The following is a 112,824-nucleotide window of genomic DNA, read 5'->3' as shown; positions in this document are numbered from 1 at the left end:
GCCGAGTCGTCGAGGGCCGGGTGGCTGGAAGAGTTGGTGACCTTGGTTTCCTTGACCTTGCCCTCGGTATCGACCAGGAAACCGAGCGTCACGGTGCCGGTGTGCTTCAGCTTGAGCGACTCGGCCGGGTACTCGGGCCGCTTGCAGCTCTTGAAGTCGGCCACTGCCATGATGTCCGGCTCGGCCGGGTCGGCGGCCGGCGCCGCATGGGCGAACACCGCGGTGCACATGGCCGCCAGTCCCAGCACGGGAATGGCCGCCTTCCAGTTCAGTGCCTGTGTATCGGAACGAAGCAAGCGTTTGATGCGTGACATGAGATCTCCTCCGTTGGCCGCCTGGGCCAGGTGGTGGGTTGAGAACTGGAGTTTCTCCAGCTCGGAAAGGGCCAGGGCCAGGCGCCGCGGTTCGCCCAGTACCTGTGCCGCGATATCGTCGGCGATCTGTTCCCGTTCGACGCGGATGCGTCCCGAGATCCACCAGACCGCCGGATGGTAGAAAAACAGGGTCTCGACCACGTTCTGGCCGAGATTGACCAGGTAGTCGTGGCGCTTGATATGCGCCATCTCGTGGGCCAGCAAGGCCTCCAGCAGGTGCAGCGGCATGTTCGAGACCAGCGCCGCCGGCACCAGCACCACGGGACGCCACCAGCCGGCCGTGATCGGGCTGGCCAGGCCTTCCACCACGCGCAGGCGTACCGCACGGGTGATGCCGAACCGCGCGGCGAGGCGCCCGGTGCGTGCCTGCCATGCGGCGTCGAGGCGTTGATTTGATGCGGCGCGGCCGATCCAGACCAGCCCCAGCACCATGCGCAAGGCCATGGCCAGCGCGCACACGGCCCAGGTGGCGACGATCGGCGCCAGCTGCTCGCCCAGCAGCGCGCTCCAGCCCTGGTCGATCGGCGCGCCCGCCACCAGCCCGGCGGCAAACAGCACCATCGCATCGCCGCCGGCGCCTTCGCCGCTTTGCAGGCGCAGCGCCAGCTCGGTGGCGGGCCAGGCCAGGCACAGGAACAGCCCGACGCAGGCCACCAGGTAGCGCGACTGGGGAGGCGCATTGCGCAGCGCGGTGAGCGCCACGGCCGTGGCGCAGCCGACCAGCGCGCCCTGCCACAGGAAGTGCACCAGCGTCCAGCCGATGCTGCCCACTAGGAGTGCGCTGTTCATTTGCCGTCCTTTGGCGGGTCTTCCCGCAGCAGCGCTTCGATTTCGGCGCGTTCCTTCTTCGAGATGCCGCTTTTCAAGGCGGCCAGCACCAGCGCCTTGGCCGAGCCGGCAAAGGCGCGCTGCACCAGGTCTTGCAGCAGGTTGGTCTGCATCGAGTCGCGCGCATGCACCGGGGCGTAGACGTGCGAACGTTCGCTCTCGTCGCGCACCAGCAGGCCCTTGCCGTGCATGATCTGCATCAGGCGCAGCACGGTGGCATAGGTCACGTCGGGCTTGTGCTCCTGCATGGCCTGGTGCACCTGCTTGGCGGTGCCGGAACCCAGCGGCCAGAGCGTTTGCAGGAGCTCGAGCTCGGCGGGGGTGGGTTTGGGGGTATCGGGCTTGCGGGGCATGAGCGTCCTCATCGATGGTTCGGTCAGGTCTAGAGTAGTATGTCTAGACATGGATGTCTAGGGTTTTCATCTGGCGCGTGCGCATTATGCAATCGGGATACTCTGAGCAACTCTCCAATTGCGGCTGGACGGGTCTTGATTAGACAGTATGATCTATATGAAATATGCTTGGTCTTCTATATGTTGACTGGAGCGTCGATGCCGACCAGGCGTTTCAAGCAGTACCGCGCAGGCCTCATGCTGGCCCTGTGCATGCTCGCCGCTACAGGCTGCACCCACAACGAAGTGGACCCGAGCACGCCGCTGATGTACGCGGTGCAGGCGGGCGATCCCGTGCGGGTGCGCGCGCTCCTTGCCGCGGGCGCCGACGTAAATGCGGTGCGTGGTCTCCACCGCGTTCCCGGCATGGCTATCCACGGCAACAACCCGCCGCATGGCGAGACGGCCTTGATGTATGCGGTGGATGGCGGGAATGTGGAAGTCGTGCGTCTGCTGCTCGACGCGGGTGCCCGCCTGGATGCGCACGATACGCGCGCCCACACCATCTGGACCGAGATGGAAGGTCTTATCGGCGAGCAGGACGATGCCGCGATGCTGGAACTGCTGCTCTCGCGCGGTCAGGGACCTTCACCTGCCGTGGCAGCTTCCTTGCTTGGCGCGGCCGAGACGCGCGACAGGCCGGCGGTCGTGCGGCTCCTGCTCGACCGGGTCCAGGATCAGGGAGCTGACTTGCCCGACCATAAAAAAAACCGCCGCTGACGGATCAGCGGCGGTTCGGGTGCAACGGTAGACTGAGCTTATGCCGCGGTGCGCACCGCCTCCAGGGTCTTGTCGTCCTCGCCCAGCGGCACGCGGCCGTGCAGCACCGCATCCATGCGTTCGACGTCGAGCTCCTTCTCCCACTTCGACACCACCACCGTGGCCACGCCGTTGCCGACGAAATTGGTCAGCGCGCGGCATTCGCTCATGAAGCGGTCGATGCCGAGGATCAGGGCCATGCCGGCCACCGGAATCGTCGGCACCACCGCCAGCGTCGCGGCCAGGGTGATGAAGCCGGCGCCGGTGATGCCGGACGCGCCCTTCGAGGTCAGCATCGCCACCGTCAGGATGGTCAGCTGCTGCGTCAAGGTCAGGTCGGTGTTGGTCGCCTGCGCCACGAACAGGGCGGCCATGGTCATGTAGATGTTGGTGCCGTCCAGGTTGAACGAGTAGCCGGTCGGGACCACCAGGCCGACCACCGGCTTGGAGCAGCCGAGGCGTTCGAGCTTGCGCATCAGGGCCGGCAGGGCGCTTTCCGACGAGCTGGTGCCGAGCACGATCAGGAGTTCTTCCTTGATGTAGGCGATGAAGCGGAAGATCGAGAAGCCGGTGAATCTCGCAATCGCGCCCAGCACCACGACCACGAACAGGAAGCAGGTCAGGTAGAAGGAGCCCATCAGCTTGGCCAGCGGCAGCAGCGAATCGAGGCCGTATTTGCCGATGGTGAAGGCCATCGCGCCGAAGGCGCCGACCGGAGCGGCCTTCATGACGATGTTCACCACCCCGAAGATGGCGTGCGAGAAGTCCTCGATCATCTTGGTGACCGGACGGCCGCGCTCGCCCATCATCGACAGCGAGAAGCCGAACAGCAGGGCGATCAGCAACACCTGCAGGATGTCGCCCTTGGCAAACGCATCGACAAAGGTGTTCGGGATGATGTTCATCACGAAGTCCGTGGTGCTCTGGGTCTTGGCCTTTTCGGTGTACTGGGCGATCGACGAGGCGTCGAGGTGGGCGGCGTCGACGTTGAAGCCGGCGCCCGGCTTGACCACGTTGGCCACCACCAGGCCGATGGCCAGGGCGATGGTCGAGACGACTTCGAAGTAGAGCAGGGCCTTGCCGCCGACGCGGCCGATCTTCTTCATGTCCTGCATGCCGGCGATACCGGCGACCACGGTACAGAAAATCACCGGGGCGATGATCATCTTGATCAGTTTGATGAAGCCGTCTCCCAGAGGCTTCATCTTGGTGCCCAGTTCAGGGTAGAACACCCCGAGCAGGACGCCCATCGCAATTGCGAACAGCACCTGCACATACAGGATTTTGTAGAAAGGCTTTTTCATGGCAACGCTTCGAGAGAAGTTCGAGAGCTGCCATCTTCGGAGATTCGCCCCGGGCCATCTATTGTGGATATCCGCAAGGCTTATATCGGATATGTACGTCACGTAATACCGGCCGGCATCAGGGACGGCGGAACACCTGGCCGCCTTTCATCACGAATCCGACCTTGCCGGCTGCCGCGATATCCACCGTCGGGTCGCCCTCGACCGCTACCACGTCGGCCAGCAGGCCGGCCTTGAGCTGTCCCAGTTCGGCCGATTTGCCGAGGATGCCGGCCGCCACCACGGTGGCCGAGCGCATCGCCTCCAGCGGCGTCATGCCCAGGCGGACCATCCACGCCAGCTCGCGCGCATTGGTCCCGTGCGCGAACACGCCGACGTCGCTGCCGTTGCCGATGACGACGCCGACCTTGCGCGCCAGCTGGAACGCGCGCTGGGCCTGCTGCATGGCGGGAGTCGGCGTGTCGCCGCGGACATGCTTCTGGAAGTATTCGCCCGTGGCTTCCGGCGCCGTGAGGGTGGGGATGTAGGCGACGCCGCGTTCCTTCATCAGGCGGAAGGTCGCTTCCGACGCGCCATAGCCATGCTCGATGGTGTCGGCGCCGGCCAGTACCGCCATGCGAATCGCGTCGTCGCTGCTCGCGTGCACGGCGACCTTGCGGCCGGTGACGTGGGTGGCGGCGACCATGGCCTTCATCTCGTCCATCGTGAAGGTGGGGCGCGCGCTGCCGTCGATGCCGGTGCGGTAGTCGCCGTAGATCTTGATCCAGTCGGCGCCGCGCGCGGACTGCTCGCGCACCGCCCTGGTCACCTCGTCGACGCCGGTGGCCGGCTGCGCGCCGTACGGGATTTCCATGTCGGGACGGTAGCTCTTCTCGGCCGGGCCGTAGCTGTAGCTGGCGACGATCGCCTTCGTCGCGATGAACAGGCGCGGGCCTGGCGCCACGCCTTCGTCGATGGCGCGCTTGATGCCGGCGTCGGCATAGTCCGCGCCTTCGGTGCCGAGGTCTCGCAGGGTGGTGAAGCCGGCCTGCAGGGTAGATGCAGCGTGTTTCGCCGCCAGCATGATGCGGTAGGCGGCAGGCTCCTTGATCACCTGGTCGTCCCAGGTGGTTTCGTTATACGGGTGCAGCAGGACGTGCGAGTGCAGGTCGATCATGCCGGGCACCAGCGTTTTGCCGGGCAGGTCGATGCGCTCGGCATCGAGCGGCACGCTCATCTTCTCGCGCGGGCCGACCGCCTGGATGCGGCCTCCGGCCACCAGCACGCCCCAATCCGCATGCGGCGCGCCGTCGCCGGTCCAGACCTTGTCGGCCGTGAGCAAGACCGGACGCGGCGAAGCGGCTTGCGGCGCTGCCTGTGCAAAGGCCGGGACCAGGGTGCACAGGGCCACGAGCATGGAAGGGCCAAGGTAGGAAGCAGGCAAACGCATGGGGTATGGTTTTCTTGTCTGAATGGTCGGAAAACGCCGGCGTACCGGCGCGCGGCGGCATGGTCGGCCGGCATCAGCCTTCCAGGTCGCCCAGCGATTGCTCGATGCCGAACTGCAGGTCGCGCAGGAAAGCGCCGCCTTTCTCCGACAGCGCAATCCCCGGCACGGCCAGTTCGACCAGGCACACCAGGGTCTGGCGGAACCACTCCATGTCGGTGCCCATCAGGGGCAGGGCATGGGCGTCGACGAGGTAGTAGACCGCGCGCGTCAACAGGTTGGGGTCGCGCCCGGCGCGCGCGATGCCGGGTGCGAAGTCGGCGACCTCGCGGTGGAAGCGGTCGGCCAGGGTCTCGAGGATGTCGTTCGAGACCTGCGGCTGGCCGGCCGCGAGCACGACCCGGGCCAAGTCGCGGCAGGCCTCCTGCAACTGCTCGTCGTCGAGATGGTCCATCATGGCGCGCCTATTGCGCCGCCCAGCCCCCGTCCATGTTCCACGCCACGCCGCGCACCTGGTCGCCCGCCGGGCTGCAGAAGAACACGGCCAGCGCGCCCAGTTCGTCCGGCGTGACGAATTCGCCCGAGGGCTGCTTTTCCGCCAGCAGCGCCTTGCGCGCGTCGTCGTTGGTCAGGCCTTCGCGCGCGGCGCGGTCGTCGACCTGCTTCTGCACCAGCGGCGTCAGGACCCAGCCCGGGCAGATCGCATTGCAGGTGATGCCGGTGTGCGCGTTCTCGAGCGCGGTGACCTTGGTCAAGCCCACCAGGCCATGCTTGGCCGCGACATAGGCCGACTTGCCGACGGAGCCGACCAGCCCGTGCACCGAGGCCAGGTTGATGATGCGTCCCCAGTTTTTCTGCTTCATGCCGGGCAGGGCGAAGCGGGTGGTGTGGAAGGCCGAGGTCAGGTTGATGGCGAGGATCGCATCCCATTTCTCGGGCGGGAACTCGTCCACGGTCGCCACGTGCTGGATGCCGGCATTGTTGACCAGGATGTCGACGCCGCCGAACTTGTCTGCCGCGAATGTCATCATCGCCTCGATCTCGGCCGGCTTGGACATGTCGGCGTTATGGTAGGCGGTCTGGACGCCGAACTCGGTGCCGACCTCGAGGTAGAGCTTCTCGATCTGCTGGGCGTCGCCGAATCCGTTGAACACGATATTGGCGCCCTGTTCGGCCAGCGAGCGGGCAATGCCCAGCCCGATGCCCGAGGTCGAACCGGTGACGAGGGCGGTTTTCCCACTTAACATACTCGATTTCATTGCATCCTCAAGGTGAAGGTGATCGGGTTGCTTCTACAGAATTGGTAGAATTCTAATCGCAACGCCGCGTAAAATGATGCATTGCGCTGAACAGATCGACAATATTGCCATGACGGAGCAGGGGATGACCGAAGCCAGACTAAGAAGCGTGCAGTGCAGCTCCCCCGCCGGCCTGCACCGCATGGCCTACAAGGAGTGGGGCGACCCGCACAATCCGAAGGTGCTGGTGTGCGTGCACGGCGTGACCCGCGTGGCCGACGACTTCGACCACCTGGCGCGCGCGCTGTGCGACGAGTACCGCGTGGTCTGCCCCGACGTGGTCGGCCGCGGCCGCTCCGGCCGGCTGCGCAATCCGGCGTTCTATACGGTGCCGCAATACGTGGCCGACATGGTCACGCTCGTCGCCCGCGTCACCGCCCAGGACGAGGCGGCCGGCGTGCACTGGTTCGGCACCTCGATGGGCGGCCTGATCGGCATGGTGCTCGCTTCGCTCGAAGACAGCCCGATCCGCAAGCTGGTCGTGAACGACATCGGCCCGGTGCTCGACCAGGGCGCGGTGCAGCGCATCGGCGAATACATCGGGCAGGACATCCGCTTCCCCGACTTCGATGCGGGCGCGGCCTATGTGCGCACGGTGTCGACCTCGTTCGGACCGCACTCGGACGAGGAATGGTTCAAGCTGGCCAAGGACGTGCTGCGCCAGGACCCCGATGGCCAGTGGGTGCGCCACTACGACCTGGGCCTGGCCCAGCCCTTCCGCGCCATCACGCCGCAGCAGGCGGCGCTCGACGAAGCCCTGCTGTGGGCGGCCTGGGATGCGATCCGCTGCCCGACCCTGCTGGTGCGCGGCGAACTGTCCGACCTGCTGTCGCACCAGACGGCGCAGGAGATGTGCGCGCGCGGGCCAAGAGCGCGGCTGGTCGAGATCCCGGGAGTGGGCCACGCGCCGACTTTCGTGCAGGCCGGGCAGATCGCGATCGCACGCGAATTCTTACTGGGCGACTAGCCCCTTTTTAGAACAGAAGAAAGCAACCATGGAAATCCAACGTCTGCACGTAGGCAAGCGCCTGTCCGAAACCGCCATCCACAACGGCACCGTCTACCTGGCCGGCCAGATCGCCGAAGACACCGACCAGGACATCGAGGGCCAGATGCGCGAAGTGCTGGGCCACGTCGACCGCCTCTTGACCGAAGCGGGCAGCGACAAGTCCTGCATCCTCACCTGCCAGATCTTCATTTCCGACATGGCCAACTTCCCCGGCATGAACGCGGTCTGGGACGAATGGGTCGCCCAGGGCCACACCCCGCCGCGCGCCACCGTGGAAGCCAAGCTGGCCAACCCCGCCTGCCTCGTGGAAGTCTGCGTCACGGCCGCGCTGCGCTGAGCCGATGGTTTCAACCGCACTGCTCGTCGACGCCACCACCGGGATCGTCCAGGGACTCAGCCTTGACGATTGCGCACGCGTGCAGGCCGCGCTCGACTACGCCGGCGCCGCCTACGGCGAGCGCCGTGCGGCCTCGGGCCAGGATGCGCTCGAATTCTCGCTCGGCGTGGCCGGCACCCTGGCTTACCTGAGCACCGACGCCGAGACCCGCATCGCCGGCCTGCTGTTCGAGCTGGCGATGGCCGAGCCGGCGGTAGCGGGTTCGCTCGAGGAACGCTTCGGCAAGGAAGTCTCCGACCTGGTGCAGGGCGTCTACCAGCTGGTCAAGCTGCGCGACCTCACGGCCGGCAAAGAGCAGGTCGGCAGCGGGAAAAATGCGGCCCAGCAGGCCGCCGCGCAGGTCGAAACCCTGCGCAAGATGCTGCTGGCGATGGCCTCGGACATGCGCGTAGTGCTGATCCGGCTGGCGTCCTGCGCGGCCGGCCTGCGCTATTTCGCCGAGCAGAAGCGCTTCGACGACGTCACCCGCGCCTATGGCCGCGAAGTGCTCGACTTCTATGCCCCGCTGGCCAACCGGCTCGGGATCTGGCAGCTCAAGTGGGAACTGGAAGACCTGTCCTTCCGCTTCATCGAGCCCGAGACCTACAAGCGCATCGCCAGGATGCTGGAAGAAAAGCGCATGCAGCGCGAAGGCTTCGTCGAGTCCTCGATCGCGCGCCTGCAGGGCGAGCTGCTTGCCGCCGGCATCAAGGCCGAAGTGTCGGGCCGGCCGAAGCACATCTACAGCATCTATAACAAGATGCGCGGCAAGGAGCTGGATTTCTCGGCGCTGTACGACGTGCGCGCTTTTCGCGTCATCGTGCCGGACGTGAAGACCTGCTACACGGTGCTGGGCATCGTGCACAACATCTGGACCCCGATCCCGAAGGAATTCGACGACTACATCTCGCGTCCGAAACCGAACGGCTACCAGTCGCTGCACACGGTCGTCAATGCCGAGGATGGGCGCCCGCTCGAAGTGCAGATCCGCACCCAGGAAATGCACAACTTCGCCGAGTACGGCATCGCCGCCCACTGGCGCTACAAGGAAGAGGGCGGGTCGAACTTCAAGAGCCAGAAATACGACGAGAAGATCGCCTGGCTGCGCCAGCTGCTGGCCTGGAAGACCGACGTGGCCGACGTCGTCGCCGGCCAGGAAGACCAGCAGAAGGAATGGGTCGAGAAGCTCAAGGCGGCGGCGCTGGACGATCGCATCTTCGTGCTCACGCCGCAGGCGCGCGTGATCGAACTGCCGGTGGGCGCGACGCCGATCGACTTCGCCTACCACCTGCACAGCGAGGTGGGCCACCGCTGCCGCGGCGCCAAGATCGACGGCGTGATGGTGCCGCTGAATACGCCGCTGCGCAACGGCCAGACCTGCGAGGTCATCACGGCCAAGGGGGCAAGCGCCAACCAGGGCCCGTCGCGCGACTGGCTCAGCCCCGGCTACACGGTCAGCAGCCGCACGCGCTCGAAGATCCGCGCCTGGTTCCATGCGATGGACCAGGCCGAGACCCTGGCGCAGGGCCGCGCGCTGGTGGAGAAATCCCTGCAGCGCGAAGGCAAGACCGCGGTCAACCTGGAAGCGCTGGCGCACAAGCTGGGCTTTGCCAAGGTGGACGAGCTGTTCATCCAGGTCGGCAAGGAGAAATTCAGCCTGCGCCATGTGGAGGCGGCCCTGCACGACGAGGTGGCGGCGCCGCCCGTGGTCGACGAGGCGGTGGTCAACAAGAGCCTGTCGTCGAGCGTGGAAAAGGGCGCCAAGTCGGGCGTGCTGGTGGTCGGCACCGAAGGCCTGATGACGATGCTGGCCAAGTGCTGCAAGCCGGCGCCGCCCGACCCGATCGTCGGCTTCGTCACGCGCGGCAAAGGCGTCTCGATCCACCGCCTGAGCTGCAAGAATTTCGCGGAAATGCGTGCCAAGGCGCCCGAACGCGTGATCCAGACCGCCTGGGGCCTGGCCGGCTCGGAAACCGTGTATCCGGTCGACCTGTTCATCCTCGCAAACGACCGCCAGGGCCTGCTGCGCGATATCTCCGAGGTGTTCTCGCGCGAGAAGATCAACGTGACGGGCGTGGCTTCGCAAAGCGCCAGGGGCCAGGCGCGCATGGTGTTCACGGCCGAGATCGGGTCGACCGCGCAGTTGCAGAAGGCGCTGGCGGCGATCGGGGAGGTGAGCGGGGTGATGGAGGCGCGGCGGCAGTAGGCGCTCCGACCGTATCAATTTGATACAAAAATTCGATGTACTCCTCCTAATCTGTATCATATTGACACCATGCGCCGAACCCTCAACCTCTATGCCCGGCCCAGCCTGTGGGGCCTGGCCGTCCTGCACTACCTGCGCAGCTGGTGGTACATGGTGCACCTGGGGGCGGTCGCCGTCGTGATGGCCTTGTCGCCCTCGACCTATAACCGCGAGAACCGCCTGGCTGCGGCGCGCCACATCTACGCCAGCACCTGGCAGGTCCTGCCCTGGTTCACTTTGGCCTCCGCGCTCATCAGCCTGGTCATCATCCGCATCGTGCTGGTCACGGCCAAGAGCTATGGCCTGTCCCATTTCGCGCTCGAGATGGTGGTGCGGGTGCTGGTGCTCGAGCTGATTCCGCTGGCCGCCGCGCTGTTCGTGGCCCTGCGTGCCAGCATGGCCTTCGACGCCTCGGCGCTGGGCCTGGCGCGCGCCGGCATGTCGCCGCAGGCCGCCAACGACGAGGCGCTGCGGCGCATGCGGCGCGACATGGTGCCGCAGCTGCTGGCCAATGCGGTGGCGGTGCTGAGCCTGGCCATGGTCACCTCTACCCTCGTGCTGGTGCTGGCCTACCTGAACGTCTACGGCCTGTCGCCCTGGGGCATGGGCGACTACACCCGCACCGTCGGGCGCGTGTTCGCCCCGGCCATCACGATCGGCTTCGTGCTCAAGACGGTGCTGTTCGGCCTGGCCGTGGCCCTGATCCCGACCGCCGCCATCCTGGAATTGCAGCGCTATCCGCGCCGCGTCGCCTTCACGGTGCAGCCCGGCGCGCTGCGCCTGCTGTTCGTGCTGCTGGTGATCGAAGGCGCTTCGCTCGCACTGAAATACATGTAAACAAGAGACCTGGAATGACAGAACCCCTGCCGGACGAACCGAAACACGTTGAGCTCAAGGCGATGATCCTGCTGGCGGCGATCGGTATCCTGATTGCCGCCTTCATCGGCTATGTGATGCATGCGCGCGGGGTGTTCGAGCCCACCCAGCGCCTGGTGCTGGAGACCGACGATTCGTCCGGCGTCATCCCCGGCATGGACATGACCTTCGCCGGCTTCCCGATCGGGCGGGTCAACCAGGTCGAACTGGCCCCGGACGGCAAGGTGCGCATCCTGGTCGACGTCACCAGCAAGGACGCCAAGTGGCTGCGCGTGTCCAGCGTGTTCACGCTGGAGTCGAGCATCGTCGGCGAGACCCGCCTGCGCGCCTTCACCGGCCTGCTCAACGACGCGCCCCTGCCGCCGAACGCGGTGCGTTCGGTGCTGCGCGGCGACGCGACCGCCGAGATCCCGCGCATCGTGGCCACCGCGCGCGCGCTGCTGGAAAACCTCGAGACCATGACGGCCACCGGTTCGGACATCAATGCGAGCCTGGCCAACATCAACAGTGTGACTGGCCGCATGTCCGGCCCCGGCGGTGTGCTGGGCGGGGTGCTGGGCGGCGACACGGAAGCGCGCAAGCTGCGCGAGGCGCTGGACCGCATCAACGGCTTGCTCGACAAGACCGACCGGCGCGTCTACGGCAAGGACGGCGTCATGGACGACGCCCAGGCCTCGATCCGACAGCTGCACGTGGTGCTCTCGGACGCCAGCACCACGCTGAAAAAGGTCGACGCGGTGCTGGTCGAGGCGCAGGCGGTCGGGGCGAACGCGCGCGTGGCGACCCAGGACCTGGGCGCGCTGCGCGGCGAAGTGGACGCCAGCCTGCGCAAGGTGAACCGCCTGGTCGACGAGATCAACCGCAAGTGGCCTTTCGCCCGCAGCAACCAGGAGATCAAGCTGCCATGAGAATGTTCGCACTATTGGCCGTGGCGCTGCTCGCGGGCTGCGCCGGCAAGCCCTTGCCCCCGGACTGGCAAAGCGACGCCAAGGGCGCGCTCGACGCTTCGGTCGACGATTACCTGAAAGGCAGCACGGCCGCCGCGCAGTCCGAATTTCGCGATGCGCGCCGCGCCACCGCCAGCACCGGCCGGCCGGACTACGTGGCGCAAGTGGAGCTGGTGCGCTGCGCGGCGCAGGTGGCGAGCCTGGATTTCGACGATTGTCCCGGTTACGCCGCGCTCGCTTTGGAAGCGGCGCCGGCGCAGCGAGCCTATGCCGATTACCTGTATGGCCGCTGGCAGGGGCTGGATGCGGCGCTGCTGCCCGAGCAGCACCGGCCCGTGGTCGCGAGCGGGCAAATTAGCAGCGTGGCCGATCCGCTCGCGCGCCTGGTTGCTGCCGGCGCCCTGTTCAAGGCCGGCCGCATGAGCCCTGAAGGCATCGTGCTGGCGATCGATACCGCCTCGAACCAGGGCTGGCGCCGGCCGCTTCTGGCATGGCTGGGGGTGCAGGCGCAACGGGCGCAAGCCGCCGGCGACGAACAGGAAGTGCAGCGTATCCGCCGGCGCATCGCCCTGGCATCGAACCAGTCCTAGATCGCGGGATCGAGAGCAGGGCGCAGCGCCCACGGCAGGGTGTTGTGGATGGTCGTCGCGGCGATTGCCGCCATCCCGGTCGCCACCGCGATCTGGTTCAGCCCGCGCGTGACGTCGCCGATCGCAAACAGGCCCGGCACCTGGGTGCGGCAATGGTCGTCCACCGGCAGCTTGCGGCATTCCACGGTTTCGGCGCCCAGGCTGCTGGCCAGGTCCGAGCGCGCATTCTCGCCCAGCATCGGGTAGAACACGTCGCAAGGATAATCCTCGCCATCCTTGGTGTGCAGGATGGGCTTCATGTCTTCGCTCATGGTCACCCCGGCCAGCGGCGACAGGATGTGGCGGACATTGGCGGCGGCCAGCTGCTGCTTTTCCTCGTCGTTGAGGGCCGATTCGGCGGTGCGCTCGAACAGCAGCACGTCGGCCGAGAAGGTGCGCATGAACAGGGCGTGGCCGACCGGGTTGATCTCGGAGGTGACCACGCCGATGCGCTTGTCGATCACGTCCCAGCCGTCGCAGACCGGGCACAGGCGCACGGCGCCGCTGCGCACCGCTTCGTCCCAGCGCTCGACCGGCATGCCGGCGTCAGCCACGCCGGTGGCCAGCAGCACGGTGAGCGCGCGCAGCTCGCAGCTCTCGCCGCCGTCCGCCGCGGCATACTCGGCAACAAAATGGCCGTCTTCCAGGCGCAGGCCGAGGATCTCGCCCGGCATCACGCTGCCGCCGTAATTGGCCAGCTGGGCGCGCAGGTTCCCGAGCAGTTCCAGGCCGTTGACCCCGTCGGGGAAGCCGGGATAGTTGTGCGAGACGGGAATCCACGACAGGCGGCTGTTGCCCTTGTCGACCAGGGCAATGTGGCGCGTGAAGCGGCGCAGGTAGATAGCGGCGGTCAGGCCGGCGGGGCCTCCACCAATGATGAGGGTATCGAATACAGTGCGGTCGCAGTCCATACGGCGATTATGCTCAGGCGCGCCCTGAGCGGCTATCGGCGCGCCAGCCAAGTGCGGGTAAGAGGGCGCTTACAGGGACTTGCCGCCCGCCGCTTCCGGCTGCAGGGTCACGTGGTCGATGCCGTGCCTGGCGCGCAGCATGGCGCGTACGGCGTCCAGCACGGCCGGCCATTGGTCGAGGCTGGCGATTTCCAGGTGGCCGATCAGGGCAGGGTGGCCAGGCGACATGTCCCAGACGTGAAGGTCGTGCACGTCCAGCACGCCGTCCACGCGCTTGAGGTCGGCGCCTACTTCCAGGTAGTCGATCCCGCCGGGCACGCCTTCCATCAGGAAGTGGTAGGACTCGCGCAGGATGCCGCTGGTCGAGCGCAGGATCAGGAGCGCCACGAAGAGCGACAGGATCGGGTCGATCCGCACCCAGTCGGGGAAGACATAGATGACGGCGCCGGCGACGATCGCGGCCAGCGAGCCGAGCAGGTCGCCCATCACGTTGACCAGGGCCGCACGGGTATTGATGCTCTGATTGTCGCGCGAGAGCACCCAGGCCACGGCCAGGTTGATGCAGGCGCCGATGCCCGCCACCACCAGCACGATGCCGCCCTGGACCGGCACCGGCTCCATCAGGCGCTGCACCGCCTGCCATGCGATCCAGGCGACCAGCAGCAGCATGGCCAGGCTGTTGACGAACGCGGCAAGCGCCTCGGCGCGCACGAAGCCGAAGGAATGGCGGGCCGAGGGCGGACGGCGCGCGATGGCCTGGGCCAGCAGGGCCAGGCCCAGGGCCGCCGCATCGGTCACCATGTGGCCGGCGTCGGCGATGAGGGCCAGCGAGTTCGAGATGAAGCCGGTCGCCACTTCGATCACGGCGAACAGCAGGGTCATGCCGAGGGCAACGGCCAGCGCGGTCTGGCTACGCCCTTCGATGGTGTGCGAATGGCGCGCGTCGCCGTCGAGGTGGGCGTGCAGGTGGGCGGACGAGCGTTCGGCGGGCTGGGCTGGCATCGTGTCGGGGGACGTTTTGTGATGCCCGAGAGTGTAGAGGAAAGGCCGGTCGCCGGGGCAGGCAGGCTCGCCGGGAAACTTTTTCCGTGACAAGCCTTGCGGAACAGGGGTGCGCTCCTTATAATGCAGGGATTGGGCGGTTAGTTCAGCTGGTTAGAATACTTGGTCGACATCCAAGGGGTCGCAGATTCGAATTCTGCACCGCCCACCAGAATACACAGGGTTTCCCCGATTGTTCGGGATCCCACAAGTAAGAGCGAGAAAGGCATCCACGGTTATGACACCGCGAACTACAACCTGGTTGTGGGGGAATCGCTAGACGCGGTATGGTGTTCTTTTGCTCAACACACTGAAATAAACGCGCCTGGTGCGCGTTTTTTTTCGTCCAACGGATTCAGCTTTCAAGATCTTTAACTTTTAGCGGCGCGGCGCGCCAATTGGAGAACAGCATGCTCAACGTTCGACTTCCAGATGGCTCCAGCCGTCAGTTCGACGGTCCCGTCACGGTCGCCCAGGTGGCGTCCAGTATTGCCACCAGCCTCGGCAAGGCCGCGCTCGCCGGCAAGGTCAACGGCAAGGTGGTCGATACTTCCTTCCTGATCGAGCAGGATGCCGACCTGGCCATCGTCACCGACCGCGATCCGGAAGGCCTGGACGTGATCCGCCACTCGACCGCCCACCTGCTGGCGCACGCGGTCAAGGAACTGTTCCCGGAAGCCCAGGTCACCATCGGGCCGGTCATCGAGAACGGCTTCTACTACGACTTCTCGTACAAGCGCCCGTTCACCCCGGACGACCTGGCCAAGATCGAAAAGAAGATGGTCGAGCTGGCCAAGAAGGACGAGCCGGTCACCCGCAAGGTGCTGCCGCGCGATGAAGCCGTCGCGTACTTCAAGTCGATCGGCGAAGAGTACAAGGCCGAGATCATCTCCTCGATCCCGGCCGGCGAAGACGTCTCGCTGTATTCGGAAGGCAGCTTCACCGACCTGTGCCGCGGCCCGCACGTGCCGTCTTCGGGCAAGCTGAAGGTGTTCAAGCTGATGAAGCTGGCCGGCGCCTACTGGCGCGGCGACTCCAAGAACGAGATGCTGCAGCGCGTGTATGGCACCGCCTGGGCCAAGAAGGAAGACCAGGAGCAGTACCTGCACATGCTGGAAGAGGCGGAAAAGCGCGATCACCGTAAACTGGGCAAGGCGCTGGACCTGTTCCACTTCCAGGAAGAAGCTCCGGGCCTGATCTTCTGGCACCCGAAGGGCTGGACCGTGTGGCAGCAGGTGGAGCAGTACATGCGCCACAAATACCAAGTCAACGGCTACGACGAAGTCAAGGCGCCGCAGATCCTGGACGTGACCCTGTGGCAGAAGACCGGCCACTGGGACAACTATCGCGAGAACATGTTCACCACCGAGTCGGAGAACCGATCGTACGCCCTGAAGCCGATGAACTGCCCGGGCCACGTGCAGATCTATAACTCGGGCATGAAGAGCTACCGCGACCTGCCGCTGCGCTACGGCGAGTTCGGCCAGTGCCACCGCAACGAGTCCTCGGGCGCGCTGCACGGCATCATGCGCGTGCGCGGCTTCACCCAGGACGACGGCCACGTGTTCTGCACCGAAGAGCAGATCGAGGCGGAAGTCACCGCCTTCCACGCCCAGGCGATGGAAGTGTACGACGACTTCGGCTTCAACAACATCGACGTCAAGCTCGCGCTGCGTCCGGAATCCCGCATCGGCACCGACGAAGTGTGGGACGAGGCCGAAGAAGCGCTGCGCTCGGCGCTGCGCGCCTGCGGCGTGGAGTGGACCGAGTTGCCGGGCGAGGGCGCCTTCTACGGCCCGAAGATCGAATACCACCTGAAGGACAGCCTGGGCCGCCCGTGGCAGGTCGGCACCATGCAGGTCGACTTCTCGATGCCGGGCCGCCTCGGCGCCGAATATGTCGCCGAAGACAATACCCGCAAGGTGCCGGTGATGCTGCACCGTGCGATCGTCGGATCGATGGAACGTTTCATCGGCATCCTGATCGAAAACTACGCCGGCGCGCTGCCGCTGTGGCTGGCGCCGGTCCAGGTGGCGGTGCTGAACATCTCGGATGCGCAGGCCGATTACGTGAAAGAAGTCGCGGCGAAGCTGAAGAAAGCCGGACTGCGCGTTCACGCTGATTTGCGGAACGAGAAGATTACTTATAAAATACGTGAGCATTCCGTGCAAAAGTTGCCATACATTCTAGTTATTGGCGACAAGGAACGGGAAGCCAACACTGTGGCCGTGCGTGCCCGCGGCAATGTCGACCTGGGCGTGATGCCTGTCGACGAGCTCGTGGAGCGTCTGGTGGCCGAAGTCGCCGCCAAGACGAAATAACGCCAGCCGACTCAAATACTTTCAAAGGAAACAACATAGCTACTGACAAGCAGAATCGCATCAACGGCGAAATCACCCATCCCGAAATGCGCCTGAACGGTGTAGAGAATGAACCACTGGGCATCGTCAGCCTGGCGGACGCGTTCCGCATGGCCGAAGAACTGAACGTCGACCTGGTCGAGATCGCGCCGACCGCGGTGCCGCCGGTCTGCCGCCTGATGGACTACGGCAAGTTCAAGTACTCCGAGCAGAAGAAGGCGCACGAAGCGAAGCTGAAGCAGAAGATCATCCAGGTCAAGGAAGTCAAATTCCGTCCGGGTACCGATGAAGGCGACTACAGCATCAAGCTGCGCAACCTCATCAAGTTCCTGGAAGAGGGCGACAAGACCAAGATCACGCTGCGTTTCCGCGGCCGTGAAATGGCGCACCAGGACATCGGCATGCGCATGCTCGAGCGCCTGCGCGGCGACCTGGAAGAAGTCGGCCAGGTCGAGCAGTTCCCGAAGCTCGAAGGCCGCCAGATGATCATGATCGTCGCGCCGAAGAAGAAGAAGTAATTCTTCGAGGACCGATTGCCGGGCCGGGTCCGGATGCCAGCGCACGCTGCATCCGGACCCGGCCCGCGTTCGTTTGTGGCATCCGGCCGCCAAAACCCTTTTCGCCTCCCAACAATTCCCCCGCGACCTGTGCTATCATCTGCGGTTCCTGTTTTTCGAAACAGGTTGTAGCCGGCGCGCGCAGCATTGCATGCCGACTGCAAGACAAGCGAAAGTAGGCATCCAAGAGCAGCATCGCTGCCACCTGCAATCCTGTCCCATATGAGGCTGTCCCTAGTCCGGACAGATGACTATGCCAAAAATGAAAACCAAAAGCAGCGCGAAGAAGCGTTTCCGCGTGCGTCCAGGTGGTACCGTCAAATCGGGTATGGCGTTCAAGCGTCACATCCTGACCAAGAAGACCACCAAGAACAAGCGTCAGCTGCGTGGCACCCGCAACATCAATGCGTCGGACGTGACCAGCGTTCTCCGCATGATGCCGTCTGCTTAATCTCACATACTAAGGAGCTAATATGCCTAGAGTTAAACGTGGGGTTACTGCACGTGCCCGTCACAAGAAAGTTCTTGCCCTTGCAAAAGGCTACCGTGGTCGCCGCAGCAAAGTATTCCGTGTTGCCAAGCAAGCAGTCATGCGCGCTGGCCAGTACGCATACCGCGATCGCCGCAACAAGAAGCGCGTCTTCCGCGCACTGTGGATCACCCGTATCAACGCAGCGTCGCGTTCGCACGGCATGACCTACAGCGTGTTCATGAACGGCCTGAAGAAGTCCGGAATTGAACTGGACCGTAAAGTCCTGGCCGACATGGCAGTGCATGACAAGCCGGCATTCGCCGCGATTGTCAGCGCCGTCCAGGCCAAGCTGGCTGCTTGATTTAGCTAGCTAGTCCAGTATCGCGTTCAGCAATGAGCGTGATGCGAAAAGAGCGGGGCACAGTTAAACCTGTGCCCCGTTTTTGATTGTGGCTCCTGCCACCCCCAAACAGGAAAAGAACAAGCATGCATACGCTGGAAGAATTGGTTGTCGCGGCCCAGGCTGACTTTAGCGCCGCGCTGGATGCCGCCGCGCTCGAAAATGCAAAAGCCAAGTACCTCGGCAAGACCGGCCAGGTCACCGACCTGATGAAGGGTCTCGGCAAGCTCGACCCTGAACAGCGCAAGGCGCAGGGCGCCCTGATCAATGCCGCAAAAGAAAAAATCGAAAGCGCATTGACCGGCCGCCGCGAAGCGCTGGCCATGGCCCAGCTGCAAGAGCGTTTGAATGCAGAGGCGATCGACGTGACCCTGCCGGGCCGCGGCCGCAGCAAGGGCGGCCTGCACCCGGTGATGCGCACCTGGGAGCGCGTCGAGCAGATCTTCCGCTCGATCGGTTTCGACGTGGCCGACGGCCCCGAAATCGAGAACGACTGGACCAATTTCACCGCCCTGAACAGCCCGGAAAACCACCCGGCCCGTTCGATGCAGGACACCTTCTACATCGAAGGCAATGACAGCACGGGCAAGCACTTGCTGCTGCGCACCCATACCAGTCCGATGCAGGTGCGCTACGCGCGCACGCATACGCCGCCGATCAAGGTGATCGCGCCGGGCCGCACCTACCGCGTCGACAGCGATGCCACCCACTCGCCGATGTTCCACCAGGTCGAAGGCCTGTGGATCGGCGAAGACATCTCGTTTGCCGACCTGAAAGGCGTGTACCTGAACTTCGTCAAGGCCTTCTTCGAGACCGACGACCTGCAGGTGCGTTTCCGTCCTTCCTACTTCCCGTTCACCGAACCGTCGGCCGAGATCGACATCGCCTTCGGTTCCGGTCCGCTCAAGGGCCGCTGGCTGGAAGTATCGGGCGCCGGCCAGGTCCATCCGACCGTGGTGCGCAACTTCGGGCTGGACCCGGAAAAGTTCATCGGTTTCGCCTTCGGCTCCGGCCTCGAGCGCCTGACCATGCTGCGTTATGGAATCAACGACCTGCGCCTGTTCTACGAAGGCGATCTGCGTTTCCTCAAACAGTTCAACTGACACCCTACGGCTACGAGGCAAAAAGAACATGCAATTCTCCGAAAACTGGCTCCGTTCCATGGTGAACCCATCGATGGGTTCGAATGAACTGTCCCACCTCCTGACGATGTCCGGCCTGGAAGTCGAGGAAGTCGAAGCCGTCGCGCCGCCGTTCTCGAACGTGGTCGTGGCCGAGGTCAAGGAAGTGGCCAAGCACCCGAACGCCGACCGCCTGAACGTGTGCCAGGTCGACGTCGGCACCGGCACCCTGCTCAACATCGTCTGCGGCGCGCCGAACGTGCGCGCGGGCATGAAGGCGATCTGCGCCATGTCCGGCGCCATGCTGCCGCCGGGCGCCGACGGCAAGCCCTTCGAGATCAAGACCGGTAAACTGCGCGGCGTCGAGTCGCAGGGCATGATGTGCTCGGCCAAGGAGCTGAAGATCTCGGAAGAGAGCAGCGGCCTGATGGAACTGCCTGCAGACGCGCCGGTCGGCACGAATATCCGCGACTACCTGGGCCTGGACGACCTGAAGTTCACCATCAAGCTCACCCCCAACAAGGCGGACTGCCTGTCGGTCCTGGGCGTGGCGCGCGAAGTGTCGGCCCTGACCGGCACGCCGCTGCACGTGCCGACCACCCGCCTGGTCCCGGTGACCCTGAGCGAAACCCTGCCCGTCAAGATTTCGGCGCCGGACCTGTGCGGCCGCTTCTCGGGCCGCGTCATCCGCGGCCTGGATGCGCGCGCCGCGACGCCCGACTGGATGAAGCAGCGCCTGGAGCGCAGCGGGCAGCGAAGCGTGTCGGCCCTGGTCGACATCTCGAACTACGTCATGCTCGAGCTGGGACGTCCGTCGCACGTGTTCGACATGAACAAGATCCACGGCGGCCTGGACGTGCGCTGGGGCCGCAAGGGCGAAAGCCTCAAGCTCCTCAACGGCAACACCGTCGAGGTCGACGAGTGGGTCGGCGTCATCGCCGACGATAAAGAAATTGAATCGCTGGCCGGCATCATGGGCGGCGACTCCACCGCCGTCACCCTGGACACCACCGACATCTACCTAGAAGCGGCCTTCTGGTGGCCCAGCGCCATCCAGGGCCGCGCCCGCAAGTACAACTTCTCGACCGATGCGGCGCACCGCTTCGAGCGCGGCGTCGACTACGCGACCACGGTCGAGCACATCGAGCGCATCACCGCGCTGATCGTGGACATCTGCGGCACCGCGGAGACGAAAGTCGGCCCGGTCGACGACCAGTCCGTCAACCTGCCGCAGCCCAAGGCGGTCGCCATGCGCACCGCGCGCGCCGCCAAGGTCATCGGCGTGCCGCTGACGGATGAGGTGGTGGCCGACATCTTCACCCGCCTGCAGCTGCCGTTCACGTTCGACTCCCGTAGCGACGGACCGGGCGTGTTCCACGTGACCTCGCCGTCCTACCGCTTCGACATCGAGATCGAGGAAGACCTGATCGAGGAAGTGGCGCGCGTCTACGGCTTCGAGAACATCCCGACCCGTCCGCCGGTCGCGCCGACCGCCATGCTGGTCGACCCGGAAAATACGCGCTCGCTGTTCGCGATCCGCCACCAGCTGGCCGACCTCGGCTACCAGGAAGTGGTCAACATGAGTTTCGTGGAAACGCAGTGGGAGCAGGATTTCGCCGGCAACAGCGACCCGATCCGCCTGCAGAACCCGATCGCCAGCCAGATGAGCGTGATGCGCTCGAACTTGGTGGGCAGCCTGGTCGCCAACGTGCGCTACAACATCAACCGCAAGGCCGGGCGCGTGCGCGTGTTCGAAGTCGGCGGCGTGTTCAAGCGCAACCCGGCGGTCCAGGACGGCCCGCTGTCGGTGGCCGGCTTCGAGCAGCCCAAGCGCGTCGCGGCGATTGCCTATGGCCCGGCGCTGGACGAGCAGTGGAGCGAGAAGAGCCGCGCCGTCGATTATTTCGACGTCAAGGCCGACCTCGAAGCCCTGTTCGCACCGGCTGCCTTGCGCTTCGTGAAGGGCGAGCATCCGGCGCTGCATCCGGGCCGCAGCGCCATCGTCGAATTGGGCGGCAAGCAGATCGGCTTCATCGGCGAGCTGCACCCGCGCTGGCTGCAGCAGTACGACCTGCCGCAGGCGCCGGTCCTGTTCGAAGTCGACGCCGATGCGCTGCGCCAGCGCAGCGTGCCGGCCTATGCCGAGATTTCGCGCTTCCCGGGCGCCACGCGCGACCTGGCGCTGGTGGTCAAGCAGGGCGTTCCGGCCCAGGATGTGCTGGACGCCTTCCAGGCCGAGATTACCTCGAATCCTTCTGGAAAGATCGTGCAAGCCGTTGTTTTGTTTGATGAATACCGCGGCAAGGGTTTGGAGACGGATGAAAAAAGTCTTGCTTTCCGCTTTAGCTTGCAAGATACTCAATCGACGCTGCAAGACGAGGCGGTGGATGCCATCATGGCTGCAATTGCCCAGGCTGCCGAGGCAAAACTCGGCGCCAGGTTGCGTTCGTAATCTTCCAAAACACAGCTTTCACTGAAGGTAGGGCTTCAAAATTAACAACAACGACGTCGACTCGGCCGTGTTCCAGGAAGCACTGGCGGCTGATCTGCATCGCGCGATGCATGTAGCGCGCGTGCGGGCTGAAGCAGAGAAGGGCCTGCCCACCCTCACCAAGGCCGAGCTGGCCGAACTGCTCTTCGAGCAGGTCGGCCTGAACAAGCGCGAAGCCAAGGACATGGTGGAAACCTTCTTTGACGAGATCCGCAATGCGCTCGAGCGTGGCGAAGCAGTCAAGCTGTCCGGTTTCGGCAACTTCCAGTTGCGCGACAAGCCCCAGCGGCCGGGCCGCAATCCCAAAACGGGGGAAGAAATTCCCATCACGGCGCGCCGCGTCGTGACTTTCCACGCCAGCCAGAAACTCAAGGGAATGGTCGAAGAGACCAGTCCCGCTAGCAGTTCGCTGGCCCGTGCTGCCTGAGTCCTAGATGAGCGACCGCCCCAATAAAACCGAACTGGCCGTGCTGCCGCCGATCCCGGCCAAGCGTTATTTCACGATCGGGGAAGTCAGCGACCTGTGCGGGGTCAAACCCCACGTGCTGCGCTACTGGGAGCAGGAATTCACCCAGCTCAAGCCGGTCAAACGCCGGGGTAACCGCCGCTACTACCAGCACCACGAAGTGCTGCTGATCCGGCGCATCCGCGAATTGCTGTACGAGCAGGGCTTTACCATCAGCGGCGCCCGCAACCGCCTCGATGGCCGTCATCACGACAGCGCGCTGGCAGCCGAAGCGGAGGCGGCGCCGAGCGTGCCGGCCATCGACATCGACGGGGTGCGCGCCGAGCTGCTGGAGATCCTTGCGGTCCTCAAGCACGGCAGCAGCCACGCCTAGCCATCCTTGACGTTCCTGGAAGTGCCGCGGGCAGCATCTGTCACGGTAGTGACCATTCGCCAGTGCATTTTTCGTAACTCAGCAGAGGCGTGCGGTATTGAAGCTCAGCGCCGGAGTGTTAGAATGTCACCTGCGGGCATGCTGAATCGAAAGCATGCAAGCCGGGGCGTGGAGACGGACCTGGCACTTTCCTGAACAGGGAAAATTTAAGGGAAGACAATGATACGCGTTGCCATTTGTGACGATCACCAGATAGTTAGAGCAGGTTTCAAACAGATTTTCTCGTCGTCGGGCGACTTCGAAGTCGTGGCCGAAGGCGCTACCGGGCGCGAAGCCCTCGATATCGCACGCCGCGAGATTTGCGACGTGCTCCTGCTCGACATCGCCATGCCCGACCAGAGCGGCATCGATATCCTGCGCACCATCCGCCAGGGCCAGCCCAACCTGCCGGTGCTGATCCTGTCGGGTTATCCGGCACAGCAATACGCCCTGAACCTGTTCAAGATGGGCGCCAACGGTTACCTGAACAAGGAATGCGAGGCCGACGAGCTCAAGACGGCCGTGCGCACCGTGTACCAGGGCCGCCGCTACGTGAGCTCGACCGTGGGCGAACTGCTCGCGCAAAGCTTCGACCGCGATCCGAACACCGCCCTGCACACCGAGCTGTCGGACCGCGAATTCCAGGTATTCCTGCGCCTGGCCAAGGGCGCTACGGTATCGGACATCGGCAATGCGCTGTCGCTGTCGATCAAGACCGTGTCCACCTACCGGACCCGCATCATGGAGAAAATGGGGCTGCAGTCCAATAGCGACCTGACCTATTACGCCATGAAGAACAACCTGCTCGATTGAGTCGCCGCCGCGCCCCCAACAGGGCGCGTTTTCATTTCTGCAAGGACAGTCCTCCTTGCGCAACGCTTCTTCGCACCGCAGCCGTTTTGCTCTGCAACAATTCGTCGGCCCGACTATAATCGTGCCGGACGGAATCAGTTGCGCGAAAGGAAGCTCATGTATTTCTCCACCGCCCATGACGGCAAGCCGCCCCAGGGTCTGCCGCTGTCCAAGACCCTGCTGTGCGTGGCCTGTGTCGTCATCCTGGTCATCAACGCGGTCTTCCTGGTGCGTAACCTCGACGACCTGCGCTCGGCCAATGCCCTGCAGGCGCAAACGGCCCGCGTCTCCGACGAACTCCAGTACCTGAACCTGCTCGTCACCGATGCCGAAAGCGGTTTGCGTGGCTATTTCCTGTCGGGCGCCGAAGTCAACCTGAACGCCTTGCATGCCGCGCCGCAGCAACTCGACAGCCAGTTGCGCGCCCTCGGGGTCCTGTTGGCCGACAACCCCTCGCAAACAAAGAACCTGGCCCAGCTGCGCAGCCTCGTGCTGCGCAAGCTCGCCCTCATGCACCAGTCGCTCGAAGTCTACCGCCAGGGCGGGCTGGTCGACATCGTCGCCATCTCGGCCGCGGCCGACGAGCGCGGGCAGATGGACGAGATCCGCCTGCAGGTGGTGATCATGACGCGCGAGCAGAACGAATTGCTGGCTGCCCGCACCGCCGAGTTCTACAAGCAGTCGCGCTGGACCGTGCTGCTGGGCGCCGGCATCAATGGCGTGGCGATCCTGGTGATCCTGCTGTTCCATAACCTGGTGCAGCGCAGCTTCGGGCTGCGCCTGTCGGCCGAGCGCGCCCTGCAGCAGACCAACGATACGCTCGAGCACACCGTTGCCGAGCGCACCGAGCAGTTGTCGGTGCTGTCGCGCCACCTGATCCGGGTGCAGGAAGAAGAGAAATCGCGCCTGGCGCGCGAGCTGCACGACGAAATGGGCGCGAACCTGACGGCGATCGGCATGGATATCACGACAGTGGCCGAGCAGTTGCGCAGCACCCAGCCGGAACTGGCGGCCAAGCTCGCGCGCGCGCGCAAGACCCTGGTCGACACTGTCCAGCTCAAGCGCCGCATCATCGAGAACCTGCGCCCCAGCCTGCTCGACAACATGGGCCTGTCGGCGGCCCTGCAGAGCTATTGCGCCGATTATGCGCGCGTCACCGCGCTCGACTGCGATGCGCTGATCGATGCGAAGGCCGACGCCGCGGGGCCGACGCAGGCCATCGCGCTGTTCCGCATCACCCAGGAAGCGCTGAACAATATCGCCAAGTATGCGCAGGCGCGCAGCGTGATCGTCAACCTGAGCCAGGAGCCTGACGGCTGGGACCTGGAAATCACCGACGATGGCGTCGGCATCCCGCCCGACGCCATGGCGCGCTCGAAGTCGCACGGCTTGCTGGGCATGCGCGAGCGTGCCTTGCTGCTGGGCGGACGCCTGTCGGTGGAGCGTGGCGTGAATGGCGTGGGCACCTGCGTGCGCGCCTGGCTGCCGGCGACGGCACCGGGTGGCGACGGCAACACGGCGGGCGCCGCGATCGCCAGTGTGATGGGCCCCGATTTCAATCCTGCAGCGCCGGCCCTCAGTGGCCCGGGAAATGAAAAGGGGCCTGCGGCATTGCCGGAGACCCCTTCGGATGCAGCGTCCAACGGGACGCCGGTCAGTTCTTAGCGCGCCACGTCCAGCAGCAGGCGGTCGTATTCCGACTTGGCGACCTTGTAGCATTCGCCGGCGTAGTCTTCCAGGCCTGCACGGTCGAGCACGGTGATATTGCCGCGGCGGTACTGGATCAGGCCCTCGTCCTGCAGCTTGCCGGCCGCGGCGGTGATGCTCTCGCGGCGCACGCCCAGCATGATCGAGATGAGTTCCTGGGTCACTTTCAGCTCGTTGCTGGCCGAGCGGTCCAGGCGGTCGAGCAGCCAGCGGCACAGCTTCTGTTCGATCGAGCTGTGGCGCCCGCCCACGGCGTTCTGGGCCATCTGGGCGAACAGGGCGTTGGTGTAGCGCATCAGCAGCTGGGGCAGGGCGCCGCCGCGGTTGAAGGCGTCGCGCAGGAACTGGGTCTTGAGGCGGTAGCCGTAGCCGGCGCTCTGCACGACGGCGCTGCAGGTAGCGCGCTCGCCCATGAACAGCGACACGCCGACCGCGCCTTCATGGCCGACGACGGCGATTTCGGTGGTGGCGCCGTCTTCCATCACATACAGCAGCGACACGATTGCGGTGGTCGGGAAATACACGTATTCGAGTTTGCTGCCATACTCGAACAACTCTTTGCCGAATGGCAGTGGAACCAGTTCCAGTTGCTCGAACAGGCTTTCCAGGTCTGGACGGGGCAGGGCGCCGAGCAGTTCGTTTTGCTGGGTGCCGCTATAGCTGACAACAGGACGGGACGTGGATTTCATTGCTTCACTCGTGGCTGGAATCTTGTTCTGGGCTTTTTGCATACCGCCAAATTGAGTGTTGTTCATTTGTTGTCCTCTTATCTCTAACGTGCATCGGGGGCGACTGGTGAGGTGTTCTTTCGTTGCCTCATCGCGATGTGTGAACATTAAAGCTATAGTCTGTTGCCGAACATAAGATTAGCAGTCGCACCCGTGTAGGCTTGGCGCATAAACATTTGTCAGCCCAGTCCTACTGGGGAAATAGCCCTTTTTGGGCCATTTTTTTTGGCTGCGGCAACGAAAACCCGCATAATGGGCCTGTCTTTTTTCGCCCCGATCCTACGATGCCCCTGCCTTTGTTGCTGGTTGAAGACGATGCCGTGCTCGCCGACGGTTTGCTGCGCGCGCTCGGCGCCCAGGACATGCAGGTGGAACTGGTGCGCGACGGCCTGGCGGCCGACCTTCGCCTGCAGGGCAACCCGCCCGCTGTCGTGGTGCTGGACATCGGCCTGCCCGGCATCGACGGTTTCGAAGTGGTGCGGCGCCTGCGCGCACGCGGCAGCGCCACGCCGGTCCTGCTGCTCACCGCCCGCGACGCGGTCGAGGACCGGGTGCGCGGCCTGGAACTCGGCGCCGACGACTACCTGGTCAAGCCTTTCGCCACCGCCGAACTGGTCGCGCGCATCCGCGCGCTGGCCCGGCGCCATGCCGCGCCGCCCGCCCAGGCCGGCCTGGGGCTGCTCCACCTCGACAGCGCATCGCGCCGCGCCTGCGTAGGCGAACGGCTCCTCGAACTGTCGGCGCGCGAATGGGCGGTGCTCGAATACCTGCTGCTGCAGGCCGGCCGGGTCGTCTCGAAACAGCAGATCATCGACACCATCGTGCCCTACGGCGACGACCTGACCCTGAATGCGGTCGAGGTCTACATCTCGCGCCTGCGCCTCAAGCTCGAGGGCGCCGGGGTGGCGATCCGCACCATCCGGGGCTTCGGCTACCTGCTCGAAGCAGCCTAGGCGTCCGGCTCTTCCATGACCAGCATCCGCCTGCGCCTGCTCAAATGGCTGGTCGCGCCCATTCTGGTGTTCAATCTGCTGGCCGCGGCGCTAACCTACCTGCTGGCCTGGACGCCGGCCCAGCTGGCCTTCGACCAGGGCCTGGTCGATGCCGCCACCGGCATGGCCACGCGGGTGCGCGCCGACGGCGGCGCGCTGCATGTCGTGCTGCCGGACGCCGCCGCGCAGGTGCTGGGGGCCGGCGCGCCGGACGCCAGCTGGTTCGTGGTGCGCAGCAAGGACGGCAGGGTACTGGCCGGCGACCCCGCCTTCCCCCGGCGCCCTGGCGGCCCGGTGGTGCGCGATGCCCGCATGCACGGTCAGCCGGTGCGCGTCGCCAGCGTGCTGGTGGCAACGCCCGGCGGTCCGGTCGAGGTCGCCGTAGCGCGCACCCTGCTGCAGCGCCAGCAGGTGCGCTCGGCCATCGTGCGCGCCCTGGTGCTGCTCGAGGTGCTGTTCAGCCTGGCGCTGGTCGGGCTGGTGTGGTTTTCGGTCGGCAACGGCCTGGCGCCGCTGGCGCGGCTGCGCGCCCGGCTCGACGCCCGCGGCAGCACCGACCTGGCCACGCTCGACGACGCCGGCATGCCGCGCGAACTGGCGCCGGTGGTCGGGGCCTTCAACGCCTTGCTGCAGCGGATCGCGGCCGGCGCCAGCGCCCAGGATGCCTTCCGCGCCAACGTCGCCCACCAGCTGCGCACGCCGCTGGCAGGCCTGCGCCTGCAGCTCGAATGGCTGGCCGCGCGCCACCGGGACGATCCCGAGACCGGGCGCGTGCTGGCGCTGCTGCTGGCTGCGAACGAACGCATGATCCGCCAGGCCAAGCAGCTGTTGTCGCTCGAGCGCGCCGAGCCGGACCGCCTGGGGCGGGCCACGCTGGCGCCGCTCGACCTGGCCCAGCTGGTGGCCGGGGCGGTGCAGCCCTTTGTCGAGCAGGCGTCGCGTAAACAGATCGACCTGGGCTTCGAGCTGGCCGCGGCGCGCATCGAGGGCGACCCTTACCTGCTGCGCGACCTGGTGGACAACCTGGTCGACAACGCGCTGCGCTACACGCCCGAGGGCGGCAGCGTGACGGTGGTGACGGGGGAAGAAGAAGAGGCGGTGCTGTTCGCGGTGGAAGACAGCGGGCCGGGCATCGCGCCCGAGCGGCGCGCCCAGGTCTTCGAGCGCTTCGTGCGGCTGGACGACAAGACCGAGGGCAGCGGCCTGGGCCTGGCGATCGTGCGCGACATCGCGCTGGCGCATGCGGCCAGGATCGACCTGGCCGACGGCCCGGACGGCCGGGGCACGCGCGTGGCGGTGCGCTTTCCCCGGCCCTCGCCGAAGGCTTAGTCGGCGCCCGAGGTGTAGCTGTAGGCGCGCTTGCGCCGGGAGTTGATGGCGGGACGGATGCGCTGCGGCGCGATCGGCACGCTGGCGCCTTCGTTTTTCTGCACCGCGCCGATCACCACCGTGGTGGCCTGCGGCACGCCCTTGGCATTGAGAATCGGCACGCCGGTCGCCAGCACCGGCGACGGCGGCAGTCCGCCACCGACAAACGCCGACGAGCGCTCGCCGCCGCAGGTGCCGGCCACGCCGATCGCCCCGGAACCGTTGAGCAGGTTGAGCCAGTAGCCGCGCGCCTCGCCCAGCAGGTTCGAGCAGGTGCCCGCAGCCGCCGCGATCGGCCGGTTGGTGCTGAAGGTCACCATGCCGCCCGCAATCAGGGCCGAGGTCACCACCTGTTCGCCCGCGCCGTTGGCCGTGAGGTTGATGAACCATCCCTTGAGGCTACTGTTCGGCAGCACCGGCGGCGTGTCGCAGGAATTGTTCGCCGTGTAGTTCTCGAGTGCGTCCAGGTCCACGGCGGCCGTGGTCGCCGCGGCCGACAGGTCGTCCTTGTACACGTAGAAGCGGTTGGTGACCGAGGTGAACGGATACTGGACGTTGAGCGGGTGCTCGCGGTCGCCGCTGCCGATGGCAACATAGACGTGGCCCGTGGTGGCAAGCAGGGCTGGCGCGAACAGGAACTTGCGCCCGCCGCCGGCGGTGCTGGCCACGGTGCGGATGGTCCAGGCTTCGGGTTCGCGCGCAGCGCGCGCGCTGTCGACGAAGTCGACGCGGTACAGCTTGCCGCCCGTATCGGCCGCATAGGCGTAGTCGGGCTTGCCGTCGTTGTCGATGTCCACCATCGCGATATCGGCCGCCACGGCGCGCGTGGTCGGGAACGACTTGAGCACCGCGCCGGAATTCGCATCGAGCACGAAGATGGCGTTGCCCTTGGTGGCCGTGCAGTTCGGGCTCGCGCTATCGGCATCTTCGCAGCGGTCGTAGCCGCCGCCGACCACCAGCACCGGCGTGGTGCCCGTGTTGTAGCCCTTGATGAAGGCCACGCTCGGGGTCGACCAGGTCTGGCCGATCGCGGCCATGCCCGGCGTGCAGCCGGTGTCGCTGGTCAGGCTGGGGCAGCCGGCTTTCCATTTGAACACCGGCGCCGTCGGCGTGCTGACGTCCAGGGCGTAGATCATGCGTCCGCCGCGGCGCATGGTCGGGTAGATCCACACGGCCGAGCTGTCGGCATTCTGGTAGATGCCGGTCGAGCCATCGAAGAAATAATCCTTCCTGGTCGGGGTAATGGTCTGCGCCACCATGTTCGGATAGGCCACCAGCGGCGAATTGGTCTGGAGGCGCGACAGGCGGTCGAAGAATTCCGGCGCCATGAAGGCCCAGCGTTCCACCCCTGAAGCGGCGTCGAGCGCGCGGAAAGTGCCGTCGTTGGCGCCGTAGAAGACGGTCACGCCGCCCTTGAGCGGGCCGAAGTTCACCGGAAGCGGGCGCGAGTGGATCACGTCGCCGTGGATCGAGGGCCGGGTGTTCTGGCTCGAGCCGCCGGGCTTTTCGTTGTTCACGTCTTCGCCGCGCAGGAAGCGCACCAGGTTGTTATCCAGGCCGCTGTTGGCCGTGGTCATCGGGACCAGCCCGGCAGCGGTCTGGGTCAGCACGGAGCGGCTGACGGCGTACGAGATGGCGCCGCCTGCCGGCCGGTTGCCCTGGCGCAGGATCTGGGCGGCGCCGCCTTTTTCCACGAACGGACCGTCCGGCGCATCCGAATACGGGAAGGCCGCGTAATCCGAGGTGGTGCAGGTGCCGATCGGGGCGGGATCGAGCGTCACGTTTTCCCAGTAGTCGACGCTGTGGCTGGTCCACCAGCTGGTCGCGCAAGGCGTCACGAAGCCGGTATTGGTGTTGACCGCCAGCTCGCCGCCGGCGTCGCCCAGTTCGATGTTGCCGCCCTTTTCCACCAGCTGGTAGCGCTTCAGGTTGCCGAACCAGCGCGGCTTGGCATCCTTGTCGGGACGGAACATGCCGATGAAGACCTGGTTCTCGTTCTGGGAACGGTTGGTGGCGTTCACCGGAAGACTGGTCGAGGCGAAGGTGGTGTTGACGGCCTGGATCTCGATGATGATGTTCTTGATGGCGTCGACGATGGCCTGTTCGTTCTTGGCCAGGAAATACTTGCCGTGGCCGGCGCGCGCCATGCTCAGCATCAGCGAGGTGTGCTCGGCGTTCGGCTGGGCGTTGTGCACGTCGATCGTGTACGTGGTCACGTTCGTCTGCAGGCCATTGCCGATCGGGATGCCCTTGTCATGCATCAGGCGCACCCATTCGTCGGCATTGCGCGGACCGGTGTCGGTGCTGGTGGTGCCGGTCTCGACATTGGTAATGAAGGTGTCGGTGCCGACCACGTTGTACTGGCGGTTGGTTCCCGTGCACACGCCGTTGGTGTTGGGCAGGGCGGTGCCGATGGTGCAGCCGTCGGTATAGCCGCTGCAGGTGGCGGGAAACGGCGCCACCTGCAGGCCGGCCGCGGCGGCGGTGGGGCTGGCGTAGCATAATTGCGTACTGCCGACGTTGGTAGGGGTGGTGACCTTCTGGCTGCTGAAGTTCGGCAGCGGCAGCTGCGTGACGGGCTGCAGCACGCCGCTGGCGTTGCGTCGGTTGATCAGGGTCTTGAGCAGGTTGCTGTTGTCCGCGCTGTCCGACGAGGGACCGCTCGCGTTCGGGTTGCCGATGAAGATGACGTAGGTCTTGCCGCAGAGATTGTCCAGCGTCAGCGGCGTCTTGAAGCGGGTGTAGTTGGTCGTGTAGCCGCGGCTGTCGGCCTTGCTTGCCAGGACGGCGGTCGGGCTGTACGAATTGCCGCCTGCAAAATAGTTGTACACGTCGTACATCAGGTTGCCGTAGGGCGTGTTCGAATTGCGCTTTTCGTCCGGGCTATTGATGTTGTTATAGATCTCGGTCAGCTCAGTACCGAAGGCGGCCTTGTTGCCCGCGTCCATCGGCAGGATCGGGTAGCGGATGAAGCCGCCGTCCTGGTTGGCATTGCCGCCGGTGACGAATTCCATCAGGCCCAGGCTCACCGTGCCGTTCAGGTCGGTCAGCACGCGCTTGATGGCGTTCGCTTCGGACTGGCCCTGGCTAATGCCGGCCGGCCATTTCTGGTTCTGGCGCGCCCAGTTGGAGGTGTTGTCGAGCACGATCAGGATGCGCGGGTTGCCGTTGCTGCCGGCCGAGGTGCCCAGGAAGATGTCGATGTCGTCGGCGCCGGCCGGCAGCGACAGGGCGCCCAGGGCCCCCGACAGCGTGAGGGCGAGGACGCGCAGGGAAGTGGTGCGGAACATGGCGAAGTCCTTCGGATCAGTTGGAGGGGCAGTTGTTGGCGACGTCGTCGCGTGCGACCCGGACGGCCACGCCCTGGGTGACTTCGACGCTGGCGTCGGTTTCCATGTCGGTCGCGACCGCGGGGATTTCCCAGATGCTGTCGGCGCAGGCCGAATTGCCGTCGACCGAGCCGACCACGCCGAAGCTTTGCGCGCTGCCCATGCTGCACACGCGGTCTTCGTTACGGGCCAGGTCGAGCGCCGTGTTCTTGATGACCGGGGCCTTGACGCATTTCGGGCGTGGAGCGATCGCGACCTTGACGTCGTCGGTGCCGTCGCCGTTGCTGTCCACGCAGCGATGGTTGGCCTCGCCGTTGCAGGGGTTGTTCAGCACGAAGTCGGGCGTTTGCGAAAAGCGCGTCGTGCTGAGGGCTTCTTCGATCACTTCGCGCGCCGCGGCGGCGGATTCGTCGCGCAGCTGCATGTTGCTGACGATCTGCATGTTGGACTTGCCGACGTTGAAGGTGGTCAGCGCCACCAGGGTCAGCAGCACCAGCATGATCAGCGCGGTGACGAGGGTAATGCCGCGTTCGCGGCGCATGGGCATCATGGCGTTCTCCGTCCGGCCGGGTTGGGCAGCGCCACCTGCGACTGGAATACGTGGCGTTTATGGGCGTCCTCGGCGGCGTCGACGGTGTTGTCGCTGCCGTCGGCCTTCAGGCCGAGCGAGTAGGATTTGGTGTCGACATACCCGGGCGTGGCCTGGGTATTGCGCGCCAGCAGATGCAGGCGCACCGCCACCACGCTGCGCCAGTTCGCCACGGCGCATGCGGCGGCGGCGCAGCCGTTGGCAGTGGCCGGGTCGGCCGAGGTGGCATCGGGTGCGCCGTCCTCGGCCAGGTCGAGGCCGTATTCGAACTGCATCTGCTCGATGCCCTCGGCCAGCGGCACGATGCTCCAGGTCGGCGCGGTGGCGCTGCTGCCCAGTTCGGCGCGCTTGAGGGTCGGAATGCCGTCGCCGTCGACGTTGTTGTTGGCGATGAAGTAGATATGCGTGCGGTAGTGCCGCACCGCGGCCGGCGTGCCGCTGCCTGCGACCTGGGTGCAGTTGCGCCCGTGGCGGTTCAGGTTCGCACTCGCGTTCGTCAGGCTCAATGCGTAGAAATCGGTGACGTTGGGCGAATCCAGTTCGCTCGGGTTGCTGCACAGCGAAGCCTGGAAGAAGGGGCCGCCGGCCGCCGCCGCAGGGCAGTCGCCGACGCCGGCGATGCAGGTCGCGGTGCGGCGCACCACCAGCACGTCGGTTCCTTCGCGCACGTCGTCCAGGCAATCCAGCCCGTCGGCACTGTTGTCCAGGCCTTGCACCGGCAGCACCAGGCCGGCCTTGAGATCGTCCAGGGTGGCGGCGCAGGCGCGCGGCAACGCGGCCGGGGAGGGCAGCACGCTGGGGTCGAATTCGGCAAAGTAGCCGGCATTGCGCAGGTCGATCGAGAGGGTGTCGAGCGCGAAGCGGCCGTTTTCGACCTGGCGATGGGCCTTGTCGATTTCGCCCTGTGCGCGGGTGTTCTTGACGAACATCAGCGACAGGCCGGCCAGGATGGCCAGGCCGATTGCCATGCCGATCATGAGTTCGGCCAGCGAAAAACCGCGCGCGCGGCGCAGGGAAGGGATAGGTGGTCGCATGCTGTTCCTCAGGTGCAGCCGGGCAGGCCGACGGCCACGCGCGCCGAGACGGCGCGGCGGTGGGTGTCCTCGCCGTACTCGCCGCGGCCGCATTCCTGGACCGGGGCGCGGGTCGGGTGCAGGCCCTGCCAGGCGACCGTCACAAGGTAGACGGCAGGGGTGCACACACCCGCCGCGTCGTTCATTGCGCGCACTTGCGTCACGCAGCCGCGCGCGCCTTCCATGGCGCCGGCATTGCCGCCGCCGTCTTCGCGCTGCTCGCCTGCGCCCTTGAGCGCCGCGCTCCATTCGCACAGGTCGCGCGCGCTGCCGGCCAGGGTGGCGCAGTCGGCATCGAGGTCGTCGTTTGTTCCCAGCGGCTCGGCCGTGACATACGCGGCCGCATTGGCGCTATTGCCGCTCAGCCTGGACTGCATGTCCTGCAGCAGCACCGAGGCCTGGGCACGCTGGTAGGACTCGATCGAGCCGATGTGGGCCTTGGTCTGGAAAGCCGCCAGGCCCAGCAGGCCGAAGGCGACCACGACCATCGCGATCAGCACTTCCAGCATGCTGGCGCCTTGCTGGCGGCGGAAGGTGAAGGGCGCTGTCATGGCGTCGGGCAGGCGGCGCTGGATTGGGCCGGGCGGCCGGACAGGTCCACCGACACGCAGCGCGACTCGTCGCTGTCCTGGATGCCGATGTCGAAGGTGGGCAGGTCGGCGCCGCGCACGCGGCCGTTGGGCAGGTAGACCACATTGGCCGGGCCTTCGATCACGGCGCCGGGCACGGCCGGATAGTCGTCCAGCAGCTGGTCGGCGTCGTCCGGGGAGGCGATGCGCCAGCCTTGCTGCCAGCCGCCCGCCGCGGCCGGCGCCAGGGTCACGGCGGCATTGTGCTTGATGGCTTCGCTGCGGGCCCGGTTCAGCGCGGTGTACAGGTCGGAGCTGATGCTGCGCGCGCGCATGGTGGCGGTCAGTTCGCCATAGGCGGGGCCGGCCAGCGCGGCCAGGATCGCCAGCACGGCCAGCACCGTCATCAGTTCGACCAGGGTCAGGCCGCGCTGGCGCGGCAGCGCGGCGCTTACCATTTGTCGCCCGGCAGACGGGTGCCGGCCTGATTGACGGACAGCTCGCCGTCTTCCTCCTGGATGGTGTTCTCGATCGGGGTGGCGGTGATGACGAAGGATTGCGGCGGACCGTCCTCGAGGGCGATCTCGACCTCGTACTTGCTCGACACCGCATCCGGTACCGGCAGCGACAGGTCGTCCACGCTGGCGGCATAGCTGCGGGTATCGGCCATGTACTGGACCTGGGCCTGGGCCAGCTCCATCAGGTAGCTCTGGGCCGCGCTGCGGTTGCTGCGCACGAGGTACTGGCCGTAGGCCGGGTAGGCGATCGACAGCAGGATGCCGACGATGGCGACCGTCACCATGAGCTCGATCAGCGTGAAGCCGCGCTGGCGCCGGGAAAGGTAAGAATGCATGGGATCGCCTTGTGAGCTGCAATGAATGTTGCCCAGTATAAACACTTAACCTGTCAATTTGCTGAATCTATGCTGACAAAATGCTGACAGTGGCACGGCAGGGAGGTCGAGATGAGGCCGGCCGTCCACACAAGGGCGCCCAGACCCGGTAAAATCGCCGGTTTTGCATCAATCCTTTTGGCCGAGACCATGGCATCCGATACCGCAGTAACCCTTCCCGAATCCCCAGACGGCGCCGCCGCAGCCAAGCCTGCCGCCGTGATCGCGCGCGAAGTCGCACGCCGGCGCACCTTCGGCATCATTTCCCACCCGGATGCGGGTAAAACCACGCTGACGGAAAAACTGCTGCTGTTCTCGGGCGCGATCCAGCTGGCCGGCACCGTCAAGGGCCGCAAGAGCGGCCGGCATGCGACGTCGGACTGGATGGACATCGAGAAGCAGCGCGGCATTTCCGTTGCCTCCTCGGTAATGCAGTTCGAGTTCCGCGACCACGTGGTCAACCTGCTCGACACCCCAGGCCACCAGGACTTTTCTGAAGACACCTACCGCGTGCTGACCGCGGTCGACTCGGCGCTGATGGTGATCGACGCGGCCAAGGGCGTGGAGGAGCAGACCATCAAGCTGCTGGGCGTGTGCCGCATGCGCGACACCCCGATCGTGACCTTCATGAACAAGATGGACCGCGAGACCCGCGATCCGCTCGAGCTGCTCGACGAAGTCGAGTCGGTGCTGAAGATCGAATGCGCGCCGGTCACCTGGCCGATCGGCATGGGCAAGAACTTCCGCGGCGTGTACCACCTGCTCAAGGACGAGATCATGCTGTTCAAGGCGGGCGAGGAGAAAGCCGACGGCGCCTTCGAGATCGTCAAGGGCATCGACAACCCGAAGCTGGCCGAGATGTTCCCGCTCGAGATCGAGCAGCTGAAGATGGAAGTGGAGCTGGTGCACGGCGCCTCGCACGTGTTCGACCTGGAGCGCTTCCTGTCGGGCGTGCAGACTCCGGTGTTCTTCGGCTCGGCCATCAACAACTTCGGCGTGCGCGAGATCCTGTCGGCCCTGGTCGACTGGGCCCCGGCCCCGCGCGAACGCGACGCCACCGTGCGCGCCGTGGAGCCGGAAGAGCCGAAGTTCTCCGGTTTCGTCTTCAAGATCCAGGCCAACATGGACCCGGCCCACCGCGACCGCATCGCTTTCCTGCGCGTGTGCTCGGGCCGGTTCGAGAAGGGCATGAAGGTCAAGCACCTGCGCCTTGGCCGCGACGTCAAGCTGTCTTCGGTGGTGACCTTCATGGCCTCGAGCCGCGAGCAGGTCGAAGAAGCCTATGCCGGCGACATCATCGGCCTGCCCAACCACGGCAACATGCAGATCGGCGACAGCTTCTCGGAAGGCGAGATGCTCACCTTTACAGGCATCCCGTATTTTGCGCCGGACCTGTTCCGCACCGTGCGCATCCGCAATCCGCTCAAGGTCAAGCAGCTCCACAAGGGCCTGCAGCAGCTGGGCGAAGAAGGCGCGGTGCAGGTGTTCAAGCCGGTGCTGGGTTCGGACCTGATCCTCGGCGCGGTCGGCGTGCTGCAGTTCGAAGTCGTGGCCAGCCGCCTGCTCAATGAATACGGCGTGGACGCCGTGTTCGAGAGCAGCAGCATCAGCAGCGCGCGCTGGGTCTCGAGCGAGGACAAGAAGTCCCTCGCCGACTTCGAGAACCAGCTCGGCCACCAGGTCGCCTACGATGCGGCCGGCAACCTGGCCTTCCTGGCCACGTCGGGCGTGAACCTGCGCCTGACCCAGGAGCGCTGGCCGAAGCTGACCTTCCACGCGACCCGCGAGCACGCGGCCAAGCTGGCCTAAGCTTCAGCATCCAGACAACGCCGGCCTTCGTGCCGGCGTTTTTCTATCAGAAGCCTATCCCGACGCTGCCCCGCAGGCCGCTGGCATTGCTCGCGTTGCCGAACTTGGCGGCGCTGCCATTGAAGCGCGCCTCGCCGGTGATCGTGGTGCGCTTGTCGAGCCGGTAGTTCGCGCCGACCGCGCCGTAGGCGCCGGTGCCGGACTCGCCCTTGAATGCCGATGGCGCGACCGGCCGCACCCGTTGCGGCGGCAGCAGGCCGTCGTTGGTCACCTGGCTGTGCGCGAGGCCCAGCTTGCCGTAGGCGCTCAGGCGCTCGCTGATAGGCAGCGTGACCCTGGCGGCGAGGTAGGTGGTATGGCTAAGGGCGCCCAGTGCCCCGGCGGCGGCTGCGGACTCCATGGCGCCAGGCTCGATCTTGTGGAAGCCTTTGTCGCGCAAGTGCGCATAGCCCGCTTCCAGCGACAGATACTCATTGAGGGCAAGCCCGAGCACCAGCCTCGGATCGGTGCGGAAACCCTGGAACACGCGGTCGTTCGGATTGGCCGACTCGTTGCCGCCGTACAGGGGCGAATAGCGCTTGAAGCCGGCGGCCAGCGGCCCGAAGCGTCCGGCTTGCGCTTCCAGCGCTGGTTCCGGCTCCTCCGGCGCCGGCGCCAGTTGCGCCTGCGCGCCGGCGGCGGCAAGCAATGCCGCACCGAAGACAATGCTGTTGGCTTTCATGCGCGTCCCCTTCATGGTTGTGGTCGAGCTGGTCGGCCAAGGATACAAACCCACACTTACAACTGTATTAAACGACAAGTCTTGATCGCACCCGGGCCCATGGGTGTTGCGCGCATCCAAAGACTTGGGCCGGCATGCGCCACCGCAAACTGGCGCAGTTTTGAACCGCGTAGATTCGTTCAATGCGCTTAGGAAATTAAGTACGGTTCAATTCAGGGAGGCAGCATGCAAATCCATCGACATTCTTCCCAGGCGGCCTGACCCATGCTGTCGCGATTGAAGATCGGCCCCAAGCTGCTGCTGGCGCCCGGCGTGGTCCTGCTGCTGCTGATCGTGCTCTCGAGCGGCGCCTATTACGCGATGGTGCGCCAGCACCAGTCACTGCAAACCATCGTCGGGCCGCGCGCGGTGCAGCTGCGCAGCACGACCGAGCTGGTGGCCCAGGCCCAGCGCGTCCACGCCGATACCTACAAGCTACTCACCTGGATCAGCAGCAGTTTTTCGCGCCCCCGCATCGACCTCCTGATCACCCAGATCCATCGCCAGAACGCGGCGATCGAGCGTTCGTTTGCCGACCTGGCGCGCATGACCCCAAGCGGCGGCGCCGAGCGGCGCCACGTCGAGCAGGCCCGGCACGCCCACCGCGTCTACGTACGCGCGACGCGCGAGGTGGTCGAGCTGGCGCACGCCGACCAGACCATCGGCGCCAACGCCATGATCAAGCCGGAAGCCGCCTTTGCCGTCATGGCCGAGCGCATGGCCGCGCTGGCCCGGCTCGAGCGCGACCTGTCGGAACAGGCCTCGCACAGCGCCGCTGCCGATTTTCGCGTGACGGCCGGCCTGATGCCGGTGGTGATCCTGCTGGCGGTCGGGGTGTCGCTGGCGATCACGATGGCGGTGCGCCGCGTGCTGCTGCTTGAAGTGCGCGGCATCGGCGCCGCGGCGCTGGGCCTGGCCAGCGGCGACCTGACCATCGGGCAGCGCGACTACGGCGAGGACGAGATCGGCGAGACCTCGCGCGCCCTGGATGCGGGAATCCGCAACCTCAACGGCACGCTGCGCACGGTGCTGGAGTCGGCGCGCACCATCGGCAATACCTCGCGCGACATCAGCCTGGGGCGCCTTAGCATGCATAGCCGGGCGGCATTCCGCAGCCGCTCGCTGGAAGACACGGCGGCTTCGATGCAGGAGCTGGCCGAGACGGTCTCGAACACGGCCAGCAGCGCGCTGGCCGCCAACCGGCTGGCGCAGGCGGCGTCCAGCAGCGCGCGCGAGGGCGGGATGACGGTCGAGCGCATGGCGGCCACGATGGCGACGGTGCGGGAAGGCGCGCTGCGCGCGGCGGAGGTGGCCGGCGTGATCGACGCCTTTGCCAGCGAAGCGGGCACGCTGGCGCTCAATGCCGCGCTGGAAGCGGCCAGGGGTGGGCCGGGCGGCCGCGCGTTCGCCGATGCGGCCGGCGAGGTCAGGGCGCTGGCCCAGCGCGCCGCCGGCGCCGCGCGCGAGATGCGCGAACTGGCCGCGCGTTCGGTGGCCGAGATCGAGGGCTGCACGGAATGGGCGCTGGACGCCGGCAGCAGCATGCAGGACGTGGCCACCTCGGTCAGGAAGATGGAAGACCTGGTGGGCGGCATCAAGAGCGCCAGCGCGGGGCAGGCGAGCGAACTGGCCCAGGTCAACCAGGCGATCGTGCGGATGGACGAGGTGACCAAGCAGAACTGCGCGCTGGTCGAGGAAGCAGCCGCCGCGGCCCGCACCCTGCAGATGCAGGCGCTGTCGCTGTCGCGCACCGTGGCGGCCTTCCGCCTGGACGAATCGGACACTGCGCCGGCAGCTCCGCCGAAAAAGGAAAGCGGCGCCCCCCGGTTGACCCCGACGCGGGATCTGCCCAGGGAGCGCCGCCTTCACGAGCGCTCGCATTTGCGGCTCGCTTCGAGCCGCAAATGAACTGCTAGCCTACCAATCGATCACTCGTAGTCGCTGATCGGCGCGCAACCGCAGAACAGGTTGCGGTCGCCGTACACATTGTCGGCGCGGCCGACCGGCGGCCAGTACTTCTTCTTGCGCAGCGACGCCACCGGGAAGGCCGCCACTTCGCGGGTGTAGGTGTGCTGCCACTCGTCGGCAGTGACCACCTCGGCCGTGTGCGGCGCGCCCTTGAGCGGATTGTCCATCTTGTCGTACTCGCCGCGCTCGACCTTCACGATCTCGGCATGGATGGTGATCATCGCTTCGATGAAACGGTCCAGCTCCGCCTTCGATTCCGACTCGGTCGGCTCGATCATGAGCGTGCCCGGTACCGGGAAGCTCATGGTCGGGGCGTGGAAGCCGAAGTCCATCAGGCGCTTGGCCACGTCTTCGTTCGAGATACCGGTCTTGTCCTGCAGCGGGCGCAGGTCGATGATGCACTCGTGCGCGACCAGGCCGTCGTGGCCGGTGTACAGCACAGGATAGTGCGGGGCCAGGCGGCGCGCGATGTAGTTGGCGTTCAGGATCGCCACTTCGGTCGCAGCCGTGAGGCCTTCGGCGCCCATCATCGCGATGTACATCCACGAGATCGGCAGGATCGAGGCCGAGCCATAGGCCGCGGCGCTGACCGCGCCGATGCCCGCTTCGTTGCGCACGTAGCCGGTCGAGAGCTGGTTCGGCAGGAAGGGCGCCAGGTGGGCGCCGACACCGATCGGGCCCACGCCAGGACCGCCGCCGCCGTGCGGGATGCAGAAGGTCTTGTGCAGGTTCAGGTGGCTGACGTCGCCCCCGAAGGCGCCCGGTGCGGCCACGCCGACCATCGCATTCATGTTGGCGCCGTCGACATACACCTGGCCGCCGTGCGAGTGGACGATCTCGCACAGTTCCTTGATGCCTTCCTCGAACACGCCGTGGGTGGACGGATAGGTGACCATCACGCAGGCCAGGTTGGCGCTGTGCTGCTCGGCCTTGGCGCGCAGGTCGGCCAGGTCGACGTTGCCGTTCTCGTCGCAGGCGGTGACCACCACCTGCATGCCGACCATGCTGGCCGATGCCGGGTTGGTGCCGTGCGCCGAGGACGGGATCAGGCAGATGTTGCGGTGTCCTTCGCCGCGCGACTGATGGTATTTCTGGATCACCAGCAGGCCCGCGTATTCGCCCTGCGAGCCGGCGTTCGGCTGCAGCGAGATCGCGGCGTAGCCGGTGGCCGCGCACAGCATGGCCTCCAGCTGGTCGATCATCTCGCGGTAGCCGACGGTCTGGTCTTCTGGGGCGAACGGGTGGATGCTGGAGAACTCGGGCCAGGTGACCGGGATCATTTCCGAGGTCGCGTTGAGCTTCATGGTGCACGAACCGAGCGGGATCATGGTGCGGTCCAGCGCCAGGTCCTTGTCGGCCAGCGAACGCAGGTAGCGCAGCATCTCGTGCTCGGCGTGGTAGCGGTGGAAGGTCGGGTGGGTGAGGTAAGCCGAGGTGCGTGCCAGCGCGGCCGGGTAGGCGTCCTGGGCGTCCGCGTCCAGGGCGTCGATGTCCACCGACTTGTTCTTGCCGAAGACCGAGAACAGCACGGCCAGGTCGTCGCGGGTGGTGGTTTCGTCCAGCGAGATGCCGACGTGGCCTGCGTCGATGCGGCGCAGGTTGATGCCCTGTTCGGCGGCTGCAGCCACCAGCGCCTCGGCGTCAGGGGTAGCAACCGTCAGGGTGTCGAAGAAGGTCTGGTTGACCACGTCCATGCCGAGCTGCTTCAGGCCGGTGGCCAGGATCGCGGCCTGGCGGTGCACGCGGCGCGCGATGCGCTGGAGGCCTTCAGGTCCGTGGTAGACCGCGTACATGCCGGCCATCACGGCCAGCAGCACCTGGGCGGTACAGATGTTCGAGGTGGCCTTTTCGCGGCGGATGTGCTGCTCGCGGGTCTGCAGGGCCAGGCGGTAGGCCTGGTTGCCCTGGGCGTCGACCGTGACGCCGACCAGGCGGCCGGCCATGCTGCGCTTGAATTCGTCGCGGGTAGCCAGGTAGCCGGCGTGCGGGCCGCCGAAACCGAGCGGCACGCCGAAGCGCTGGCTGTTACCGACGACCACGTCGGCGCCCCATTCGCCCGGTGCGGCCAGCATGGTCAAGGCCAGCAGGTCGGCGGCGACCACCACCATGGCGCCGGCAGCGTGCAGGTGCTCGACGGCGGCGCGGTAGTCGCGCACTTCGCCGTTCACGCCCGGGTATTGCAGCAGCACGCCGAAGCACGATTCTTCCAGCTTTTCGATCTCGGCTGCGGAGATGACGCGCACTTCCACGCCGATCGGCTCGGCGCGGGTGCGCACCACTTCCAGGGTCTGCGGCAGCACGTCGTCGGCCACGTAGAACACTTTCGAAGGCGACTTGCCGACGCGCTGGAGCAGCGTCATCGCTTCGGCGGCGGCCGTACCTTCGTCCAGCATCGACGAGTTGGCGATGCCCATGCCGGTCATGTCGGTGATCATCTGCTGGAAGTTCAGGATCGCTTCCAGGCGGCCCTGCGAGATCTCCGGCTGGTAAGGCGTATAGGCGGTGTACCAGGCCGGGTTCTCGAAGATGTTGCGCAGGATGACTTTCGGCGTGTGGGTGCCGTAGTAGCCCTGGCCGATCATCGACTTCATGACCTTGTTCTTCGACGCCAGCGCTTTCAACGTAGCAAGCGCCTGTTCTTCCGAGCGCGGCTCGACGAACTGGCCCAAATTCAGTGTCGCTTTGGTGCGGATGTTGGCCGGTACGATCGCGTCGATCAGGTCGGCGCGGGTGGCGTAGCCGAGCGTCGACAGCATCGATGCCTGTTCGGCGTCGGTCGGGCCGATGTGGCGTGGAATGAAGGAATCGCGCGCTTCGAGTTGGGTAAGGCTGGTGCGGGTCATGGTAGGGGCCAGGAGAAGAGCTGGCGCTGCGACAGCGCCGGGGTAGGAGAGATGAGGTCTGCTAGTGCACTTGCAAGGGACAGCGGCGGGTGCGCGCGGGGCGCACCCGGTTCACATCAGTTGCCGGTCGCCTTGGCGTAGTCGTCGGCGCTGAGCAGCTTGTCGATCGCGCCGGCGTCCGACGGCTGCAGCTTGAACAGCCAGGCGCCGAAGGCGTCCGAGTTGATCGAGTCCGGCGCATCGGCGACCGACTGGTTCACTGCCGTAACGGTACCGGCGACCGGTGCGTAGATGTCGCTGGCGGCCTTGACCGACTCGACCACCGCGGCGTCGGCGCCGGCGGTGAAGGCCTTGCCGACCTGCGGCAGTTCGACGAACACGATGTCGCCCAGTGCATCCTGCGCGTATTCGGTGATGCCGACGGTCACGGTGCCGTCAGCCTCGCGGCGCACCCACTCGTGGGAATCGGTGTATTTCAGGTCGGTTGGAATGTTCATGTAAAAGCTCCAGTAGGTAAGGCGGTCAGTATAACAATTCTTGTTTTCAGGCTGCGAGGACTTTGCCGTTGCGCACGAACGGCAGCTTCACCACGGTTGCCAGCAGCTTCTTGTCGCGGATCTCGACATGGACGGAATCGCCGACGGCCACGTCCATCGGCACGCGCGCCAGCGCAATGGCCTGCTGCATGCTCGGGCTGAAGGTGCCGCTGGTGATCTCGCCCGCGTTGCCGGAGGCCGCGATCACTTTCTGGTGGGCGCGCAGGATGCCGCCTTTCTCGCGCAGGATCAGGCCGACGTACTGGGCGTTCTGGCCCTTGGCCAGCAGGGCTGCCTTGCCGATGAAGTCGCGCTCCGAGACCAGGTCGATGGTCCATGCCAGGCCGGCGTCCAGTGGGTTGACGCTGTCGTCCATGTCCTGGCCGTACAGGTTCATGCCCGCTTCCAGGCGCAGCGTATCGCGCGCGCCCAGGCCAGCCGGCTTGATGCCGGCGGCGACAAACGCATTCCACAGCGCTTCCACGTTCGCAGCCGATACGCCGACCTCGAAACCGTCTTCGCCGGTGTAGCCGGTGCGCGCCACCATGACTTCGCCGAATTCGGTATCCGGCACGATCACGACATTGAAAGGCTTGAGGGGCTCGGAAGCGGCCTGAGTGGTCGGCAGCACCTGCCATACCTTGGCGCGGGCGTTCGGGCCCTGCACGGCGATCAGGGCGATCGGGTCGTTGCCATCCCGGCGCTGGGTGATCGTGACGCCGCTGCCAGTGGCCTCGTTCTGCTGGTTCATCCAGGCCACGTCCTTCTCGGCGGTACCGGCATTGACCACTAGGCGGAACCAGTCTTCGGTAAAGTAATAGACGATCAGGTCGTCGATCACGCCGCCTTCTGGGTTGAGCATGCAGGAGTAGAGGGCCTTGCCGGGAATTTGCAGCTTGTCGACGTTGTTGGCCAGCAGGCCGCGGAGAAACGCGCGCACATTGGCGCCCTTGAGGTCCACCACGCACATGTGCGAGACGTCGAACATGCCTGCATCGGTACGCACGGCATGGTGTTCTTCGATCTGGGAACCGTAGTTGACCGGCATGTCCCAGCCGCCGAAGTCGACCATCTTGGCGCCAAGGGCGCGGTGTGCGGAGTTGAGCGGGGTCGCTTTGAGCGTCATGGAATCCTCGGGACAGTAATAGGGGTACGGGCACGCCTGGTGGGTGCTTGGGTCCCCTCTGTCCTTGGTACCTGAGAGATAGCAGCATAGCCGCCTGCCCCTTCGGTGGGCCGCCTGCAATGGCAGCGGCCGCTCTCCAGAGTTGGGCCGGCCGCGCCATGCGCTGCTGCCCCTTGACCAGTCCGTTTGCCTGAGAGTTTGTGGGTAGTGCCCCTTCGGCGGCAGGTGGGCCTGCGCTCTCCTGGTCAAGACTGTGGAGAATATGCCAGCCTTGGTTTGCTGTCAACCGAAGGAGGGCTGCCCGGCAGGCTTGAAAGCTTGCTGCAAAGTATTGCTGCGCACTATTGGGGCGGGGCAGGCGTGGGGTTCGCACGTGTTTTGCTACACTGTCTCCACATACTTTGCAGTGGGAAAAGACTATGAGCGAAGCCAAAGCGCAAGGACCGAAGGAAGCCTGGTTCACGCTGTCCGGGGACGTCAACAGCGACATGGTGCACCGCGTGTTCGAAGCGGTAGCCTCCATGACCGAGGACGGCATCGAGACGGCGCATGTGATGGTGCAGTCGAACGGCGGCTATGTCAGCGACGGCCTGTGCCTGCATAATTTTCTGGCCAATTCCCCGATCACCTTCGTGATGTACAACGGCGGGGCGGTGGCCTCGATCGCGGTCACCCTGTTCCTGGCCGGGACCCGGCGCTATTGCAGCGAGACGGCGCGCTTCATGGTGCACAAGTCGCATGCGACGGCCTCGCCCGGTTCGCGGCCGGACGCACTGAACATCATCGTCGAAGGCCTGCGCGCCGACGACGCGCGCACCGAGTCGCTGCTGCGCAAATCGGTCGAGCTCACCCCCGAGCAGTGGGCCATTCACCAGTACTCCGACCTGCACCTGAATTCGCGCGACGCCAAGGCGGCGGGGCTGGTGCACGACATCGCCGACTTCAAGCCGCCCAAGGGCGCCGTCCTGCGTAATATCTGAGCCCAAAGAAAAGCCCGCCGTCGCTTGACGGCGGGCGGGGTCTGTCGCTGGCTCGGGCAGTTGAGGGCCTGCCCCAGCCAGGCTTGTCCGACCTAGCGCTTCTTGTCGTTCTTGTGGCTCTGGCGGCCGGCTTCCGCGTGCTGCTCCGGCGTGCCTCCACGGGTGCCGCTGCCGCTGCCCGATGCCGAACCCGAGCCCGAACCGGACTGCTTGCTGCCACTGCTGCCGCCTGCGCTGTTACTGCTTTGCTGGCTGCCACTCTGGGAGCCCGAACGCGAGCCCTTCTTTCCTTGATTCGAGGCCATGGAGATGTCCTTTCAATGTGGGAAAAATACCTGATTGCCGAGCTGCGGATCGATACCGCAGCAATTCCGGTCGACCCATCATGCGTGTCGGTCCGGACGATCGGTATCGGATCACAGCGTGATCCAGTGTAGGACAGCCTCCGACATTCTCAAGACATTATTTACCCACAGATTTGTCGGGAGGAGACGACATACCCGATAGATCCGGGCCGAATAGCAAGTTTTTAGTTGCTAGTTAGAAATGTTGTGGCAAAATGCGGGAACACTCCCATCCCCGACCCCATGTCCAGCCCGATTGCCCAGACATCCGCCGTCCGCAAGGCCGCCACGCAGCAGGCGACGCTGGACGAGCTCGTGGGTATCGCGGCGCGCCAGGCCGCCGAGGCACTGAAGGACATGGCCACCCGCATGGTGGCGGCGTTGCTCGACATGACCACGGCCGGGCCCGATCCACAGCAGGCGGGCCTCCGTGTCCGCTCGGGCAACCTGCTCAAGGATAATGCCTATGCCTTCGTGCACCTGGCTTCGACCGCCATCGAGCTGGCGTTGGCACGGGAAGTTGCCCAGCTGGCGCCCGGTCTCAAGCCCCCGGCAGCCGCGCCCTTGACCCTGAGTCTGGTGCCGCTGGAAGAAGTCGACAGCCAGCTCGCCTTTGCATCCACGAGCCGCCCGTTCGACCTGGCGCATTCCGAAGCCCTGGCCAGCCTGGGCGTGCGCCTGGGCATGCTGCTGGGACGCGAACTGGTGCGCGCGGCGCACAATCCCTTCCGCCCCGAAGTCTTCCTGCGCGCAATCCAGCAAGCCTGGTGCGAATTCGAGCCCGACCCGCAGGCGCACGGCCTCGTGATGCCCTTGCTGCGCCCCGGCCTGGTGTTCGAGCTCGGGCCGCTGCTGGGCGCCCTGAACGACAAGCTCAAGCCGGTACGCGCAGGAAGCAACGCGGCCGAGCGCTTTGCCAAGACCGACGACAGCGCCAGCGCCCGGGCCGCACGGGCAAGGCGCGACGCCGCCGTCTCGCAGCAGCTGCGCCAGCTGTTCGGCGCTGCCGAAGGTGCCGGGCTTGATATCCCGTTGATCGCCAACCTGCCGCAGGGCAGCGGCGGCTGGCGCCCGAGCGGCGCGGCCGGCTTTGCCGCCGGCGCCGCATCGCCATCGACATCGTCGCCGGCAGCCGGTTTCGCCGCGCCGGCGCCTGGCCAGGTCGCGCCCCACGCGGCCACGATGGCGCCGGCGGGATCGGCGCACCCGGCCGGCGTTGCGCATGCGGCGCTGCCGGCGCCCCTGATCGGCATGCTCGAACAATTCGCCGCGGGCTTCCAGGCGGTGGGCCAGCCGGGCGTGGCAGGCGGGGAGGGCGCGCCCGCGCACGAGGTGTTCTACCTGCCGCGCCTGAAGCAAAGCCTGCCCCAGGGCAGCCTGTCGCGCGGCGACGAAACCACGCTCGACCTCCTCTCGCGCATCTTCGAAGCGGTGCTGCTGGACGAAGCCATCCCGAAAGAGACGCGCGAGCTGATCGCCTTCCTGCAGGTGCCGGTGCTCAAGGCCGCGCTGCACGACCGCAGCTTCTTCTTCGAGGAGACGCATCCGGCGCGGCGCATGCTCGACCTGCTGTCGAACGTCGGCTGGGAACAGCCGGGCAGCCCGGACGATCCGGTCTTCCGCGCGATGCGCAGCAGCGTGGAGAAAGTGCGGCGCGAAGCGCAGCCCGACGGCAGCGCCGTCGTCTTCGCCGCCGCCGTGGCCGACCTGGAAGCGAGCATCGCCGAGCGCGAGCACGCCCAGCAGGCCGCGATCGCCGGACCGATCGCCCAGGCCACGCGCCAGGAAAAGCAGGCCGCCGCCAGCCGCTCGGCAAAGAAGGCCGTGGCGCTGCGTTTGGCCGGGGACGACCTGGTTGCCGTGGTCGGCACCTTCCTGGAACAGCGCTGGACCCCGGTGCTCACGCTGGCCTACACCATCGAGGACAGTAAACCTGGCGCGGTCGACAACGCCACCCGCGCCATGGACGACCTGGTCTGGAGCGTCAAGCCCAAGGCCACCCAGGAAGGGCGCAAGGCCCTGATCGCGCGCCTCCCGGGTTTGCTCACCACCCTGAACAAATGGCTGGATGCCGTCAAATGGCAGGATGCCGAGCGCCTGCAATTCTTCGCCGAGCTGGCCGAATGCCACGCGACCATCGTGCGCGCCCCGATCGAGCTCTCGCCCGAGCGCCAGCTGGAGCTGGCGGTGGAAGCGGCCCAGCAGGACGCGCTGCGCCGCATCGCCGTCGAGCAGGCCAGCGCGCAGGAAGAAGAAGACGACGCCGCACTGGATCCGGCCGCCGCCACCCTGGCCAGCCTGGAGCGCGGCATGCGCGTCGAATTCACGGGGGCGGGCGGCGTGCGCAAGGTGAAACTGGCCTGGGTCAGCCCGCTGCGCACCCTGTTCATCTTCTCCGGGACGGGCCGCCAGGAAGCGTTTTCGCTGCCGGCCGAGCGCCTGCTCGAGTCCTTCCGCACCGGCAGCATCCGGGTGCTGGCGCCGGACGGCGTGGTCGGCCGGGTGCTGACCCAGGCCGCCGGCGAAGCCGCCATGAACGACCCGATGCACGCCGAGCGTGCCGGCTGACGGGGAAGGCAAACAATTGCCGTGTTCACAAGCTTGCATCTTGGCCGAAATGCAAGCAACAGATGGTATGATGCGGTCTTTGACGACTCATTAGCCACCGAAGCAACGTGCGCCTCTCTTCCATCAAATTGTCGGGATTCAAGTCTTTTGTCGATCCCACCAATTTCCAGGTGCCCGGCCAGCTGGTCGGCGTGGTCGGCCCGAACGGCTGCGGCAAGTCGAACATCATCGACGCCGTGCGCTGGGTGCTGGGCGAATCCAAGGCCTCCGAGCTGCGCGGCGAGTCGATGCAGGACGTGATCTTCAACGGCTCCACCTACCGCAAGCCCTCGGGCCGCGCCTCGGTGGAACTGGTATTCGACAACAGCGACGGCAAGGCCGCGGGGCAGTGGGGCCAGTACGCCGAGATCGCGGTCAAGCGCACCCTCACGCGCGACGGCACCTCCACCTATTACATCAATGGCCAGCCGGTACGCCGGCGCGACATCCAGGACATCTTCCTCGGCACCGGGCTCGGTCCGCGCGCCTACGCCATCATCGGCCAGGGCATGATCTCGCGCATCATCGAGTCGCGCCCGGAAGAGCTGCGCGTCTTCCTCGAGGAAGCGGCCGGCGTATCGAAGTACAAGGAGCGCCGCCGCGAGACCGAGAACCGGCTGTCCGACACGCGCGAGAACCTGCTGCGGGTCGAGGACATCCTGCGCGAGCTCAACGCCAACCTGGAAAAGCTCGAAGCCCAGGCCGTGGTGGCCAACCGCTTCCACCAGTTGCAAGCGGACCAGGAAGAAAAGCAGAAGCTGCTCTGGCTGCTGCGCAAGAACGAGGCGAAAGCCGAGCAGCTGCGCTATTTCCGCGAGATGGAAGAAGCGCAAACCGAGCTCGAAGCCCAGACCGCGAAGCTGCGCAGCGTGGAGCTCGACCTTGAGCACCTGCGCCAGTCCCACTTCGCCACGGGCGATCGCCTGCACACGGCTCAAGGCGCCCTGTACCAGACCAATTCCGAGATCGGCAGCCTGGAAGCGCAGATCAAGTTCGTGGTCGAGTCGCGCACCCGCCTGCAGAACCAGCTCGGCACGCTTACCGCGCAGCGTGACCAGTGGCTGGCGCAGCGCCAGGAATACCAGGAGCAGCTCGAAGAAGCCGAGTTCACGCTGGAAGAACTCGGCGCGCGCGCCGAAGCGGCCCAGATGGCGGTGGAAGCGCACGGGGAGCGCGTGCCCGAGCTGGAAACGGCATGGCGCGAGAGCCAGGAGCGCTCCAACGAATCGCGCGCCCGCATCATGGGCGTGCAGCAGCGTATCGAGCTGGCCAGCGCCCACCAGCGCAACGCCGCCGGCATTCTCAGCAGCCTGGCGGCCCGGCGCGAGCGCCTGCAGCAGGAACGCACCACCCTGAACCTGCCCGACGGCGCCACGCTCGACAATCTCCGGATGCAGCTGGAAGAAAAGCAGATGGCGCTCGAAGAGCAGACCATGCTGCTGGACGACGCGTCATCGCGCCAGGAAGCAGTGGAAGCCGAGCGCCGCGAAGCCCACGCCCAGGTCCAGCAGGAGTCCTCTGCCAGCGCCAAGCTCGATGCCCGCCTGGCAGCGCTGCGCCAGATGCAGGACCGCGTGCAAACCCAGGGCAAGGTCCAGCCCTGGCTGGAAAAGCATGAGCTGAGCGGCCTGCCGCGGCTGTGGCAAAAGCTCGACGTCGAAGAAGGCTGGGAAACCGCGCTGGAAGCCGTGCTGCGCGAGCGCGCCGGTGCGCTGGAAATGTCGAACCTGGACTGGGCCAACGGCTTCTTCGGCGACGCGCCGCCGGCGCGCCTGGCCCTGTATTCGCCGGCGCCATCGGCGCCTGCCGCGATCGACGACCCCCAAGGCCTGAAACCGTTTGCCAGCCTGCTGCGCCTGAACGATCCCGGCGTGCGCGGGGTCCTGAACGACTGGCTGCACCACGTCTACGTGGCGCAGGACGCCGCCGAGGCGCTTGGCATGCGCGCGCGCCTGCCGCAGGGCGGCAGTTTCGTCACGCGCCAGGGCCACCTGGTCACGCAGTCGAGCGTGCGCTTCCACGCCCCGGACGCCGAACAGGACGGCATGCTGGCGCGCCAGCACGACATCGACAATACCGGCAAGCAGCTGCGCGCCCAAGCCCTGCTGGCGGACGAAGCGCGCAGCCGCGCCACCCGCGCCGACGCCGCCGTCAGCGAACTGACCCGCCGCCTCCAGGATGCGCGCCAGCGCTCCGCCCAGCTGCAGCGCGAGGTGCACGCGCTGCAGATCGAAGTGCTCAAGCAAAGCGAGATCGAAGCGCGCTTCAACCAGCGCAGCGGCCAGATCGCGGCCGACCTGAATGAAATCGCCGCCCAGGAAGCCGAGCAGCGCGAGGCGGCGGCGCACGCCGAACAGGAATTCGAGCAGCTCGACATGGAACTGGCCGAACTGCAGGGCGCGCACGAAGACGGCCAGACCGCCTTCCTGGACAAGGAGCAGGCGCTGGCGGATGCGCGCCAGAAGCTGCGCGACCTGGAGCGCAGCGCGCAAGAGGCGCAATTCGCCGAGCGCGCGCAGCGCAGCAAGATCGAAGAGCTGCGCCGCAGCATCGCCACCGCCAGCGGGCAGGCCGAGCAGGTGGGCGCCAGCCTGGGGGCCGGCAAGCTCGAACTCGAAGCGCTGGAGGCGGGCACCGCCCACGAGGGCCTGCAGGAACTGCTGGACCGGCGCAGCACCCAGGAGCGGGCGTTGTCGGACGCGCGCCATGAACTCGACCAGATCGCGCTGCAGCTGCGCCAGGCCGAGGAAGCGCGCATGGGCAACGAGCGCAGTCTGCAACCGCAGCGCGACCGTATTACCGAGATGCAGCTCAAGGAGCAGGCCGCGCGCCTGAACCAGGAGCAGTTCGCCGAGGCGCTGGCCTCCACCGGCGCCGACGAAGCGCTGCTCGCGGAAAAGCTCAACCCGGACCTCAAGCCCCAATACCTGCAGGGCGAGGTCACGCGCCTGACCAATGCCATCGCCTCGCTGGGCGCGGTCAACCTGGCGGCGGTGGACGAGCTGGCCCAGGCCACCGAGCGCAAGCGCTACCTCGACTCGCAGAACAACGATTTGCAGGAAGCCATCGCTACGCTGGAAGACGCCATCCACCGCATCGACCGCGAGACGCGCGACCTGCTGCAGGACACCTTCGACCGGGTCAACACCCATTTCTCGGAACTGTTCCCGATCCTGTTTGGGGGCGGCAACGCCAAGCTGGTGATGACCGGCGACGAGATCCTGGACTCCGGCGTGCAGGTGATGGCCCAGCCGCCCGGCAAGAAGAACGCGACCATCCACCTGCTCTCGGGCGGGGAAAAGGCGCTGACCGCCACCGCGCTGGTGTTTTCGATGTTCCGCCTGAACCCGGCGCCATTCTGCCTGCTGGACGAGGTGGACGCGCCGCTGGACGATGCCAATACCGAGCGCTTCTGCCGCATGGTCAAGCGCATGTCCGAACATACCCAATTCCTCTTCATCTCGCATAACAAGATTGCGATGGAGATGGCCAACCAACTGATCGGTGTGACGATGCAGGAGCAGGGCGTATCGCGCATCGTGGCGGTGGACATGGAGTCCGCCGCGAACTTCGCTACTGAGGCACAAGCAGCATGACTGATTTCCAAATGAGCCTGATCGCAGCGGGCGGCGTTTTCGTCGTCGGCGTCATCTCTTACAACAAGTGGCAGGAGTACAAGGCCCGCAAGAGCGTGGAACGCGCCTTTGCCTCGGACCACGACGACGTCCTGATGCGCAGCGGCGAGACCGCCGTCGAGCGCCAGGAGCCGGTGCTCGACCTCGGCGCGGAAACGCCGCTGGCGCCGCTGGACGTCGATCCCGAGTTGTCCGTGCCTGGCCGCAGCGCGCCGCCTGCCGATGGCCCGTCTTTCGCAGCTGCGCCCGTAGCCCCTGCCGCGAGCTATGCCGCCGCCTCGACCGCGCCGGTGGCGCCGCTGCCAGGCACGCTCCCGAACACCCCGCCGGCCGAACTGGCCGAAAGCCTGGTCGATCCGCTGATCGACTGCCTGATCCCGCTGAACTTCGAAGGCGCGGTGCGCGGCGACAAGATCCTGCCGGCGCTGCAAAAGCTGCGCCGGGTCGGCAACAAGCCGATCCACTACATCGGCTTTGCCGTCAGTGGCGACTGGGAGCCGATCGTCCATGGCGGTGTCTACACCAAGCTGCAGGCCGGCGTGCAGATGGCCACCCGCACCACGGCCCTGAACGAAATCGAGTATTCCGAGCTCGTGACCCGCCTGCGCGCGGTGGCCGACGAAATCGGCGCCGAGCCGGAAGTGCCGGACATGATCGAAGTGATGAGTGAAGCGCGCACGCTGCACCGCTTTGTCGCCGGTCACGACGCCCAGCTGGGCGTGAACCTGGCGGCCAATGGCGAAGCCTGGCCGATCGCGACCCTGATCGGGGCGCTCGAGAAGCAGGGCTTCGATGTGCGCCCGGACGGCCGCTTCTCGATGCCCGACCGCGCCGATGGCAATCCAGGTGGCGTGCTGTTCACGCTGTCGACCAATGTCACGCTGGGCGCGGACGCGACCAACCGCCTGACCCTGCTGCTGGACGTGCCCTGCGTGGCCCCGGCCCGCGACGGCTTCGGCGCCATGGTCAAGTGCGCCAAGGAGCTGGTGCAGCGCCTGGACGCCACCATCGTCGACGACTTCGAGCAGCCGCTGTCGGACGAAGCGCTGGACGAGATCAAGGGCCAGGTAGGGGAGTTCTACCAGGAGATGGAAGCGGCGGACATCCCGGCCGGCTCTACCCGCGCCTTGCGCCTGTTCGTATAAGGCCAGGGCCCCGATGAGCGTGACGACGAGCGTGACGAAGCAGGCCGACCCGCTGGCGCGGATGGCGTGGCTGGTCGAGGAACTGAACCGCCACATCTACAACTACCACGTGCTCGATGCGCCGACCATTCCCGACGCCGAGTACGACCGCATGTTCCGCGAGCTGCAGGAGCTCGAGCTGGCGCACCCGGCGGCGGTGACCAACGATTCGCCGACCTTCCGCGTCGGCGCGGCGCCCATCCCCGAGTTCAAGCAGGTGACCCACTCGGTGCCGATGCTCTCGCTGAACAACGGCTTCGAGATTGACGACGTCGACAACTTCGACCGGCGTGTGAGGGAAGGCCTGGAAGCGAAGCAGGTGGCGTATAACGCCGAACTGAAATTCGACGGCCTGGCGATCAGCCTGCGCTACGAGAACGGCATGTTCGTGCAGGCCGCGACCCGCGGCGACGGTTATACGGGCGAGGACGTGACCGCGAATATCCGCACCGTGCGCGTGATCCCGCTGCGCCTGCATGGCAAGGACATCCCCGCCGTGCTGGAAGTGCGCGGCGAAATCCTGATGTTCAAGGGCGATTTCGCCAGCCTGAACGCGCGCCAGCGCGAGGCCGGGCAAAAAGAATTCGCCAATCCGCGCAATGCGGCGGCGGGCAGCCTGCGCCAGCTGGATGCGCGCATCACCGCCCAGCGCAAGCTGCGCTTTTTTGCCTACGGCATCGGCCTGCTGGAAGGCGCCGAGCTGCCGGAGACCCATTCCGGAGTGCTCGACTGGTTCGACCGCCTGGGCCTGCCGGTGGCGAAAGAGCGCGCCGTGGTCACTGGCCGCGACGGCCTGCTCGGCTTTTACCGCGAGATCGGCGAGCGCCGCAGCAGCCTGCCGTATGAAATCGACGGCGTGGTCTACAAGGTCGACCGCGTGGCCGACCAGGCGCAGCTGGGCTTTGTCTCGCGTGCGCCGCGCTTTGCACTGGCCCACAAGTTCCCGGCCGAGGAAGCGCTGACCGAAGTCACCGCGATCGACGTGCAGGTGGGCCGCACCGGCGCCATCACGCCGGTGGCGCGGCTCGTGCCGGTGTCGGTCGGCGGCGTCACCGTCACCAATGCGACCCTGCACAACGAAGACGAAGTGCTGCGCAAGGACGTGCGCGTGGGCGACACCGTGGTCGTGCGCCGCGCCGGCGACGTGATTCCCGAGGTGCTGTCGGTGGTGCTGGAGCGCCGCCCCACGCCCGAGCCGCTGCGCTACGTCTTGCCGAAAACCTGCCCGGTGTGCGGCTCGCACGTGGTGCGCGAAGAGGGCGAGGCGATCGCCCGCTGCTCCGGGGGCCTGAGCTGCGCGGCCCAGCGCAAGGAAGCGATCCGTCACTTCGCGGGCCGGCGCATGATGGACATCGAAGGCCTGGGCGACCGCTATATCGACAGCCTGGTCGAATGCAGCCTGATCCACGGCGTGGCCGACCTGTACAAGCTGACGCTGGACGACCTGCTGGCCATGAAGCGCCTGGCCGACGAGCGCGAAGGCACCACTCCTGAAACCGTCAAGAACGGCAAGGTCGCCACCAAATGGGCCGACAACCTGTTGGAGGCAATCGCCGCCAGCAAGCACCCGCCGCTGGAGCGCCTGCTGTTCGCGCTGGGCATCCGCCATGTGGGCGAATCGACCGCCAAGACCCTGGCCGACTGGCTGGGCCGCTTCGACCTGGTGCGCCAGGCGCCGAGCGCGCTGCTGCGTGTGCTGCCCGATATCGGCGGCACCGTGGCCGACGCCATCGCCGAATTCTTTGCGGAAGAAAAAAACCAGCAGGCCATCAATGCGCTGTTGGCGGCCGGGGTCGCGCCGCAGGGCGAGCATCCCCCCAAGCCGGCCTTGCGCGAGAAGCTCGACGAAATCAACCTGCTGGCGGCGCTCGGCATCCCCAAGCTCACCGAGCCGCGCGCGCGCCAGCTGCTGGCCGCCGGCCAGACCCTGGAGTCGCTGGGCCACCTGAACGTATTCAACGTGTTCGGCCTGCCGGCGACGGTCGCCGGCGCGCTGGAAGAGTGGATGGCGGCGCCGGGCAACCGCGAACGCGTGGCCGCGCTGGCGCAACTGCGGTCCGAACTGCTGGCGCAACTGCCCGAGGAAGCGCCGCAGCTTGAAGGCCGCTTCACCGGCAAGACCTTCGTGCTGACCGGCACCTTGCCGACGCTGAGCCGCGATGCGGCCGGCGCCCTGATCGAGGCGGCGGGCGGCAAGGTATCCGGTTCGGTATCGAAGAAGACCTCTTACGTCGTCGCCGGCGCCGAGGCAGGCAGCAAGCTGGCCAAGGCGGAAGAACTCGGCGTCACCGTGCTCGACGAAGCGGGCCTGCTGGCGCTGCTCGAAGCGTGAACAATACGAAGGCGACACCATGACCCTGATCCGCAAAGCCGTATTCCCCGTGGCCGGCCTCGGCAGCCGCTTCCTGCCCGCCACCAAGGCGCAGCCCAAGGAAATGCTGCCGATCGTCGACAAGCCGCTGATCCAGTACGCCGTCGAAGAAGCCGTGGCGGCCGGCATCACCGAACTGGTCTTCATCACCGGCCGCAACAAGCGCGCCATCGAGGACCATTTCGACAAGGCCTACGAGCTCGAATCCGAACTCGAGGCGGCCGGCAAGCAGGCGCTGCTCGAAGTGGTGCGCGGCGTGATCCCGAAGAACGTCACCTGCATCTACATCCGCCAGTCCGCGCCGCTGGGCCTGGGCCATGCGGTGCTGTGCGCCCGCCCGGTGATCGGCGACGAGCCCTTTGCCGTACTGCTGGCGGACGACTTCATGGATGCCCCGCCTGGGACCAAGCCGGTGCTGGCGCAGATGACCGACCTGTACTCCTACGAACGCTCCAGTATCCTGGCGGTGCAGGACGTCGCGCGCGAGCACACGCGCCAGTACGGCATCGTCAAGGCCGACAGCTACCGCCCGGGCCTGGAAGTGGTATCGGAAATCGTCGAGAAGCCCGCGCCGGATGTGGCGCCATCGACCCTGGCCGTGGTGGGGCGCTACGTGCTGTCCGGTTCCATCTTCGGCTACCTCGAGAACCTGGGCACCGGCGCCGGCGGCGAAATCCAGCTCACCGACGGCATCGCCGCGCTGATGCAGGCCGAGCGCGTGCTGGCCTACCGCTACGAAGGCCAGCGCTACGACTGCGGCTCCAAGCTCGGCTACCTGCAGGCCACCGCCGCGATGGGCCTGAAGCACCCCGAGACCGGCGCGGGCTTCCGCGCCTGCCTGGCCGCGCTGCTGGAACAGGGAAAACTGCCATGACGGTGCGCGAGATCCTGCGCATGGGCGACCCGCGCCTGCTGCGCGTGGCCGAGAAGGTCACCGAGTTCGACACGCCGGAGCTGCATCTCCTCATCGCCGACATGTTCGAGACCATGCATGCGGCCAATGGCGCCGGCCTGGCCGCGCCCCAGATCGGCGTCAACCTGCAGCTGGTGATCTACGGGTTCGCGAAAAATGGCCGCTACCCGGACGCGCCGCCGGTGCCGGAGACGGTCCTGATCAATCCGGTTCTCACGCCCTTGGCCGATGAGATGGAAGAGGGCTTCGAAGGCTGCCTGTCGGTGCCGGGCCTGCGCGGCAGCGTGCCGCGTTATACCAGGCTGCATTACGAAGGCGTCGACCAGTACGGCAAGCCCATCGTGCGCGATTGCGAAGGCTTCCATGCGCGCGTGGTGCAGCACGAGGTCGACCATTTGCTCGGCATCCTGTATCCGATGCGCATCCGCGATTTCTCGCGTTTCGGCTTTACCGAAGTGATGTTCCCGGACCTCGATCCGAAGGCGGACGACTGATGCGCTTCTTCACCGTAGCGGTATTGCTGGCCTGTGTCCCTGTCGCCCACGCCGGCGACTGGTTCACGAAGATCGACCCGGCGCCGAAAAGCGAATTCTGGCTCGACACCGGTTTCGCCACCGCCCACTTCGACAGCGACAAGAACCTGAACGGCGCCAACAAGGGGCTCGCGGCAGAATACCGCTTCAGCGGCACCATGGCCGCCACCGCCGGGCGTTTCTACAACAGCGACCGGCAGTGGTCGAATTATGCGGGCGTGATCTGGCAGCCGTATGCGGTGGGGCCGGTGCGGGTTGGGCTGGCGCTGGCGGCTTTCGACGGTTACCCGAACATGCGCAGCGGCGGCTGGTTTCCGGCGGCGATTCCTACCCTGACGTACGAGTACCAGCGGGTGGGCGTCAATATCGGGATCATTCCGACCTACCGCGATCGTTTGTATGGCGGGGTGTCGGTGCAGCTCAAGCTGAAATTATTCGAATAGGCGCGCATCGTAGGGTGGGCAGCTTGCCTGCCCACGCGTTCAAACCGAGCCCGCACACCCGCTTGCCTGATCTGACCGCGTGGGCAGAACCTGCCCACGCTACGCGTTACGACTCCTTGGGGTAGGGGCTCTTGCCCCCTTCCGCAATGAACACATCGATGCGCTGCTGCAGCACCGGCAGCGGCACCGACCCCAGCTGCAGCACCGTATCGTGGAAGTTCCGGATATCGAACTTCGCGCCCAGCGCCTTCTCGGCCCGCGCCCGCGCTTCCTGGATCGCCATCTGCCCCAGGTAGTAGGACAGCGCCTGGCCCGGCCAGGAAATGTAGCGGTCCACTTCGGTCTCGACTTCGTGCTTCGACAGCGCGGTGTTCTCCATCAGGTAGGCCTGCGCCTGCTCGCGGGTCCAGCCCTTGGCGTGCACGCCCGTATCGACCACGAGGCGCGAGGCGCGCCAGGCCTGGTAGCTGAGCATGCCGAATTCCTCGTACGGGGTCTCGTAGATGCCCATCTCGGCGCCCAGCCGCTCGGAATACAGCGCCCAGCCTTCGCCGAAGGCCGAGATATAGGCGCGGCGGAAGTTCGGCACGTTCTTCTGTTCCTGCGCCACCGGCATCTGGAAGGCGTGGCCCGGCGCCGATTCGTGCAGGGTCAGGGCCGGCAGGCTGTAGAGCGCGCGCGCCGGCAGGTTATAGGTATTGACCCAGTAGCTGCCCGGGCCGCCGCGGCCGGCCGTGTAGAACGGCGCCTGGTCGTCCGGCACCGGCAGGATCGCGAAGCGGCGGCGCGGCAGGTAGCCGAAATACTGGTCGGCCTTGGCGTCGAAACGCTTGGCCGTCCAGGCCGCGCGCATGAGGAGTTCCTGCGGAGTCTTGGCATAGAACTGCGGGTCGGTGCGCAGGAATCGCAGGAAGGCCGGCAGGTCGCCCTCGAACTTCACCTTCTTCATGATCGCGTGCATCTCGGCGCGGATCTTGGCCATCTCGGCCAGTCCAATCGCGTGGATTTGGTCTGCGCTCAAAGTGGTGGTGGTGAACTCCACGATCTTCGACTGGTAATAGGCCTGCCCGCCCGGCATGCTGGTGGCCGCGAGCGTGGTGCGCGCCTTCGGCACGTATTCGTCGCGGAAGAAGGCCAGCACCTGGCGGTAGGCCGGCTGCACCGCATCGCGGATGACGGCGGCGGCCTGGGCCCGCAAGGCTTCTTGCTCGCTGGCCGGCACCGATGCCGGGAAGGTCTTGAAGGGCGTGAAGAACACCGTGTCCTGCGGCGTCTTCGCGTCGGCGATGGAGCTGAGCGCCACGTCGCGGCCGCTGAGCGTGACTTTCGGCGGCGTGAAGCCGCGCGCCAGGCCGGCGCGCATGTTGCCGGTCTCCTGAGCAAAATAGTCGGGCAGGGCGGCTAGCTGCTTGAGGTAGTTGCGGTAATCCTCGAGCGTCTTGAAGGGCCGGCGCGCGCCGAAGGTGACGTCGGTCCAGAAGGCGCTGTCGGCATTGACCGGCTGCTCGTATTCGCGGAAGCGCTGGGCGTCGAGCAGCGAGGCGACCTGGGCGCGGTAGACTGCGAAGTTGACCCGTTCGCCGGGCGACAGGTCGGCAGGGCGGATCGCATCGAGTTCCTTCAGGATGCCTTCCCAGTAGCGCTGGCGCGCCTCTTGTGCGGGGGCGTCGACACGCGCCAGCGAAGCGCTCACGCCGCGGTCGTCCTCGGCGCGGGCGAGCCGTTCCGTGACGCGCCATTTCCACTCTTTCGTGTAGATTGTCTTGAAACGCGCATCCGCGCCGGTGGCGGCTTGCACCGGGGACATTGCAATACTCAGCAGTACACATGCCGCCGACAAGGCGCTACCCAGGTTTTTATTCATGGTCTTCCCGCGATTGAATGAGTCGATTCGATTAACTTCGGAGCAAGCTTGCTCGGCGAGATGCATCTTAGCGGGGATGTCGCAAATTGACACTAACGAAAATGTTTCCGAATTGTTGTTGGCAGAAGATACAGTTTGACGACACGGCAAGGTATAATGCGCGACCGGCCGGGATGCCTTCGCGGCCCATCATGGCTCAGGCCCGAGCCGACGCGGCAGGCCCCGGCAACCACCATCCGTATGCATTGTTCCTTGACGACGACATGACCACGAATACGGGCGCGAAAGACTTCGCCCCAGGGAGCAATGAGCTGTTGCAGCCTTGGCGGCGTATCGCATTGCAGCTCTGCCCACTCATCGGGGAGAGCGGCTTTTGCGCACTGTTCGGCCGTGCCATCCACATGGTGGGGCCCGACCACGCCTGGCTCTCCCCGCAACAGGCCTGCCGCTCGCCGGACCAGCTCTTCGGTTTGCTGGAAGAGCGCATGTCCCTGGTCGACGCCGGGCGCGCCGCGGCCGCCAACGAGATCTTGCTGCGGACCTTTACCGAATTACTTGAAACGCTCATCGGGCAGGCGCTGACCCAGCGCCTGCTCGCGTCGGCGGCCGCTGCCGACCAGCCGGCGAATGCACAGGAGCAGAAATAAATGACCGATAAAGTGACCTTGGGGAAATTGGCAACGGGCGTACCGGGGCTGGACGTCCTCTTGGGCGGCGGACTGAACGAGTTCTCGTTCAACCTCATTAGCGGTGCTCCCGGCTGTGGCAAGACGACGATGGCCCACCAGATGATGTTCGCGCTGGCCAGTCCCGAGCGGCGCGCGCTCTTCTTCACCGTGCTGGGCGAACCGCCGCTGAAGATGCTGCGCTACCAGCAGCAGTATGCCTTCTTCGATATGGCCAAGGTCGGCACCTCGATCCGCTACGTCAACCTGACCGCCGACCTGCGTGCCGGCGACTTTAACGGCGTGCTCGAACGCATCACGAAAGAGGTCGAGGACTTCGCCCCGAGCATGGTGTTCGTCGATTCCTTCCGCTCCGTGATCCAGACCGGGCGCGCAGGCAGCGAAGGCACCAGCGACCTGCAGTATTTCGTGCAGGAGCTCGGCACGCGCATGACGAGCTGGATGGCGACCACCTTCCTGATCGGCGAATACCAGCAGAACGAAGTCGAGGCCAACCCGATCATGACCGTGGCCGACGGCATGATCGCGCTGAGCCAGCAGCACGAGGGCGACGCCGTGGTGCGCAAGATCCGCGTCGTCAAGATGCGCGGCCAGGCCCACATGGGTGGCTCGCATACCTTCCGCATCACGTCCGGCGGCCTGCGTATCTATCCGCGCCTGCTGCCGCCGCCGGCGGCCGACCGGCACAAGGGCGCGCCGGTCGACACCGATCCCATGCGGATCCCGACCGGCACGCCGGGGCTGGACGACATGCTGCACGGCGGCCTGCCGCAGGGGCATTCGATGCTGGCCATCGGACCGACCGGCTGCGGCAAGTCCATCATGGGTACGCGCTTCCTGCAGGCCGGCGTCGCCCAGGGCGAGGCCGGTATCGTGATGTGCTTCGAAAAAGGCACGGCGCGCCTGCGCAATGCCCAAATGGCCGCGATGGTCCGCGCCGGCCAGGTCACGGTGGTCGAGAGCCGCCAGATCGACCTGACGATGGAAGAGCTGGAGGACGATTTGCTGGCGGCGATCGACCGCACCGGAGCGCGCCGCGTGGTCATCGATTCGCTGTCCGAAGTCTCGCTGTTCCTGGCCCCGGAATGCACGCGCAACCTGCGCGAAGGCGTATTCCGCTTGCTCAGCAGCCTGGCCAAGCGCGGCGTGACGGTGCTCATGACCGTTGGCCTGGACGACCGCACGCTCAACATGAATTATGCGCGCGCCGACATGGCCTATATTGCCGACGCCATCGTGGCGATGCGTTACGCCGAGGTGGACGGCCAGGTGCGCCGCTACATGGCGGTGGTCAAGGTGCGCGGCAGCAACCATAGCGCCGACCTGCGCGAGTACCGGATCACCGACGAGGGGATCGAGATCGATCCGATCGCGGCCCCCGTCAACGGGGTGCTGTTCGGGCGCACCGACCACACCAATTCCGCCGACTAAGGCACAGCATGGGAACGTACGATGAATCGAATGCCGGCTCTGAACAACGTTCCCTGATGGGCGACGATCCCAAACTTGGCGGCCTGCTGCGCGAGCAGGACCTGCACCACCGGATCGCGGTGCTCGAGGCCGAGCTCTCGCATGCCCGCATCCTGGTGCGCGAGCGCGACCGCCTCGAAGACCAGGTCACCCAGCTGCGCGAAGCCAACGAAAACCTGGTAATGGCCACCGTCAGCGCGCAGTCGCTGCGCGAGCTGGCCGAAGCCACCAACCGCCGCCAGACCGAATTCCTGGCCATGCTGGCGCACGAACTGCGCAACCCGCTGGCGCCGCTGTCGATGTCGGCCAGCCTGCTGCAAAGCATCGGCGCCTCCGGCTCGACGGGCCAGCTGGGCCACGTGGCCGGCGTGGTGCGGCGCCAGGTCGACCACATGGCCCGCCTGCTCGACGACCTGCTCGACGCCGCCCGCATCAGCAGCGGCAAGATCACGCTGGCGGTGCGCCCGCTGTCCCTGGCCGCGGCGCTCGAACAGGCCGTGGAAACGGTGGCGCCGCGCATCCGCGAACGCCACCAGCAGCTCGAGCTCGAGCTGCCGGAGGCCCCGCTGGCGATCGAAGGCGACCCGGTGCGCCTGACCCAGGTATTCGCCAACCTGCTCGGCAATGCCTCGAAATACACCGGCAACGGCGGGCGCATCCTGCTGCGCGCCTGGCGCGCGGGCGACGAAGTGGTGGTCGAAGTCAGCGACAACGGCACCGGCATTTCGGCCGAGATGCTGCCGCAGATCTTCGACCTGTTCATCCAGGGGCCGCGCTCGCTGGCGCGCTCCGAAGGGGGCCTCGGCATCGGCCTGAACGTGGTGCGCAACCTGGTCGGCATGCACGGCGGGTCGGTGTCCGCCGCTAGCGCCGGCGAGGGGCAGGGCAGCAGCTTCACGGTGCGCCTGCCGCTGTCCTGCGCCGGCGCCCCTGCGCTCGACGTGCCGGCCGGCCCGAGCGCCGCCGAAGACGCCTGCCGCATCCTGCTCATCGAAGACAACGTGGACGCCTGCGACACGCTGCGTGCGCTGCTCGAGCTGGCCGGCCACGAGGTGATGGCGGCCTATGACGGCCATGCCGGCCTGGCGGCCGCCCAGGCGCGGCCCTACGACATCGTCATCTGCGACATCGGGCTGCCGGGCATCGACGGCCTGGAGGTCATGGAACAGCTGCGCGGCGCCGAGCAGGGCGGCAAACCGTTTGCGATCGCGCTGTCGGGCTACGGCCAGTCTGAAGACCGCGACCGCGCGCTGGCGGCGGGATTCGACCGCTACCTGGTCAAGCCGGCCGCGCCAAGCGCCCTGCTGGAACTGGTGGGCGAGGCGCGTGAAGCGCGCGAGGCGCAGCAGGGCGCCTGAGGCGCCCCTGTTCTACCCGAGCACGCGCGCGATGCGCGCGACCGCTTCCTCGATCCGCTCGAGCCGGGTGGCGTACGAAAACCGTACGTGCCGGCTGGGCGCCGCAAACCCGAAATCGTCCCCCGGCACGATCGCGACATGCGCCTCGCGCAGCAGCGACCAGGCAAAGGCGGTGCTGTCGTCGCTGTGCGCGTGCTGCAGTTCGCCGATGTCCGCATACACATAGAAGGCGCCGTCCGGCATCACCGGCACCTGGAAGCCGAGCTCGCGCAGGGCCGGGACCAGGTAATCGCGGCGGCGCTGGAATTCGCGCCGGCGTTCTTCGTAGATGCCCAGTGCTTCCGGCGTGAAGCAGGCCAGCGCCGCGTGCTGGGCCACGGTGGGCGCGCAGATGAACAGGTTCTGCGCCAGCTTTTCAAACGTCGGCACCAGGGCGTCGGGCACCACCAGCCAGCCCAGGCGCCAGCCCGTCATGCTGAAGTATTTGGAAAAGCTGTTGACGGTGATGACCTCGCTGTCGAGCGCCAGGGCGCTGACCGGCTGGTGGTCGTAGGTCAAGCCCTGGTAGATCTCGTCGATGATCGAAAAGCCCCCGCGCGAACGCACGGCGGCGAGCATGTCGCGCAGCTGTTCTAGCGTCATCGAGGTGCCGGTCGGGTTCGAGGGCGAGGCCACCAGCACGCCGCGGCTGCGCGCGCTCCAGTGGGCCTCGACATGCGCGGCGCTGAGCTGATAGCGGTCTTCGCTGGCTGCGGGAACCAGCACCGGCTTGCCGCCGAAGCTGGACACGAAATGGCGGTTGCAGGGGTAGCAGGGGTCGGGCATCAGCACTTCGTCGCCCTCGGCCACCAGGGCCGCGCACGCCAGCAGCAGGCCGGCCGAGGCGCCGGCGGTGACGACGATGCGGCGCGGGTCGATGTCCAGGCCATGCACGGCGGCGTAGTGCTTGGTGATCGCTTCGCGCAGCTCGCGCAGGCCCATCGAGTCGGTGTACTGGGTGATGCCGCCGCGGATGGCGTCCACCGCCGCTTGCGCCACGATCTCGGGCGCGGTGAAATCGGGCTCGCCGACGCTCATGCTGATGACGTCGATGCCGCTGCGCTTCATTTCATTGGCTGCCTTGACCATTTCCATGACGCGGAAGGGTTCGATGGCGTGGACGCGCTGGGCGACCTGCAGGGCGTGAGGGGTAATTGCTGACATGCCGGAATCCAGAAAAGCGTGATCCGCCATCTTACCGTAGGGTGGGCAGATTCTGCCCACGCGTTCAAACCGGGTTAGAGCGCCCGTGCGTTTGATCACCTGTCGACGATCACCGCGTGGGCGGGAAACCCGCCCACCCTACGATGTGCGGCAGAGCATGGCGCGGCGCTTACTGATGCGCATGATGCGTCGCGGTCAAACGGCGCATCAGCGGCAGCGCCGCCAGCGCGATCAGCGTGCACGCGATCGCCGCGATCCCGAGCTTGTTGAACAGGTTCGTGTACACCGGCAGCGTCTGCAGCGGATCGACCATGTCGCGCGGGACGCTGGCGAGGTTCGCCACCACGCCGCCCAGGTATTGCGAGATGCCCACGCCGACATAGTAGGCGCCCATCATGAAGCCGCCCATGCGCGCCGGCACGTAGCGCGCGATCATCGCCAGTCCCAGGCCGCTCACCAAGAGCTCCCCCAGCGAATACAGGCCGTAACCGGCGATCATGATCCAGGACGAGGTCAGGCCGCCCGTGGCGAACTGGCCGGCCACACCGTAGGTGAAGAAGCCCGCCGCCACCACCGCGAAGCCGAGCGCAAACTTGGCGGCGATCGACAGGTCCTTGCCGCTGTTGCCGGCGCGGGTGTAGACCAGGGCCAGCACGGGGCTCAGCACCATGATCCAGATCGCGTTCAGTGCCTGGAATTGCGCCGGCGACCAGGTCCACAGGTGGCTGCCCAGCACGGTGAATTGCAGGTCCACGTTGCGCAGGGCGAACAGCGACAGCGAGGTCGACATCTGCTGGTAGAAGATGAAGAAGAACACGGTCTGCAGGGTCAGCACCAGCGCGGCGATCAGGCCGGCGCGTTCGCTTGGCGCGCTGCTGCGAATCAGGTGGAAGAAAATCCCCAGCACCACGATGCCGGCAATGTAGACGAAGGCGCGCGCCAGGCTCTGGTATTCGAGGATGACGGCCGATGCCGCCACCGCCACCGCGCCGCCAGCCAGTACGGCCAGCAGCTTGTTCAGTTCGAGCGGGCGGGCGTCCGGCGGCGAGCCGATATGGCCGATGGTCTTGCGCAGCACGCCCACGGTCAGCAGGCCGATCGTCAAGCCTACGCTGCACACGGCAAAGGCCACGTGCCAGCCAAGGTTGCCGCCCCAGGTGGCGTTGATATGGTCCTTGATCCAGGGCGTGGCCAGCATCGAGAAGGTCGAGCCGACGTTCACCGCCATGTAGTACAGGGTGAAGGCGCTGTCCATCTTGGAATCGTCGCCTTCGTAGATCTTGCGCACCAGGTTGGCGGTATTCGGCTTGAACAGGCCGTTGCCGACCACGATCACGCCCAGCGCCGAGAAGGTCATCCAGGTATTGGTGGTCGGTATCGCCATCAGGGCGTAGCCGAGGGTCAGGATCAGGGCGCCGAGGATCATGCAGCGGCGGGTGCCGAGCACCTGGTCGCCGATCCAGCCGCCGATGGCCGGCGCCACGTAGATCAGGGCCGCCGCCGCGCCCCATACCAGGTTGGCGCGGCTGTCCTCGAAGCCGAGGCGCTGCACCATGAAATACACGATCAGCGCTTGCATGCCGTAGTAGCCGAAGCGTTCCCACAGCTCGATCAGCGCCACGGTCATGAATGATCTGGTCTGGCTCACGCCCTGGCCAGCCGCCAGCGCAATGTCGTTCTTCATTGGTCTGCCTCGATATTATTTTCTGCCGGTGGCCCGGCAACCGCGCGATGCTACGCGAGGCGCTTGGAAGAAGCAATCTTGACTGGGCCGGCTGCGGGCGGCGGCGGAGGGATGTGCTCATGTAATTTTGTTACACGGACCCTGTTTCGTGCGCCGGAATTCTGGCATCCTTCTGGCTTGCCCCTTTTGACAACTTTCGACCACCGGGATCTATGACCACTGCACCGTTCGTCCGCCTGGCCCTGTGCCTGCTCGCCAGCCCGCTCGCCCTTGCGCAGAACACCGACCGCCAGCTGCAAGGCGTGACCCGCAACCAGAACACGCTGGAGCTGGCCACCAGCGACGGCCGCTACCTGATCAAGCCGTATTCGGCCAATGTAGTCGAAACGACCTTCATCCCGAGGGGCGAGCAGTTCGATCCGGCCTCGCACGCGGTGGTGCTGGCGCCGGTGGACGTCAGCGCGACCTTCAAGAACGAAGGCAACCGGATCGAGTTCGCCACCCCGGGCATCACGGTGGTGGTGGACAAGCAGCCCTTCCGCATCAGCTACCTGTACAAGGGCAAGCCGCTGGTGGCCGAAAAAGGCGGCTACCGCCGCGGCGACAAGCTCGAGAGCATCGAATTCGCGCTGGACGAGGGCGAGGCGCTGTATGGCGCGGGCGCCCGCGCCGTCGGCATGAACCGCCGCGGCAACCGCTTCCAGCTGTACAACCGCGCCGACTACGGCTACGGGGCGACGTCGAAGCTGCTGAACTTCACGATTCCGGTTGCGCTGTCCTCGAAAAAATACGCGATCCACTTCGACAACCCGCAGACCGGCTTCCTCGACTTCGACAGCCGCAAGGACGGCACCTTGCGCTTCGAAGCGCAAGGCGGGCGCAAGACCTACCAGGTGGTCGCCGGCGACACCTGGGACGGCGTGATGGAACACTACACCGCCCTGACCGGACGCCAGCCGCTGCCGCCGCGCTGGACCTTCGGTAATTTCGCCAGCCGTTTCGGCTACAAGACCGAGGCCCAGACCCGCGCCGTGGTCGACAAGTTCGTCGACGAGAAGATTCCGCTCGACGCCGTCGTGCTCGACCTGTTCTGGTTCGGGAAGACCGTCAAGGACACCATGGGCAACCTGGCCTGGGACCGCGACAGCTTCCCGACCGCCGAGAAGATGATGGCCGACTTCAAGAAGAAGGGCGTCAAGACCGTCGTCATCACCGAGCCCTTCATCCTGACCACCTCCAGCCGCTGGCAGGAAGCGGCATCGCACGATGCGCTGGCAACCGGCAAGGACGGCCAGCCTGCCAGATACGATTTCTATTTCGGGAACACCGGTATCGTCGACCTGTACCGGCCGGAAGGACGCGACTGGTTCTGGAACATCTACAAGGGCCTGAAGGAGGGCGGTGTGACCGGCTGGTGGGGCGACCTGGGCGAGCCGGAAGTGCATCCGTCCTGGGTGCGCCATGGCGCCAGGGGCGAGAAGGGCGCCGACGAAGTGCACAACATCTACGGCCACGACTGGGCGCGCCTGATCTTCGATGGCTACAAGAAGCACTTCCCCGACGAGCGTCCCTTCATCCTGATGCGCGCCGGGTATTCGGGCTCGCAGCGCTTCGGCATGATCCCGTGGTCGGGCGACGTCAACCGCGGCTGGGGCGGACTGCAGTCGCAGATGGAGATCTCGCTCCAGATGGGCATGCAGGGCCTGGCCTACATGCACTCGGACCTGGGCGGCTTTGCCAACGCGGTGCTGGACGACGAACTGTATGTGCGCTGGCTGCAGTACGGCGTGTTCCAGCCGGTGTTCCGTCCGCACGCGCAGGACGACGTGGCGCCCGAGCCGGTATTCCGCTCCGAACGCACCAAGGTGCTGGCGCGCGAAGCGGTCTGGCTGCGCTACGCGATGCTGCCATATAACTACACGCTCGCCTTCGACAACAACCGGACCGGCACGCCGCTGATGCGCCCCGTGCTGTTCGAGGAAGACGACGCGGCCACGCTCTCGTCCACCTACCTGTGGGGCCGCGACTTCCTGGTTTCGCCCGTGACCGAGCCGGGCGCCACGCGCCAGGAAGTGCGCTTCCCGGTCAAGGACAGCGTCTGGTTCGACTTCCACACCGGCGAAAAGCACCGGGGCGGCATCCTGGAGGTGGTCAAGCCCGTCGAGGCGCACATTCCCGTGTTCGTGCGCGCCGGCGCCTTCATCCCGATGGCCAAGGTGGTGCAGAGCACGCGCGACTATTCGACGCGCAGCATCGACCTGCACTACTACCACGACGCGACGGTCGCCGCGAGCACCGGCAAGATGTACGACGACGACGGCGAGACCGCCGACGCGTTCGAGAAGGGCAGGTACGAGATCGTGCGCTTCGCCAGCGCCTACGCTGCCGGAAAACTGGAGATCGCGCTGCAGACCGAAACCGGCAAGGCTCAAACGCCGCAGGAACGCGGCTTTTCGCTGAAGGTGCACAATATCGCGGCCAAGCCGCGCGCCGTGACGGTCGACGGGCGGGCGGTGAAGTTCATCTGGAACGGCAAGCACCAGCTGCTCGAAGTGCCGGTGGCGGCGCGCAAGCAGCCATCGGGCAAAGTCGTCATCGAGCTATAAGCGTTGTGGGTACCCGCCTTCGCGGGTACGACGGGACAAAGCTGGGGCCACAGGGTGGAAGATCAGCGTGCCACGATCAGGCGCAGCCCCAGTCCGACAAAGATTGCTCCTGCCACCCGGTCCAGCCACAGCCCTGCACGCGGCGTGCGCTGGAGCCACTGCCCGATCGACCCCGAGAAAAACCCGAGCAGGCTGAACAGCACTGCCGCCTGCAGCGTGAAAGTCAGCCCGAGCCAGCCGATCTGCCAGTTCGCGTCGCCGCGCGAGGCCACCACGAACTGCGGCAGGAAAGACAGGAAGAACAGCACGATCTTCGGATTGATGGCATTGGCCAGCAATCCCTTGAAGAACAGCGTGCGCGCCGTTTCGTCCGGCACGCCGGCCGCGACCTGGCCGCCGCCGCGGCTGCGCAGGGCCTGGACGCCGATCCAGATCAGGTACAGGCCGCCCGCCACCTTCAGCGCGGTAAATGCGCTGGGCGAGGCAGCGATGATGGCGCTCACCCCGATCACGGCCAGCAGCGTGTGGTTCAGGCAGCCCAGCGCGCAGCCCAGTCCAAAAGCGATGCCGCGCGCGCGGCCCTTGGCGATGCCCACGCCCAGCACCATCATGTTGTCCGGGCCGGGCGAGAGCGTGATCAGGATCGCGGCGGTGAGGAAACCCAGGAATTGTTCGGGCGTGAGCATGGGTGATAGCGGGTCATGGAAAGACCAGCATGGTACCGCACCGCGCCAGCGCAGTGGAACTTGCGCTCAGCGCTTGCCCTTGGGCTGGACGACCGCATCGAGGTCCAGCTCGACCCAGGTCGGCGCATGGTCGCTCGGTTTTTCCTTGGCGCGCTGGAAGCGGTCGACGCCCGCGGCGCGCAGGGCCGGCGCCAGGGCAGGGCTGAGCAGCAGGTGGTCGATGCGCAGGCCGGCGTCGCGCCCGAAGGCGTTGCGGAAGTAATCCCAAAAGGTATAGATGGTCTCGTCCGGATACATGCTGCGCAGTGAATCCGTCCAGCCTTGCGCCATCAGGCGCTCGAAGGCGGCGCGCGTCTCGGGGCGGAACAGGGCGTCGGTGACCCAGCGCTCGGGCTTGTAGACGTCGCGGTCGGTCGGGATCACGTTGAAGTCGCCGCACATCACCACGGGCACCCTGGCCTCCAGCAGTTCTTCGCCGCGCGCGATCAGGCGCTCCATCCAGGCCAGCTTGTAGTCGTATTTCGGCCCCGGCGCCGGGTTCCCGTTCGGCAGGTAGAGGCCGCACACCAGCACGCCCTGGTAAGCCGCCTCCACGTAGCGGCTTTGCTCGTCCAGCGGGTCGCCCGGCAGACCGCGCTGCAGTTCCTGGGCCGGGCCCTCGCGGGTGAGGATGGCCACGCCGTTCCAGCTTTTCTGGCCATGCCAGATCGCGTGGTAGCCGGCGTCCAGGATGGCCTGCTCGGGGAATTTCTCCTGCGGCGCCTTGAGCTCCTGCAGGCACAGCACGTCCGGCTGGCGCTCTTCGAGGTATTCCAGCAGGGCGCCGATGCGGGCGCCGATCCCGTTGATATTGTATGTGACGACCAGCATTGTGTCTCCGCGTTCAGTCCATGAGCTTGTTGTGACTTTATCATGAGACCGCCGGCGCACGGATGGCCGGGGCCGTCCCTTATAGTCGAGCGGCATGTCGATATGGCGAATTGATCGTTCGTGCAAGAGCAGCCTTGCCGTATACTCATCCGATTGCCATATCGCTGTCTGGAGAATCCCATGTTCACTCGCCGTCACCTTTTGCTGGGCGCCGTCGCCCTGTCCGCCAACCTGCTGGCCAGCGCCGCGCATGCCGACCAGCTCGCGGACATCAAGAAGAAGGGCGAGATCGTGTTCGGCGTGCTGGGCACGGACGAGCCGAACAGCTTCATCGAACCGAAGACGCGCCAGCTGGTCGGCTACGAGATCGACCTGGCGACCGCGGTCGCGAAGAAGATCGGCGTCAAGCCGGTGTTCAGGCAGATGTCGGTATCGAGCCGCATCCCCGAGCTGCAGCAGGGCCACGTCGATGTGCTGGCCGCCACGCTCACCCACAACAAGGAACGCGAGTCGCAGGTGGACTTCGCGCTGACCCATTTCGTCACCGGCTCGAAGGTGATGGTGCGCGCAGCGAGCGGCGTGACCGCGCTGCCCCAGCTGGCCGGCAAGAAGGTGGTCACGGTCCGCGGCGGCACCCAGGAAAGCAATATCCGCAAGGCCGTGCCGAGCGCCGAGGTGGTGACCTTCGAGAACACCCAGCAGGCCTTCCAGGCGCTACGCCAGGGCAAGGGCATCGCCTATGTCAACGACGAATCTTCGCTGCTGGCCGACTACGGCAAGCTGGGCCCGGCCGCGAAGAGCTTTACCATCCTGCCGACCAGCATCGGCACCGAATCGATCGCGATGGGCCTGCGCAAGGGCGAGAAGAGCCTGAAGGCGGTGGTCGACGCTACCCTGCGCGAGCTGGAAGCGAGCGGCGCGGCCGAGCAGCTGTTCAACAAGTGGTATGGCCCGGGCACCCGCCCCAATATCGCCAAGCGCCAGTTCAGAATCACGACCGACAAGATCTGATTGATAGATTCGGACCACCGGTTTGCCGTTTTTCGATCCCGCCATCATCCAGTCGGGCCAGTACCACGACTGGTTGGTGCAGGGCTTCGTGCTGTCGCTCCAGCTGACCGCCGCCAGCTTTGCCTTCGCGCTGCCTTTCGGCGCGCTCGTGGCCCTGGCGCGCACCGCGTCCTTCGCGCCGCTGCGCCTGCTTGGCTCGGCCATCGTCGAAGGCATCCGCAACGTGCCGCTGCTGGCGCACCTGCTGTTCTGGTATTTCGCCTTTCCCGAACTGCTGCCGGAGCCTGCGCGCGAATTCCTGTATGCGCACAACCCGGAAGCCGTCTGCGCGGTGATTGCGCTGGCGCTGTACAGCGGCGTGCACATGGCCGAAGACATCCGCAGCGGCATCCGCGCCGTCCTGCCCGGCCAGTTCGAGGCGGCCAAGTCGCTCGGGCTCGGGCGCCTGGCCACCGTGCGCCTGGTGCTGCTGCCCCAGGCCCTGCGCGCCGCCACGCCGCCGCTGCTCTCCCAGACCGTCAACCTGTGGAAGGACACCAGCGTGGCCACCGTCATCGGCGCGGCCGAACTGATGTACCAGGCCGCGCGCGTGGAAACGGCGAGCTTTCGCAGCGTCGAAGCATTCACCTTCGCCACGCTGGCCTACCTCACGGTATCGCTCCTGATTTCCCTGGCCGCCCACCTGTTCCAGCGGCGCTATCCGGTGCGTCCGGCATGAGGATCCCGTGCTCGAACTGATCGATACCTATTGGCTCTACTTCCTGGTCGGCCAATACCCGGACGGGCCGCTGGGCGGGCTGGCGCTGACCGTGCTGCTGTCGGGCGCGGCGCTGCTGCTGGCGATGCCGCTCGGCCTGGTGCTGGGCGTGGCGCGCGTGAGCCGCCACCGCGCTATCCGCTGGCCGGTCGGCGCGCTGGTGCAGGTCGTGCGCGCGGTGCCGCTGCTGCTGGTCGTGTTCTGGGCCTACTTCTTCCTGCCGGCCGTCACCGGCGTCAAGACCGGGCAGGCGACCACCATGCTGATGGTGCTGGTGCTGTTCGACGCGGTCTACCTGGCCGAGATCGTCGCGGCCGGCCTGCGCGCGCTGCCCAAGGGCCAGCTGGAAAGCGCGCGTTCGCTCGGTTTGTCGTATCCGCAGGCGCTGCGCCTGGTGGTGCTGCCGCAAACCCTTCGCCGCAGCCTGCCGTCGATCGTCAACCAGCTGGTCTCGACCATCAAGGCGACCTCGCTGGGCTATATCATTGGGCTGTCGGAGGTTTCCTTCATCGCTACCCAGGTCAACACACTGGTGTTCACGCAGGCGGTCGAGGTCTACCTGATCCTGGCCCTGACCTATTTTCTCCTCTGTTTCGGCCTGTCCCGCCTGGCCTACCTGGCCGAGCGCCGTCTGCAGGGCCGCGCCCTGCGGGTCGACACGCAGATCGCATAAAAGAAAGCCCCCGATGATCGTTCTCGATAAAGTCAACAAGTGGTACGGCGACTACCACGCCCTCGTGGATGTCAGCGAGCGCGTGGAGAAAAACGAAGTGGTGGTCGTGTGCGGGCCATCGGGCTCGGGCAAGTCCACCCTGATACGCACCCTCAACCGGCTGGAAGACATCGACGGCGGCAGCATCGCCATCGACGGGCGCGACATCCATGCCAAGGGCAGCGACGTGAACGCGCTGCGCGCCGGGATCGGTTTCGTGTTCCAGCAGTTCAACCTGTTCCCGCACCTGACGGCCCTGGAGAACTGTACCCTGGCCCCGGTCAACCTCAAGCGCGCCACGCCCAGGGAGGCGCGCGAGCAGGCCATGGCTTTGCTGGAGCAGGTGGGCCTGGCGCACAAGCGCGACGCCTACCCGGGCGAGCTCTCCGGCGGCCAGCAGCAGCGCGTGGCGATCGCGCGCGCACTGGCGATGCGCCCGCCGATCATGCTGTTCGACGAGCCTACCAGTGCGCTCGATCCGGAGATGGTCGGGGAAGTGCTGCAGGTGATGCGCTCGTTGGCGAGCAGCGGCATGACCATGGTCTGCGTCACCCACGAGATGGGCTTTGCGCGCGAGGTCGCCGACCGGGTGCTCTTCATGAGCGAAGGGAAGATCCTGGAGCGCGCCACGCCGGAAGCGTTCTTCACCCATCCGCAGCATCCGCGGGCGCAGCAGTTCCTGGCCGATCGCAAGCGCGCTTAAGCCCTGGCGCATCCGGGGCGCTGGCACGGCCGCCCTGGGCGTTGATTTTTCGAGAGTATCCAGCAGGCGCATGTCTCTATAATTCTGGGTGGCGGGAAGCGGCGTTCGCAAGCCCTGCCTGGAGAAACGACAATGCAGGGTTCTAGAGGGAAGCGCTGCCGCGTCGGCATCGTCGGCGCCGGCACGGCGGGCCTTGCCACGGCGATTGCGATGGCGCGCGATGGCCATGAAGTGCAGGTCTTCGAAAAGCATCCGTCGCTGGCCACGCTCGGCGCCGGCGTGCTGATTCAGCCGCAGGGCGTGGCTGCACTGGAAGACCTGGGCGTGGCGCAGGCGTTCAAAGCGGCCAGCGTGCCGATCGAGCGGCTGGTGGGATTGAATCACCGCGGCTGGAAGCTGGTCGACATCGCCTACCGGGGCCAAGCAGCGCGCGCCGTGAGCCGCGCGGCGCTGGGCAGGCTGCTGCAGCAGGAATGCCTGCGCCTGGGCGCCAGGCTGCAGTTCGGCGCGGACGTCGCCGGCATCCGGGTCGACGGCGAACACGGCATCGTCGAGGTCGACGGCGCGGCGCGCGCATTCGACATCGTCGTCATTGCCAACGGCGCGACCTCCAGTTTGCCCGCGCAATGCGGCCTGGCGACGGCGGCGACGCCGTATGCCTGGGGCGCGCTGTGGTCCCTGATCGATTTGCCCGACTGGCATGCGCCCACCGAACTGCTGCAACGCTACGGCGGCACGCGCCGCATGTTCGGCATCATGCCGACCGAGCGCCTGCCGCATGCCTTGCGCGTCTCGGTCTTCTGGAGCCTGCATCGCGACCAATACGCCGCCTGGCGGGCCGCTCCCATCGAGGACTTCAAGCGCGAACTGCTGGCCCTGTGGCCGGAGTCGAGGCCGCTGGTGGAGCGCATCCATTCGCACGAGCAGTTCGCCTTTGCCGCCTATTGCCACGCGCGCGCCAAACGCCTGGCCGCCGGCCCGATCGCCATCGTGGGCGACGCCGCGCATGCCATGAGCCCGCAACTGGGCCTGGGCAGCACACTGGCGGTGCAGGACGCCCTGGCGCTGGCCACGAACGTGGCGCGGCATGGCCCGGTGGAGGGATTGAACAAGTACAGCGACGGGCGCCTGCGCACGGTGCGCGCCTACCAGGCGCTCAGCCGCGCCCTGACGCCGTGCTTCCAGTTGGAGGGAACCGGCTGGTGGCGCGACCTGGCCTTTGCCGGCTCGCTCTACCTGCCCGGCACGCGGACCCTGATGCACCGTTCGATCGCGGCGCCGCGCCGCTGCGTACGGGGCGCCTGGGCTGCCGGCACACCATAGAACCGGCAGTCAGGCCAGCTTAGAACTGCTCTTCCGGCTGCAGGTAGCGCCACTGCCCCACAGGCAGGTCGCCCAGCTTGACTTTACCGATGCGCACGCGTTTCAGGCCCACCACCTTGAGCCCGACCATGTCGCACATGCGGCGGATCTGGCGCTTCTTGCCTTCCTTGAGCGTGAAGCTGAGCTGGTCGTCGTTCTGCCAGCGTACCTTGGCCGGCAGCAGCGGTTTGCCGTCCATCCACAGGCCGAAGCACAGCTTCTTCAGGTCCGAGTCGGGCAGCTTGCCCGGCTTGGTGTATTCCACCCGCACCAGGTATTCCTTCTCGACCGAGGTGGTCTCGCCGATCAGCTGCTTGGCGATGCGGCCGTCCTGGGTCAGCACCAAGAGGCCCACCGAGTCGATGTCCAGGCGCCCGGCCGGCACCAGGCTGCGCAGCTGGGTCGGGTGGAACTGCTCCTTCGACGGATCGTCCGGCCAGCGGTTCTCCGGCTTGATCAGGGCTACCGCCGGCGTGTAGCCGTCTTCGGCCTGGCCGCTGACATAGCCCATCGGCTTGTTGATCAGGATGGTCACCCGCTTGGATTGCTCGGCCGCGGCCTGGCGCTCGACGGTGATGCGTTGGGTCGGCAGCACCTTGCTGCCCAGTTCCGACACCACCTGGCCGTCCACGCGCACCCAGCCGCGGGCGATCCATTCATCGGCTTCGCGGCGCGAGCACAGGCCGAGTTCGGACATACGTTTGGAAAGGCGGAGCGGTTCAGTCATCGGGAAACAGTAAAAAAGTGAAGGTAAAAAGTGGGCGGGGCCGGGCGCTAGATTTTCAAGGCGTCCAGCAGCTCGGTCTCGAGCTGCACCTGCACGCGCGGGTTGTTCAGCGCCGCGCCGTCGACCAGGAACACGTCTTCGACGCGCTCGCCCAGGGTCAGGATCTTGGCGGTGTGCAGGTTGATGCGGTAGCGCGCCAGCACGCTGGCGATCGCGTACAGCAGGCCGGTGCGGTCGTTCGCCGCCACCGACAGCACGTAGAACTGGCCGCGCTCGTCCGGGCGCAGGTCCACGGTCGGCGTGATCGGGAAGGTGCGCGACAGGCGCGACAGGCGCCCGCGGGTGGGCGAGGGCAGCGGGTCCTGCGAGAGCAGCAGGGCGCACAGTTCGTGCTCGATCAGGCTGATGATGTCGCGGTAGCTGCCGGCGAAGTTTTCCTCGGTTACCAGGAAGCTGTCCAGCGCATAGCCGTGGCGCGTGGTGTGGATCTTGGCGTCCAAAATGGAAAAGTTCTTGCGGTCGAAGTAGCTGCAGATGCGCGCGAACAGGTCGGGCTGGTCCTTGATGTAGACCGCCACCTGCAGTCCCTCGCCGATCGGCGCCAGACGGGCCCTGACGACAGGCCGGTCGCTGTCGACCTTGTCGATCAGGGCGCGCGTCTGCCACGCGATGTCGGAGGCGTCGTGGCGCAGGAAGTAGGCAACATCGAGCTGCTGCCACAGCGCTTCGTGCGCGTCGGCGTTCAGGCCGAACAGGCGCAGCGTGGCCAGGGCTTCTTTCTGGCGCACGCGCAGTTCGCGGTCGGCGCTGTGCGGCTCGCCGCCCAGCACGCGCAATGTGGTCTTGTACAGGTCTTCCAGCAGCTTGGCCTTCCAGGCGTTCCACACCTTGGGGCTGGTGCCGCGGATGTCGGCCACGGTCAGGAGGTAGAGCGCGGTGAGGTGGCGCTCGTCCTTGACCAGGGCGGCGAAGGCCGCGATCACGTCCGGGTCGGACAGGTCCTGCTTCTGGGCGACGGTGGACATGGTCAGGTGCTGCTGGACCAGGAAGACCACCAGCTCGGTGTCGGCTTGCAGCAGGCCATGGCTGCGGCAGAAGTCCTCGGCGTCCTGCATCCCGAGTTCGGAATGGTCGCCGCCGCGGCCCTTGGCGATGTCGTGGAAGAGGGCGGCCACGTAGAGCAGCCAGCGGTCGCGGAAGTTGGCGATCAGCTGGCTGCAGAACGGATATTCGTGTGCATGCTCGGGCATCGTGAAGCGGCGCAGGTTACGCACCACCATCATGATGTGCTGGTCCACCGTATAGACGTGGAACAGGTCGTGCTGCATCTGGCCGATGATGCTGCGGAAGGCCGGCAGGTAGCGTCCCAGCACGCCCATGTCGTTCATGCGGCGCAGCGCGTGCACCAGGCCGCTGGGCGCCTGCAGGATGCGCAGGAACTGGCCCTTGTTGAACGGGTCGGCGCGGAAGGCGTCGTCGATGCAGTTGCGCGCATGCCAGAGCGCGCGGATGGTGCGCGCCGTCATGCCCTTGATGTCCGGGCGCTCGGTCATCGCCACGAAAATGCCCAGCACCGCCGGCGGGTGGCGCTCGAAGATGTCGCCCGCGGCGATGTCGATGAAGCCGTTCACTTCGTTGAAGTAAGCGTTGAGCGGCGCCGCCGAGGCAGGGCGCGGGAACAGCTGGGCTTCGATGTTCTGCAGCAGGATGGTATTGAGCTGGGTAACCGTCTTGGCCGCCCAGTAGTAGCGCTGCATCAGGAATTCGCTGGCGCGCCGGCCGTCCGCGTTCTCCAGCCCGAAGGTCTTGGCGATCGGGGTCTGCACGTCGAACACCAGCCGGTCTTCGCGGCGGCCAGTCTGCAGGTGCAGGCGCACGCGGATGTCCTTGAAGGCGTATTCCTTCTCCATCAGCTGGCGCGCCTCGGTGCGCGTAATGAATTTGCCGCGCGCGAGCTGGCTCCAGGATTCGGCCAGGCGCGCGGCCTTGGCCACCCACAGGATCACCTGCAGGTCGCGCAGCGCGCCCGGGCTTTCCTTCACGTTGGGCTCGAGCGAGAAGGCGGTGTACTCGTACTTGGCATGGCGCAGGCGCATCTCGGCGGTCTTGGCGCGGAAGAAGGCCTGCGGGTCCATCGCCTCGCGGTAGCGCCGCTGCAGTTCGGCGAACAAGGCCGCATCGCCGGTGACCAGGCGCGCTTCCAGCAAACTGGTTTGCACGGTGATGTCGGCGGCCGACTCCACCAGGCATTCGTCGACCGTGCGGATGCTATGGCCGATTTCCAGGCCCAGGTCCCAGAACAGCTGCACCAGCGATTCGAGCTTGGCCTGGGTGATGGCGTCGGCCGGTTGGCCGAGCAGGATCAGCAGGTCGACGTCGGAATAGGGAAACAGCTCGCCGCGCCCGTAGCCGCCCACGCCCACCAGGGCGGTATTGGCGGGCAGGCCGGCGGCGAGCCAGGCGTCGCCCAGCACGCCGTCGACGCAGGTGCGCAGGCCGCGCAGCAGCTTTTCGGGCTTGCCGTCCTGGTGGAAGGCGTCGATCAGGACCTGCCGCTCGGCCTTGAGCCGCTGGCGCAGGTGGGTGCGCGAGCTGTCGGCCAGGAGAGGCTGTGCCATGATGGGGATCGCTTACGCCGCGACCGCGGCGCTTTGTTCCAGCAGCGGCAGCACGATGGCGGGCGGCGGCGGGGTGCCGGCCGACTGGGTCAGGATCTCGAAGCCGGTCTCGGTCACCAAGACCGTGTGCTCCCACTGCGCCGACAGGCTGCGGTCCTTGGTCTTGATGGTCCAGCCGTCCGGCATTTCCTTGATCTCGCGGCGGCCGGCGTTGATCATCGGCTCGATGGTGAAGATCATGCCCGCCTCGAGCTTTTCCAGCGTGCCCGGGCGGCCGTAGTGCAGCACCTGCGGCTCTTCGTGGAACACGCGGCCGATGCCGTGGCCGCAGAATTCGCGCACCACGCTGTAGCCGTGCTTCTCGGCGTGCTGCTGGATCACGTGGCCGATGTCGCCCAGGTGGGCGCCGGCTTTCACCTTGGCGATGCCCAGCCACATGCACTCGTACGTCACTTCGGACAGGCGGCGCGCCAGGATCGAGGGTTCGCCGACCAGGAACATGCGGCTGTTATCGCCGTGGAAGCCATCCTTGATGACGGTGACGTCGATGTTGAGCGCGTCGCCGCTTTTCAGCACCTTGTCGCCCGGGATGCCGTGGCAGATCACGTCGTTGACCGAGGTGCAGACCGCCTTCGGGTAGGGCGTGTAGCCGGGCGGGGCGTAATTCAGCGGCGCCGGGGTCGTGCCCTGCACGTTGCTCATGTATTCGTGGCACAGGCGGTCGAGCTCGCCAGTGGTGACCCCGGGCTTCACAAAAGGCGTGATGTAGTCGAGCACTTCGGCGCCGAGGCGGCCGGCCAGGCGCATGCCTTCGATTTCTTCCTGGGTTTTGATGGTGATGGACATAATGGCTGTCGTATGCAGAATAAGTCGGGCACAGGGTCTGTGCAATATCGCATCATTATAAGGGATGTTGCCCTGGCCGTTGCATGGGCGGGTCGGGCGGCGGCCCGGCAGGCGGGGATCGTCCCGGCGTCCCGGCCTTACGCTGGGCTTGATAACAAAGCCAAATCCCGCTAGAATCTCGGGTTGCTCGTATTCGCATCGAGCAATGTTGTAAAAAACATCTTTTAAATTGAAATCGCGAGTGTGGCCGACAAAGGGTGCCTAAATGGTGACTGGCCACATTCAAGACTTAACCCTGGAGAAATTCATGTCCGTTACTATGCGCGAAATGCTGGAAGCCGGTATTCACTTCGGTCACCAGACCCGTTTCTGGAACCCAAAGATGGCACCGTTCATCTTCGGTCATCGCAACAAAATCCACATCATCAACCTGGAAAAGACCATGGCGATGTACCAGGATGCGATGAAGACCATCAAGCAGATCTCGGCCAACCGCGGCACCATCCTGATGGTCGGCACCAAGCGCCAGGCGCGCGACATCATCGCTGCTGAAGCCCAGCGCGCCGGTGTGCCTTACGTCGACCAGCGCTGGCTCGGCGGCATGCTGACCAACTTCAAGACCATCAAGACCTCGATCAAGCGCCTGAAGGAAATGGAAGCCCAGATCGAAGACGGTTCGGTCGAGAAGCTGTCGAAAAAAGAAGGCCTGATGTTCCAGCGCGAAATGATCAAGCTGCAGAAGTCGATCGGCGGCATCAAGGACCTGGGCGGCGTGCCTGACGCGATCTTCGTCGTCGACGTCGGCTACCACAAGGGCACCATTACCGAAGCCGGCAAGCTGGGCATCCCGGTCATCGGCATCGTCGATACCAACCACTCGCCAGAAGGCGTCACCCACGTGATCCCGGGTAACGACGACTCGTCGAAGGCCATCACCCTGTACGCACGCGGCGTTGCCGATGCGATCCTGGAAGGCCGTGCCAACGCCACCAACGAAGTTGCCGAGATGGTCAAGGCAGCCGGCGGCGACGACTTCGTCGAAGTTTCCGAGCAGGCGTAATCACATGGCAGGCGCTTGCCTGCCATGCTAGAAGAGGGGGCGCCGTACCACGAGCCCCCCTTTTTTTAAGCACAAGATTTAGCAAGAAGATATCGTGTGCGTGTCCGGGCGACATGCGCACTTCTTGAATCAACATTTAGGAGAAACGACATGGCAGCAATTACCGCAGCGATGGTGGGTGAACTGCGCGCGAAAACCGACGCGCCGATGATGGAATGCAAGAAGGCACTGACCGAGGCCGATGGCGACATGGGTCGTGCAGAAGAGATCCTGCGCGTCAAGCTGGGCGGCAAGGCATCGAAGGCAGCCGCCCGCGTGACCGCCGAAGGCGTGGTCGCCGCTTACATCTCCGGCAACGTCGGCGCGCTGGTCGAAGTCAACAGCGAAACCGACTTCGTCGCCAAGAACGAAGAATTCCTGGCCATGGTCAACCTGGCCGCGCGCCTGGTCGCCGAGCAGAACCCGGCCGACGTCGCCGCCCTGGCAGCGATCCCGCACGAAGGCAAGACCTTCGACGACGTGCGTACGGCACTGATCGGTAAAATCGGCGAAAATATGACCGTTCGCCGTTTCCAGCGTTTCGAAACCACCGGCAAGCTGGCGTCCTACCTGCACGGTACCCGCATCGGCGTGATGGTCGACTTCGAAGGCGCGGACGAGCAGGTCGGCAAGGACGTCGCGATGCACATCGCCGCCATGAAGCCAGTGTCGCTGTCGTCGGACCAGGTGCCTGCCGAAATGATCGAGAAAGAGCGTTCGGTTGCTCAGCTGAAGGCCCAGGAAGACGCCGACAAGGCAACTGCCGAAGGCAAGCAGCCGCAATCGGCCGAGATCGTCGCCAAGCGTATCGACGGTTCGGTGCAGAAATACCTGAAAGAAGTCTCGCTGCTGAACCAGGCGTTCGTCAAGAACGACAAGCAGTCGGTCGAGCAGATGCTCAAGGCTGCAGGCGCCACCGTGAAGTCGTTCACGATGTACGTCGTCGGCGAAGGCATCGAGAAGAAGGTCGACGACTTCGCAGCTGAAGTCGCAGCACAGATGGCTGCCAACAAGCAGTAATCAACAGCGGGCCGTAAGGCCCGTTTTTGTAGGGTGGAAGGTTTTGTGCGCGCCCCTTGCCGGCTGCGCAGGCAAACTTGGGTTCCCCTGCGGACCGGCCGCCGGTCCGTACCACCCGCAACCATCTGCCGCACACAGATGAGACCGGCACACGGTGAAGCTTCGCCTTGCGCCGGTCAGACCCGAATACGAACACAACATTAGGAGCCGCTTCATCATGACAAAACCAGCCTACAAACGAGTCCTCCTCAAACTGTCTGGCGAAGCGCTGATGGGTGACGACCAGTTCGGCATCAACCGCGCGACCATCGACCGCATGGTGGCCGACGTGGCGGAAGTGGCGAAGCTGGGCGTGGAAGTGGCGGTCGTGATTGGCGGCGGCAACATCTTCCGCGGCGTGGCGCCAGGCGCCCAGGGCATGGACCGCGCCACCGCGGACTACATGGGCATGCTGGCCACCGTCATGAACGCACTGGCCCTGGCCGACGCGATGCGCCACGTGGGCATCACCGCGCGCGTGATGTCGGCGATTGCCATCGAGCAGGTGGTCGAGCCTTACGTGCGCCCGAAAGCCCTGCAATACCTGGAGGAAGGCAAGGTCGTCGTCTTCGCCGCCGGCACCGGCAATCCTTTCTTCACCACCGATACCGCCGCCGCGCTGCGCGGTGCGGAAATCTCGGCCGAGATCGTCCTGAAGGCAACCAAGGTCGACGGCGTCTACAGCGCCGATCCGAACAAGGACGCCAACGCCACCCGCTACGAATCGATCACCTTCGACGAGGCGATCTCCAAGCACCTGCAGGTGATGGACGCCACCGCCTTCGCGCTGTGCCGCGACCAGAAACTGCCGATCAAGGTGTTCTCGATCGTCAAGCCGGGCGCGCTTCTCCGCGTGGTGATGGGCGAAGACGAAGGTACACTGGTACACGTCTGAGTTTGAATGTAGTTGAACCTTTTGAATCAAGAAAAACAGGAGAGCAGCATGTCCTTAGCTGATGTGAAGAAAAACGCCCAGGAGCGCATGGCCAAGTCCATCGAGACCCTGCGTGCCAACCTGGCCAAGGTCCGTACCGGCCGCGCCCACGCCGGCATCCTCGACTCCGTCATGGTCGACTATTACGGTTCGCCGACCCAGATTTCGCAGGTCGCCAACCTGACCCTGATCGACGCCCGCACCATCGGCGTGCAGCCGTTCGAAAAGAAGATGGCCGCCGCCATCGAGCGCGCGATCCGCGACTCCGACCTGGGCCTGAACCCATCGTCGCAGGGCGAAATGATCCGCGTGCCGACCCCGCCACTGACCGAAGAGCGCCGCAAGGAAATGGTCAAGCTGACCAAGAACGAAGGCGAAGATGCCAAGATCGCCGTGCGCAACATTCGCCGCGACGCCAACGAGGCCGTGAAGAAGCTGGTCAAGGACAAGGCCGCGTCGGAAGACGACGAGCGCCGCTCGTCCGACGAAATCCAGAAGCTGACCGACAAGTTCGTTGCCGAGATCGACAAGCTGCTGGCCGACAAAGAAAAAGACATCATGACCGTGTAACACCTGGCGCGCGAGCGCCAAGGCGGACCGGCCCCGGCATTGCTGCGGCCGGTCCGAGTCCCTTTTAAGACCGGCCGAGGCGGCCCTGGTTCGGCCAACCGCCCTCAGCCCTGCTGGATGCACCAATGTTCAAAAGTTCGACCACAGCCGTACCCGAAGCGCTCGCCGTACCGCGCCACATCGCCATCATCATGGACGGCAATGGCCGCTGGGCGACCAAACGCCTGCTGCCGCGCGTGGCCGGCCACGTCAAGGGCGTGGAAGCGGTGCGCGGCGTCGTCGAGGCCTGCGTCGAACGCGGCGTCGAATACTTGACCCTGTTTGCGTTTTCGTCGGAAAACTGGCGCCGCCCGGCCGAAGAAGTGTCGCTCTTGATGCGCCTGTTTGTCACCGCGCTCGAGCGCGAAGTGTCGAAAATGCACGCGAATAACATACGCCTGAAAGTCGTGGGCGACCTCAGCCGCTTCGACGCGAAGCTGCAGGAGATGATCGCCGCGGCCGAGCGCCGCACCGCCAACAACAGCCGCCTGACGGTGTCGGTCTGCGCCAACTACGGCGGACGCTGGGACATCATGCAGGCCACCAGCAAGATGGTGGCCGCCAACCCGGACGTGCAGGACTACACCGAAGAGATGCTGGCGCCGCACCTGGCCATGGCCTATGCTCCCGAGCCCGACCTGTTCATCCGCACCGGCGGGGAAGAGCGCATTTCCAACTTCCTGCTGTGGCAACTGGCGTATTCCGAGCTGTATTTCACCCAGACCTTCTGGCCTGACTTTTCCAAGGGCGCGCTGGACGAGGCCATCGGCTCCTTCCAGAACCGCGAGCGCCGTTTCGGCCAGACCGGCGACCAGGTCGCCAAAAAGACCACCACATAAGACAAGCGATGCTCAAAACCCGGATCCTCACCGCGCTCGTGCTGCTGGCAGTGTTACTGCCGGTCCTGTACCTCAACAATTTTCTCGCTTTCGCGGTGGTGGTCTCGGCATTCTTCGGCGCCGCGATCTGGGAATGCTTCCGCCTGTTTAATCCGGGCACGAAAAGTGCGCCGGTCATCGCCGCCTTCTGGACCGCGGCCTTTGTCTACGCTTTCTTCGTGTCGCCGAGCACCGATACCACCTTCTGGTTCGCCATCAGCGTGCTGGTCTGGGCGCTGCGCTTCGCGCCCTCGCTCAAGCTCGGCCTGCCGCCTCTGAACAGCACCGGCAACACCTTCCTGAGCCTGGTCTACGCCATCGCCGTGGTGGGCTGCTTCGCCGCCATCGTGACCCTGTTCTCGTATTCGCCGCTCTACCTGCTGTCGGTGATGGCGATCGTCTGGGTTGCCGACGTCTTCGCCTATTTCTCCGGCAAGGCCTTCGGCAAGCGCAAGCTGGCGCCCTCGATCTCGCCGGGCAAGTCCTGGGAAGGCGCGATCGGCGGCTGCATCGCGGTGCTGGTCATCGCCGCGCTGAGCATCGTGCTGGGCAGCGAGCTGATGGCGCAGACCTTCGCCGCCCGCGTTCAGGCCAGCCTCGGTTGGGGCGCACTGGTCGCGGTACTCATCCTCATCGTCGCGGCCAGCGTGGTCGGCGACCTGTTCGAATCCCAGCTCAAGCGCCGCGCCGGCATGAAGGACAGCAGCAACCTGCTGCCTGGCCACGGCGGCGTGCTGGACCGCGTCGACGCGCTCGTCCCGGTCCTGCCACTGGCGGCCCTGATCGGCGCCTGGCTCAAGTAAGGAAACATCATGCAACGCATCACCATCCTGGGCGCCACCGGCTCGATCGGCGCCTCGACCCTCGACGTGCTCGCCCGTCATCCCGAGCAGTACAGCGTGTATGCGCTCACGGCCCATGGCCGCGTCGAGGAACTGGCCGACGCCTGCCGCCGCTTCAGGCCGGCGCGCGCCGTGGTCGGCACCCCGGAGGCGGCGAGCCGCCTCGCCCAACTGCTGGCCGGCCTGCCGACCGTGGTCGAACATGGCGAGCGGGCGCTGTGCGACGTCGCCTCGTGCGCGCAAGTCGACACCGTGATGGCGGCGATCGTCGGCGCGGCCGGCCTGGCCCCGGCCCTGGCCGCGGCCCGCGCCGGCAAGAAGGTCCTGCTGGCCAACAAGGAAGCGCTGGTCATGTCCGGCCAGCTGTTCATGGACGCGGTGCGCGAGAACAAGGCAACCTTGCTGCCGATCGACAGCGAGCACAATGCGATCTTCCAGTCGCTGCCGCTGAACTATGCGCGCGACCCGCAGGCCTCCGGCGTGGCCAAGGTCCTGCTCACCGCCTCGGGCGGCCCCTTCTTGAATCGCGCCGTCGAGACCTTGGGCGACGTGACGCCGGACGAAGCCTGCAAGCACCCGAACTGGGTCATGGGCCGCAAGATCTCGGTCGACTCGGCCACGATGATGAACAAGGGCCTGGAAGTGATCGAGGCGCACTGGCTGTTCGGCGCCCCGGCCGAGCTGATCGAAGTCGTGATCCACCCGCAAAGCGTGATCCACTCGATGGTCTCCTATGTCGACGGTTCGGTGCTGGCCCAGCTGGGCAACCCGGACATGCGCACCCCGATCGCGCATGCGCTGGCCTTCCCGGAGCGGATCGCCTCGGGCGTGCCCCAGCTCGACCTGACGCAGATGGCCGCGCTGCAGTTCCACCGGCCGGATTTCCAGCGTTTCCCCTGCCTGGCGCTGGCGTTCGACGCGCTGCGCGCAGGCGGCACGGCCCCGGCCCTGCTCAACGCCGCGAATGAAGTGGCGGTGCAATCCTTCCTCGACCGCGAAATCGGTTTCCGCGACATCGACCGCGTGATCGCGCGCGTGATGGACGCGGTGCCGCACGGCCCGGCTCCCTCGATCGAGGCGGTGCTGGCGCAGGATGGGCGGGCGCGCGAAGCCGCGCGCGGCGTCATCGCCGAACTGCGGGGGTAAGGACATGGGCGTACTCTATACGGTGCTGGCCTTCGTGCTGGCCCTCGGCCCGCTGATCGTGCTGCACGAGCTGGGCCATTACTTCGTTGCCCGCCTGTGCAACGTGAAGGTGCTGCGCTTCTCGGTCGGCATGGGCCGCGTGGTGTGGTCGCGCCGTTTCGGCCCCGACCAGACCGAGTGGGCCATCTCGGCCCTGCCGCTGGGCGGCTACGTCAAGATGCTCGACAGCCGCGATCCGGAAACGGCGCCGAAGGACGCGTCCGAGTTTCACCGCGAATTCACCCGCCAGAGCGTGTGGCGCCGCATCGCCATCGTGGCCGCCGGCCCGCTCGCCAACTTCCTGGTCGCCATCGCCCTGATGGCCGCGCTGTTCATGCATGGCGTCGAGGAACCGTCGGCGCGCCTGCGCGCGGCGCCGCAAGGCACCGTGGCCCAGCAGGCCGGCGTGCGCGGCGGCGACACCGTGGTCGCGGTCAACGGCAACCCGGTCGCGTCCTGGAGCGAACTGCGCTGGCAGCTGGTGCACGCCACGGTCGACAAGGGCGACGCGCGCCTCGAGCTGCGCGCCCAGGGCGGCGGCAGCTACCACGCGGTGATTCCGGCCGCGAGCATCGCCAAACTGGATGTCGAGGCCGACGTCATGAAAGCGCTGGGACTGGACCTGTGGCGCGCGCGGGCGCGCATCGAGAAGGTCATGCCGGGCGGGGCAGGGGAGCGCGCCGGCCTGCAGCCGGGCGACCTGGTTCGCAGCGCCGCCGGCAAGCCCGTCGACGACGGCCTGGCTTTCACGGAACTGATGCGCGCTTCCGCCGGGCGCGGGGTCGCACTCGAAGTCGAGCGCGGCGGGCGCATCGTGCCGCTCACGGTGACCCCGGAGCGCGACGCCGCCAGCGGCCGCGGCGTGGCCAAGGTGCTGCTGTCGCAGCCGGTCGAGATGGTGACGGTCACGTCCGGCCCGCTCGACGCGGTGGTCAAGGGCGTGGAACGGACCTGGGAGACCAGCGCCATGACCCTCAAGATGATCGGCCGGATGATTACCGGCGAGGCCTCGTGGAAGAATGTCACCGGCCCGATCACGATTGCCGACTATGCGGGACAGACTGCGCGGGTCGGCCTGGCCACTTATTTACAGTTCATTGCATTTATTAGTATTAGCTTAGGCGTAATGAATTTGTTACCAATTCCGGTTCTGGATGGTGGTCATTTACTGTATTATTCGCTGGAAGTTTTGACCGGGCGCCCCCTGCCTGCGCGAGTGGGAGAATTCGCACAACGCTTCGGGGTGGGCCTGCTGTTCGCGCTGATGGCGCTCGCCGTCTTCAATGACCTGGTGCGGTTGCTCTAGCGCTTGCTTGGCAATGATCCCCTTGTTAGCCCCGCGTACCGGCAAAAGACGGGCGAAATGCCCAGAATTTGTATGTTGTCCAATGACTGAACACAGAATTAGCCAATGAATTCACAACCTGATCGTTTTGCCCTGCCGTTCATCCGCCGCAGCTTGATTGGCGCAGCCGTATTGGCTCTCTGCGCCGGCAACGCACTTGCCGTCAACCCGTTCGTGGTCAAAGACATCCGGGTCGAGGGTATCCAGCGTACGGAAGCGGGCACCGTGTTCAGCTACCTGCCGGTGCGCGTGGGCGAGACCTTCGACGACGACAAGGCCACCACCGCCATCAAGGCGCTGTACGCGACCGGCTTCTTCAAGGACATCCGCCTGGAAGAAGAAAACGGCGTGCTGGTGGTGCTGGTCGAGGAACGTCCGGCCATCTCGTCGGTGGACTTCACCGGCACCAAGGAATTCGAGAAGGACATGCTGGTCAAGGCCCTGCGCGAAATCGGCGTGGGCGAAACCAAGATCTTCGACAAGGCGTCGGTCGACCGCGCCGAACAGGAACTCAAGCGCCAGTACCTGTCGCATGGCCTGTACGGCGTGAAGATCACGACCACCGTCACCCCGATCGAGCGCAACCGCGTGACGATCATGTTCAACGTGGACGAGGGCGACGTCGCCAAGATCAAGGGCATCACCTTCGTCGGCAACAAGGCTTTCTCGGACAAGCAGCTCACCGAGCTGCTGCAGCTGTCGAAGTCGGGCTGGCTGACCTGGTACTCGAAGGCCGACCAGTACTCCAAGCAGAAGCTGACCGGCGACCTGGAGAACATCAAGTCCTTCTACCTGAACAACGGCTACCTCGAGGCCAACGTCGAATCGACCCAGGTCTCGATCACCCCGGACAAGCGCGACATCTACCTGACCATCAACGTCACCGAAGGCGAGAAGTACACCGTCTCGGGCGTGAAACTGGAAGGCGAGATGTTCGGCCGCGAGGAAGAGCTGAAGCAGCTGATCCTGCTCCAGCCAGGCAAGACCTATTCGGGCGAAGCGATGGAAGCGACCAACAAGCTGATCGCCGACCGCCTCGGCACCTTCGGCTATGCATTCGCGAACGTCACCGGCAACCCGGAGATCAACCGCGACAAGCGCGAAGTGGCCTTCACCTTCTTCGTCGATCCGGGCAAGCGCGCCTACGTGCGCCACATGAACATCTCGGGCAACACCGTCACGCGCGACGAAGTGATCCGCCGCGAATTCCGCCAGTTCGAGAGCTCGTGGTACGACGCCAACCGCGTCAAGCTCTCGCGCGACCGTGTCGACCGCCTCGGATACTTCAAGGACGTCAAGATCGAGACCCCTGAGTCGCCGGGCACCTCGGACCAGGTCGACGTCAACATGATCGTCGAAGAAAAACCGACCGGTAACTTCATGATCGGCGGCGCGTTCTCGCAGTCGGAGAAGTTCACCTTCACCGCCTCGATCTCGCAGGCGAACTTCGCCGGCAGCGGCAACACGATCGGCCTGGAACTGAACACCAGCAAGTACAACCGCACGATCGCGTTCTCGCAGACCAACCCGTACTTCACGGACGACGGCATCTCGCGCGCCTTCCAGCTCTACCTGCGCACCTCGCGTCCGCCGGCGATCAACCTGGGCCTGTACACCGTGCGCCAGACCGGCGGCACCATGACCTTCGGCGTGCCGTTCTCGGAATCGGATACCGTCTACTTCGGCGCCGGCCTGGAACGCACCCAGATCGAGACCGACCAGACCTCGCCGCAGATCTACCAGACCTTCGTGGCGCAGAACGGCGGTCCTGCCAGCGGTATCGGCAAGGCCGAGACCAACGCCATCCCGCTGACCGCGGCATGGGGCCGCGATACCCGCGACAGCGCGGTGACGCCGACCCGCGGCCGCTTCCAGCGCGCCAACCTCGAGATCGATGCACTGGGCGACTCGAAGTACTACCGCATGGTGTACGAGCACCAGTACTGGCGCCCGATCACGCGCTGGATGACGCTCGCGCTGCGCGGTGAGCTCGACTATGGCAAGGGCATCGGCGGCAGCAACTACCCGGTCTTCAAGAACTTCTACGCCGGCGGCATCGGCTCGGTGCGCGGCTACGAAAGCTCGTCGCTGGGCGTGGTCGACCCGTTCTACTACGACGCCGTGGGCGGTTCCAAGCGCCTGATCGTCAACGCGGAACTGCAGTTCCCGTTCCCGGGCAGCGGCACCGACCGCAGCCTGCGCTGGTTCACCTTCCTGGACGGCGGCCAGGTGTGGCAGGAACAATCGAAGATCCGCCTCGACCAGATGCGCTACTCGGCGGGTATCGGCCTGTCCTGGATTTCGCCGGTCGGCCCGCTCAAGTTGAGTTATGCTAAGCCTTTGAATGCGCTGACGGGCGACCGCCTCGAGCGCTTCCAGTTCCAGATGGGCACCGGCTTCTGACCGGCCACCATCGGCTTCCACCGATTTGCGGAGAATGATCTTGAAAACGCTGATAGCCTCCTTGCCCCGTACGCTGCTGATCGCTGCACTGTGCGCGGCGCCGCTGGTGGCGGCCCAGGCCCAGGTCCAGCCGGCCCCGAGCCGGATCGGCTATGTGGCCACCGAACGGCTGATGACCGAGTCCAAGATGGCCAAGACGGCCGACGCCCGCATCCAGGCCGAGTTCCTCAAGCGCCAGAAGGCGGTCGAGGAAACGGTCACCAAGATGAAGCAGATGTCGGAGAAATTCGACAGCGAAGCGGCCGGCCTGAACGACGTCGAGCGCACCCGCCGTGCGCGCGAGCTGTTCAACATGGAAAAAGACGTGCAGCGCATGCAGCGCGAGTTCACCGAAGACCTCATGCAGCGCAAGAACGAAGAGCGCGCCGCGATCGCGGCGAGAGCCTTCAAGATCATCGAGCAGGTCGCCGAAGCCGAGCGCCTGGACGCCGTGCTGGCCGAAGCCGCCTGGTCGAGCCCACGCATCGACATCACCGACAAGATCCTCAAGCTGCTGGACAAGTAAGCCGGCGCACAAGCAGGGACGAGTACTACATTGACTGACACCCGACACCCCAACCTGGGCATCCGGCTGGCCGAGCTGGTCGAACGCTTCGGCGGACAACTGGTGGGCGACCCGGAGCTCGAGGTCACGGCCATCGCGCCGCTCGACAGCGCCGGCCCCACCCACATCAGCTTCCTCAGCAACAGCAAGCTGCGCGCGCTGGCCGCCCAGAGCGGCGCCGCGGCGCTGATCCTGTCGCCGCTGGACGACCCGACGGTCGCCGCGACGTTTGAAGGCGCGCGCATCGTCACCACCAACCCGTACGCCTACTTCGCCCGCACCGCGCAGCTGTTCGAGTCGCTGGCGAGCACGCCCCCCAGCCCGGGCGTCGACGCCAGCGCCGTTGTGTCGCCGGATGCGACGGTCGACCCGACCGCCCACGTGGGCCCGCACGCGACCATCGAGGCGGGCGCCATCGTCGGCGCCCACGCGGTGATCGGCGCGGGCTGCTTCATCGGCCGCGAGGCACGCATCGGCGCCGGTACCCAGCTGTTCCCGAACGTGACCTTCCATGCGCGCTGCACCATCGGGGCGCGCGGCATCATCCATTCGGGCGCGGTGATCGGCACCGACGGCTTCGGCTTCGCGGTCGAGGCGGGCGTGTACATCAAGATCCCGCAGACCGGGCGCGTGGTGATCGGCGACGACGTCGACATCGGCGCCAACACCACCATCGACCGCGGCGCGCTGGCCGACACCGTGATCGAAGACGGCGTCAAGCTGGATAACCAGATCCAGATCGGCCACAACTGCCGCATCGGCGCGCACACGGCCATGGCCGGCTGCGTCGGCGTGGCGGGCAGCGCCAGGATCGGCAAGCATTGCACCTTCGGCGGGGCCGCGATGGTGCTGGGCCACCTCGAGATCGCGGACAATGTCCACATCTCGTCGGGCAGCATGGTCTCGCGCTCGGTCCTCGAGCCGGGCCAGTACACCGGTTTCTACCCGCTGGCCAAGAACGCCGAGTGGGAACGCAGCGCGGTCATCGTGCGCAACCTGGCATCGATGCGCGAGAAGCTGCGCACCCTTGAAAAAACCATCAAAACACTCACAGAACAAAAATGAGCAACGACCTGAAAACCCTGGACATCACCCAGATCAAGGAATACCTGCCGCACCGCTATCCGATGCTGCTGGTCGACCGCGTGCTGGACGTGGAACTGGGCAAGCGCATCACCGCGATCAAGAACGTCACCGCCAACGAGGAATTCTTCAACGGCCACTTCCCGCACAAGCCGGTGATGCCAGGCGTGCTGATGATCGAAGCGATGGCGCAGACCGCCGCGATCCTGTCGTTCATGACCATGGACGTCAAGCCGGACGAGAATTCGGTGGTGTACTTCGTGGGCATCGACAACGCGCGCTTCAAGCGTCCGGTCGAGCCGGGCGACCAGCTCAAGATGGAAGTCGAGATCCTGCGCGTCTCGCGCGGCATCTGGAAATACAAGGCGGTTGCCACCGTGGACGGCAAGGTCGCGGTCGAGGGGGAGCTGATGTGCACCATCCGCGGCGCCGCCGAGGCGACCATGAAGGGTCCGGAAGCAGCGGGGCAGTAAGATGAGCAAGATTCACCCGAGCGCGATCGTCGACCCCAAGGCAGAGCTGGACAGCTCGGTCGAGGTCGGCCCGTATTCGATCATCGGCCCGCACGTGCGTATCGACGCGGGCACCGTGGTGGGCCCGCATGTGGTCATCGAAGGCCACACGACGATCGGCAAGGATAACAAGTTCTTCCAGTTCGGATCCATCGGCGCCGCGCCGCAGGACAAGAAATGGAAGGGCGAGCCGACCCGCCTGGAAATCGGCGACGGCAACACCATCCGCGAGTTCGTCACCTTCAACCTGGGCACCGCCCAGGACGAAGGCGTGACCCGCCTGGGCGACGACAACTGGATCTCGGCCTATGTCCACCTGGCGCACGACTGCCAGGTCGGCAGCCACACGATCTTCTCGAACAATGCCCAGCTGGCGGGCCACGTGCACGTGGGCGACCACGCCATCCTGTCCGGCTACGCCGGCGTGCATCAATTCTGCAAGATCGGCGCCCATGCCTTCATCGGCATGTACACCAGCCTGACCCAGGACGTACCGCCTTTCGTGCTGGTATCGGGTAATCCGGCCGGCCAGCGCGGCGTGAACATCGAAGGCCTGAAGCGCCGCGGTTTCTCGCGCGAGCAGATCGACGGCATCCGCGCGGCCTACAAGCTGCTGTACCGCTCCGGGCTGACGCTGGAAGAAGCCAAGGCCGCGCTGCTGGAGCAGGAAACGCTGCTGCCGGCTGCGGCCATCGAGATCCGCTCCATGCGCGAATTCCTCGGCCTAGCTACCCGTGGCATCGTCCGCTGAGGGCCAAGTGAACGATGTTTCGCTGGCCCTGGTTGCCGGCGAGGTATCCGGCGACATGCTTGCCGCCCGCCTGATGGCGGGCCTGCGGCCGCACTTGCCGGATGCGCGCTTTCACGGCATCGGCGGACCGCGGATGATGGAGCAGGGGCTCGTCTCCGACATCCCCATGGACACGCTGACCGTGCGCGGCCTGTTCGAGATCATCCCGCGCTACCGCGAAATCAAGGGCATCCAGAACCGCCTGCGCGACCGCCTGCTGGCCGAGCGTCCGGCCGCCTTCATCGGCGCCGACTATCCCGGCTTTAACCTCGGGCTGGAAGAACAGCTGCGCAGCCAGGGCATCCCGACCGTGCACTTCGTCAGTCCGCAGATCTGGGCCTGGCGCGGCGGGCGCATCAAGAAAATCAAGCGCGCGGTCTCGCACATGCTGGTGATCTTTCCCTTCGAGGAAGCGATCTACCGCGCGGCGGGCGTGCCGGTGACCTATATCGGGCATCCGCTGGCCGAGATGATTCCCCTGGTGCCGGACGTGGCGGCGGCGCGCGCCTCGCTCGGCATCGCGCAAGGCGCGCGCGTGGTCACCATCATGCCGGGCAGCCGCATGGGCGAACTCAAATACCTGGCCGAGCCCTTCGTCGCCGCGGCCAGGCTGCTGGCGGCGCGCGATCCAAACCTGGTGTTCATTGCGCCGATGGCGGGCGAGCGCCAGAAAGCCTATTACACCGAGATCGTGAACGCGGCCGGGCTGGCCGACGTGCCGGTGCGGCTGGTCGACGGCGACTCGCATGCCTGCATCGCCGCGGCCGACGCCGTGCTGGTCGCTTCCGGGACGGCCACGCTGGAAGTGGCGCTGTTCAAGAAGCCGATGGTAATCGCCTACAAGGTCATGCGCGCCTCGTGGGAAATCATGCGCCACATGGGTTACCAGCCGTGGATCGGCCTGCCGAACATCCTGGCGCGCGAATTCGTCGTTCCGGAGTATCTTCAGCATGCGGCCTCGCCCCAGGCTTTGGCGGATGCGCTCTGGCGCCAGCTCGACGACCCCACCGGGCGCGAGCAGCTGGCGCGGCGGTTCACCGAGATGCACCACAGCCTGCTGCGCAACAGCGCGCAGGCGAGCGCGGAAGCAGTGCTGCGCGTGATCGGACGAAAGAAATGAGTAAAAAGCGAGTCAATTTTTATCCGGGCTTGCCTCCCAGGCTGCGCCCGTTCACCGACCTGGACATCGTCTGCGGGGTGGACGAAGCCGGCCGCGGCCCGCTGGCCGGGCCGGTGTTCGCCGCCGCCGTGATCCTGGACCCGAAGCGGCCGATCGACGGCCTGCGCGACTCCAAGAAGCTGACCGAAGCGCGCCGCGACGAGCTGGCTCCGCTGATCAAGCAGCATGCGCTGGCCTGGGCCATCGCCGAATGCTCCTGCGAAGAGATCGATACCTTGAACATCCTGCACGCGACCATGCTGGCCATGCGCCGGGCGGTCGAGGCGTTGCAGACCCTGCCGACCATTGCCCTGATCGACGGCAACCGCTGCCCGCCGATGGACGTGCGCGCCCATGCCGTGGTCGAGGGCGACGACAAGGTGCACGCGATCTCGGCCGCCTCGATCCTGGCCAAGACCGCGCGCGACGCATTACTCGTGCAGCTGCACCAGCAATACCCGCAATACTGCTTCGACCAGCACAAGGGCTATTCGACCGCGCTGCACCTCGAGCGCCTGCGCCTGCACGGCCCCTCGCCGGTGCACCGCCGCTCGTTTGCGCCGGTGCGCGAGCTGCTGCAGCAAGACATGTTTGCGGGTTGAGCGCATGTCCATGAAAACCATCACCTCGCGCGACAATCCGTTCTACAAGGAGCTCAAGGCGCTCGCCACCAGTTCGCAGGCACGCAGGAAAGCCGGCCGCAGCCTGCTCGACGGCGTGCACCTGTGCCAGAGCTGGCTGGACCTGCGCGGCGCGCCCGAGCACTGCGTGGTCTCGGAAGGCGCGCTGGCCAACCCGGAAGTGGCGGCCATCGTAGGCCGCGTCGGCGCCCTGCATGCGCATGTGACGGCGCTGCCGGATGCGTTGTTCGGCGCCATCAGCCAGGTCGAGCATGGCGTGCACCTCGTGTTCGTGGTCGAATCGCCAACGCCCTCCGCCGCGCCGGCGCTGGCCGGATCCTGCGTGCTGCTCGACGGCGTGCAGGATCCCGGCAATGTCGGCTCGATCCTGCGCAGTGCGGCGGCCAGCGGCGTCAAACAGGTGTACTGCAGCCCCGGCACCGCCTTCTGCTGGTCGCCCAAGGTGCTGCGCGCGGCCATGGGCGCGCACTTCGTGCTCGACATTTTCGAGAACATCGAGCTGGCTCCGCTGGTGCGCGGCGCCACCGTGCCGGTACTTGCCACCAGCGGCTATGCGAGCGAGCCGCTGTATGGCCTCGACCTGCGCCGGCCGGTAGCCTGGGTGATGGGCCACGAAGGGCAGGGCGTCTCCAGCGAGCTGCTGGCGCTGGCGACCCACCGGGTGGCGGTGCCGCATGCGGGCAAGGTCGAGTCCCTGAACGTCGCGGCCTGCGCCGCGGTGTGTTTTTTCGAACAGCTGCGCCAACTTCAATCGTAGACGCCGGCTAGGCCTTCAGGGTAATCTGGCGGTTGACACAATGGAGTAGAGATGGACATCGCGCATTTGCATTTCCTGGTGGCGGAAGCCGACGCAGCCCAGCGCAGGACCCTGGTGGAGCTGCTCGGCCAAATGGGCGCGAGCCGCGTCACCGACGTGCCGGACGGGCACATGGCGCTGCAGCGCATGGAAGCGGGCTTCACGCCGCAAGTGAACGTCGCGATCGTCGACCTGGCGCTGCCGGGGATGGACGGACTGGAACTGATCCGCAACCTCGGCGGCATGAAAGGCGGCGTGCGTTTGGTCGTCACGGGCGCCCAGCCATCGAACCTGCTGTTCTCGGTGGAGACCCTGGCCCAGGCCTATGGCGTCGAGCTGCTCGGGTCCATCGCCAAGCCGGTCACCGCCGCCAAGCTCAAACCCCTGCTGGACAACTACACGCCGCTGGCGAAAGTGGACGAGCGGCCTGCCGGCCCGCGTTTCAGCTTCCAGGAAATCGGCATCGGCCTGCAAAAGCGCCAGTTCGAACCCTTCTTCCAGCCCAAGATCGAACTGGCCACCGGCCAGGTAAAAGGCCTGGAAGCGTTTGCGCGCTGGCGCCATCCCGAGCACGGCGTGCTGGGCCCCGGCTCCTTCATCGACGCGCTCGAGCAGAACAACCGGGTCGACTTCCTCGACTGGAGCATGATCGAGATGGCAGCCGAGCACTGCCGCGCCTTCCAGGACCAGGGCCTGCCGATCGCGATGTCGATCAACCTCGCGCCCGAGACGCTGGCCAACCCGTCCTTCGTGCGCCAGATCACCGCCTGCATCGGCCGCCACCGCATCCTGCCCGAATACCTGACCTTCGAGATGCCCGAGTCCTCGGTGCTCAACACCGACCCGCATTTCATCGAACGCCTGGTGCGCCTGCGCCTGATGGGCTTTGGCCTGGCGATCGACGACTACGGCACTGGCAGTTCCAACCTCCAGCTGCTGGCCCGCATTCCTTTCACCGAACTGAAGATCGACCGCAGCTTCGTCGACGGCGCCTCCAAGCGCCGCCCCCTGGGCACCGTCCTGCGTTCCTGCCTGACCCTGGCCCACAGCCTGGACCGCATGTCAGTGGCAGTGGGCGTCGAAACCCGCCAGGACTGGGACTTCCTCCAAAACCTCGGCTGCACCTACGCCCAGGGCTACCACATCGCCAACCCCATGGAAGCCGCCGCCTTCCCCGGCTGGCTGGAAGACTGGCGCCACTTCTTCTAAGCCATTGGGGTCAGAGTTGAATTTTCCGGAAACTTACGAAAATTTCCTGTAATTCGACTCTGACCCTAATTGCCATATAAACCTTCATCGAAAAAATAATTAGGGTCAGAGTCGAATTGTTTGGCAACTTTTGAAAGTTGCTCAGTAATTCGACTCTGACCCCTTTTGTTTTTGCCGCATTTTCAGCGGATTGCCGAGCTTATTCTTCCAAGTCAATTGATCCGATTCCTTTATTGCTAGGGCTTACGAAAAGCGGCGATCTGGCCATCCAAATGAATGAGGGTCAGAGTCGAATTATTCGGAAACTTTTGAAAAGTTTTCTGTAATTCGACTCTGACCCTAATTATTGAACAATTGTTCTGGCAGCTAGCGGTGGATGGTCGGGTACATGGATTATGTACCCAAGCAATCTTTCTCGATAATTCAACTCTGACCCCAATAGGGCCTGAACCCAATAGGGCCCCAATAGGGGTCAGGGGGCGAGCAGAATGGGGTCGCCGTTGTTCTGGCGGCCGAGGGCGGCGACGACGGCTTCCTTGTCGAGGGGGCGGAAGTAGAAATAGCCTTGGACGAAGTCGCTGCCCATTTCGCGCAGGATGTTGACTTCGGCCTTGGTTTCGACGCCTTCGGCTACCACGTCCAGGCCCATCGAGCGCGCCAGCATGACGACGACTTCGGCGATCTGGCGCTTGTCGCCGTGGGTGTCCATGGCGCTCACAAACGAGCGGTCGATCTTGAGGGTGTCGATCGGCAAACGGCGCAGGTGGCTCAGGGACGAGTAGCCGGTGCCGAAGTCGTCCAGGCTCAGGCGCACGCCGAGCGACTTGAGCTGCTTGAAGATCGCCAGCGCATGCTCTGGGTCGGCCATCACGGCGCTTTCGGTCAGCTCCAGCTTGAGGCAGTCCGCGGCGATGCCGGTCTCCTTCAGCACCTGCGTGACGACCTCCACCAGCTTGCCGTCGTTGAGCTGCACCGCCGAGACGTTGACGCTCATGCTCAGGACGCGTGCGCTGGTCTGCTGCCAGACGCTCAGGGCGCGGCAGGCCTCGGCCAGCACCCAGCCGCCGATTTCGCCGATCAGTCCGATCTCTTCTGCCACCGGGATGAATTCGACCGGCGAGATCATGCCCAGCACCGGATGGCGCCAGCGCAGCAGGGCTTCGAAGCCGCGGATCACGCCGTCCTGCGGCGAGACGATCGGCTGGTATTGCAGGAACAGCTGTCCCGCGCCCAGCGCCAGGCGCAGCTCCGCTTCCAGCGTAAGGCGGCGCAGCGCGCCTTCCTGCATGGTCTGGTCGAACATCATCCAGCGCGCACGCCCGTTCTGCTTGGCGTGGTACATCGCAATGTCGGCGTCGCGCAGCATCACCTGCACGTCGCTGTAGCCGCTGCTGCTCAGGGCGATGCCGATGCTGGCCGTGACATATACCTGCTGCTGCCCGACCTGCAGCGGCGCGGCCAGCGCCTGCAGCAGCCGCTCGGCCACCCGGATTGGGGTCGCCGCGCCGTTGATGTTATCGAGCAGGATGGTGAACTCGTCGCCGCCCAGGCGCGAGACCACGTGGCCATTGTCGCCGGCCGGATCGCGCGCCACCAGGTCGTTCAGGCGCAGGCAGGCCGTCAGGCGGCGCGCGGTCGCGACGATCACCTGGTCGCCGGCCTGGTGCCCGAGGCCGTCGTTGATGGCCTTGAAGCGGTCCAGGTCCACGAACAGCACCGCGAACTGGTAGGACGGAATGCGCTGGGCGCGCACCATGAAGTGTTCCAGGCGGTCGAGGAAGAGCTTGCGGTTGCCCAGCGCCGTGAGCGGATCGTGCAGGGCGTCGTGCAGCAGGCGTTCTTGCGCGCGGCGCCGTTCGATCACGCGTCCGAGCTGGGTCCCGACCTGCGCCATCAGGCGCAGCATCGAGTCGTCCGGCGTCTGCTGCTCCCGGCTGAAGAATTCGAGCACGGCCACCACCTCGTTGCCGATCACGACCGGGAAGGCGAACAGCGACGACAGTCCCAGCTGCGCGATCAGCGGCATGCGCTGGAAAGCCGCTTCGTCCGGCGCGCCCACGTTGGCCCAGGCCGGCGCCGCGGTCTCCAGCACCCGGCCCGGCAGGCCGACCCCGCAGGTGAAGGCGATGTCCTCGCTCATGGCGCGCAGCTGGTCGAACTGGCCGCCGCTCGCGTCGTGCCAGATGCGCGTCGAGTCCATCGCCTCGCCGGCGCCGCGCACCAGCAGCAGGTGGCCGAGCGGCCATTCGGTATAGCGGCACACCGCCTCCAGCGCGCGGCGCATGGCGTCTTCGACGCTGGCGGCCTCGTTGGCGGCTACCGCGATGTGCTCGAGCAGGGCGATCTCCTGCTGGCGCTGGAACAGATCGCGCAGCCCGCGCTCGGCGATCGCCTCGGCTTCTTGGCGCGCGGCGATCTCGCGCTTGAGGCGCCGCTGCAGGCGCGCGATTTCGGGGTCTGGCGTGCCCGCGTCGAGGACCGGAACGACGGCAGGATTCACGGCTTGAAGCTGACGTGGAACACGCACTTGCCGGCGCCGTCGTGCATGCAGGCGGACTGGGTGATGGACGCCTCTTCGCGGTAGTGCTCGGCCGCGCCCTGCATGAAGCCTTCGGCCAGCGCGCACAGGCGGCGCGCCGAGTTGTAGCCGATGACCAGGGTGTCGCTGGTGCCCGTGTCGAAATCGAATACCGGCGGCGTCGCGCCCGGATACAGCTTGCGCACTTCCGGATGGATCAGGCTGTTGAGGGTCAGCAGGAAGCTGCGGGTGGAGGTATGGCTGGCAAAGAAGCTCGGATAGCGCGCGTGCAGCAGCGGCATCGCGCGCCGCCCGAACCAGCGCAGCACCTCCTGGGGCGGGATGTTCAGGGCTTTCGAGGCCACTTCCACCAGCCGCACGACTTCGGCGTCGTCGTAGCTGCCGAGCGAGGTATAGGCGCCATCCAGGCCCGCGTCGTCCAGCAGGCGGTCCCAGGTCGCGTCGCCAAAATCCTTGCTCACTGCTTCTTCAAGCAGGTTGAATACGATGCCCTTCATGTTGCTTCTCCCGTGAAATGTGCGTCAATTCTACCTCCATGAAGACACAAATATCCACCAGGAAACTATCTAATTGCCGAAATTGCCGAGACACTCGTCTGGATGTTCATTTATGGCGACAATATGACGGTTTTGCATGACTAGTACTCGCGCCGATCCGGCTTGATCTCCTGCAGGATCGTGGTGGCGATTTCCTCGATCGACTTGGTGGTCGAGGACAGCCAGCGCACGCCTTCGCGCCGCATCATCGCTTCCGCCTCGTTCACTTCGTAGCGGCAGTTCTCGATCGAGGCGTACTTGCTGCCCGCGCGCCGCTCGTTCCGGATCTGCGACAGGCGCTCGGGGGTGATCGTCAGCCCGAACAGTTTCGATTTGAAGGGCGGCAGTCCCGACGGCAGCTTGCCGCGCTCGAAGTCGTCCGGGATCAGGGGATAGTTCGCCGCCTTGAGCCCGTACTGCATCGCCAGGTAGAGGCTGGTCGGGGTCTTGCCCGAGCGCGACACGCCGACCAGGATCACGTCGGCCTCGGCCAGGTTCTTGTGCGACTGACCGTCGTCATGGGCCAGCGAAAAGTTGATCGCTTCGATACGGTTCTTGTACTCCTCGGTGTCCACTGCATTGTGGATGCGGCCGATCGTGTGCGTGGATTTCACGCCCAGCTCCTGTTCCAGCGGCGAGACGAAGGTCTGGAACAGGTCCATGTGCATGCCCCTCGCCGCGCGGATCACGCTCGACAGGTCGTGCTTGACGAGCGTGGAGAACACGATCGGGCGCTGGCCGTCGCGCGCGAAGCTGTCGTTGATGCGCCGCGCCGCCTCGTGGGCCTTCTCGATCGAATCGATGAAGGGCAGGCGGATCTGGCGGAAGCGCATTTCGAACTGGCTCAGCACCGCGTGGCCGAAGGTCTCGGCGGTGATGCCGGTGCCGTCGGAGACGAAAAACACGGTGCGGGCGGTGGGTGGGGAGCTTGGTGGCGGGGCGAGGCTGGTTTCAGCGGTCATGGTGTCTTATTGCTAAGCTTCGGTGACATAGTTGCAGCGAATTCACCCCGTCACAGGGTAAAATGTTTGGCAACAGGAGCTGCATTGTGCTGCACGACGGCCAGAATAACAAGAACACCCCGTCCCCGGCACGGCACCGCTTCGCAAAGGTTTCCATCATCAAGTAAGGGTGTTTCACCATGACTAACCTGTCTGTAGCAGCATTGAAGGAGCCGGACCAAGCTTCAAACGCGACCCGCACCTACGTCGCCTCGTTCGAGAACCTGCGCATGACCGATGTCGAATCGGTCGGCGGCAAGAACGCCTCGCTGGGCGAGATGATCAGCCAGCTGGCCGGCGCCGGCGTGCGCGTGCCGGGCGGCTTCGCCACCACGGCCGACGCCTTCCGCGACTTCCTCGACCACAGCGTCGACGGCGGCCCGTCGCTCGGCGACCGGATCGCCACCCGCCTGGAGGGCCTGGACATCGACGACGTGCGTTCGCTCGCCGTTGCCGGCGCCGAGATCCGCCAGTGGATCGTCGCCACGCCGTTCCAGCCGCGCCTGGAAGAAGAAATCCGCGCCTACTACGCGCGCCTGGTCGCCGACTCCGAAACCGAGATGTCCTTCGCCGTGCGTTCCTCGGCCACCGCCGAAGACTTGCCGGATGCCTCGTTCGCGGGCCAGCAGGAATCCTTCCTGAACGTGGTCGGCATCGACAACGTGCTCGAGGCGATGAAGCATGTCTTCGCGTCGCTGTATAACGACCGCGCGATTTCCTACCGCGTGCACAAGGGCTTCACCCACGCCGAAGTGGCGTTGTCGGCCGGCGTGCAGCGCATGGTCCGCTCCGACACCGGCGCCTCGGGCGTGATGTTCACGATCGACACCGAGTCGGGCTTCAAGGACGTGGTCTTCGTCACCTCGAGCTACGGCCTGGGCGAGACCGTGGTGCAGGGCGCGGTGAACCCGGACGAGTTCTATGTCCACAAGCCGATGCTCGCGCAGGGCAAGTCGCCGGTCATCCGCCGCAACATCGGCTCCAAACTCATCAAGATGGAATTCACCAACGAAGCCAAGGCCGGCCGTTCGGTCAAGACCGTCGACGTGCCGATCGAGATGCGCAACCGCTACTCGCTGACCGATTCCGAAGTCGTCGAGCTGGCCAAGTACGCCGTCATCATCGAGAACCACTATGGCCGCGCGATGGACATCGAGTGGGGCAAGGACGGCCGCGACGGCAAGCTGTACATCCTGCAGGCGCGCCCGGAAACCGTGAAGTCGCAGCAGAAGGCCACCGACGCGCAGCAGCGCTTCAGCCTGAAAGGCTCGGGCACGGTGTTGACCTCCGGCCGCGCCATCGGCCAGAAGATCGGCGCCGGTCCCGTGCGCGTCATCACCGACCCGGCCGACATGGAACGCGTGCAGCCGGGCGACGTGCTGGTCGCCGACATGACCGACCCGAACTGGGAGCCGGTCATGAAGCGCGCCGCCGCCATCGTCACCAACCGCGGCGGGCGCACCTGCCACGCGGCGATCATCGCGCGCGAGCTGGGCGTGCCGGCCGTCGTCGGCTGCGGCGACGCCACCGAGGTGCTCAAGGACGGCACCTTCGTCACGGTCTCCTGCGCCGAAGGCGACGAAGGCCGCATCTACGACGGCCTGCTGGAAACCGAGATCACCGAAGTCGCGCGCGGCGAACTGCCGCCGATCAAGACCAAGATCATGCTCAACGTCGGCAACCCGCAGCTGGCCTTCGACTTCCAGTCGGTGCCGAACAACGGCGTCGGTCTGGCGCGCCTCGAGTTCATCATCAACAACAACATCGGCGTGCACCCGAAGGCAATCCTCGAGTATCCGAACATCGACGCGGACCTGAAGAAAGCGGTGGAGTCGGTCGCCCGCGGCCACGCCTCGCCGCGCGCCTTCTATGTCGACAAGCTGGCCGAAGGCGTGGCCACCATCGCCGCGGCCTTCTGGCCCAAGCCGGTCATCGTGCGCCTGTCCGACTTCAAGTCGAACGAGTACAAGAAGCTGATCGGCGGTTCGCGCTACGAGCCGGACGAAGAAAACCCGATGCTGGGCTTCCGCGGCGCCGCGCGCTACCTGGCCGAGGACTTCGCCGAGGCCTTCGAGATGGAATGCCTGGCCATGAAGCGCGTGCGCGAAGAGATGGGCCTGACCAACGTCGAGCTGATGATCCCGTTCGTGCGCACCCTGGGCCAGGCCGAGAAGGTCATCGGCCTGCTGGCCAAGTACGGCCTCAAGCGCGGCGAGAACGGCCTGCGCGTGATCATGATGTGCGAAGTGCCCTCCAACGCCATCCTGGCCGAGCAGTTCCTCGAGCATTTCGACGGCTTCTCGATCGGCTCGAACGACCTGACCCAGCTTACCCTGGGCCTGGACCGCGACTCCGGCATGGAGCTGCTGGCCAAGGACTTCGACGAGCGCGACCCGGCGGTGAAAGCCATGCTGTCGCTGGCGATCAAGGCCTGCCGCGCCCAGGGCAAGTACATCGGCATCTGCGGCCAGGGTCCGTCGGACCACCCCGACTTCGCGCAGTGGCTGGTGGAAGAGGGCATCGAGTCGATGTCGCTCAATCCGGACTCGGTGATCGAGACCTGGCAGAAGCTGGCGAAGATGTAATCGCACCCCGGCGCGGGCATTGATCCGCCCGCGCCGGGCCAGGCTATGCGCCTGCGATAAACGACATCCGGGATGCTCCCATCCTGCCCCGGAGCTGCTACACTGGCATCGATTGACTCCTTGCCGAAAGCACACAATAACCAAGCGTATCGACATATTCGAACCCTCGCCGCCTGTGCAGGCCGCGGGGGTTTTTTGCTTTTCAAAACCTGAAAGGAAGACGCCATGACCGACTGGATGGGCTGGCTGGTAGGCGCCGGCATCCTCGTGATCGCCGAGCTGTTCACCGGCATCTTCTACCTCTTGATGATCGCCATCGGCCTGGGCGCCGGGGCGCTCGCCGCCTTGTCCGGCGCGAGCGGCGCGGGCCAGACAGTGACTGCCGCCGTGGTCGGCCTGGCGGCCACCGCCATCCTCCATCGCAGCCGCTTTGGCCGCCCGGCGCGCGGCGAGGCTTCGCGCGACCGCAACGTCAACCTCGACATCGGCCAGCGCATCGCCGTCTCGAACTGGCAGCAGGGCCGCGCGCGCGCCATGTACCGCGGCGCGCTGTGGGACGTCGAACTCGGGCCCGGCGCGCTGCCGGAAGCGGGCGAGTTCCGCATCGTCGAAGTGCTGGGCAACCGGCTGATCGTGGCCAACGCATAAAATCGGGCAATCCATAAGCCTGGCATATAAATCACTACTCATCTATAAGGGATGCTCATGGAACTGTCGTCCGGCGTCGTCGCCCTGGTCTTCTTCGTCATTGCCCTGGTCTTCATCTTCAAGACCATCAACGTCGTGCCGCAGCAGCACGCGCTGGTGGTCGAACGCCTCGGCAAGTTCCACGCCGTGCTAGGGCCCGGCCTGAACATCGTGGTGCCCTTCATCGACCGTGTCGCCTACAAGCACAGCCTCAAGGAGATCCCGCTCGACGTGCCGCCCCAGGTCTGCATCACGCGCGACAACACCCAGCTGCAGGTGGACGGCATCCTGTACTTCCAGGTGACCGACGCCATGCGCGCCTCCTACGGTTCGTCGAACTACATCCAGGCCATCACCCAGCTGGCGCAGACAACGCTGCGCTCGGTGATCGGCAAGATGGAGCTCGACAAGACCTTCGAGGAGCGCGACCATATCAATACCACCATCGTCAACGCCATCGACGAATCGGCGGCCAATTGGGGCGTGAAGGTGCTGCGCTACGAGATCAAGGACCTGACCCCGCCGGCCGAGATCCTGCACGCGATGCAGCGCCAGATCACGGCCGAGCGCGAAAAACGGGCCCTGATCGCGGCGTCCGAAGGCCGCCGGCAGGAGCAGATCAACATCGCCAGCGGCGAGCGCGAAGCCTCGATCGCCCGCTCCGAAGGCGAGCGCCAGGCCGCGATCAACCGCGCCCAGGGCGAAGCCAGCGCCATCGTTGCCCTGGCCGAGGCCAGCGCCACCGCGCTGCGCCAGGTGGGCGCGGCCATCCGCGAGCCGGGCGGCATGGACGCGGTCAACCTGCGCGTGGCCGAGCATTACGTCGACGCCTTCGGCAACCTGGCCAAGACCAACAATTCGCTGATCGTGCCGGCCAATATGGGCGACATGAGCAGCGTGATCGCGAGTGCCCTGCAGATCGTCAAAACGCAGAAATAAGCACATCGTCCTGCCGGTATCGACCGGCAGCGTCGCAGCCCCCCACCGGGAGGCTGTCATCTCCGCCTATTCGAACCATGCCCGACGGTACACATCTGACTCCTTCGCTTTCCGTACGCGCACGCCAAACCATCCACCGCATCGATCGCTGTGTGTCGCCCTTCTGGGAGCACCGACTGATCCTAGTCGCCTGCGCGCTGTTCCTGTTCGGTTTCATGGCGCCGCAAACGGCCGAGTTCATGGACAATGCGCTGCTGAGCTGCCTGACGCCCAGCGATTGCAGTCCGGCGGACAGCCGTCGTCTTGCAGCGGTGCAGTTTCTCGGATTGATCACGGTGTGCCTCGGCTTCTCCCTGTTGCTGTGGCGGCTGGGCGAACAATGGGCGCAGCCGGCGGATGCTGCGGCACTGAGTCGTCCAGAGGCACTGGCAGGCTGGGTACCGGCGTTTGCCGGCGCGGCCTGTCTTGTGCTGGCCTGCTGCGTCCTGATTGTGCATACGGGCGGGCCATTGAGGTCATGGGCCATCGTATGGTGGCCTGTCGCGTCGGCGCTTGCGGGAGCCGCCGTTGGCTGGTGGTATCCCCGGTCGCGCCACCCCAGGCGTGTGGTCGTCGCGGGTTTGGGGCTGCTGGGCTTCGTCCTGCTGATGTCGCGGCCGTTTGACCCGGCGCACGAGTGGGCGAATTACTTCATTCCAGCGTTGCCACTAGTGGTGGCCTATTTCGTACTACGCCCTTTACCGGGGCGGCACGAACTCGAAATTAAGCCGCTCCTGCTGCACTGGATGCTGCCGGTGACCGCCCTGTTCTATGGCGCTATCTTCGCGGCCGGAAGTCTCTACGTCTACAGCAACGGGCAGGTTCGCATCTGGACCCTTCCGATCCTCCTGTTGCTGCCCGCGTGCTACGCGATGATCGTGGTCCGCTACCGGTTGGCAGGGCCGCCCGCGACCGCCGTGGATCGGCCGCGCTCACCCGCAAGGTCCGCTTCGGCGCCTTTGCTGTGGAGCTTATGCGTCGGCTTCGGGCTGCTTGCCCTTGCGGGCAACCTACGGCCGGTGGAGACAGCCCGCGTCGTCAACGCGCCGGCGGCGATCGTCATATTCATCGCCCTGATCCTGTTGCTGGCGACGGCCTTCGTCCGCACCATTCCGCGCCCGATCCGCTGGTTCATCGTGCTCGCCTACCTGCTGGTTCTGTTCTTGCGCGGCGTGCCGGCGGCGCCCTTGCTCAGTATCGCAGCGCCGATCAAGGCGGCTCCGTGCACCGGGGCGCCGTCGATCTGCGACAGCAAGCAAGCCGTTGCAAGGTTCCTGGCCGAGTGGGAGCAGCAGCGGCCAGCCGCACCGGATGCACCGGTGCTCCTGGTTGCCGCGGCGGGCGGCGGCGCACGCGCGGCGGCCCATACCAGTGCGGTGCTCGCGGCGGTCGATGCAGCCACCTGCGGCGCCTTCGGCGACCGCTTGTTTGCGATAAGCGGCGTCTCGGGCGGTGCGGTCGGCGGCGCACTGTATGCGGCGAGCCGCGCGGATTTGCGAACGGTGCAGGATTGGAATGCGTGTAAACGACTTCCCAAAGGAGAGCGCCTTTCGTGGCTGCTCCCTCGCCTCATACAGGCCAGTACCGGCGACCACCTGTCGGCACCGCTTCTGCGGACCCTGTTCCGTGACCTGCCTTTGAGCCTGTTGCTCGTACGTCGCAGCGCCGACGGGCAAGGCCACGACGATGTTCACTCTCGTGCCGGCGCGCTGTCGCAGGCATGGTATGAAAGCTATGATCGGATATTGGCGCAACGCGTCGGCGGCAAAGCTGCCAGCAATTCCTTCGCTTCCGGGCCGGTTGGAGAAGCCGGCAGTTCGCCTCTCATGCTGTTCAATGCCACCAGCGTGCAGGATGGCATGCGCGTGCTCCTGAACCGGGCGTCAGTCTGCCCGGCCGACAGCTGGTGCGGAGGCAAGAGCGCCAGTTACCTATCGATGGCCATGGACAGCGCCCGTTTTCCGCTCATCTCCCCGGCAGCGGCCCGCGACGTGTTCGGTTGGGACCAGTATTCGAACCAGCCGGTGATGACGGAGCGCGCAGTGGTGGACGGAGGGTACTTCGACAACACCGGCGTGTCCACCTTGCTCGACGTAATGGACGGTCTGGAGGCCGCGAAGATTGCACGTGGCAGGATCTTCGCCATCCTGATCACGAGCGATCCAAAGGAGGGCCGAACGCCAAGCTCGCTCACGGATTTCAGCGACCAAGGCGCGCTGTCCCAATTGCTCGGGCCAGTCTCGACGGTCATCCAGACGCGCGATGGAAGAAGTCGGCTTGCCGTGCACGAACTGCAGCGCCGCCTTGGAGCGTGCAATGTCCTGTACTGGTCAATGTCGGATAAAACCCTGAATCCCTTGACCGGGGAGATGCTCAAGGTATTGAAATCCAATCCAGAAGGCGATGCGTTCGCAGCATTGCACGGAGAGCGGCTATTCGTGCGGGAGCGAGAGCCGGCGCTTGGCTGGGCTCTCTCGCAGCGCTCGGGCCACCAGCTTGAACGATTTGCAAGGGCACGGGCCTTGCCCTTCGAATTCGGCGATTTTGCCCATGCCAATGACCGTAAGCTGGCGATCGGACTGGGCATACCCGTCAAGCTCCCGGCAGGCGAAAGCGAGGGCTGTCCCGCCACGCCACCCAATCCATAGCGCGGCTCGTCCGGGCTTTCATTCGAAGGAGAAAATATGCAAGGTGTCGTTATCATCACCGGCGCGTCGGACGGCATCGGCGCCGAGATGGCGCGCCAGCTCGCCAGCAAGGAAGGCGCGGGCGTGGCCCTGGTGCTGGCGGCCCGCAACGCCCAGCAGCTCGATGCGGTGGCGCGCGAATGCGCCGCCTTCGGTGCGCAAACGCTGGCCGTGCCGACCGACGTCTCGGTGCGCATCCAGTGCCGGCGCCTCGTCATCACCGCCGTGGAGCATTTCGGGCGCATCGACGCTTTGGTGAACAACGCCGGCCGTTCGGCCCATGCGCTGTTCGAGGAAGTCGAAGACCTCGACTGGTACGAAGAGCTGATGCGCGTGAACCTGTGGGGCGCGATCTGGTGCACGCAAGCGGCGCTCCCGCACCTCAAGGCCACGCGCGGCAGCATCGTCGCGGTGTCCTCGCTGGCGGGCCTGGTCGGCGTGCCGGGACGCACGGCCTACTGCGCCAGCAAGTTCGCGATGACGGGCTTCTTCGAGGCGCTGCGGGCCGAGTTGAAGGGGGCAGGGGTGAGCGTGACCACCGCTTACCCGGGCGTGGTCGCCACCCGGATCCGCTACCGCGGCTTCAATGCCCAGGGCCAGCCGATGGGCAGCAGTTCGCTCAAGGAAGAGGGCGCGATGCGCGTGGAAGAATGCGCGCGCCTGATCATCGAGGGCATGGACGCGCGCAGGCGGGAAGTGGTGATGACTGCCAAGGGCAAGCTCGGGCGCTTCCTCAAGCTGGTCGCGCCGGGCCTGGTGGAGAAAATCGCGCTCGCGGCGCTCAAGCAGGACGTGCGGCCGCCAAAGTAGTGCCAGCGGGCGGCCGCGGGCGCCCGGTCAAAAGTCCACGGTCGCCGACACCACCACGCTGCGCGGCGCGCCCAGCACCAGGTAGCCGAAGCCCGGATAGCCGCCACTCGAAGCCCAATAGTTCTTGTCCGCGACATTGTCGATGCGCGCACGCAGCGTCAGGTTGCGGTCCATGAAGCGGGTCGCGTAGTTCGCGCCGATATCCAGGCGCGACCACGAAGGCAGTTTCTGGGTATTGGCCGCATCCGCATACTGGGTCGAGGTGTGCAAGGCGCGCGCATTGAGCGACAGGCCCTGCACGCCTGGGATGTCCCACTCGGCGCCGAGGTTGAACTGGGTGTCGGGCACGCCGATCGCATCCCTGCCTTCATTGAGGCCGCCGGCCGTCTCGCGCTGCTCGGCGTCGAGCAGGGTCAGGCCGCCCAGCAGGCGCAGGCCGCGCGCCGGGGCGCCGAACACGCTCAGTTCCAGGCCGCGGTTGCGCTGCTCGCCATAGACGCCGAAACGGCGGTCCTGGACGAAGGCATTCGGCTGCGAGGTGGTGAACACGGCCGCCGTCATCCCCAGCTTGCCGCTGTCGAACTTGACGCCGGCTTCCTTCTGGCGCGAGACATAGGGCGCGAACACTTCGCCGTTGTTGACGATATCGGCGCCCGAGGCCACCGCCCCGCGCTGCAGCGCTTCGCTGTAGTTGGCGTACACCGACACGCCCTTGGCTGGCTTGAACACGACGCCCGCCACCGGCGTGACTTCGCTCGCCTCGTAGCGTGCGTTGGGCGCGCCGGTGCCGTAGTCATACCCGTAGTCCTTGAGCTTCTGCCGGCGCGCGCCGACCGTGACCAGGAGGCGCTCGTCCATGAAGCCCAGGGTGTCGGCCAACGCCACGCTCGACAGGATGGTCTTTTGCGTCAGCAGCGGGTTGGCCAGTACGCCGCCGGTGAAGAAGGCGTTCGATGGCGCGGCCACGTCCCTCGGCATGTAGATGTTGGAGGCGAAGCCGGCGAAGTCGCCCAGCGCATAGGCATTGCGCGACTCGGCATGGAAGCCCGCTGCCGAAGCGCTCAGCTTGTGGCTCACCGCGCCGGTCTGCACGTTGTGGCGCACGCCGATCTCGCCGGTGCGGACCTTGTCTTCGCGGGTATTGTCGAAGCGGGTCATGGTCGCGTTGCCGTTGGCCGCCGTGACGGTGGGCGAGGAGATGACGTTGGCTTCATCGCCGGAACGCAGGCCCAGCGCCGCCCAGGCGGTCGCGCCGCCCGGCAGGTCGAGTTCGCCGCGCAGGGTGCCGAAGGTATCGCGCTCGCTAGAATAGGTCCAGGGCTGGGCGAAGTTGCTGCTGCTATCCGGTGCGGCCACCATCGGCACGCCGGCGGCCAGGGTGACGCTCGGGCGCGCGCCGCGCAGCTGATGGTCCTGGTGCCCGACGTCGGCCGACAGGCGGTAGCCGCGGCCGCGGTAATCCACCCCCACCGAATACAGGCTCAGTTCACGGCTCTCGCGGTCCACCGCGGTGTCGCCGTCGCGGCGCACCGCATTCACGCGCACGCCGAGGCGACCCTGCTCGCCGAAACGTCGCGCGGCGTCCAGCGCCACATAGCCCTGGCCGCCGGTCTCGACGCCCGCCGTGACTTGCGTGAGCGGCGTATTCGGCGCGCGCTTGGGCAGCAGGTTGATGGCCCCGCCGATGCCGCCGCCGCCCGGCGCCGCGCCGTTGACGAAGCTGTTCGCGCCGCGCAGCACTTCCACGCGCTCGAGCAATTCGGCCGCCACGAACTGGCGCGGCAGCATGCCGTACAAGCCGTTATAGGCGAGGTCGTCCGAGTTGACCGCGAAGCCCCGGATCACGTACAGCTCCTGGTAATTACCGAAGCCGCGCGCGACGCGCACCGAGGGGTCGTTCTGGACCACGTCGGCCACGCTGCGCGCCTGCTGGTCCTGGATCAGGGCCTGGGTGTAGTTCATCGAATTGAAGGGCGTGTCCATGATGTCGACGTTGCCGAGCAGGCCGAGGCGCCCGCCGCGGGCCACCTGGCCGCCGGCATAGCTCGATGGCAGGCCCTGGGCCGAGGCGTCGGCCGAGGCGCTGACGACGACGGTGGCAATCGGTTCGACAGGAGTCGCGGTTTCCTGGGCAAAGGCGCCGGCGGCGAGGAGGGAGGAGGCGAGCGCAATAGGGGTCAGGCGAAGCAGTTTCATCGGTAAAGCTCTTTTTCTTAACGAGAATAATTATCATTCTATCCGTTCCGCCTTGCTTCTGTAAATGAGAACGATTATTATTTGGCGGTCACAGCCACCTTCGTCTCCCATGTCACCCACCAAGCTGCGCCGCTGGAGCTGGATCCACAAGTGGAGCAGCCTCGTCTGCACCGTCTTCATGCTGCTGCTGTGCCTGACCGGCCTGCCGCTGATCTACCACCACGAGATCGGCCACCTGCTCGGCACCGACGTCGAGGCACCAAGCTTGCCGGCGGAAATGGCGGCCAATCCGCCACGCGGCAACATCGACGCGGTGCTGGCCTCGGCCAAGGCGTTGTATCCGTCGAAGATCCCGATGTACATCTCGCAGGAGGCGGACGAGCCGGCGATCTGGAACGTTACCCTGGGCGACCATCCGAACGACGAGCACTACAAGCCGATCGCGGTCGATGCCCGCACCACGAAAGTCATCACCGAACCGGCCTTCGAAGGCGGCGTCTTCATGTCCACCATGTTCCGCCTGCACGTGGACCTGTTCGCGGGCCTGTATGGCAAACTCTTCCTTGGCTTCATGGGGTTGCTGCTGATCGTGGCCGTGGTCAGCGGGGTGGTGCTGTACGCCCCCTTCATGCGCAAGCTCGATTTCGGCACCGTGCGCCAGGAGCGCAGCCGCGTCATCAAGTGGCTGGACCTGCACAACCTGCTCGGCATCGTGACGCTGGTCTGGGTGTTCGTGGTGGGCGCGACCGGCATGGTCAATACCTGGGCGGACCTGCTGCTCAAATACTGGCAGGCCACCGAAGTCGCCGAGATGCTCAAGCCCTATGAAGGCCAGCCGCCCGTGAAGCAGATGGCCTCGATCCACGACGCCATCCTGCGCGCGGAACGCGCCGAGCCAGGCATGAAGGTCGGCTTCGTGGCCTTCCCGGGCACGCCCTTCAGCAGTTCGCACCACTACGGCATCTTCATGCGCGGCGACGAAGCCTTCAGCTCGCGCCTGTATAAGCCGGTGCTGGTCGACGCGGCCACCGGCGAGATCACCGACCGCCGCGAGCTGCCCTGGTACCTGACCGCGCTGCTGCTGTCGCAGCCGCTGCATTTCGGCGACTACGGCGGCCAGGCCATGAAGCTGCTGTGGGCGCTGCTCGACATCGGGACCATGATCGTGCTCGGCAGCGGCCTGTATTTGTGGTTCAAGCGCGGGCGCGCCGCCAAGCGTGCGGCCAAGGGTGTTCGTGCAAGCGCGCACGAGGCGCCGGTGCTGGCGCGCCGCACGGAGGCGCCATGATGCGCACCCGCGCGCAGGTCTGGGGCATGCCGCTGCTGCTGGCGGTACTCACGATCATCGGGCTCGTGTCGGCGCTGCTGGGCGATGGCGTATGGGACCTGGTGTCGGCCGTGAGCCTGGGCGCGCCGGTGCTGGCCGGCGCCTGGTACGGCCTGCGCCGCGCGCCCGCAAAACCGGGGCCTTGAGATTTAAGCATTGCTAAAGGAAGCCCGCGTATAAGGATCTTCATACCAATAAGAGGAGAGTCGTCCATGACAGGCTTCATACGCGCCAACAAGGGATTCCTGCTGTTCATGCTGCTGTTCGGCGTGTTTCGCACGGCGGTGGCCGATTGGAACCCGATCCCGTCGAGCTCCATGCGGCCCAACCTGCTCGAGGGCGACGTGGTGTTCGTCAACCGCCTGGCCTATAACGTCAAGGTTCCGCTGACCGACGTGGTGCTGGCGCGTACCGGCGAACCCCGGCGCGGCGACGTCGTCACCTTCGCGTCGCCGCAGGACGGCACCCGCCTGATCAAGCGCGTGCTGGCGCTGCCGGGCGACCGCATCGAAATGCGCAACGAGCGCCTTATCATCAACGGCGTCGAATCGCAGTACTCGCTGGAAGAACTCGTGCAGGAGCCGTCCCCGTCGGGACCGATGGATGCGCTACGCATGATGGAAGCGGTGGACGGCCGGCGCCACCGCATCCAGGTGCTGCCGCAGCGAGTGGTGGCGCGCGACTTCGGGCCGGTGACGGTGCCGCCGGATGCGTTTGTGATGTTGGGCGATAACCGCGACAACAGCGCGGACTCGCGCTATATCGGCTTCGTGCCGCGCCACCTGCTGATCGGCCGCGCCGAGCGCATCCTGGTGTCGGCCGACTACCAGGGCGACTGGATGCCGCGCCCGGCGCGCTTCGGCATGTCGCTGCGCTAGTCATCCCCATCGCCATGCTGCGCGGCCCCGCGTTTGAAGGGGCCGTCAGCTCGAATGCGCAAAATTCAGTACAATCCGGTGCCCCGGATGATTGCATGTCGCAGTGCCGGTTCAATCGATAAGGCACTTCATGCAACGACTCCTGACCATCATGCTCGCCTGCCTCGGCATGATCGGCGCTCTCGCGATCGATACCTACCTGCCGTCGATGCCCGCCATCGGGGTCGAATTCGGCGTCGGGCCGGTAGCGGTGCAGCAGACGCTCAGCGTCTTCCTCCTGTGCTTCGCCTTCATGATGCTGTTCTACGGGACGCTGTCGGATTCCTTCGGCCGCCGCCCCGTGCTCATGTGCGCGCTGACGATGTACACGCTGTCCTCGATCGGTGCGGCCTGGGCGCCGACCTTCGGCTGGCTGCTGTTCTTCCGCGCGCTGCAGGGCCTGTCCGCCGGCGCCGGCTCGGTGATCGGCCAGGCCATCGTGCAGGACCGCTTCGCGGGCGCCCAGGCGCAGAAGATGATGTCGCACATCATGATGGTCTTTGGCCTGGCGCCGGCGATCGCGCCGGTGCTGGGCGGCTGGCTGCACGTGAGCTTCGGCTGGCGTTCGACCTTTATCTTCCTGGCCGTGTTCGGCGCGGCCATGATCCTGATGGTGTGGCGCGTCCTGCCGGAGAGCCTGCCGCGCGACAAGCGCCAGCCTTTCCACCCCGGGACCATCGCCGCCAACTACCTGATGGTGCTGCGCCACCCGCAGTTCGTCATGCTCTCGCTGTCGCTGGGCCTGGTGTTCGGTGGGCTGTCGCTGTACATCGGTTCGGCCGCCAACTTCGTCATGGAGATCCTCGGCCTGCCGGAGACGGCCTTTGCCTGGATGTTCATTCCGCTGATCGGCGGCATGGTGGTGGGTTCGGCCTGGGGCGGCAAGCGCGCCGCCAAGTCGCCGCCCGGGCGCCTGCTGTGGGTGGGATATTCGGTGATGGCCGTGGCCTCCATCCTGAACGTCGGCTACAACGCGCTGTTCCCGGCCACCATCCCGTGGGCCGTGCTGCCGCTGGCCGTCTTCACCTTCGGCCTGGCCGTGGCCATGCCCGGCATCCAGCTCTCGGCCATGAGCCTGTTCCCCAACAACCGCGGGCTGGCGGCATCGATGGTCGGCTTCATCCAGATGATGTCCTTCGCGCTGGTCTCGGGCCTGGTGGCGCCGCTGCTGTTCGGCAGCGCGTTCAAGCTCGCCTGCGGCGCCGCAATCGGCTGTGTGCTGAGCTTCCTGATGTGGCGCCTGAGCCGGCGCTTCGCCCAGCCGGCGGCGTAAGCCGCGCGGCAGCGGTCAGCGCTTGTTCTGCTTCATCGCCGCGGCGACTTCGCGCTTGGCGTCGCGGTCCTTTTCGGTCGAGCGCTTGTCGTGCTGCTTCTTGCCCTTGGCAAGGCCGATCTCGCACTTCAC

97 protein-coding genes, 1 tRNA gene and 2 riboswitches (2 of these 100 only partly in view) are annotated in these 112,824 nt (G+C 65.9%); of the genes, 65 read left to right on the top strand and 33 right to left on the bottom strand.

Annotated elements, in window-relative coordinates; genetic code table 11:
• On the bottom strand, positions 1–1,163 hold the 5' portion of the coding sequence (locus AC3XQU_RS05095; RefSeq protein WP_489873055.1) for a M56 family metallopeptidase. The gene continues 100 nt to the left of window position 1, outside the view; 1,163 of the gene's 1,263 nt are visible here — the first part of the coding sequence; it begins with the start codon at positions 1,161–1,163; the stop codon falls past the left edge of the window.
• Positions 1,160–1,555 (bottom strand): BlaI/MecI/CopY family transcriptional regulator, encoded by a 396-nt coding sequence (locus AC3XQU_RS05090; protein ID WP_489873054.1) that lies wholly within the window; start codon positions 1,553–1,555, stop codon positions 1,160–1,162. Before AC3XQU_RS05090 ends, AC3XQU_RS05095 begins: the two co-directional genes overlap by 4 nt.
• A 198-nt stretch (positions 1,556–1,753) precedes the next feature.
• On the opposite strand from AC3XQU_RS05090, the gene AC3XQU_RS05085 reads away from it, so the two are divergent.
• Positions 1,754–2,314 carry an ankyrin repeat domain-containing protein gene (locus AC3XQU_RS05085; protein WP_489873053.1) on the top strand — a complete coding sequence of 187 codons (561 nt, stop codon included), beginning with the start codon at positions 1,754–1,756 and terminating at the stop codon, positions 2,312–2,314.
• Between the two features lie 38 nt (positions 2,315–2,352).
• Here AC3XQU_RS05085 and AC3XQU_RS05080 read toward each other — a convergent pair whose 3' ends face one another.
• The 4 genes from AC3XQU_RS05080 to AC3XQU_RS05065 form a co-directional block, all read right to left on the bottom strand.
• Positions 2,353–3,657, bottom strand: a complete 1,305-nt coding sequence (locus AC3XQU_RS05080; RefSeq protein ID WP_489873052.1) for a dicarboxylate/amino acid:cation symporter — start codon at positions 3,655–3,657, stop codon at positions 2,353–2,355.
• Between the two features lie 118 nt (positions 3,658–3,775).
• Entirely contained in the window at positions 3,776–5,086 is a 1,311-nt protein-coding gene (locus tag AC3XQU_RS05075) for a metal-dependent hydrolase family protein (RefSeq protein ID WP_489873051.1), read from the bottom strand.
• A gap of 73 nt (positions 5,087–5,159) precedes the next feature.
• The gene (locus AC3XQU_RS05070; RefSeq protein ID WP_489873050.1) at positions 5,160–5,540 is read right to left on the bottom strand and encodes a hypothetical protein; all 381 of its coding nucleotides are present in this window, start codon (positions 5,538–5,540) and stop codon (positions 5,160–5,162) included.
• A 7-nt stretch (positions 5,541–5,547) separates the two neighbouring features.
• A complete protein-coding gene (locus AC3XQU_RS05065) occupies positions 5,548–6,342 on the bottom strand; it encodes a 3-hydroxybutyrate dehydrogenase (RefSeq protein WP_489873049.1) in 795 nt (264 codons plus the stop codon).
• A gap of 124 nt (positions 6,343–6,466) precedes the next feature.
• On the opposite strand from AC3XQU_RS05065, the gene AC3XQU_RS05060 reads away from it, so the two are divergent.
• The 6 genes from AC3XQU_RS05060 (at position 6,467) to AC3XQU_RS05035 (ending at position 12,424) form a co-directional block, all read left to right on the top strand.
• Positions 6,467–7,348, top strand: a complete 882-nt coding sequence (locus AC3XQU_RS05060) for an alpha/beta fold hydrolase (protein ID WP_489873048.1) — start codon at positions 6,467–6,469, stop codon at positions 7,346–7,348.
• Between the two features lie 28 nt (positions 7,349–7,376).
• Positions 7,377–7,727, top strand: a complete 351-nt coding sequence (locus AC3XQU_RS05055) for a RidA family protein (RefSeq protein WP_489873047.1) — start codon at positions 7,377–7,379, stop codon at positions 7,725–7,727.
• A 4-nt stretch (positions 7,728–7,731) separates the two neighbouring features.
• The gene (locus AC3XQU_RS05050; RefSeq protein WP_489873046.1) at positions 7,732–9,972 is read left to right on the top strand and encodes a RelA/SpoT family protein; all 2,241 of its coding nucleotides are present in this window, start codon (positions 7,732–7,734) and stop codon (positions 9,970–9,972) included.
• 69 nt (positions 9,973–10,041) lie between these two features.
• On the top strand, positions 10,042–10,848 hold the full coding sequence (locus AC3XQU_RS05045) for an MlaE family ABC transporter permease (protein WP_489873045.1): 807 nt from the start codon (positions 10,042–10,044) through the stop codon (positions 10,846–10,848).
• 14 nt (positions 10,849–10,862) lie between these two features.
• Positions 10,863–11,795, top strand: coding sequence for an MlaD family protein (locus AC3XQU_RS05040; RefSeq protein ID WP_489873044.1), 933 nt, complete (start codon positions 10,863–10,865; stop codon positions 11,793–11,795).
• Positions 11,792–12,424 carry a hypothetical protein gene (locus tag AC3XQU_RS05035; protein WP_489873043.1) on the top strand — a complete coding sequence of 211 codons (633 nt, stop codon included), beginning with the start codon at positions 11,792–11,794 and terminating at the stop codon, positions 12,422–12,424. The genes AC3XQU_RS05040 and AC3XQU_RS05035 overlap by 4 nt, the downstream gene beginning before the upstream one ends.
• Here the strand turns inward: AC3XQU_RS05035 and AC3XQU_RS05030 are convergent.
• Positions 12,421–13,374 (bottom strand): NAD(P)/FAD-dependent oxidoreductase, encoded by a 954-nt coding sequence (locus AC3XQU_RS05030; protein WP_489873042.1) that lies wholly within the window; start codon positions 13,372–13,374, stop codon positions 12,421–12,423. The genes AC3XQU_RS05035 and AC3XQU_RS05030 overlap by 4 nt on opposite strands.
• A gap of 69 nt (positions 13,375–13,443) precedes the next feature.
• On the bottom strand, positions 13,444–14,376 hold the full coding sequence (locus AC3XQU_RS05025) for a cation diffusion facilitator family transporter (protein ID WP_489873041.1): 933 nt from the start codon (positions 14,374–14,376) through the stop codon (positions 13,444–13,446).
• A gap of 134 nt (positions 14,377–14,510) precedes the next feature.
• On the opposite strand from AC3XQU_RS05025, the gene AC3XQU_RS05020 reads away from it, so the two are divergent.
• From AC3XQU_RS05020 to AC3XQU_RS04970, 11 genes are all read left to right on the top strand, one after another.
• Positions 14,511–14,587: transfer RNA gene (locus tag AC3XQU_RS05020), tRNA-Val, on the top strand.
• Between the two features lie 238 nt (positions 14,588–14,825).
• Entirely contained in the window at positions 14,826–16,736 is a 1,911-nt protein-coding gene (gene thrS, locus AC3XQU_RS05015; RefSeq protein WP_489873040.1) for a threonine--tRNA ligase, read from the top strand.
• Entirely contained in the window at positions 16,733–17,293 is a 561-nt protein-coding gene (gene infC / locus AC3XQU_RS05010; protein ID WP_489873203.1) for a translation initiation factor IF-3, read from the top strand. The genes thrS and infC overlap by 4 nt, the downstream gene beginning before the upstream one ends.
• 292 nt (positions 17,294–17,585) lie before the next feature.
• The gene (rpmI, locus tag AC3XQU_RS05005) at positions 17,586–17,783 is read left to right on the top strand and encodes a 50S ribosomal protein L35 (RefSeq protein ID WP_057262756.1); all 198 of its coding nucleotides are present in this window, start codon (positions 17,586–17,588) and stop codon (positions 17,781–17,783) included.
• Positions 17,784–17,805: 22 nt separating this feature from the next.
• Positions 17,806–18,165, top strand: a complete 360-nt coding sequence (gene rplT / locus AC3XQU_RS05000) for a 50S ribosomal protein L20 (protein ID WP_171080635.1) — start codon at positions 17,806–17,808, stop codon at positions 18,163–18,165.
• A 125-nt stretch (positions 18,166–18,290) separates the two neighbouring features.
• The gene (gene pheS / locus AC3XQU_RS04995; RefSeq protein ID WP_489873039.1) at positions 18,291–19,307 is read left to right on the top strand and encodes a phenylalanine--tRNA ligase subunit alpha; all 1,017 of its coding nucleotides are present in this window, start codon (positions 18,291–18,293) and stop codon (positions 19,305–19,307) included.
• Between the two features lie 28 nt (positions 19,308–19,335).
• Entirely contained in the window at positions 19,336–21,777 is a 2,442-nt protein-coding gene (gene pheT / locus AC3XQU_RS04990; protein WP_489873038.1) for a phenylalanine--tRNA ligase subunit beta, read from the top strand.
• Between the two features lie 106 nt (positions 21,778–21,883).
• On the top strand, positions 21,884–22,243 hold the full coding sequence (locus AC3XQU_RS04985; RefSeq protein WP_171081893.1) for an integration host factor subunit alpha: 360 nt from the start codon (positions 21,884–21,886) through the stop codon (positions 22,241–22,243).
• Between the two features lie 7 nt (positions 22,244–22,250).
• Entirely contained in the window at positions 22,251–22,655 is a 405-nt protein-coding gene (locus tag AC3XQU_RS04980) for a MerR family transcriptional regulator (protein WP_489873037.1), read from the top strand.
• A 219-nt stretch (positions 22,656–22,874) separates the two neighbouring features.
• The gene (locus AC3XQU_RS04975) at positions 22,875–23,507 is read left to right on the top strand and encodes a response regulator (protein ID WP_005667428.1); all 633 of its coding nucleotides are present in this window, start codon (positions 22,875–22,877) and stop codon (positions 23,505–23,507) included.
• Between the two features lie 156 nt (positions 23,508–23,663).
• The gene (locus tag AC3XQU_RS04970; protein ID WP_489873036.1) at positions 23,664–25,211 is read left to right on the top strand and encodes a CHASE3 domain-containing protein; all 1,548 of its coding nucleotides are present in this window, start codon (positions 23,664–23,666) and stop codon (positions 25,209–25,211) included.
• On the opposite strand, the gene AC3XQU_RS04965 is transcribed toward AC3XQU_RS04970, so the two are convergent.
• Positions 25,208–26,008, bottom strand: coding sequence for a Crp/Fnr family transcriptional regulator (locus AC3XQU_RS04965; RefSeq protein ID WP_489873035.1), 801 nt, complete (start codon positions 26,006–26,008; stop codon positions 25,208–25,210). The two genes, AC3XQU_RS04970 and AC3XQU_RS04965, sit on opposite strands and share 4 nt — an antisense overlap.
• Positions 26,009–26,265: 257 nt before the next feature.
• Here AC3XQU_RS04965 and AC3XQU_RS04960 point away from each other — a divergent pair, with 257 nt between their 5' ends.
• Both AC3XQU_RS04960 and AC3XQU_RS04955 read left to right on the top strand, forming a co-directional pair.
• On the top strand, positions 26,266–26,934 hold the full coding sequence (locus AC3XQU_RS04960) for a response regulator transcription factor (RefSeq protein ID WP_489873034.1): 669 nt from the start codon (positions 26,266–26,268) through the stop codon (positions 26,932–26,934).
• Between the two features lie 15 nt (positions 26,935–26,949).
• On the top strand, positions 26,950–28,302 hold the full coding sequence (locus AC3XQU_RS04955; RefSeq protein WP_489873033.1) for a sensor histidine kinase: 1,353 nt from the start codon (positions 26,950–26,952) through the stop codon (positions 28,300–28,302).
• Here AC3XQU_RS04955 and AC3XQU_RS04950 read toward each other — a convergent pair.
• From AC3XQU_RS04950 to AC3XQU_RS04925, 6 genes are read right to left on the bottom strand one after another with little or no spacing between them, the layout of a single operon-like run.
• Complete coding sequence (locus tag AC3XQU_RS04950; RefSeq protein ID WP_489873032.1) at positions 28,299–31,631, bottom strand: pilus assembly protein; 3,333 nt, start codon at positions 31,629–31,631, stop codon at positions 28,299–28,301. The two genes, AC3XQU_RS04955 and AC3XQU_RS04950, sit on opposite strands and share 4 nt — an antisense overlap.
• A gap of 16 nt (positions 31,632–31,647) precedes the next feature.
• Complete coding sequence (locus AC3XQU_RS04945; RefSeq protein WP_489873031.1) at positions 31,648–32,220, bottom strand: hypothetical protein; 573 nt, start codon at positions 32,218–32,220, stop codon at positions 31,648–31,650.
• Complete coding sequence (locus AC3XQU_RS04940) at positions 32,217–33,293, bottom strand: PilW family protein (protein WP_489873030.1); 1,077 nt, start codon at positions 33,291–33,293, stop codon at positions 32,217–32,219. Before AC3XQU_RS04940 ends, AC3XQU_RS04945 begins: the two co-directional genes overlap by 4 nt.
• Before the next feature lie 8 nt (positions 33,294–33,301).
• Positions 33,302–33,883, bottom strand: a complete 582-nt coding sequence (locus AC3XQU_RS04935; protein WP_489873029.1) for a type IV pilus modification PilV family protein — start codon at positions 33,881–33,883, stop codon at positions 33,302–33,304.
• A complete protein-coding gene (locus AC3XQU_RS04930) occupies positions 33,880–34,359 on the bottom strand; it encodes a GspH/FimT family pseudopilin (protein ID WP_489873028.1) in 480 nt (159 codons plus the stop codon). The genes AC3XQU_RS04935 and AC3XQU_RS04930 overlap by 4 nt, the downstream gene beginning before the upstream one ends.
• On the bottom strand, positions 34,353–34,754 hold the full coding sequence (locus AC3XQU_RS04925; protein ID WP_489873027.1) for a type IV pilin protein: 402 nt from the start codon (positions 34,752–34,754) through the stop codon (positions 34,353–34,355). Before AC3XQU_RS04925 ends, AC3XQU_RS04930 begins: the two co-directional genes overlap by 7 nt.
• Positions 34,755–34,943: 189 nt before the next feature.
• Here AC3XQU_RS04925 and AC3XQU_RS04920 point away from each other — a divergent pair, with 189 nt between their 5' ends.
• Complete coding sequence (locus AC3XQU_RS04920) at positions 34,944–36,602, top strand: peptide chain release factor 3 (RefSeq protein WP_489873026.1); 1,659 nt, start codon at positions 34,944–34,946, stop codon at positions 36,600–36,602.
• A 46-nt stretch (positions 36,603–36,648) separates the two neighbouring features.
• On the opposite strand, the gene AC3XQU_RS04915 is transcribed toward AC3XQU_RS04920, so the two are convergent.
• Entirely contained in the window at positions 36,649–37,323 is a 675-nt protein-coding gene (locus AC3XQU_RS04915) for an outer membrane beta-barrel protein (protein WP_489873025.1), read from the bottom strand.
• Between the two features lie 264 nt (positions 37,324–37,587).
• Between AC3XQU_RS04915 and AC3XQU_RS04910 the strand changes: the two genes are divergently transcribed.
• On the top strand, positions 37,588–39,270 hold the full coding sequence (locus AC3XQU_RS04910; RefSeq protein WP_489873024.1) for a methyl-accepting chemotaxis protein: 1,683 nt from the start codon (positions 37,588–37,590) through the stop codon (positions 39,268–39,270).
• A gap of 20 nt (positions 39,271–39,290) precedes the next feature.
• Here AC3XQU_RS04910 and gcvP read toward each other — a convergent pair whose 3' ends face one another.
• The 3 genes from gcvP to gcvT form a co-directional block, all read right to left on the bottom strand.
• Complete coding sequence (gcvP, locus tag AC3XQU_RS04905) at positions 39,291–42,173, bottom strand: aminomethyl-transferring glycine dehydrogenase (RefSeq protein ID WP_489873023.1); 2,883 nt, start codon at positions 42,171–42,173, stop codon at positions 39,291–39,293.
• A gap of 116 nt (positions 42,174–42,289) precedes the next feature.
• The gene (gene gcvH / locus AC3XQU_RS04900) at positions 42,290–42,670 is read right to left on the bottom strand and encodes a glycine cleavage system protein GcvH (RefSeq protein ID WP_489873022.1); all 381 of its coding nucleotides are present in this window, start codon (positions 42,668–42,670) and stop codon (positions 42,290–42,292) included.
• A 46-nt stretch (positions 42,671–42,716) separates the two neighbouring features.
• Positions 42,717–43,835, bottom strand: coding sequence for a glycine cleavage system aminomethyltransferase GcvT (gene gcvT, locus AC3XQU_RS04895; RefSeq protein WP_489873021.1), 1,119 nt, complete (start codon positions 43,833–43,835; stop codon positions 42,717–42,719).
• 48 nt (positions 43,836–43,883) lie between these two features.
• A riboswitch (glycine riboswitch) is annotated at positions 43,884–43,985 on the bottom strand.
• 18 nt (positions 43,986–44,003) lie between these two features.
• Positions 44,004–44,089: riboswitch (glycine riboswitch) on the bottom strand.
• Between the two features lie 165 nt (positions 44,090–44,254).
• Here gcvT and AC3XQU_RS04890 point away from each other — a divergent pair.
• The gene (locus AC3XQU_RS04890) at positions 44,255–44,815 is read left to right on the top strand and encodes an ATP-dependent Clp protease proteolytic subunit (protein ID WP_489873020.1); all 561 of its coding nucleotides are present in this window, start codon (positions 44,255–44,257) and stop codon (positions 44,813–44,815) included.
• Between the two features lie 92 nt (positions 44,816–44,907).
• Here AC3XQU_RS04890 and AC3XQU_RS04885 read toward each other — a convergent pair whose 3' ends face one another.
• A complete protein-coding gene (locus tag AC3XQU_RS04885; RefSeq protein WP_489873019.1) occupies positions 44,908–45,120 on the bottom strand; it encodes a hypothetical protein in 213 nt (70 codons plus the stop codon).
• 282 nt (positions 45,121–45,402) lie between these two features.
• On the opposite strand from AC3XQU_RS04885, the gene AC3XQU_RS04880 reads away from it, so the two are divergent.
• The 7 genes from AC3XQU_RS04880 (at position 45,403) to AC3XQU_RS04850 (ending at position 56,845) form a co-directional block, all read left to right on the top strand.
• The gene (locus tag AC3XQU_RS04880) at positions 45,403–47,727 is read left to right on the top strand and encodes a DUF1631 family protein (protein WP_489873018.1); all 2,325 of its coding nucleotides are present in this window, start codon (positions 45,403–45,405) and stop codon (positions 47,725–47,727) included.
• Between the two features lie 107 nt (positions 47,728–47,834).
• On the top strand, positions 47,835–51,362 hold the full coding sequence (smc, locus tag AC3XQU_RS04875; protein WP_489873017.1) for a chromosome segregation protein SMC: 3,528 nt from the start codon (positions 47,835–47,837) through the stop codon (positions 51,360–51,362).
• Positions 51,359–52,546, top strand: coding sequence for a cell division protein ZipA C-terminal FtsZ-binding domain-containing protein (locus tag AC3XQU_RS04870; protein ID WP_489873016.1), 1,188 nt, complete (start codon positions 51,359–51,361; stop codon positions 52,544–52,546). The genes smc and AC3XQU_RS04870 overlap by 4 nt, the downstream gene beginning before the upstream one ends.
• 13 nt (positions 52,547–52,559) lie before the next feature.
• Entirely contained in the window at positions 52,560–54,917 is a 2,358-nt protein-coding gene (gene ligA, locus AC3XQU_RS04865; RefSeq protein ID WP_489873015.1) for an NAD-dependent DNA ligase LigA, read from the top strand.
• A gap of 19 nt (positions 54,918–54,936) precedes the next feature.
• Entirely contained in the window at positions 54,937–55,830 is an 894-nt protein-coding gene (gene galU, locus AC3XQU_RS04860; RefSeq protein WP_489873014.1) for a UTP--glucose-1-phosphate uridylyltransferase GalU, read from the top strand.
• A complete protein-coding gene (def, locus tag AC3XQU_RS04855; RefSeq protein ID WP_489873013.1) occupies positions 55,827–56,363 on the top strand; it encodes a peptide deformylase in 537 nt (178 codons plus the stop codon). Before galU ends, def begins: the two co-directional genes overlap by 4 nt.
• Entirely contained in the window at positions 56,363–56,845 is a 483-nt protein-coding gene (locus AC3XQU_RS04850; protein ID WP_489873012.1) for a hypothetical protein, read from the top strand. The genes def and AC3XQU_RS04850 overlap by 1 nt, the downstream gene beginning before the upstream one ends.
• A gap of 106 nt (positions 56,846–56,951) precedes the next feature.
• On the opposite strand, the gene AC3XQU_RS04845 is transcribed toward AC3XQU_RS04850, so the two are convergent.
• On the bottom strand, positions 56,952–58,652 hold the full coding sequence (locus AC3XQU_RS04845) for a DUF885 domain-containing protein (RefSeq protein ID WP_489873011.1): 1,701 nt from the start codon (positions 58,650–58,652) through the stop codon (positions 56,952–56,954).
• Positions 58,653–58,972: 320 nt separating this feature from the next.
• Here AC3XQU_RS04845 and AC3XQU_RS04840 point away from each other — a divergent pair, with 320 nt between their 5' ends.
• The 3 genes from AC3XQU_RS04840 to AC3XQU_RS04830 are packed head-to-tail and all read left to right on the top strand — an operon-like array spanning position 58,973 to position 62,223.
• Positions 58,973–59,356 (top strand): hypothetical protein, encoded by a 384-nt coding sequence (locus tag AC3XQU_RS04840; RefSeq protein WP_489873010.1) that lies wholly within the window; start codon positions 58,973–58,975, stop codon positions 59,354–59,356.
• On the top strand, positions 59,357–60,826 hold the full coding sequence (locus tag AC3XQU_RS04835; RefSeq protein ID WP_489873009.1) for an ATPase domain-containing protein: 1,470 nt from the start codon (positions 59,357–59,359) through the stop codon (positions 60,824–60,826).
• An 8-nt stretch (positions 60,827–60,834) separates the two neighbouring features.
• Positions 60,835–62,223, top strand: coding sequence for a hybrid sensor histidine kinase/response regulator (locus AC3XQU_RS04830; RefSeq protein WP_489873008.1), 1,389 nt, complete (start codon positions 60,835–60,837; stop codon positions 62,221–62,223).
• A 12-nt stretch (positions 62,224–62,235) separates the two neighbouring features.
• Here AC3XQU_RS04830 and AC3XQU_RS04825 read toward each other — a convergent pair whose 3' ends face one another.
• Entirely contained in the window at positions 62,236–63,426 is a 1,191-nt protein-coding gene (locus tag AC3XQU_RS04825) for a pyridoxal phosphate-dependent aminotransferase (RefSeq protein ID WP_489873007.1), read from the bottom strand.
• 169 nt (positions 63,427–63,595) lie between these two features.
• Positions 63,596–65,110 (bottom strand): peptide MFS transporter, encoded by a 1,515-nt coding sequence (locus AC3XQU_RS04820; RefSeq protein ID WP_489873006.1) that lies wholly within the window; start codon positions 65,108–65,110, stop codon positions 63,596–63,598.
• 212 nt (positions 65,111–65,322) lie between these two features.
• Between AC3XQU_RS04820 and AC3XQU_RS04815 the strand changes: the two genes are divergently transcribed.
• Positions 65,323–67,716 carry a glycoside hydrolase family 31 protein gene (locus AC3XQU_RS04815; RefSeq protein ID WP_489873005.1) on the top strand — a complete coding sequence of 798 codons (2,394 nt, stop codon included), beginning with the start codon at positions 65,323–65,325 and terminating at the stop codon, positions 67,714–67,716.
• 62 nt (positions 67,717–67,778) lie between these two features.
• Here the strand turns inward: AC3XQU_RS04815 and AC3XQU_RS04810 are convergent, their stop codons facing one another.
• Together AC3XQU_RS04810 and xth are read right to left on the bottom strand one after the other, a co-directional pair.
• A complete protein-coding gene (locus tag AC3XQU_RS04810) occupies positions 67,779–68,402 on the bottom strand; it encodes a LysE family translocator (RefSeq protein ID WP_489873004.1) in 624 nt (207 codons plus the stop codon).
• Positions 68,403–68,468: 66 nt separating this feature from the next.
• The gene (xth, locus tag AC3XQU_RS04805; RefSeq protein ID WP_489873003.1) at positions 68,469–69,272 is read right to left on the bottom strand and encodes an exodeoxyribonuclease III; all 804 of its coding nucleotides are present in this window, start codon (positions 69,270–69,272) and stop codon (positions 68,469–68,471) included.
• 180 nt (positions 69,273–69,452) lie between these two features.
• On the opposite strand from xth, the gene AC3XQU_RS04800 reads away from it, so the two are divergent.
• The 5 genes from AC3XQU_RS04800 (at position 69,453) to AC3XQU_RS04780 (ending at position 73,778) form a co-directional block, all read left to right on the top strand.
• Complete coding sequence (locus AC3XQU_RS04800) at positions 69,453–70,283, top strand: ABC transporter substrate-binding protein (protein ID WP_489873002.1); 831 nt, start codon at positions 69,453–69,455, stop codon at positions 70,281–70,283.
• 22 nt (positions 70,284–70,305) lie between these two features.
• A complete protein-coding gene (locus AC3XQU_RS04795; RefSeq protein ID WP_489873001.1) occupies positions 70,306–71,001 on the top strand; it encodes an amino acid ABC transporter permease in 696 nt (231 codons plus the stop codon).
• Between the two features lie 7 nt (positions 71,002–71,008).
• Positions 71,009–71,713: an amino acid ABC transporter permease gene (locus AC3XQU_RS04790; protein ID WP_489873000.1), complete on the top strand. Its 705-nt coding sequence runs from the start codon at positions 71,009–71,011 to the stop codon at positions 71,711–71,713.
• 13 nt (positions 71,714–71,726) lie between these two features.
• Positions 71,727–72,455 carry an amino acid ABC transporter ATP-binding protein gene (locus AC3XQU_RS04785; protein WP_489872999.1) on the top strand — a complete coding sequence of 243 codons (729 nt, stop codon included), beginning with the start codon at positions 71,727–71,729 and terminating at the stop codon, positions 72,453–72,455.
• A 132-nt stretch (positions 72,456–72,587) separates the two neighbouring features.
• Positions 72,588–73,778 (top strand): FAD-dependent oxidoreductase, encoded by a 1,191-nt coding sequence (locus tag AC3XQU_RS04780; protein ID WP_489872998.1) that lies wholly within the window; start codon positions 72,588–72,590, stop codon positions 73,776–73,778.
• A gap of 19 nt (positions 73,779–73,797) precedes the next feature.
• Here AC3XQU_RS04780 and AC3XQU_RS04775 read toward each other — a convergent pair whose 3' ends face one another.
• From AC3XQU_RS04775 to map, 3 genes are read right to left on the bottom strand one after another with little or no spacing between them, the layout of a single operon-like run.
• Positions 73,798–74,544 carry a pseudouridine synthase gene (locus AC3XQU_RS04775; RefSeq protein WP_489872997.1) on the bottom strand — a complete coding sequence of 249 codons (747 nt, stop codon included), beginning with the start codon at positions 74,542–74,544 and terminating at the stop codon, positions 73,798–73,800.
• Between the two features lie 47 nt (positions 74,545–74,591).
• Positions 74,592–77,162, bottom strand: coding sequence for a [protein-PII] uridylyltransferase (locus AC3XQU_RS04770; protein WP_489872996.1), 2,571 nt, complete (start codon positions 77,160–77,162; stop codon positions 74,592–74,594).
• Positions 77,163–77,174: 12 nt separating this feature from the next.
• Positions 77,175–78,008, bottom strand: a complete 834-nt coding sequence (gene map / locus AC3XQU_RS04765) for a type I methionyl aminopeptidase (RefSeq protein ID WP_489872995.1) — start codon at positions 78,006–78,008, stop codon at positions 77,175–77,177.
• 307 nt (positions 78,009–78,315) lie between these two features.
• Here map and rpsB point away from each other — a divergent pair, with 307 nt between their 5' ends.
• The 17 genes from rpsB to AC3XQU_RS04680 all read left to right on the top strand — a co-directional run bounded on the left by rpsB (position 78,316) and on the right by AC3XQU_RS04680 (position 95,156).
• On the top strand, positions 78,316–79,068 hold the full coding sequence (gene rpsB, locus AC3XQU_RS04760; protein ID WP_489872994.1) for a 30S ribosomal protein S2: 753 nt from the start codon (positions 78,316–78,318) through the stop codon (positions 79,066–79,068).
• Between the two features lie 150 nt (positions 79,069–79,218).
• A complete protein-coding gene (gene tsf, locus AC3XQU_RS04755; RefSeq protein WP_489872993.1) occupies positions 79,219–80,127 on the top strand; it encodes a translation elongation factor Ts in 909 nt (302 codons plus the stop codon).
• 217 nt (positions 80,128–80,344) lie between these two features.
• Positions 80,345–81,061 (top strand): UMP kinase, encoded by a 717-nt coding sequence (pyrH, locus tag AC3XQU_RS04750; protein WP_489872992.1) that lies wholly within the window; start codon positions 80,345–80,347, stop codon positions 81,059–81,061.
• 48 nt (positions 81,062–81,109) lie between these two features.
• On the top strand, positions 81,110–81,670 hold the full coding sequence (gene frr / locus AC3XQU_RS04745) for a ribosome recycling factor (RefSeq protein ID WP_489872991.1): 561 nt from the start codon (positions 81,110–81,112) through the stop codon (positions 81,668–81,670).
• 125 nt (positions 81,671–81,795) lie between these two features.
• The gene (gene uppS, locus AC3XQU_RS04740; RefSeq protein ID WP_489872990.1) at positions 81,796–82,548 is read left to right on the top strand and encodes a polyprenyl diphosphate synthase; all 753 of its coding nucleotides are present in this window, start codon (positions 81,796–81,798) and stop codon (positions 82,546–82,548) included.
• An 8-nt stretch (positions 82,549–82,556) separates the two neighbouring features.
• Positions 82,557–83,390 carry a phosphatidate cytidylyltransferase gene (locus tag AC3XQU_RS04735; RefSeq protein WP_489872989.1) on the top strand — a complete coding sequence of 278 codons (834 nt, stop codon included), beginning with the start codon at positions 82,557–82,559 and terminating at the stop codon, positions 83,388–83,390.
• 9 nt (positions 83,391–83,399) lie between these two features.
• Positions 83,400–84,575, top strand: coding sequence for a 1-deoxy-D-xylulose-5-phosphate reductoisomerase (gene ispC, locus AC3XQU_RS04730; protein ID WP_489872988.1), 1,176 nt, complete (start codon positions 83,400–83,402; stop codon positions 84,573–84,575).
• A gap of 4 nt (positions 84,576–84,579) precedes the next feature.
• Positions 84,580–85,920, top strand: coding sequence for an RIP metalloprotease RseP (gene rseP, locus AC3XQU_RS04725; RefSeq protein WP_489872987.1), 1,341 nt, complete (start codon positions 84,580–84,582; stop codon positions 85,918–85,920).
• Positions 85,921–86,025: 105 nt separating this feature from the next.
• The gene (gene bamA, locus AC3XQU_RS04720) at positions 86,026–88,362 is read left to right on the top strand and encodes an outer membrane protein assembly factor BamA (protein WP_489872986.1); all 2,337 of its coding nucleotides are present in this window, start codon (positions 86,026–86,028) and stop codon (positions 88,360–88,362) included.
• Positions 88,363–88,396: 34 nt separating this feature from the next.
• Positions 88,397–88,927, top strand: coding sequence for an OmpH/Skp family outer membrane protein (locus AC3XQU_RS04715; RefSeq protein WP_489872985.1), 531 nt, complete (start codon positions 88,397–88,399; stop codon positions 88,925–88,927).
• 54 nt (positions 88,928–88,981) lie between these two features.
• On the top strand, positions 88,982–90,031 hold the full coding sequence (lpxD, locus tag AC3XQU_RS04710; RefSeq protein WP_489873202.1) for a UDP-3-O-(3-hydroxymyristoyl)glucosamine N-acyltransferase: 1,050 nt from the start codon (positions 88,982–88,984) through the stop codon (positions 90,029–90,031).
• The gene (fabZ, locus tag AC3XQU_RS04705) at positions 90,028–90,522 is read left to right on the top strand and encodes a 3-hydroxyacyl-ACP dehydratase FabZ (RefSeq protein ID WP_229422664.1); all 495 of its coding nucleotides are present in this window, start codon (positions 90,028–90,030) and stop codon (positions 90,520–90,522) included. Before lpxD ends, fabZ begins: the two co-directional genes overlap by 4 nt.
• 1 nt (position 90,523) lies before the next feature.
• Entirely contained in the window at positions 90,524–91,312 is a 789-nt protein-coding gene (gene lpxA, locus AC3XQU_RS04700; RefSeq protein WP_489872984.1) for an acyl-ACP--UDP-N-acetylglucosamine O-acyltransferase, read from the top strand.
• Between the two features lie 7 nt (positions 91,313–91,319).
• Positions 91,320–92,471 (top strand): lipid-A-disaccharide synthase, encoded by a 1,152-nt coding sequence (lpxB, locus tag AC3XQU_RS04695; protein ID WP_489872983.1) that lies wholly within the window; start codon positions 91,320–91,322, stop codon positions 92,469–92,471.
• The gene (gene rnhB / locus AC3XQU_RS04690; protein ID WP_489872982.1) at positions 92,468–93,112 is read left to right on the top strand and encodes a ribonuclease HII; all 645 of its coding nucleotides are present in this window, start codon (positions 92,468–92,470) and stop codon (positions 93,110–93,112) included. The genes lpxB and rnhB overlap by 4 nt, the downstream gene beginning before the upstream one ends.
• A 10-nt stretch (positions 93,113–93,122) precedes the next feature.
• Positions 93,123–93,908: a TrmH family RNA methyltransferase gene (locus tag AC3XQU_RS04685; RefSeq protein WP_489872981.1), complete on the top strand. Its 786-nt coding sequence runs from the start codon at positions 93,123–93,125 to the stop codon at positions 93,906–93,908.
• A gap of 51 nt (positions 93,909–93,959) precedes the next feature.
• Positions 93,960–95,156, top strand: a complete 1,197-nt coding sequence (locus AC3XQU_RS04680; protein WP_489872980.1) for an EAL domain-containing response regulator — start codon at positions 93,960–93,962, stop codon at positions 95,154–95,156.
• A gap of 472 nt (positions 95,157–95,628) precedes the next feature.
• On the opposite strand, the gene AC3XQU_RS04675 is transcribed toward AC3XQU_RS04680, so the two are convergent.
• The 3 genes from AC3XQU_RS04675 to ppsR all read right to left on the bottom strand — a co-directional run bounded on the left by AC3XQU_RS04675 (position 95,629) and on the right by ppsR (position 99,193).
• The gene (locus AC3XQU_RS04675) at positions 95,629–97,656 is read right to left on the bottom strand and encodes a putative bifunctional diguanylate cyclase/phosphodiesterase (RefSeq protein ID WP_489872979.1); all 2,028 of its coding nucleotides are present in this window, start codon (positions 97,654–97,656) and stop codon (positions 95,629–95,631) included.
• The gene (locus AC3XQU_RS04670) at positions 97,653–98,192 is read right to left on the bottom strand and encodes a heme NO-binding domain-containing protein (RefSeq protein WP_489872978.1); all 540 of its coding nucleotides are present in this window, start codon (positions 98,190–98,192) and stop codon (positions 97,653–97,655) included. Before AC3XQU_RS04670 ends, AC3XQU_RS04675 begins: the two co-directional genes overlap by 4 nt.
• 140 nt (positions 98,193–98,332) lie before the next feature.
• Positions 98,333–99,193, bottom strand: a complete 861-nt coding sequence (gene ppsR, locus AC3XQU_RS04665; RefSeq protein ID WP_489872977.1) for a posphoenolpyruvate synthetase regulatory kinase/phosphorylase PpsR — start codon at positions 99,191–99,193, stop codon at positions 98,333–98,335.
• Positions 99,194–99,372: 179 nt separating this feature from the next.
• Here ppsR and ppsA point away from each other — a divergent pair, with 179 nt between their 5' ends.
• The 5 genes from ppsA (at position 99,373) to AC3XQU_RS04640 (ending at position 106,979) form a co-directional block, all read left to right on the top strand.
• Entirely contained in the window at positions 99,373–101,817 is a 2,445-nt protein-coding gene (gene ppsA, locus AC3XQU_RS04660; RefSeq protein ID WP_489872976.1) for a phosphoenolpyruvate synthase, read from the top strand.
• Positions 101,818–102,042: 225 nt separating this feature from the next.
• Positions 102,043–102,465, top strand: coding sequence for an NfeD family protein (locus AC3XQU_RS04655; protein ID WP_489872975.1), 423 nt, complete (start codon positions 102,043–102,045; stop codon positions 102,463–102,465).
• A 57-nt stretch (positions 102,466–102,522) separates the two neighbouring features.
• On the top strand, positions 102,523–103,443 hold the full coding sequence (locus AC3XQU_RS04650; protein WP_489872974.1) for an SPFH domain-containing protein: 921 nt from the start codon (positions 102,523–102,525) through the stop codon (positions 103,441–103,443).
• 77 nt (positions 103,444–103,520) lie between these two features.
• Complete coding sequence (locus AC3XQU_RS04645; protein ID WP_489872973.1) at positions 103,521–106,130, top strand: hypothetical protein; 2,610 nt, start codon at positions 103,521–103,523, stop codon at positions 106,128–106,130.
• Between the two features lie 36 nt (positions 106,131–106,166).
• Entirely contained in the window at positions 106,167–106,979 is an 813-nt protein-coding gene (locus AC3XQU_RS04640) for an SDR family oxidoreductase (protein WP_489872972.1), read from the top strand.
• 27 nt (positions 106,980–107,006) lie between these two features.
• Here AC3XQU_RS04640 and AC3XQU_RS04635 read toward each other — a convergent pair whose 3' ends face one another.
• The gene (locus AC3XQU_RS04635) at positions 107,007–109,175 is read right to left on the bottom strand and encodes a TonB-dependent receptor (RefSeq protein WP_489872971.1); all 2,169 of its coding nucleotides are present in this window, start codon (positions 109,173–109,175) and stop codon (positions 107,007–107,009) included.
• A 109-nt stretch (positions 109,176–109,284) separates the two neighbouring features.
• Between AC3XQU_RS04635 and AC3XQU_RS04630 the strand changes: the two genes are divergently transcribed.
• From AC3XQU_RS04630 to AC3XQU_RS04615, 4 genes are all read left to right on the top strand, one after another.
• Entirely contained in the window at positions 109,285–110,463 is a 1,179-nt protein-coding gene (locus tag AC3XQU_RS04630; RefSeq protein WP_489872970.1) for a PepSY-associated TM helix domain-containing protein, read from the top strand.
• Positions 110,460–110,648 carry a hypothetical protein gene (locus AC3XQU_RS04625; protein WP_489872969.1) on the top strand — a complete coding sequence of 63 codons (189 nt, stop codon included), beginning with the start codon at positions 110,460–110,462 and terminating at the stop codon, positions 110,646–110,648. Before AC3XQU_RS04630 ends, AC3XQU_RS04625 begins: the two co-directional genes overlap by 4 nt.
• Before the next feature lie 66 nt (positions 110,649–110,714).
• A complete protein-coding gene (gene lepB / locus AC3XQU_RS04620) occupies positions 110,715–111,380 on the top strand; it encodes a signal peptidase I (protein ID WP_489872968.1) in 666 nt (221 codons plus the stop codon).
• Positions 111,381–111,510: 130 nt separating this feature from the next.
• Positions 111,511–112,692, top strand: a complete 1,182-nt coding sequence (locus AC3XQU_RS04615) for a multidrug effflux MFS transporter (protein ID WP_489872967.1) — start codon at positions 111,511–111,513, stop codon at positions 112,690–112,692.
• A gap of 15 nt (positions 112,693–112,707) precedes the next feature.
• Here the strand turns inward: AC3XQU_RS04615 and smpB are convergent, their stop codons facing one another.
• Positions 112,708–112,824, bottom strand: the 3' end of a protein-coding gene (gene smpB / locus AC3XQU_RS04610; protein WP_489872966.1) for an SsrA-binding protein SmpB. The gene runs 333 nt beyond the window's last position; the window shows 117 of its 450 coding nt (coding positions 334–450); the start codon falls outside the window, past its right edge — the gene reads right to left on this strand; it ends in the stop codon at positions 112,708–112,710.

The sequence above is a fragment of the Telluria sp. AZSoR62 genome (genome assembly GCF_058111565.1).
The sequence above is the reverse complement of the archived record's forward strand: the minus strand, read 5'-3'. Positions and strand labels throughout refer to the sequence as shown.

What these genes read in the sequence shown, in the direction of transcription:
- AC3XQU_RS05090 (WP_489873054.1), bottom strand. Translation starts at nt 1,555, where the DNA reads ATGCCCCGCAAGCCCGATACCCCCAAACCCACCCCCGCCGAGCTCGAG.
- AC3XQU_RS05085 (WP_489873053.1), top strand. Translation starts at nt 1,754, where the DNA reads ATGCCGACCAGGCGTTTCAAGCAGTACCGCGCAGGCCTCATGCTGGCC.
- AC3XQU_RS05080 (WP_489873052.1), bottom strand. Translation starts at nt 3,657, where the DNA reads ATGAAAAAGCCTTTCTACAAAATCCTGTATGTGCAGGTGCTGTTCGCA.
- AC3XQU_RS05075 (WP_489873051.1), bottom strand. Translation starts at nt 5,086, where the DNA reads ATGCGTTTGCCTGCTTCCTACCTTGGCCCTTCCATGCTCGTGGCCCTG.
- AC3XQU_RS05070 (WP_489873050.1), bottom strand. Translation starts at nt 5,540, where the DNA reads ATGATGGACCATCTCGACGACGAGCAGTTGCAGGAGGCCTGCCGCGAC.
- AC3XQU_RS05065 (WP_489873049.1), bottom strand. Translation starts at nt 6,342, where the DNA reads ATGAAATCGAGTATGTTAAGTGGGAAAACCGCCCTCGTCACCGGTTCG.
- AC3XQU_RS05060 (WP_489873048.1), top strand. Translation starts at nt 6,467, where the DNA reads ATGACCGAAGCCAGACTAAGAAGCGTGCAGTGCAGCTCCCCCGCCGGC.
- AC3XQU_RS05055 (WP_489873047.1), top strand. Translation starts at nt 7,377, where the DNA reads ATGGAAATCCAACGTCTGCACGTAGGCAAGCGCCTGTCCGAAACCGCC.
- AC3XQU_RS05050 (WP_489873046.1), top strand. Translation starts at nt 7,732, where the DNA reads ATGGTTTCAACCGCACTGCTCGTCGACGCCACCACCGGGATCGTCCAG.
- AC3XQU_RS05045 (WP_489873045.1), top strand. Translation starts at nt 10,042, where the DNA reads ATGCGCCGAACCCTCAACCTCTATGCCCGGCCCAGCCTGTGGGGCCTG.
- AC3XQU_RS05040 (WP_489873044.1), top strand. Translation starts at nt 10,863, where the DNA reads ATGACAGAACCCCTGCCGGACGAACCGAAACACGTTGAGCTCAAGGCG.
- AC3XQU_RS05035 (WP_489873043.1), top strand. Translation starts at nt 11,792, where the DNA reads ATGAGAATGTTCGCACTATTGGCCGTGGCGCTGCTCGCGGGCTGCGCC.
- AC3XQU_RS05030 (WP_489873042.1), bottom strand. Translation starts at nt 13,374, where the DNA reads ATGGACTGCGACCGCACTGTATTCGATACCCTCATCATTGGTGGAGGC.
- AC3XQU_RS05025 (WP_489873041.1), bottom strand. Translation starts at nt 14,376, where the DNA reads ATGCCAGCCCAGCCCGCCGAACGCTCGTCCGCCCACCTGCACGCCCAC.
- thrS (WP_489873040.1), top strand. Translation starts at nt 14,826, where the DNA reads ATGCTCAACGTTCGACTTCCAGATGGCTCCAGCCGTCAGTTCGACGGT.
- rpmI (WP_057262756.1), top strand. Translation starts at nt 17,586, where the DNA reads ATGCCAAAAATGAAAACCAAAAGCAGCGCGAAGAAGCGTTTCCGCGTG.
- rplT (WP_171080635.1), top strand. Translation starts at nt 17,806, where the DNA reads ATGCCTAGAGTTAAACGTGGGGTTACTGCACGTGCCCGTCACAAGAAA.
- pheS (WP_489873039.1), top strand. Translation starts at nt 18,291, where the DNA reads ATGCATACGCTGGAAGAATTGGTTGTCGCGGCCCAGGCTGACTTTAGC.
- pheT (WP_489873038.1), top strand. Translation starts at nt 19,336, where the DNA reads ATGCAATTCTCCGAAAACTGGCTCCGTTCCATGGTGAACCCATCGATG.
- AC3XQU_RS04985 (WP_171081893.1), top strand. Translation starts at nt 21,884, where the DNA reads ATGCATGTAGCGCGCGTGCGGGCTGAAGCAGAGAAGGGCCTGCCCACC.
- AC3XQU_RS04980 (WP_489873037.1), top strand. Translation starts at nt 22,251, where the DNA reads ATGAGCGACCGCCCCAATAAAACCGAACTGGCCGTGCTGCCGCCGATC.
- AC3XQU_RS04975 (WP_005667428.1), top strand. Translation starts at nt 22,875, where the DNA reads ATGATACGCGTTGCCATTTGTGACGATCACCAGATAGTTAGAGCAGGT.
- AC3XQU_RS04970 (WP_489873036.1), top strand. Translation starts at nt 23,664, where the DNA reads ATGTATTTCTCCACCGCCCATGACGGCAAGCCGCCCCAGGGTCTGCCG.
- AC3XQU_RS04965 (WP_489873035.1), bottom strand. Translation starts at nt 26,008, where the DNA reads ATGAACAACACTCAATTTGGCGGTATGCAAAAAGCCCAGAACAAGATT.
- AC3XQU_RS04960 (WP_489873034.1), top strand. Translation starts at nt 26,266, where the DNA reads ATGCCCCTGCCTTTGTTGCTGGTTGAAGACGATGCCGTGCTCGCCGAC.
- AC3XQU_RS04955 (WP_489873033.1), top strand. Translation starts at nt 26,950, where the DNA reads ATGACCAGCATCCGCCTGCGCCTGCTCAAATGGCTGGTCGCGCCCATT.
- AC3XQU_RS04950 (WP_489873032.1), bottom strand. Translation starts at nt 31,631, where the DNA reads ATGTTCCGCACCACTTCCCTGCGCGTCCTCGCCCTCACGCTGTCGGGG.
- AC3XQU_RS04945 (WP_489873031.1), bottom strand. Translation starts at nt 32,220, where the DNA reads ATGATGCCCATGCGCCGCGAACGCGGCATTACCCTCGTCACCGCGCTG.
- AC3XQU_RS04940 (WP_489873030.1), bottom strand. Translation starts at nt 33,293, where the DNA reads ATGCGACCACCTATCCCTTCCCTGCGCCGCGCGCGCGGTTTTTCGCTG.
- AC3XQU_RS04935 (WP_489873029.1), bottom strand. Translation starts at nt 33,883, where the DNA reads ATGACAGCGCCCTTCACCTTCCGCCGCCAGCAAGGCGCCAGCATGCTG.
- AC3XQU_RS04930 (WP_489873028.1), bottom strand. Translation starts at nt 34,359, where the DNA reads ATGGTAAGCGCCGCGCTGCCGCGCCAGCGCGGCCTGACCCTGGTCGAA.
- AC3XQU_RS04925 (WP_489873027.1), bottom strand. Translation starts at nt 34,754, where the DNA reads ATGCATTCTTACCTTTCCCGGCGCCAGCGCGGCTTCACGCTGATCGAG.
- AC3XQU_RS04920 (WP_489873026.1), top strand. Translation starts at nt 34,944, where the DNA reads ATGGCATCCGATACCGCAGTAACCCTTCCCGAATCCCCAGACGGCGCC.
- AC3XQU_RS04915 (WP_489873025.1), bottom strand. Translation starts at nt 37,323, where the DNA reads ATGAAAGCCAACAGCATTGTCTTCGGTGCGGCATTGCTTGCCGCCGCC.
- AC3XQU_RS04910 (WP_489873024.1), top strand. Translation starts at nt 37,588, where the DNA reads ATGCTGTCGCGATTGAAGATCGGCCCCAAGCTGCTGCTGGCGCCCGGC.
- gcvP (WP_489873023.1), bottom strand. Translation starts at nt 42,173, where the DNA reads ATGACCCGCACCAGCCTTACCCAACTCGAAGCGCGCGATTCCTTCATT.
- gcvH (WP_489873022.1), bottom strand. Translation starts at nt 42,670, where the DNA reads ATGAACATTCCAACCGACCTGAAATACACCGATTCCCACGAGTGGGTG.
- gcvT (WP_489873021.1), bottom strand. Translation starts at nt 43,835, where the DNA reads ATGACGCTCAAAGCGACCCCGCTCAACTCCGCACACCGCGCCCTTGGC.
- AC3XQU_RS04890 (WP_489873020.1), top strand. Translation starts at nt 44,255, where the DNA reads ATGAGCGAAGCCAAAGCGCAAGGACCGAAGGAAGCCTGGTTCACGCTG.
- AC3XQU_RS04885 (WP_489873019.1), bottom strand. Translation starts at nt 45,120, where the DNA reads ATGGCCTCGAATCAAGGAAAGAAGGGCTCGCGTTCGGGCTCCCAGAGT.
- AC3XQU_RS04880 (WP_489873018.1), top strand. Translation starts at nt 45,403, where the DNA reads ATGTCCAGCCCGATTGCCCAGACATCCGCCGTCCGCAAGGCCGCCACG.
- AC3XQU_RS04870 (WP_489873016.1), top strand. Translation starts at nt 51,359, where the DNA reads ATGACTGATTTCCAAATGAGCCTGATCGCAGCGGGCGGCGTTTTCGTC.
- ligA (WP_489873015.1), top strand. Translation starts at nt 52,560, where the DNA reads ATGAGCGTGACGACGAGCGTGACGAAGCAGGCCGACCCGCTGGCGCGG.
- galU (WP_489873014.1), top strand. Translation starts at nt 54,937, where the DNA reads ATGACCCTGATCCGCAAAGCCGTATTCCCCGTGGCCGGCCTCGGCAGC.
- def (WP_489873013.1), top strand. Translation starts at nt 55,827, where the DNA reads ATGACGGTGCGCGAGATCCTGCGCATGGGCGACCCGCGCCTGCTGCGC.
- AC3XQU_RS04850 (WP_489873012.1), top strand. Translation starts at nt 56,363, where the DNA reads ATGCGCTTCTTCACCGTAGCGGTATTGCTGGCCTGTGTCCCTGTCGCC.
- AC3XQU_RS04845 (WP_489873011.1), bottom strand. Translation starts at nt 58,652, where the DNA reads ATGTCCCCGGTGCAAGCCGCCACCGGCGCGGATGCGCGTTTCAAGACA.
- AC3XQU_RS04840 (WP_489873010.1), top strand. Translation starts at nt 58,973, where the DNA reads ATGACCACGAATACGGGCGCGAAAGACTTCGCCCCAGGGAGCAATGAG.
- AC3XQU_RS04835 (WP_489873009.1), top strand. Translation starts at nt 59,357, where the DNA reads ATGACCGATAAAGTGACCTTGGGGAAATTGGCAACGGGCGTACCGGGG.
- AC3XQU_RS04830 (WP_489873008.1), top strand. Translation starts at nt 60,835, where the DNA reads ATGGGAACGTACGATGAATCGAATGCCGGCTCTGAACAACGTTCCCTG.
- AC3XQU_RS04825 (WP_489873007.1), bottom strand. Translation starts at nt 63,426, where the DNA reads ATGTCAGCAATTACCCCTCACGCCCTGCAGGTCGCCCAGCGCGTCCAC.
- AC3XQU_RS04820 (WP_489873006.1), bottom strand. Translation starts at nt 65,110, where the DNA reads ATGAAGAACGACATTGCGCTGGCGGCTGGCCAGGGCGTGAGCCAGACC.
- AC3XQU_RS04815 (WP_489873005.1), top strand. Translation starts at nt 65,323, where the DNA reads ATGACCACTGCACCGTTCGTCCGCCTGGCCCTGTGCCTGCTCGCCAGC.
- AC3XQU_RS04810 (WP_489873004.1), bottom strand. Translation starts at nt 68,402, where the DNA reads ATGCTCACGCCCGAACAATTCCTGGGTTTCCTCACCGCCGCGATCCTG.
- xth (WP_489873003.1), bottom strand. Translation starts at nt 69,272, where the DNA reads ATGCTGGTCGTCACATACAATATCAACGGGATCGGCGCCCGCATCGGC.
- AC3XQU_RS04800 (WP_489873002.1), top strand. Translation starts at nt 69,453, where the DNA reads ATGTTCACTCGCCGTCACCTTTTGCTGGGCGCCGTCGCCCTGTCCGCC.
- AC3XQU_RS04785 (WP_489872999.1), top strand. Translation starts at nt 71,727, where the DNA reads ATGATCGTTCTCGATAAAGTCAACAAGTGGTACGGCGACTACCACGCC.
- AC3XQU_RS04780 (WP_489872998.1), top strand. Translation starts at nt 72,588, where the DNA reads ATGCAGGGTTCTAGAGGGAAGCGCTGCCGCGTCGGCATCGTCGGCGCC.
- AC3XQU_RS04775 (WP_489872997.1), bottom strand. Translation starts at nt 74,544, where the DNA reads ATGACTGAACCGCTCCGCCTTTCCAAACGTATGTCCGAACTCGGCCTG.
- AC3XQU_RS04770 (WP_489872996.1), bottom strand. Translation starts at nt 77,162, where the DNA reads ATGGCACAGCCTCTCCTGGCCGACAGCTCGCGCACCCACCTGCGCCAG.
- map (WP_489872995.1), bottom strand. Translation starts at nt 78,008, where the DNA reads ATGTCCATCACCATCAAAACCCAGGAAGAAATCGAAGGCATGCGCCTG.
- rpsB (WP_489872994.1), top strand. Translation starts at nt 78,316, where the DNA reads ATGTCCGTTACTATGCGCGAAATGCTGGAAGCCGGTATTCACTTCGGT.
- tsf (WP_489872993.1), top strand. Translation starts at nt 79,219, where the DNA reads ATGGCAGCAATTACCGCAGCGATGGTGGGTGAACTGCGCGCGAAAACC.
- pyrH (WP_489872992.1), top strand. Translation starts at nt 80,345, where the DNA reads ATGACAAAACCAGCCTACAAACGAGTCCTCCTCAAACTGTCTGGCGAA.
- frr (WP_489872991.1), top strand. Translation starts at nt 81,110, where the DNA reads ATGTCCTTAGCTGATGTGAAGAAAAACGCCCAGGAGCGCATGGCCAAG.
- uppS (WP_489872990.1), top strand. Translation starts at nt 81,796, where the DNA reads ATGTTCAAAAGTTCGACCACAGCCGTACCCGAAGCGCTCGCCGTACCG.
- AC3XQU_RS04735 (WP_489872989.1), top strand. Translation starts at nt 82,557, where the DNA reads ATGCTCAAAACCCGGATCCTCACCGCGCTCGTGCTGCTGGCAGTGTTA.
- ispC (WP_489872988.1), top strand. Translation starts at nt 83,400, where the DNA reads ATGCAACGCATCACCATCCTGGGCGCCACCGGCTCGATCGGCGCCTCG.
- rseP (WP_489872987.1), top strand. Translation starts at nt 84,580, where the DNA reads ATGGGCGTACTCTATACGGTGCTGGCCTTCGTGCTGGCCCTCGGCCCG.
- bamA (WP_489872986.1), top strand. Translation starts at nt 86,026, where the DNA reads ATGAATTCACAACCTGATCGTTTTGCCCTGCCGTTCATCCGCCGCAGC.
- AC3XQU_RS04715 (WP_489872985.1), top strand. Translation starts at nt 88,397, where the DNA reads ATGATCTTGAAAACGCTGATAGCCTCCTTGCCCCGTACGCTGCTGATC.
- fabZ (WP_229422664.1), top strand. Translation starts at nt 90,028, where the DNA reads ATGAGCAACGACCTGAAAACCCTGGACATCACCCAGATCAAGGAATAC.
- lpxA (WP_489872984.1), top strand. Translation starts at nt 90,524, where the DNA reads ATGAGCAAGATTCACCCGAGCGCGATCGTCGACCCCAAGGCAGAGCTG.
- rnhB (WP_489872982.1), top strand. Translation starts at nt 92,468, where the DNA reads ATGAGTAAAAAGCGAGTCAATTTTTATCCGGGCTTGCCTCCCAGGCTG.
- AC3XQU_RS04685 (WP_489872981.1), top strand. Translation starts at nt 93,123, where the DNA reads ATGAAAACCATCACCTCGCGCGACAATCCGTTCTACAAGGAGCTCAAG.
- AC3XQU_RS04680 (WP_489872980.1), top strand. Translation starts at nt 93,960, where the DNA reads ATGGACATCGCGCATTTGCATTTCCTGGTGGCGGAAGCCGACGCAGCC.
- AC3XQU_RS04670 (WP_489872978.1), bottom strand. Translation starts at nt 98,192, where the DNA reads ATGAAGGGCATCGTATTCAACCTGCTTGAAGAAGCAGTGAGCAAGGAT.
- ppsR (WP_489872977.1), bottom strand. Translation starts at nt 99,193, where the DNA reads ATGACCGCTGAAACCAGCCTCGCCCCGCCACCAAGCTCCCCACCCACC.
- ppsA (WP_489872976.1), top strand. Translation starts at nt 99,373, where the DNA reads ATGACTAACCTGTCTGTAGCAGCATTGAAGGAGCCGGACCAAGCTTCA.
- AC3XQU_RS04655 (WP_489872975.1), top strand. Translation starts at nt 102,043, where the DNA reads ATGACCGACTGGATGGGCTGGCTGGTAGGCGCCGGCATCCTCGTGATC.
- AC3XQU_RS04650 (WP_489872974.1), top strand. Translation starts at nt 102,523, where the DNA reads ATGGAACTGTCGTCCGGCGTCGTCGCCCTGGTCTTCTTCGTCATTGCC.
- AC3XQU_RS04645 (WP_489872973.1), top strand. Translation starts at nt 103,521, where the DNA reads ATGCCCGACGGTACACATCTGACTCCTTCGCTTTCCGTACGCGCACGC.
- AC3XQU_RS04640 (WP_489872972.1), top strand. Translation starts at nt 106,167, where the DNA reads ATGCAAGGTGTCGTTATCATCACCGGCGCGTCGGACGGCATCGGCGCC.
- AC3XQU_RS04635 (WP_489872971.1), bottom strand. Translation starts at nt 109,175, where the DNA reads ATGAAACTGCTTCGCCTGACCCCTATTGCGCTCGCCTCCTCCCTCCTC.
- AC3XQU_RS04630 (WP_489872970.1), top strand. Translation starts at nt 109,285, where the DNA reads ATGTCACCCACCAAGCTGCGCCGCTGGAGCTGGATCCACAAGTGGAGC.
- AC3XQU_RS04625 (WP_489872969.1), top strand. Translation starts at nt 110,460, where the DNA reads ATGATGCGCACCCGCGCGCAGGTCTGGGGCATGCCGCTGCTGCTGGCG.
- lepB (WP_489872968.1), top strand. Translation starts at nt 110,715, where the DNA reads ATGACAGGCTTCATACGCGCCAACAAGGGATTCCTGCTGTTCATGCTG.
- AC3XQU_RS04615 (WP_489872967.1), top strand. Translation starts at nt 111,511, where the DNA reads ATGCAACGACTCCTGACCATCATGCTCGCCTGCCTCGGCATGATCGGC.